101 protein-coding genes, 2 pseudogenes and 2 CRISPR repeat arrays (1 of these 105 only partly in view) are annotated in these 111,384 nt (G+C 64.3%); of the genes and pseudogenes, 41 read left to right on the forward strand and 62 right to left on the reverse strand.

Going from position 1 to position 111,384, the window contains the following annotated elements; all coding sequences use genetic code 11:
• A protein-coding gene (locus DXK50_RS04460) for a DUF1826 domain-containing protein (RefSeq protein WP_212629466.1) crosses the window boundary here: on the forward strand, positions 1-620 show its 3' portion. 25 nt of this gene lie to the left of the window's left edge; 620 of the gene's 645 nt are visible here — the last part of the coding sequence; the start codon falls outside the window, past its left edge; the stop codon is at positions 618-620.
• 407 nt (positions 621-1,027) lie between these two features.
• Here DXK50_RS04460 and DXK50_RS04465 read toward each other — a convergent pair whose 3' ends face one another.
• Positions 1,028-1,378, reverse strand: a complete 351-nt coding sequence (locus tag DXK50_RS04465; protein WP_161864337.1) for an NADH:ubiquinone oxidoreductase — start codon at positions 1,376-1,378, stop codon at positions 1,028-1,030.
• Positions 1,379-1,473: 95 nt separating this feature from the next.
• On the opposite strand from DXK50_RS04465, the gene DXK50_RS04470 reads away from it, so the two are divergent.
• Both DXK50_RS04470 and DXK50_RS04475 read left to right on the forward strand, forming a co-directional pair.
• The gene (locus DXK50_RS04470; RefSeq protein WP_212629467.1) at positions 1,474-2,451 is read left to right on the forward strand and encodes a CobW family GTP-binding protein; all 978 of its coding nucleotides are present in this window, start codon (positions 1,474-1,476) and stop codon (positions 2,449-2,451) included.
• A gap of 37 nt (positions 2,452-2,488) precedes the next feature.
• Positions 2,489-3,367 (forward strand): alpha/beta fold hydrolase, encoded by an 879-nt coding sequence (locus tag DXK50_RS04475; protein WP_212629468.1) that lies wholly within the window; start codon positions 2,489-2,491, stop codon positions 3,365-3,367.
• Between the two features lie 12 nt (positions 3,368-3,379).
• Here the strand turns inward: DXK50_RS04475 and DXK50_RS04480 are convergent, their stop codons facing one another.
• Positions 3,380-3,781, reverse strand: coding sequence for a DUF3301 domain-containing protein (locus tag DXK50_RS04480; RefSeq protein ID WP_161864340.1), 402 nt, complete (start codon positions 3,779-3,781; stop codon positions 3,380-3,382).
• Between the two features lie 124 nt (positions 3,782-3,905).
• Here DXK50_RS04480 and DXK50_RS04485 point away from each other — a divergent pair, with 124 nt between their 5' ends.
• Positions 3,906-4,439: a TFIIB-type zinc ribbon-containing protein gene (locus tag DXK50_RS04485; protein ID WP_212629469.1), complete on the forward strand. Its 534-nt coding sequence runs from the start codon at positions 3,906-3,908 to the stop codon at positions 4,437-4,439.
• Here DXK50_RS04485 and DXK50_RS04490 read toward each other — a convergent pair.
• A complete protein-coding gene (locus DXK50_RS04490; RefSeq protein ID WP_161864342.1) occupies positions 4,430-4,927 on the reverse strand; it encodes an acyl-CoA thioesterase in 498 nt (165 codons plus the stop codon). The genes DXK50_RS04485 and DXK50_RS04490 overlap by 10 nt on opposite strands.
• Positions 4,928-5,146: 219 nt before the next feature.
• Here DXK50_RS04490 and DXK50_RS04495 point away from each other — a divergent pair, with 219 nt between their 5' ends.
• Positions 5,147-5,869 (forward strand): tetratricopeptide repeat protein, encoded by a 723-nt coding sequence (locus tag DXK50_RS04495; protein WP_212629470.1) that lies wholly within the window; start codon positions 5,147-5,149, stop codon positions 5,867-5,869.
• Positions 5,866-7,131, forward strand: a complete 1,266-nt coding sequence (locus DXK50_RS04500) for a hypothetical protein (RefSeq protein ID WP_349292061.1) — start codon at positions 5,866-5,868, stop codon at positions 7,129-7,131. The genes DXK50_RS04495 and DXK50_RS04500 overlap by 4 nt, the downstream gene beginning before the upstream one ends.
• Positions 7,132-7,144: 13 nt before the next feature.
• On the opposite strand, the gene DXK50_RS04505 is transcribed toward DXK50_RS04500, so the two are convergent.
• Both DXK50_RS04505 and DXK50_RS04510 read right to left on the reverse strand, forming a co-directional pair.
• Complete coding sequence (locus tag DXK50_RS04505; protein ID WP_212629471.1) at positions 7,145-8,524, reverse strand: glutamine synthetase family protein; 1,380 nt, start codon at positions 8,522-8,524, stop codon at positions 7,145-7,147.
• Positions 8,525-8,615: 91 nt separating this feature from the next.
• Positions 8,616-10,007 (reverse strand): aspartate aminotransferase family protein, encoded by a 1,392-nt coding sequence (locus DXK50_RS04510; RefSeq protein ID WP_212629472.1) that lies wholly within the window; start codon positions 10,005-10,007, stop codon positions 8,616-8,618.
• Between the two features lie 232 nt (positions 10,008-10,239).
• Between DXK50_RS04510 and DXK50_RS04515 the strand changes: the two genes are divergently transcribed.
• Positions 10,240-10,893, forward strand: a complete 654-nt coding sequence (locus DXK50_RS04515) for a GntR family transcriptional regulator (protein WP_212629473.1) — start codon at positions 10,240-10,242, stop codon at positions 10,891-10,893.
• A gap of 166 nt (positions 10,894-11,059) precedes the next feature.
• Here the strand turns inward: DXK50_RS04515 and DXK50_RS04520 are convergent, their stop codons facing one another.
• Entirely contained in the window at positions 11,060-11,467 is a 408-nt protein-coding gene (locus DXK50_RS04520) for an SMI1/KNR4 family protein (protein WP_024310159.1), read from the reverse strand.
• Positions 11,468-11,641: 174 nt separating this feature from the next.
• Here DXK50_RS04520 and DXK50_RS04525 point away from each other — a divergent pair, with 174 nt between their 5' ends.
• From DXK50_RS04525 to DXK50_RS04540, 4 genes are read left to right on the forward strand one after another with little or no spacing between them, the layout of a single operon-like run.
• A complete protein-coding gene (locus tag DXK50_RS04525) occupies positions 11,642-13,312 on the forward strand; it encodes a hypothetical protein (RefSeq protein WP_212629474.1) in 1,671 nt (556 codons plus the stop codon).
• A gap of 1 nt (position 13,313) precedes the next feature.
• Positions 13,314-13,763, forward strand: coding sequence for a hypothetical protein (locus DXK50_RS04530; protein WP_212629475.1), 450 nt, complete (start codon positions 13,314-13,316; stop codon positions 13,761-13,763).
• Positions 13,757-15,085: a hypothetical protein gene (locus DXK50_RS04535; RefSeq protein ID WP_249186611.1), complete on the forward strand. Its 1,329-nt coding sequence runs from the start codon at positions 13,757-13,759 to the stop codon at positions 15,083-15,085. The genes DXK50_RS04530 and DXK50_RS04535 overlap by 7 nt, the downstream gene beginning before the upstream one ends.
• Positions 15,085-15,549, forward strand: a complete 465-nt coding sequence (locus tag DXK50_RS04540; RefSeq protein ID WP_249186612.1) for a GNAT family N-acetyltransferase — start codon at positions 15,085-15,087, stop codon at positions 15,547-15,549. The genes DXK50_RS04535 and DXK50_RS04540 overlap by 1 nt, the downstream gene beginning before the upstream one ends.
• Before the next feature lie 99 nt (positions 15,550-15,648).
• Here DXK50_RS04540 and DXK50_RS04545 read toward each other — a convergent pair whose 3' ends face one another.
• The 5 genes from DXK50_RS04545 to uvrD form a co-directional block, all read right to left on the reverse strand.
• Positions 15,649-16,503: a Tim44 domain-containing protein gene (locus DXK50_RS04545; RefSeq protein WP_212629477.1), complete on the reverse strand. Its 855-nt coding sequence runs from the start codon at positions 16,501-16,503 to the stop codon at positions 15,649-15,651.
• Positions 16,504-16,678: 175 nt separating this feature from the next.
• Positions 16,679-17,260: a TetR/AcrR family transcriptional regulator gene (locus DXK50_RS04550; protein WP_212629478.1), complete on the reverse strand. Its 582-nt coding sequence runs from the start codon at positions 17,258-17,260 to the stop codon at positions 16,679-16,681.
• A gap of 178 nt (positions 17,261-17,438) precedes the next feature.
• Positions 17,439-18,521, reverse strand: a complete 1,083-nt coding sequence (locus DXK50_RS04555) for a TRAP transporter substrate-binding protein (protein ID WP_212629479.1) — start codon at positions 18,519-18,521, stop codon at positions 17,439-17,441.
• 121 nt (positions 18,522-18,642) lie between these two features.
• Entirely contained in the window at positions 18,643-19,737 is a 1,095-nt protein-coding gene (locus DXK50_RS04560) for a TRAP transporter substrate-binding protein (protein ID WP_212629480.1), read from the reverse strand.
• Positions 19,738-19,760: 23 nt separating this feature from the next.
• Positions 19,761-21,944 (reverse strand): DNA helicase II, encoded by a 2,184-nt coding sequence (uvrD, locus tag DXK50_RS04565; protein WP_161864352.1) that lies wholly within the window; start codon positions 21,942-21,944, stop codon positions 19,761-19,763.
• Between the two features lie 291 nt (positions 21,945-22,235).
• Between uvrD and DXK50_RS04570 the strand changes: the two genes are divergently transcribed.
• The gene (locus DXK50_RS04570) at positions 22,236-25,118 is read left to right on the forward strand and encodes an EAL domain-containing protein (RefSeq protein ID WP_212629481.1); all 2,883 of its coding nucleotides are present in this window, start codon (positions 22,236-22,238) and stop codon (positions 25,116-25,118) included.
• A 24-nt stretch (positions 25,119-25,142) separates the two neighbouring features.
• Here DXK50_RS04570 and DXK50_RS04575 read toward each other — a convergent pair whose 3' ends face one another.
• From DXK50_RS04575 to zur, 8 genes are all read right to left on the reverse strand, one after another.
• Positions 25,143-25,568 (reverse strand): VOC family protein, encoded by a 426-nt coding sequence (locus tag DXK50_RS04575; protein ID WP_161864354.1) that lies wholly within the window; start codon positions 25,566-25,568, stop codon positions 25,143-25,145.
• A gap of 245 nt (positions 25,569-25,813) precedes the next feature.
• Positions 25,814-26,584 carry a MetQ/NlpA family ABC transporter substrate-binding protein gene (locus DXK50_RS04580; RefSeq protein WP_212629482.1) on the reverse strand — a complete coding sequence of 257 codons (771 nt, stop codon included), beginning with the start codon at positions 26,582-26,584 and terminating at the stop codon, positions 25,814-25,816.
• Positions 26,585-26,648: 64 nt separating this feature from the next.
• Positions 26,649-27,317, reverse strand: a complete 669-nt coding sequence (locus tag DXK50_RS04585; RefSeq protein WP_161864356.1) for a methionine ABC transporter permease — start codon at positions 27,315-27,317, stop codon at positions 26,649-26,651.
• Positions 27,317-28,324: a methionine ABC transporter ATP-binding protein gene (locus DXK50_RS04590; RefSeq protein ID WP_212629483.1), complete on the reverse strand. Its 1,008-nt coding sequence runs from the start codon at positions 28,322-28,324 to the stop codon at positions 27,317-27,319. The genes DXK50_RS04585 and DXK50_RS04590 overlap by 1 nt, the downstream gene beginning before the upstream one ends.
• 182 nt (positions 28,325-28,506) lie before the next feature.
• Positions 28,507-29,346 (reverse strand): PA5502 family lipoprotein, encoded by an 840-nt coding sequence (locus tag DXK50_RS04595; protein ID WP_212629484.1) that lies wholly within the window; start codon positions 29,344-29,346, stop codon positions 28,507-28,509.
• 113 nt (positions 29,347-29,459) lie between these two features.
• On the reverse strand, positions 29,460-30,248 hold the full coding sequence (znuB, locus tag DXK50_RS04600; protein WP_212629485.1) for a zinc ABC transporter permease subunit ZnuB: 789 nt from the start codon (positions 30,246-30,248) through the stop codon (positions 29,460-29,462).
• Positions 30,248-31,036, reverse strand: coding sequence for a zinc ABC transporter ATP-binding protein ZnuC (znuC, locus tag DXK50_RS04605; RefSeq protein WP_161864360.1), 789 nt, complete (start codon positions 31,034-31,036; stop codon positions 30,248-30,250). The genes znuB and znuC overlap by 1 nt, the downstream gene beginning before the upstream one ends.
• Positions 31,033-31,518: a zinc uptake transcriptional repressor Zur gene (gene zur, locus DXK50_RS04610; RefSeq protein ID WP_161864361.1), complete on the reverse strand. Its 486-nt coding sequence runs from the start codon at positions 31,516-31,518 to the stop codon at positions 31,033-31,035. The genes znuC and zur overlap by 4 nt, the downstream gene beginning before the upstream one ends.
• Before the next feature lie 66 nt (positions 31,519-31,584).
• Between zur and znuA the strand changes: the two genes are divergently transcribed.
• Together znuA and DXK50_RS04620 are read left to right on the forward strand one after the other, a co-directional pair.
• Complete coding sequence (znuA, locus tag DXK50_RS04615; protein ID WP_212629486.1) at positions 31,585-32,529, forward strand: zinc ABC transporter substrate-binding protein ZnuA; 945 nt, start codon at positions 31,585-31,587, stop codon at positions 32,527-32,529.
• 264 nt (positions 32,530-32,793) lie between these two features.
• On the forward strand, positions 32,794-34,035 hold the full coding sequence (locus tag DXK50_RS04620; protein WP_212629487.1) for an MFS transporter: 1,242 nt from the start codon (positions 32,794-32,796) through the stop codon (positions 34,033-34,035).
• A gap of 83 nt (positions 34,036-34,118) precedes the next feature.
• Here the strand turns inward: DXK50_RS04620 and zwf are convergent, their stop codons facing one another.
• Positions 34,119-35,540, reverse strand: coding sequence for a glucose-6-phosphate dehydrogenase (gene zwf, locus DXK50_RS04625; RefSeq protein ID WP_249186689.1), 1,422 nt, complete (start codon positions 35,538-35,540; stop codon positions 34,119-34,121).
• 290 nt (positions 35,541-35,830) lie between these two features.
• On the opposite strand from zwf, the gene hexR reads away from it, so the two are divergent.
• The 5 genes from hexR to DXK50_RS04650 all read left to right on the forward strand — a co-directional run bounded on the left by hexR (position 35,831) and on the right by DXK50_RS04650 (position 40,233).
• Positions 35,831-36,697: a transcriptional regulator HexR gene (hexR, locus tag DXK50_RS04630; RefSeq protein ID WP_161866758.1), complete on the forward strand. Its 867-nt coding sequence runs from the start codon at positions 35,831-35,833 to the stop codon at positions 36,695-36,697.
• Between the two features lie 52 nt (positions 36,698-36,749).
• Positions 36,750-37,025 (forward strand): YceK/YidQ family lipoprotein, encoded by a 276-nt coding sequence (locus tag DXK50_RS04635; protein WP_249186613.1) that lies wholly within the window; start codon positions 36,750-36,752, stop codon positions 37,023-37,025.
• A gap of 69 nt (positions 37,026-37,094) precedes the next feature.
• Positions 37,095-37,307 (forward strand): PA3496 family putative envelope integrity protein, encoded by a 213-nt coding sequence (locus tag DXK50_RS04640; RefSeq protein WP_024310139.1) that lies wholly within the window; start codon positions 37,095-37,097, stop codon positions 37,305-37,307.
• A gap of 215 nt (positions 37,308-37,522) precedes the next feature.
• On the forward strand, positions 37,523-37,981 hold the full coding sequence (locus DXK50_RS04645; RefSeq protein ID WP_161866756.1) for a (2Fe-2S)-binding protein: 459 nt from the start codon (positions 37,523-37,525) through the stop codon (positions 37,979-37,981).
• A gap of 14 nt (positions 37,982-37,995) precedes the next feature.
• Positions 37,996-40,233 (forward strand): xanthine dehydrogenase family protein molybdopterin-binding subunit, encoded by a 2,238-nt coding sequence (locus DXK50_RS04650; RefSeq protein ID WP_212629490.1) that lies wholly within the window; start codon positions 37,996-37,998, stop codon positions 40,231-40,233.
• A gap of 271 nt (positions 40,234-40,504) precedes the next feature.
• Here DXK50_RS04650 and DXK50_RS04655 read toward each other — a convergent pair whose 3' ends face one another.
• Both DXK50_RS04655 and DXK50_RS04660 read right to left on the reverse strand, forming a co-directional pair.
• Entirely contained in the window at positions 40,505-41,692 is a 1,188-nt protein-coding gene (locus DXK50_RS04655) for an XdhC family protein (RefSeq protein ID WP_212629491.1), read from the reverse strand.
• Positions 41,693-41,765: 73 nt separating this feature from the next.
• Positions 41,766-42,740: a LysR family transcriptional regulator gene (locus DXK50_RS04660; RefSeq protein ID WP_349292064.1), complete on the reverse strand. Its 975-nt coding sequence runs from the start codon at positions 42,738-42,740 to the stop codon at positions 41,766-41,768.
• Positions 42,741-42,895: 155 nt separating this feature from the next.
• Between DXK50_RS04660 and DXK50_RS04665 the strand changes: the two genes are divergently transcribed.
• The 4 genes from DXK50_RS04665 (at position 42,896) to DXK50_RS04680 (ending at position 47,718) form a co-directional block, all read left to right on the forward strand.
• A complete protein-coding gene (locus DXK50_RS04665; RefSeq protein ID WP_017363443.1) occupies positions 42,896-44,311 on the forward strand; it encodes an acetyl-CoA carboxylase biotin carboxylase subunit in 1,416 nt (471 codons plus the stop codon).
• Between the two features lie 8 nt (positions 44,312-44,319).
• Positions 44,320-46,131, forward strand: a complete 1,812-nt coding sequence (gene oadA / locus DXK50_RS04670; RefSeq protein WP_212629492.1) for a sodium-extruding oxaloacetate decarboxylase subunit alpha — start codon at positions 44,320-44,322, stop codon at positions 46,129-46,131.
• A 341-nt stretch (positions 46,132-46,472) separates the two neighbouring features.
• Positions 46,473-47,414 (forward strand): sodium-dependent bicarbonate transport family permease, encoded by a 942-nt coding sequence (locus tag DXK50_RS04675; RefSeq protein ID WP_161866751.1) that lies wholly within the window; start codon positions 46,473-46,475, stop codon positions 47,412-47,414.
• Position 47,415: 1 nt separating this feature from the next.
• Positions 47,416-47,718, forward strand: coding sequence for a P-II family nitrogen regulator (locus DXK50_RS04680; protein WP_161866750.1), 303 nt, complete (start codon positions 47,416-47,418; stop codon positions 47,716-47,718).
• Positions 47,719-47,825: 107 nt separating this feature from the next.
• Here DXK50_RS04680 and DXK50_RS04685 read toward each other — a convergent pair whose 3' ends face one another.
• The 8 genes from DXK50_RS04685 to DXK50_RS04720 form a co-directional block, all read right to left on the reverse strand.
• Entirely contained in the window at positions 47,826-48,554 is a 729-nt protein-coding gene (locus DXK50_RS04685) for a carbonic anhydrase (protein WP_161866749.1), read from the reverse strand.
• 180 nt (positions 48,555-48,734) lie between these two features.
• A complete protein-coding gene (locus DXK50_RS04690; RefSeq protein ID WP_212629493.1) occupies positions 48,735-49,688 on the reverse strand; it encodes a carbohydrate kinase family protein in 954 nt (317 codons plus the stop codon).
• Between the two features lie 187 nt (positions 49,689-49,875).
• Positions 49,876-51,375: a xylulokinase gene (gene xylB / locus DXK50_RS04695; protein WP_212629494.1), complete on the reverse strand. Its 1,500-nt coding sequence runs from the start codon at positions 51,373-51,375 to the stop codon at positions 49,876-49,878.
• 3 nt (positions 51,376-51,378) lie between these two features.
• Complete coding sequence (locus tag DXK50_RS04700) at positions 51,379-52,854, reverse strand: mannitol dehydrogenase family protein (protein WP_212629495.1); 1,476 nt, start codon at positions 52,852-52,854, stop codon at positions 51,379-51,381.
• A 26-nt stretch (positions 52,855-52,880) separates the two neighbouring features.
• Positions 52,881-53,984, reverse strand: coding sequence for an ABC transporter ATP-binding protein (locus DXK50_RS04705; protein ID WP_212629496.1), 1,104 nt, complete (start codon positions 53,982-53,984; stop codon positions 52,881-52,883).
• Between the two features lie 15 nt (positions 53,985-53,999).
• Positions 54,000-54,833, reverse strand: a complete 834-nt coding sequence (locus tag DXK50_RS04710; RefSeq protein ID WP_212629497.1) for a carbohydrate ABC transporter permease — start codon at positions 54,831-54,833, stop codon at positions 54,000-54,002.
• Between the two features lie 9 nt (positions 54,834-54,842).
• A complete protein-coding gene (locus tag DXK50_RS04715) occupies positions 54,843-55,775 on the reverse strand; it encodes a carbohydrate ABC transporter permease (protein ID WP_212629498.1) in 933 nt (310 codons plus the stop codon).
• A gap of 213 nt (positions 55,776-55,988) precedes the next feature.
• Positions 55,989-57,299 (reverse strand): ABC transporter substrate-binding protein, encoded by a 1,311-nt coding sequence (locus DXK50_RS04720; protein WP_212629499.1) that lies wholly within the window; start codon positions 57,297-57,299, stop codon positions 55,989-55,991.
• On the opposite strand from DXK50_RS04720, the gene DXK50_RS04725 reads away from it, so the two are divergent.
• Positions 57,298-57,513, forward strand: a complete 216-nt coding sequence (locus DXK50_RS04725) for a hypothetical protein (RefSeq protein ID WP_212629500.1) — start codon at positions 57,298-57,300, stop codon at positions 57,511-57,513. The genes DXK50_RS04720 and DXK50_RS04725 overlap by 2 nt on opposite strands.
• A gap of 12 nt (positions 57,514-57,525) precedes the next feature.
• Here DXK50_RS04725 and DXK50_RS04730 read toward each other — a convergent pair whose 3' ends face one another.
• The 3 genes from DXK50_RS04730 to DXK50_RS04740 form a co-directional block, all read right to left on the reverse strand.
• Positions 57,526-58,431 carry an AraC family transcriptional regulator gene (locus DXK50_RS04730; protein WP_161866741.1) on the reverse strand — a complete coding sequence of 302 codons (906 nt, stop codon included), beginning with the start codon at positions 58,429-58,431 and terminating at the stop codon, positions 57,526-57,528.
• A 59-nt stretch (positions 58,432-58,490) separates the two neighbouring features.
• Positions 58,491-59,552 (reverse strand): PA0069 family radical SAM protein, encoded by a 1,062-nt coding sequence (locus DXK50_RS04735; protein WP_212629501.1) that lies wholly within the window; start codon positions 59,550-59,552, stop codon positions 58,491-58,493.
• 76 nt (positions 59,553-59,628) lie between these two features.
• Positions 59,629-60,615, reverse strand: a complete 987-nt coding sequence (locus DXK50_RS04740; protein ID WP_161866739.1) for a bile acid:sodium symporter family protein — start codon at positions 60,613-60,615, stop codon at positions 59,629-59,631.
• Between the two features lie 81 nt (positions 60,616-60,696).
• On the opposite strand from DXK50_RS04740, the gene DXK50_RS04745 reads away from it, so the two are divergent.
• Positions 60,697-61,488: an AraC family transcriptional regulator gene (locus tag DXK50_RS04745; protein ID WP_212629502.1), complete on the forward strand. Its 792-nt coding sequence runs from the start codon at positions 60,697-60,699 to the stop codon at positions 61,486-61,488.
• 15 nt (positions 61,489-61,503) lie between these two features.
• On the opposite strand, the gene DXK50_RS04750 is transcribed toward DXK50_RS04745, so the two are convergent.
• The 3 genes from DXK50_RS04750 to prlC are packed head-to-tail and all read right to left on the reverse strand — an operon-like array spanning position 61,504 to position 64,950.
• Entirely contained in the window at positions 61,504-62,592 is a 1,089-nt protein-coding gene (locus tag DXK50_RS04750) for a DUF3298 domain-containing protein (protein ID WP_212629503.1), read from the reverse strand.
• 25 nt (positions 62,593-62,617) lie between these two features.
• Complete coding sequence (locus DXK50_RS04755) at positions 62,618-62,905, reverse strand: YheV family putative zinc ribbon protein (RefSeq protein WP_003241128.1); 288 nt, start codon at positions 62,903-62,905, stop codon at positions 62,618-62,620.
• Entirely contained in the window at positions 62,902-64,950 is a 2,049-nt protein-coding gene (prlC, locus tag DXK50_RS04760) for an oligopeptidase A (protein ID WP_212629504.1), read from the reverse strand. The genes DXK50_RS04755 and prlC overlap by 4 nt, the downstream gene beginning before the upstream one ends.
• Positions 64,951-65,071: 121 nt before the next feature.
• Between prlC and DXK50_RS04765 the strand changes: the two genes are divergently transcribed.
• Positions 65,072-65,614, forward strand: coding sequence for a gamma carbonic anhydrase family protein (locus tag DXK50_RS04765; protein ID WP_212629505.1), 543 nt, complete (start codon positions 65,072-65,074; stop codon positions 65,612-65,614).
• A complete protein-coding gene (locus DXK50_RS04770) occupies positions 65,611-66,111 on the forward strand; it encodes a GNAT family N-acetyltransferase (RefSeq protein WP_212629506.1) in 501 nt (166 codons plus the stop codon). Before DXK50_RS04765 ends, DXK50_RS04770 begins: the two co-directional genes overlap by 4 nt.
• A 60-nt stretch (positions 66,112-66,171) precedes the next feature.
• Positions 66,172-66,860: direct repeats of the CRISPR family, unit length 28 nt; unit sequence TTTCTGAGCTGCCTACACGGCAGTGAAG.
• A gap of 128 nt (positions 66,861-66,988) precedes the next feature.
• On the opposite strand, the pseudogene cas6f reads toward DXK50_RS04770, so the two are convergent.
• The 4 genes and pseudogenes from cas6f to csy1 all read right to left on the reverse strand — a co-directional run bounded on the left by cas6f (position 66,989) and on the right by csy1 (position 70,934).
• A pseudogene (gene cas6f, locus DXK50_RS04775) lies at positions 66,989-67,551 on the reverse strand (type I-F CRISPR-associated endoribonuclease Cas6/Csy4).
• A gap of 2 nt (positions 67,552-67,553) precedes the next feature.
• On the reverse strand, positions 67,554-68,573 hold the full coding sequence (gene csy3 / locus DXK50_RS04780) for a type I-F CRISPR-associated protein Csy3 (protein ID WP_212629507.1): 1,020 nt from the start codon (positions 68,571-68,573) through the stop codon (positions 67,554-67,556).
• Between the two features lie 5 nt (positions 68,574-68,578).
• Positions 68,579-69,580: a type I-F CRISPR-associated protein Csy2 gene (gene csy2 / locus DXK50_RS04785; RefSeq protein ID WP_212629508.1), complete on the reverse strand. Its 1,002-nt coding sequence runs from the start codon at positions 69,578-69,580 to the stop codon at positions 68,579-68,581.
• Entirely contained in the window at positions 69,573-70,934 is a 1,362-nt protein-coding gene (csy1, locus tag DXK50_RS04790) for a type I-F CRISPR-associated protein Csy1 (RefSeq protein WP_212629509.1), read from the reverse strand. The genes csy2 and csy1 overlap by 8 nt, the downstream gene beginning before the upstream one ends.
• Positions 70,935-71,210: 276 nt before the next feature.
• Here csy1 and DXK50_RS04795 point away from each other — a divergent pair, with 276 nt between their 5' ends.
• Both DXK50_RS04795 and DXK50_RS04800 read left to right on the forward strand, forming a co-directional pair.
• Entirely contained in the window at positions 71,211-71,552 is a 342-nt protein-coding gene (locus DXK50_RS04795; RefSeq protein ID WP_090435071.1) for a helix-turn-helix transcriptional regulator, read from the forward strand.
• Positions 71,552-72,817, forward strand: a complete 1,266-nt coding sequence (locus DXK50_RS04800) for a type II toxin-antitoxin system HipA family toxin (protein ID WP_212629510.1) — start codon at positions 71,552-71,554, stop codon at positions 72,815-72,817. Before DXK50_RS04795 ends, DXK50_RS04800 begins: the two co-directional genes overlap by 1 nt.
• 133 nt (positions 72,818-72,950) lie before the next feature.
• On the opposite strand, the gene cas3f is transcribed toward DXK50_RS04800, so the two are convergent.
• Positions 72,951-76,301, reverse strand: coding sequence for a type I-F CRISPR-associated helicase Cas3f (gene cas3f / locus DXK50_RS04805; RefSeq protein WP_212629511.1), 3,351 nt, complete (start codon positions 76,299-76,301; stop codon positions 72,951-72,953).
• Complete coding sequence (cas1f, locus tag DXK50_RS04810; protein ID WP_212629512.1) at positions 76,298-77,266, reverse strand: type I-F CRISPR-associated endonuclease Cas1f; 969 nt, start codon at positions 77,264-77,266, stop codon at positions 76,298-76,300. Before cas1f ends, cas3f begins: the two co-directional genes overlap by 4 nt.
• A 182-nt stretch (positions 77,267-77,448) precedes the next feature.
• Positions 77,449-78,436: direct repeats of the CRISPR family, unit length 28 nt; unit sequence CTTCACTGCCGAATAGGCAGCTCAGAAA.
• A 159-nt stretch (positions 78,437-78,595) separates the two neighbouring features.
• Here cas1f and DXK50_RS04815 point away from each other — a divergent pair.
• A complete protein-coding gene (locus DXK50_RS04815) occupies positions 78,596-79,243 on the forward strand; it encodes an HAD family hydrolase (protein ID WP_161897780.1) in 648 nt (215 codons plus the stop codon).
• Between the two features lie 78 nt (positions 79,244-79,321).
• Here the strand turns inward: DXK50_RS04815 and DXK50_RS04820 are convergent, their stop codons facing one another.
• Both DXK50_RS04820 and DXK50_RS04825 read right to left on the reverse strand, forming a co-directional pair.
• Positions 79,322-79,552: a DUF1161 domain-containing protein gene (locus tag DXK50_RS04820; RefSeq protein WP_161866733.1), complete on the reverse strand. Its 231-nt coding sequence runs from the start codon at positions 79,550-79,552 to the stop codon at positions 79,322-79,324.
• 63 nt (positions 79,553-79,615) lie between these two features.
• On the reverse strand, positions 79,616-80,674 hold the full coding sequence (locus tag DXK50_RS04825; RefSeq protein WP_212629513.1) for an aminopeptidase: 1,059 nt from the start codon (positions 80,672-80,674) through the stop codon (positions 79,616-79,618).
• A gap of 104 nt (positions 80,675-80,778) precedes the next feature.
• On the opposite strand from DXK50_RS04825, the gene DXK50_RS04830 reads away from it, so the two are divergent.
• Positions 80,779-81,201 (forward strand): PA0061/PA0062 family lipoprotein, encoded by a 423-nt coding sequence (locus DXK50_RS04830; RefSeq protein WP_212629514.1) that lies wholly within the window; start codon positions 80,779-80,781, stop codon positions 81,199-81,201.
• Positions 81,202-81,250: 49 nt separating this feature from the next.
• On the opposite strand, the gene DXK50_RS04835 is transcribed toward DXK50_RS04830, so the two are convergent.
• The 4 genes from DXK50_RS04835 to DXK50_RS04850 form a co-directional block, all read right to left on the reverse strand.
• Positions 81,251-81,676, reverse strand: a complete 426-nt coding sequence (locus DXK50_RS04835) for an OsmC family protein (protein ID WP_161866730.1) — start codon at positions 81,674-81,676, stop codon at positions 81,251-81,253.
• Positions 81,677-81,757: 81 nt separating this feature from the next.
• Complete coding sequence (locus tag DXK50_RS04840; RefSeq protein ID WP_212629515.1) at positions 81,758-82,759, reverse strand: LLM class flavin-dependent oxidoreductase; 1,002 nt, start codon at positions 82,757-82,759, stop codon at positions 81,758-81,760.
• A gap of 115 nt (positions 82,760-82,874) precedes the next feature.
• On the reverse strand, positions 82,875-85,115 hold the full coding sequence (locus tag DXK50_RS04845) for a putative bifunctional diguanylate cyclase/phosphodiesterase (RefSeq protein ID WP_212629516.1): 2,241 nt from the start codon (positions 85,113-85,115) through the stop codon (positions 82,875-82,877).
• A 146-nt stretch (positions 85,116-85,261) separates the two neighbouring features.
• A complete protein-coding gene (locus DXK50_RS04850; RefSeq protein WP_212629517.1) occupies positions 85,262-85,579 on the reverse strand; it encodes a hypothetical protein in 318 nt (105 codons plus the stop codon).
• 285 nt (positions 85,580-85,864) lie between these two features.
• Here DXK50_RS04850 and DXK50_RS04855 point away from each other — a divergent pair, with 285 nt between their 5' ends.
• On the forward strand, positions 85,865-86,836 hold the full coding sequence (locus DXK50_RS04855; protein ID WP_161866726.1) for a TAXI family TRAP transporter solute-binding subunit: 972 nt from the start codon (positions 85,865-85,867) through the stop codon (positions 86,834-86,836).
• 66 nt (positions 86,837-86,902) lie between these two features.
• Here the strand turns inward: DXK50_RS04855 and DXK50_RS04860 are convergent, their stop codons facing one another.
• Positions 86,903-87,808 carry a LysR family transcriptional regulator gene (locus DXK50_RS04860; protein ID WP_212629518.1) on the reverse strand — a complete coding sequence of 302 codons (906 nt, stop codon included), beginning with the start codon at positions 87,806-87,808 and terminating at the stop codon, positions 86,903-86,905.
• A gap of 126 nt (positions 87,809-87,934) precedes the next feature.
• On the opposite strand from DXK50_RS04860, the gene DXK50_RS04865 reads away from it, so the two are divergent.
• From DXK50_RS04865 to DXK50_RS04885, 5 genes are all read left to right on the forward strand, one after another.
• A complete protein-coding gene (locus DXK50_RS04865; RefSeq protein ID WP_212629519.1) occupies positions 87,935-89,176 on the forward strand; it encodes a D-amino acid dehydrogenase in 1,242 nt (413 codons plus the stop codon).
• A gap of 35 nt (positions 89,177-89,211) precedes the next feature.
• Positions 89,212-89,574, forward strand: a complete 363-nt coding sequence (locus DXK50_RS04870) for a RidA family protein (RefSeq protein WP_161866723.1) — start codon at positions 89,212-89,214, stop codon at positions 89,572-89,574.
• Between the two features lie 80 nt (positions 89,575-89,654).
• Positions 89,655-90,626, forward strand: coding sequence for a TAXI family TRAP transporter solute-binding subunit (locus tag DXK50_RS04875; RefSeq protein WP_212629520.1), 972 nt, complete (start codon positions 89,655-89,657; stop codon positions 90,624-90,626).
• Positions 90,627-90,798: 172 nt separating this feature from the next.
• Positions 90,799-93,357 (forward strand): TRAP transporter permease, encoded by a 2,559-nt coding sequence (locus DXK50_RS04880; RefSeq protein ID WP_212629521.1) that lies wholly within the window; start codon positions 90,799-90,801, stop codon positions 93,355-93,357.
• A 114-nt stretch (positions 93,358-93,471) separates the two neighbouring features.
• Complete coding sequence (locus tag DXK50_RS04885) at positions 93,472-94,980, forward strand: NCS2 family permease (RefSeq protein ID WP_212629522.1); 1,509 nt, start codon at positions 93,472-93,474, stop codon at positions 94,978-94,980.
• A gap of 1 nt (position 94,981) precedes the next feature.
• On the opposite strand, the gene DXK50_RS04890 is transcribed toward DXK50_RS04885, so the two are convergent.
• Positions 94,982-96,622 (reverse strand): Na/Pi cotransporter family protein, encoded by a 1,641-nt coding sequence (locus DXK50_RS04890; protein ID WP_161866719.1) that lies wholly within the window; start codon positions 96,620-96,622, stop codon positions 94,982-94,984.
• A gap of 87 nt (positions 96,623-96,709) precedes the next feature.
• Complete coding sequence (locus DXK50_RS04895) at positions 96,710-97,840, reverse strand: PilT/PilU family type 4a pilus ATPase (RefSeq protein ID WP_212629523.1); 1,131 nt, start codon at positions 97,838-97,840, stop codon at positions 96,710-96,712.
• A gap of 212 nt (positions 97,841-98,052) precedes the next feature.
• On the opposite strand from DXK50_RS04895, the gene DXK50_RS04900 reads away from it, so the two are divergent.
• Positions 98,053-98,766, forward strand: a complete 714-nt coding sequence (locus DXK50_RS04900; RefSeq protein ID WP_249186616.1) for a substrate-binding periplasmic protein — start codon at positions 98,053-98,055, stop codon at positions 98,764-98,766.
• A 15-nt stretch (positions 98,767-98,781) separates the two neighbouring features.
• Here DXK50_RS04900 and DXK50_RS04905 read toward each other — a convergent pair whose 3' ends face one another.
• A complete protein-coding gene (locus DXK50_RS04905; protein ID WP_249186696.1) occupies positions 98,782-99,648 on the reverse strand; it encodes an AEC family transporter in 867 nt (288 codons plus the stop codon).
• A gap of 107 nt (positions 99,649-99,755) precedes the next feature.
• Between DXK50_RS04905 and DXK50_RS04910 the strand changes: the two genes are divergently transcribed.
• Positions 99,756-100,160 carry a GFA family protein gene (locus tag DXK50_RS04910; protein WP_212629526.1) on the forward strand — a complete coding sequence of 135 codons (405 nt, stop codon included), beginning with the start codon at positions 99,756-99,758 and terminating at the stop codon, positions 100,158-100,160.
• 79 nt (positions 100,161-100,239) lie between these two features.
• On the opposite strand, the gene DXK50_RS04915 is transcribed toward DXK50_RS04910, so the two are convergent.
• The 9 genes from DXK50_RS04915 to DXK50_RS04955 form a co-directional block, all read right to left on the reverse strand.
• Entirely contained in the window at positions 100,240-102,195 is a 1,956-nt protein-coding gene (locus DXK50_RS04915) for a DUF7844 domain-containing protein (protein ID WP_212629527.1), read from the reverse strand.
• Positions 102,192-102,512 (reverse strand): DUF2388 domain-containing protein, encoded by a 321-nt coding sequence (locus tag DXK50_RS04920; protein WP_024310095.1) that lies wholly within the window; start codon positions 102,510-102,512, stop codon positions 102,192-102,194. The genes DXK50_RS04915 and DXK50_RS04920 overlap by 4 nt, the downstream gene beginning before the upstream one ends.
• A 145-nt stretch (positions 102,513-102,657) precedes the next feature.
• Entirely contained in the window at positions 102,658-102,981 is a 324-nt protein-coding gene (locus DXK50_RS04925; RefSeq protein ID WP_212629528.1) for a DUF2388 domain-containing protein, read from the reverse strand.
• Positions 102,982-103,063: 82 nt separating this feature from the next.
• A complete protein-coding gene (locus tag DXK50_RS04930) occupies positions 103,064-103,267 on the reverse strand; it encodes a DUF1127 domain-containing protein (RefSeq protein WP_212629529.1) in 204 nt (67 codons plus the stop codon).
• A 223-nt stretch (positions 103,268-103,490) separates the two neighbouring features.
• Complete coding sequence (locus tag DXK50_RS04935; protein WP_212629530.1) at positions 103,491-103,706, reverse strand: DUF1127 domain-containing protein; 216 nt, start codon at positions 103,704-103,706, stop codon at positions 103,491-103,493.
• Positions 103,707-104,062: 356 nt separating this feature from the next.
• The gene (locus tag DXK50_RS04940; protein ID WP_161866701.1) at positions 104,063-105,499 is read right to left on the reverse strand and encodes an NAD(P)(+) transhydrogenase (Re/Si-specific) subunit beta; all 1,437 of its coding nucleotides are present in this window, start codon (positions 105,497-105,499) and stop codon (positions 104,063-104,065) included.
• 2 nt (positions 105,500-105,501) lie between these two features.
• Positions 105,502-105,816: an NAD(P) transhydrogenase subunit alpha part 2 gene (locus DXK50_RS04945; RefSeq protein WP_212629531.1), complete on the reverse strand. Its 315-nt coding sequence runs from the start codon at positions 105,814-105,816 to the stop codon at positions 105,502-105,504.
• 11 nt (positions 105,817-105,827) lie between these two features.
• The gene (locus tag DXK50_RS04950) at positions 105,828-106,949 is read right to left on the reverse strand and encodes a Re/Si-specific NAD(P)(+) transhydrogenase subunit alpha (RefSeq protein WP_212629532.1); all 1,122 of its coding nucleotides are present in this window, start codon (positions 106,947-106,949) and stop codon (positions 105,828-105,830) included.
• A 470-nt stretch (positions 106,950-107,419) separates the two neighbouring features.
• Entirely contained in the window at positions 107,420-108,316 is an 897-nt protein-coding gene (locus tag DXK50_RS04955) for a LysR substrate-binding domain-containing protein (RefSeq protein ID WP_212629533.1), read from the reverse strand.
• Between the two features lie 178 nt (positions 108,317-108,494).
• Between DXK50_RS04955 and DXK50_RS04960 the strand changes: the two genes are divergently transcribed.
• Positions 108,495-109,673 carry an acyl-CoA dehydrogenase gene (locus tag DXK50_RS04960; protein ID WP_212629534.1) on the forward strand — a complete coding sequence of 393 codons (1,179 nt, stop codon included), beginning with the start codon at positions 108,495-108,497 and terminating at the stop codon, positions 109,671-109,673.
• Between the two features lie 57 nt (positions 109,674-109,730).
• Positions 109,731-110,954 (forward strand): CaiB/BaiF CoA transferase family protein, encoded by a 1,224-nt coding sequence (locus DXK50_RS04965; protein WP_212629535.1) that lies wholly within the window; start codon positions 109,731-109,733, stop codon positions 110,952-110,954.
• Between the two features lie 249 nt (positions 110,955-111,203).
• On the opposite strand, the pseudogene DXK50_RS04970 reads toward DXK50_RS04965, so the two are convergent.
• Positions 111,204-111,384 (reverse strand): annotated as a pseudogene (locus DXK50_RS04970) (hypothetical protein); the annotation flags it as partial.

The following is a 111,384-nucleotide window of genomic DNA, read 5'->3' on the forward strand; positions in this document are numbered from 1 at the left end:
TGTCCCGGCAGGTGCTGGGAGCGGATATTCAGGTGCTCGGCGAGGTGCTGCACGACGGCGTCAACCTGGCCGTCTGGCAGCGCCGCCTGCCGGCGCAGATCGCCGACTTCGCCGATGCGCTGCTGGCCCAGGGCGAGCCCCTGGCGCATTCCATGACCCTGGAACTGCCGCGTGCCGACAGCGAGCCGAAGCTGAGCGGCCTGGTCGCGCAGTATGCCGACCTGCCGGGCCAGGCCGCCTTCCTCGCCGACGTGGCCTGGCTGGTGCGCGCCTACGCCTGCCTGCTCGATGCCCAGCGCATAGGGCTGCGCCTGCGCGCGCTGGACAAGGCCATGTGCCCGCGCTTTCACGTCGACCATGTACCGCTGCGGCTGATCACCAGCTACGCCGGGGTCGGCAGCGAGTGGCTGGAAGAGGGCGCGATGTCGCGCAGCAGGCTCGGTCAGCCGGAGGCAGAACCTACGCAAGAGGCGTTGATCCAGCGTCTGGATAGCGGGCATGTGGCGCTGGCCAAGGGCGAGAAGTGGCAGGGCAACGAAGGCCGCGGGCTGATCCATCGATCACCGCAGCCGCCGGCCGGTCAGCGGCGCTTGTTGCTGACCCTGGACTGGCTGGCCTGACATCGCCACAAGCTGCGCGGCAAACATGTCATGGAAGCCGTACCTCGGGCGTAATGCTGTCCGCTTAAGGCGGTAGACGCTTGGCTCCCCTTTCCCATTTATGGGAGAGGGGCTGGGGGAGAGGGCTGAAACGCTGCAAAACTTCCGCTCTCCCCACCGGGGCGAGGGGACTGCTTGCGTTCGACTGTTGCTTGTGGGAACAGCTTCATGCCGCGAGGCGAGGCCTATGCTGCTGCCAGGCATGACGGAAAAAAATAGGCCGGAGCGACTGCCCCGGCCTTAAGCACCAAGAGATCATGTCGACGCGTGACTCGACATGAGGGTTACGTGAGGTACCCGCGGTCATTAGGCGCTTTCTGGATGACACTTTGATGTCAGTCCCCGCGTTTGTTCGTAAGCGGTTCAGGTCAGGGCTTGATCCACTTGCCCTGATACTGGCTGGTGCAGGCCGGCTCCAGATACAGCGCGTCGCTGGCCACGCCGTAGTAGTGGATGTCCTGCTGGTACAGGTCACTGCCGGCGCGCGCATTCTGGCAAATGCCATAGGCGCCCTGCGGACATTGCTCGACGAATTCCACCTCGACCGTCTGCCCCTGCAGTTGCGGCTGGCAGAAGCCATCGCGAAACAGCGTGGCGGGAATGTTGCGATTTTCCTGGCAGACCTTCACATCCAGACGCTCGGCCTGGCTATGCACCACGCAGGCTTCGGCCAGGACCAGGCCCGGTAGCAGAGAGAACAGCAACAGCCATGCACGCATCGTTTCGACTCCCGAAAAACTGCCAGCGAATCTAACATGCTGCTTCCTTGCAGTCTGTGCTGGCACTTGCCTGGCGAACCACCGACGATAGATTCATGCTCAGTCAAATTCCTACCCACCTTATCGCCGGCCCGCTGGGTGCCGGCAAAACCAGCCTGATCCGTCACCTGCTGGCGCAGAAACCTGCGGCTGAGCGCTGGGCGGCGCTGATCAACGAATTCGGCCAGATCGGTCTGGATGCCGCGCTGCTGGAGCAGGGCGACGACGGCATCGCCCTGGCCGAGGTGGCCGGTGGATGCCTGTGCTGCGTCAACGGTGCGCCCTTTCAGGTCGGCCTCGGCCGTCTGCTGCGCAAGGCCAAGCCTGATCGCCTGTTGATCGAACCATCCGGCCTGGGCCATCCAGTGCAGTTGCTGGCGCAATTGCGCCAGCCGCCCTGGTTCGGCGTGCTGGCCGTGCAGCCGGCGCTGCTGGTGCTGGATGCCGCCGCGCTGGCCGCCGGCCAGCCGCTGCCGGACGTGCAGCGTCAGGCGCTGGATGAGGCTGGTCTGCTGCTGTTGAACAAGAGCGAAGGCCTGGGTGCCCAGGCGCGAGCGCGGGTTGCTGCCGGTCTGCCTGCCGTGCCGCTGCACTGGACCGAACGGGGGCGGCTCGACCTGGCCTTGCTGCCCGGCCTGGCAGCACAGGCGTCGCCCATGCAGGTAGGTGGCGAGTTCCCTGCTGCCGCGCCGGGGTTGGCGCAGATCTGGCGCGATACCGCCGAGCCGATCTGCCAGGTGCAGGCTCAGGTCGAGGGCTGGAGCATCGGCTGGCGCTGGCATCCTCAGCAGATGTTCGACCTCGCGCAGGTCGCGGATTGGTTACGCAACCTCGGCTGGCGCCGAGCCAAGGCCGTGCTGCACGGTGCCGAGGGCTGGCGTTCGCTCAATGCCGTGCAAGGGCAAGCGCTGCAGGCTTGGGGCCCGAGCGAGTGGCGCAAGGACTCGCGGCTGGAACTGATCTTCGATCGGGCGCAGGACGTCGAAGCGCTCAGCGCCTCGTTCGCCACCTGCCGAATTCCTGCGACCGGCTGATACACTCGCCGCGCTTTCGTCGTTGTGGATAACTTTCATGCACCTGCTGCCCTGGTCTCATGACACCTCTGCCGGTTTTACCCTGCGCGGCTGGCATACGCCGCCATCGGGGAAACCGTTGCTGCATTTCCTGCACGGCAACGGTTATTGCGGGCGGGTCTATACGCCGATGCTGGCGCTGCTGGCGGAAGATTTCGACCTCTGGCTGTGTGACGTGCAGGGCCATGGCGACAGCGATCACGGTGGTCGTTTCCACGGCTGGAACCGCAGCGCCGAACTGGCGGTAGAGGCCTTCGAGGCCCTGCGCGGCCGCTTTGGTGAGGTGCCGCGCTTCGCCCTGGGCCACAGTTTTGGCGGCGTGCTCACCAGCCTGATCCTCGCGCGCCATCCCGAGTTGTTCCAGCGTGCGGTACTGCTCGATCCGGTGCTGTTCAGCCCGGCGATGATCGGCGTGATGGCGCTGTCAGACGTGGTCGGCCTGGCGCAGCGCAACGGTTTGGCGAAGAAGGCGAAGAAGCGTCGCCGGCAATGGCCGGATCGCGCCAGTGCGCATGCCGCTCTGCATGGCCGCGGCATGTTCCGCGGCTGGGACGAAGCGGCGTTCGACGCTTATATCGAGCATGCGCTGAAGGATGTTGAGGGTGGCGTCGAGCTCAAGTGTCGGCCCAGCCGCGAGGCCGATATCTTCGGTTCCTTCCCGCGGCGCCTGTGGCCATCGCTGGCCAGGGTGACGACGCCGACCGAGGTGATCCACGGCGCCAGCACCTACCCGTTCGTGGCCCGCTCCGTGGCGCGCTGGTGTGCGAGCAACGCCCATGTGCGCAGTCAGGTGGTGCCGGGCGGGCACTGCTTCATGCAGGAGCAGCCGGCCGATAGCGCCGAACGCGTGAGCGATTTCCTCCTGCGGCGTGGCTGAATCAGGCCAGCGCTACTGGGCCTTGCGCCGCCAGTCGTCGAGGCGGATGACGTTACCCGGATGGGAATGCTGCACCGCGACCGGCTCGGGTTGCGGCTCCAGTATCGGATGGGGTTCCAGTTCGATGCGCCCGAGATGCGGGCCGAACATGCTGATATGCCCGCGCAGGCGCTGCTCACCGGTGACGGTGAATTCGAAGTCATACAGCCGCGCCAGGCGCCGATGGCCCCTGCCATCGCGCTCGATGGCCAGGCGGCGCAGCGCCACGGCGCCGTCGAGCAGTTCCACGTCGAGCTTGGCGCAGTGCTGCTTGGCGTACGCCAGTGCCCGCTCACGAATGCCATGGCCGCGCCAAAGCCAGGCGCAGACGGCGGCGAACAGCATCAGCAAAAAGACATCGAACAGGTTGATCATGGCGACTCCGGCTCTGGGAGACAGAGCTTAGCCTATCTGCCACGCAGTTCTCAGCACATGAGCTTGTCCGTGTGTCGGCTGTGCACTAGCGTGTGCGCACTTCATTTGTGAAAAGGACGTCATCATGCATTGCCCCGCCTGCCGTACCAGCCGCCTGCAACCGGCAAAACTCGAAGATGGCCTGCTCGGCCATGGCTGCCCGCAATGCGCTGGCACGCTGGTCAGCCTGCTGCATTACCGCGACTGGGCCGAGCGCCAGCCGGCGCAGGAGACGCCAACAGCCCTGGCCGCCGAAGCCGAAGTGGGCGAAACCAGCCACGCGCTGAGCTGCCCCAAGTGCGCCAAGCTGATGAGCAAGTACCAGATCAGCGGCACCCGCGCCAATCGTCTGGACCTGTGCGGCACCTGCGACGAAGCCTGGCTGGACAGCGGCGAATGGCAACTGCTCAAGGCCCTGGAACTGAGCCAGCGCATGCCGGCGATCTTCACCGACGCCTGGCAGCGCCAGGTGCGGCAGGAGGCCAGCGAACAGGCGCGGCGTGAGCGCTTCAGCCGCATCGCCGGCGAGGAGGCCATTGCCCGCGCCGACGAGATCCGCGCCTGGCTCAAGGATCATCCGCAGCGGCGCGAACTGCTGTTCTACATCGGTCACGACTGAGGGGCGTTCTTTTCCTCACTCAAGGCCTGGTAACGCTGTTGCAGCTCCTCGCGGATCTGCCGGCGCTGCTTGGCCTGGCGCTGACGGCGCAGGCCGTCGGGGGTGTCCGGGTGCAGTTCGGGCACCACTGCCGGGCGGCCGTGCTCATCCATCGCGACCATGGTGAAGAAACAGCTGTTGGTGTGGCGCACCGAGCGTTCACGGATGTTTTCGGTGATCACCTTGATGCCTACCTCCATGGAGGTGCGCCCGCAGTAGTTGACCGAGGCGAGGAAGGTAACCATCTCACCGACATGCACCGGCTCGCGGAACATTACCTGGTCCACCGACAGGGTCACCACGTATCGCCCCGCGTAGCGGCTGGCGCAGGCATAAGCCACCTCGTCCATGTACTTGAGCAGCGTACCGCCGTGAACGTTGCCGGAGAAATTGGCCATGTCCGGGGTCATCAGTACGGTCATCGTCAGTTGTGCGGTTCCGGCTTCCATCGTTGCTCCGAGTACATGTGGACTGCTGAGAAAAAGGTCTGATGCAAGATTCAAACTAAACCTGTTTACGATCTGCTGCGCGTTGGCTGAACGGCCCCTCATGATGCTCTTTACAGCAGGCAAACTGCGCTTCTCCGGTTGATTTCGCCACCGTATATTCCAGTTCGCCATCGTGAACAGGCTCTAAACTCGCCCATTTCCATTGCAAGGATGCCATCCATGCTGACCCGCTCGAAATTTCTCTCTCTGCCGCTGCTGCTGGCGTTCACCAGCGCCGCGCAGGCAAGCGATGACTGCGCCACTGCAGCGCAATGCAACCAGTTGGGCAGTGCCGCCTATCAGGCCGGCCGTTATAGCGATGCCATCGAGGCATTCGAGCGTCAGCTACGCCGCGTCGAGCAGGGCGACGAGGCGCAGTTGGAGCTGGCCTTGAACAACCTGATTCTGGCCAATCTGCGCGCGGGCGATGCCGGCATGGCGCGGGCCTGGCTGGGGGTGGCGTTGGACAACCACCTCAGCGGTTCTTCGACCCGCCTGCACATGGGCAAGGTGGCCGAGGCGGTGGATTACCAGGCGCTGGCGGCCAGCCCGCAGGGCCGCTATCTGCGCTATGGCGGTCAGGCGGTATGGAGCGAATTGCAGATCAGCACTGACCCGGCGGGCGGTTACCGCGCCAGCTTCTCGCCGCTGCGCGCCGGGGCACGGGTGGAAGAATACGGCCCGGCAGCTATCGGTGATCTGGAGGGACGCCTGCAAGGCGAGGGCGCAGTGATGAAGCTGGAAGATGCGCAGCTCGGCACCGGCTGCGCCGTGCAATTGCTGCGCGAAGGCATTGCCCTGCGCGTGCTGGAAGTATTTGACGAGGGGTGCCAGGACTACGGCGGCATGGGTATCAGCGTGGCCGGGAGTTACATCAAGGTCGATGCCCAGGTGCGCCCGTGAACCTGCGCCGTGCCGCCCTGTTTGGCGGTTTGATCCTGGTCGTGACGCTTCTGGCCGTTGGCAGCGCCTGGCTGCGTGACGAGCCGCTGGATGCCGAGGTGCAGCACTGGCAGCGGCAGGTGCAGGCGGCGGCTGGCGAAAGTCGGGCGTACCTGTATCTGAGCGGCCTGGATGCGCCTGTCGATCAGCAGCCCGAGGCGCTGGGCACCGTGCGTCTGCAGCAGTACGAAAGTTGGTACGCCGGGCACGGCGTGACCGATGGCGCTTATGTGGCGCCGACCACTGCCACCCTGCCGGTTCCCCAGGGGCAACTGTTCTGCCAGATCGAGACGCCCGGCTGCTTCGACAGCCTGCTGGCGCAGGCCGACCAGTTGCCCGCGTTAAGCGTGGAGCAGAAGGTATTGCGCGAACGCTACAGACAATTTCTCGGCCTGGATGATTACCGCACGCTCACCTCGGTGAGCATCGCCGAACCGGTGCCGCAACTGACCTATGTGTACAAGGGCCAGCAGCTGTTCGATCTGTTCGTGCTGCAGATGGCCCTCGAGGGTCGCGGCGATGCGGCGCAGGCTGGGTTGCAGGAGGAACTGGGATTGCTGCGTCAGCAGCTGGTGCGCGCCGACAATCTGGTACTGAAGATGCTGTTGGGCGTGCTGGTCAGCCGCAACCTGGAGTGGCAGGTTCGCCTGTATCGCCACGGGCTGACGCCGCGGCCGGAGGTTCCGGCGCGGTTCGGCGAGGACGAGCGTTCGCTGCTGAGGCCGATGCAGCGAGAGTTCTTCGGCATCGCGCAGATGTATGCGCAACTGCCAGGCAACGCCACCGGCAGCGAATACCTCAGCCTGCTGCTGTTTTTCCGCGAGCAAATGACCATCAACGCCAGCCTGGCGCCTTATGCACGAGCCGCCGAATTGTCGCAGCTGCCGCCGGAGGCGTTCGCCGCGGCGCTGCAGGAGCCGGCTCCCGAGCCGCCTGCCGTTGGCGGCGTGCGCAACCGCGTCGGCAACATCCTGCTGGCTATCGCCGGCCCGGATATGCGCCTGTATGCCGGGCGCTTGCAGGACCTGGAGGCCAAGCGTCGTTTGCTGGCCGTGCTGGTGAGCCTGCCGCTCGGGAGGCTCGATGCCGAGCGACTGGCCAGCTTGCCGGACGCGCGCAATCCGTACTACCCGACACGTTTGGCCAGGTCTGATGGGCGCGGCCAGCTGTGCTTCGACGGCCCGCATGAGGCCGCCTTCAACGGCCGCTGCATGCCCTTGTAGGATGGCGTACGGATCAGGCGTGAGTCAGGTACCAGCGCCAGTCCTGCTCGCCCACCTCGCCCATGAACTGGCGGAACTCGGCCCACTTGATCGCCAGGAACACCTTGAGGAAATCCTCGCCCAGCGCTTCGCGTGCCCAGCTTGAACCTTCAAGGTTGCGCAGGGCGGTGAGCCAGTCGGTGGGCAGCGTTTCGCGGGCCTGCTCGTAGCCATTGCCGACGATGGCCTGGCCCGGGTCGATCCGTTCGCGGATGCCCTTGTGGATACCGGCGAGGATCGCAGCGGCGGCGAGATAAGGGTTGGCGTCGGCGCCGCAGATACGGTGTTCGACGTGACGGCTGTTGGCCGGCCCACCGGGAACGCGGAAGGACACGGTGCGGTTGTTCACCCCCCAGCTCTTGGCCAGCGGCGCGTAGCTGTTGGCCTGGAAGCGGCGGTAGGAGTTGGCGTTGGGGCAGAAGATCGCCAGGGCGTCGTCGAGCGTGGCCATCATGCCGCCGATGGCGTGCCTCAAGAGCGTGCCGTGCCTGCCTTCAAGGTCAGAAAGCTCGCTGGCCATCAGGTTGTTGCCCTCGGTGTCGGCCAGCGACACGTGCATGTGCATGCCGCTGCCGGCCAGGTCACCGAACGGCTTGGCCATGAAGCAGGCCTGCAGCCCGTGCTTGTTGGCCACACCCTTGACCAGACGCTTGTAGCGAACCCCTTCGTCCACCGCCTGCAGGGCGTCGAAACGGTGCTCCAGAGTCAGCTCCAGCTGGCCCGGAGCGTATTCGGAGATTGCCGTGCGCACCGGCAGGCCCTGGGCTTCGCAGGCGGCGTAGAGATCGTCGAGAAACGGCTGCACCTGCTCCAGCTCGTACACGCCGTAGACCTGCGGCGCCTGCGGGCGCACGCCGTTCATCTGCACGGCGGGCTGCGGGCGGCCATTGGCGTCGCGCTGCTTGTCCAGCAGGTAGAACTCCAGCTCCACCGCCATCACCGGGTGATAGCCGTCGGCCTTGAGCGCGTCGATGGTACGCGCCAGCACATGGCGCGGGTCGCCCGGCGTGGCCGGCATACCTTCAGTCGGGTGCATGCTCACCTGCACCTGGCCGGTGGGCACCGTGCGCCAGGGTTGCAGGGTGAGGCTGCCGGGCAATGGGTAGGTCCAGCAGTCGGCATCGGCCACTTCCCAGACCAGGCCGCTCTCCTCGACGTCTTCGCCCTGGATGGTCAGCGACAGGATCGAACTGGGCAGCGGCCGGCCGTTCTCGTACATGGCCAGCAGTTCGTCGCGGTGCAGCAGCTTGCCGCGCGGAATGCCATTGGCGTCGATCAGCATCAGTTCGATGCTGCGCACCTCGGGGTGTTGTTCGAGGAAGTCACGCGCTTCCTGGGGATGGGCGAATTGCATGGTGGTTCTCGCAAAAGGTCGTGGGGCGCCATTCAACCTGTGGGAGGGGCTTCAGCCGCGACTGTCGCCGCTGAAGTGTCTCCCACGGGTATTACTCACGGGCACCGGGAATGGCCAGCAGTTCGGTGAGGGCCGCATCGAGCATGGCGATCAGCCTGTCCACATCTTCGGCCGTGGTGCTCGGGCAGCACAGGGTCATGTTGTGGAACGGGGTGATCAGGATGCCGCGGTTGATCAGGTACAGGTGCAGGGCCATCTGCAGTTCGTCATGGAACGCCGCTTCGGCCTCGGCACCGGTGCGCGGCGGGGTGGCGCAGAACTGGAACTCGCAGCGTGCGCCCAGCTCGGTCACCGACCAGTTCAGGCCGTGCTTGTCGATCAGCTGGCGGAAACCTTCGGCCAGACGTGCGGCCAGCGGCAGCATGTGATCGTAGGCTGCCTGGGTCATCACCTGCTGCAGGTTGGCGCGCATGCAATGCATGGCCAGGGCGTTGGCCGACAGGGTGGTGCCCATGCCGCTGTGGCCGTGCCCCTGGCTTGCTTCACTGGCGCGCTGGCGGGCCTGGGTCATGGCTTCGGCCATCGCCGCGCTGCAACCGAAGATGCCGCAGGGCACGCCACCGGCGATGGGCTTGCCGACCACGAAGAAGTCCGGATCCAACCCCCACAGGCGCGTGCAACCGCCGATGTCGGTGGAGATGGTGTGGGTTTCGTCGATGATCAGCAGACTGCCGTACTTGCGCGTCAGCTCGCGGCATTTCTGCATGAAGCCCGGATCGGGCAGGACCATGCCGATATTGGTCATCGCCGGCTCGCAGAGCAGGGCGCAAACGTCGCCTTGAGCCAATGCGGCTTCCAGCGCCGCGACGTCGTTGAAGGGAATGGCGCGGCTGTGCTCGGTCAGGTCATAGGCCTGGCCGATCAGGCCGGAGCGGTGCACGGTCTGGCCATCGCGCTCGCGCACCATCACGTCGTCGACGGTGCCGTGGTAGCAGCCGTCGAATACCAGCAGAGTCTTGCGGCCGGTGATGGCCCGCGCCCAGCGCAGCACATAGCGATTCGAATCGGTTGCCGTGGCGGTCACCTGCCAGTAGGGCAGGCCGAAGCGCTCGGCGAGTAGCTCGCCGCAGACTACCGCGTCCTCGCCGGGCAACATGGTGGTCAGGCCGTTATTGGCCTGTTCGGCGAGGGCTCGGGCCACCGGCTCCGGCGAGTGGCCGAACATGGTGCCGGTGTCGCCCAGGCAGAAGTCGATGTACTCGTGACCGTCCACGTCGAAGAAGCGCGCGCCCTTGGCGCGTTCGACGAACAGCGGTACCGGCGTCGACCAGTCGGCCATCCAGTGCATCGGCACGCCGCCGTACAGCGAGTGACGGGCGCGCTCGGCCAGGGCCACCGACTTCGGGTTGCGTTCGAGGAAACGGGCGCGTTCACGGGCGGTGAAGGTTTTCACGGCGGATGGGGCGATACCACTGGCAGTCATGTTGAACGCCTCGTTCGGATTTCCGTTTATCATATTTTGTGATCACAAAAATCGCAATATGTCCCCATTTAACCAGTATGGGTTAATATTTTTCTCGTTATGTGATCACAAATGCGGGGTGGCCGGCATCGCTCATTTCTGTCACCCGGTCTTGGTTCAATGGAGAATTTCATGCGCGACTGTCTACTTACTCTGTCCCAGCTTCCTGCACCGCCAAAGGGATGTTGAAACCATGAGCGACAATCTGCAGGAACAGTTGTACCAACGTATTCGCGAAGGCCTGCTGGCGGGACGTTTCCAGCCTGGACAGGCGTTGAAGATCCGCGATCTGGCCGCACAGTGGGGCACCAGCCCGATGCCGGTGCGTGCCGCGTTGCAGCGCCTGGTGGCCGAGGGCGCGCTGGAAGGCGAGCAGCAGCGCTCGGTACGCGTGCCCTTGATGACCCGCGAACGTTACGAAAATATCTTCCAGGTACGCCTGGCGCTGGAAGGTCTCGCGGTGGAGCTGGCTACGCCGCGCCTGAGTCGCGACGACCTGGCCCGGCTGCGTGACTGCGTACAGCGCATGGATGCGGCCATCGAGCAGCGTCAGGTTCAGGACTACCTCAACGCCAATAGCCAGTTCCACCTGCAGCTGTATGGCGCCTGTGGCAACCCGGTGCTGGTGCGTTCGATCGAGTCGCTATGGCTGCAGATCGGCCCCTTCTTCAATCGCCTGTTCACCGGCGCCGATCTGTCGTTACGGCTCAACGACTTTCATGAAGACGCCTTCGCCGCCATCGAGGCCGGCGATGCCAAGGGCGCGCGCCAGGCCATGGAACAGGATCTGCTGTATTTCGCGCGGTTCCTGCTCAACCTGCTGGCGCTGGAGCAGGGCGAAGGGTGAGGGCCGTAGCTGGGTTCAAGCTGGCGCAGCAGGGCCGGTAGAGGGCGTCAGACACCCGTGGCGGGTGCGTGGCGCCCAGCTTCTGCGCAACGCCCCACAAGGTGCGCCGCGCATGCTGCCGGGTTGCACGAGGGCGGTGAGTACGGCCCACTATGGCCGAGGGCGATCAGCTCTCCAGCCAGACGTCGCGGCACCAGTGCCAGACCGAGTCCCAGCTTTCATCGGTGAGCTCGCCCTCGTCACCGTCCCACAGCCAGACCTGACCTTCGACGTCCACCGCGTAGTAGTCGCGGCCGTCCTGGCACAGCGGCACCAGGTCACGCGGCAGGCCGAGGTCCCAGGCTACCGAAGCGACTTCCGGCAGGTAGGTGTGCGAATGCGGGTCGCTGGCGGTCACCGGCTCCAGGCGTCCGTAGACCACGTCACTGACCTTGAGCAGAAATTCGCGCAGTTCGAAGGGCAGGTGGATGAGGATCTGTTCCTGAATTTCCACCAGGGTCTCTTCGTCCGGCAGCTCCAGCGGCACCGGAACCGGCTCATTGAGTTCGCGCAGCTGTTCGATGACTTCTTCCACGATTGGCTCTCCTGATGTGCGGGCAGCTTTATACCCTAGCAGCGGAATTTGGGGTATCGCTGAGGGGGCAGCGAAAAGCCGTTCCAGTTGGCAGCATGGACGATTGTCGCTTGAGCCGAGCGGTCTTTGTCGGCAACCTTGGCGCCCCGCGAGAAAGCCTGGAAGCGTCACTACATGCAGGATGCATCTTCAACCCCAACCGCGCAGCCTCGCGACGGCATCGTCGCGCGCCTGCAAAAGGAATTGCAGACCCGACGCTTCGTCGTAATCAGCCTGATCACCCTCGCCTGGCTGGTCGCGCTGCTGATCGTGGCGTCCCGTGAAGGCCACGGCCTGTTCGACAGCACCCATGTGGTCGTGTACGAGCCCTTCCAGTTGCCCGGCCGCGATGTGCGCGAGCCGCTACAGCCCGCTGCGCTGGCCGGCACGCTCAGACTTCATGCGGGCTTCGGTAGTGTCTTTAACAACCCCGCTCGACGCGACTGGTTCGAGCTGCTGCTGGCCGCGCGTGGCAGCAATGCACTGATGCCGGAAACCATTCTGGCTATCGACAACCTCCGTCTGTTCGCCGCGGATGGCACGCAGCTGTGTGCTCCGGAGCTGCGCCTGGATGCAGCGCAGCGCTCTGTATCGATAGGCCTCGATGCCGACCTGGCGCTATCGCAGGTGCTTGCCGAATACCCGACGCGCGCCATGCCGGCGCACCGCTTCGAACTGTTCTGGACGCCGGCATACAGCCTGGCCTGCGCGTATCAGGAACCGGCCTGGGTGCTGGCCGATGTGCTGCGCCAGGTCGCCGTCGCCGACCAGGCGCCGCTGTGGTTGACACTTTCCGGTGAGGAGAGCGTCATCCGTGTCGGCGACAGCCGCGTCACCGCCCGGCCCGGCGCCGTGCCGGGCGAGTGGTGGGTCGAGATCGTCAACCGGGGCGAGCAGACCTTGCATTTCATGCCGGATGACTACCCGGCGCATCAGGGCTGGCATCGCGTGCGTTACGCCCATTCGCCGTTCTATGACAGTGCCTGGGATCGCCTGCTGCGAAGCAGGGATTTTCTCGCTGCCGACATGTACCAGCTGCGCTTCGAGGGCACGCCGCCGGCGCGCCTGCCGATCAGGCTATGGAGTGGCAGGGAGGAGCGTCTCACGAATGTGCGCTTCTCCACGGACGACGAGCTGCGTAGCGATCCGTCCCTGCCTTCGGCCTGGCACCTGCCGCTGGCGCATACCGGCCTCGCCATGCCCACGCAAATGCCGCTGCAGGCGCAGGGTCAGGAGTATCACGAAGTGTTTCTGCCCATCTCCCTGAGCGCCGTCTGTCAGCTGCGTGTGGTCAGCTCCGAACAGCCGCTGTTGCGCTGGCGGGCCACACAGCGAATAGCGATGGACAACTACCGGCGCTATGCGGCGTTGCCAGCGGAGCAGCTCGATAAGGTGCGCTGGGAGCTGCAGAGCAGCGATGGTGAGCTGCGCTTCCTCCACGACGTTCAGGTCGAGAGCGAGCTGTCCTGCCCGGCCGGCGTGGCCTGGCAGGCATTGCCTCATCAGCCTGGCGAAACGCCCTGGCTGGTTGCGGCCGGCGCCTTGCCGAGCGCGGTGGTGCAGCCCGGGCAGCCGGCGCGCGAGTTGTTCGGCCGGCTGCGCTTTCTCGATGCCAATGGACAGGCGTTGATGCCGGTTGCCCGTTCTGCCGACCTTGAGGAGCCGACCGTCGATGACTTCCTGTTCCCCGGTGATGTGTTCAAGTTTCACGGCGAGGTCACGCGCATCGAGCAGTTGATCACCCTCGATGCCACGCCGCGCACGGTGCGCTGGACGTATCGCTTCATGCAGCTGGAGGGCGACTGATATGCGCGTGCTCACCCTGACCCTGATGCTGCTGGCTTCTTCCGCCGTCGCCTTCGAGCGGGTGCCCCATCGCCTGCTGAACGAGCTTGCGCCACCTGAGCTGGATGGCGACGGCTGTGTGCGCAGCACGGATGAGATTCACAAGGAAATCGTAGACGGCGAGGTCGTCGCTTGCGGTGCGCAAACCAACGGCCAGCGCAGCGGTTACTGGGTCGCGCAAACCAACGGCGGATTCATCGTGCATGGCTGGTATCGCGACGCTAAGAGTGTCGGAACCTGGCTGGCCCTGAGCGCTGCCGGCAATCTGGTCGGTGTCTGGCGATACGACGCTGCGGGCGCCGAGCATGGCGTTTCCTACGGGTTGGAAAAGGACGGCCGGCTGGCCTGGAAACAGATTCACGTACATGGCCGACGGGTATTCAACTGCGAGGGATGGGAGTGGCCATGCTAGAGATGATGGCGTCGCCCGATTGGGTCCGCTGGGTAAGCCTGGCACTGGTAGTGTCGAGCGCGGCGGTGCTGGTGCCGGGCATCATCCGAGGCTGGGCTGTGACTGCGCTGGCGTTCGGGCTGTTGTGTGCGGTCTTGGCGGTGCTCGCCAGCAGCCACTATCTGTTGTTCAACTGGGCGTCGCAATGGTCTCTGGGGCTGCCCGGGTTGCTGTTGGGCTTGCCGCTGATCTACCTGGGCAGCATCGGCCTGCTGGCTCGTCGGCAACCTCGACGGCCGCTGGGCGCCGCTCTGGTTCTGGCGGGCGGTGTGTTCCTGCTGTTTGCGAGCGACAGCCAGCAGCTTTGGCCGGCAACCTTCTACCGACTGCAGGGAGCGCTTCTGGACTATCCGGACCTGGTGCTGCATAGCGGAGAAGATCTTGCCGAGTACCTGCCGCCCGCGGGAACGCGGCTGATTTTCAAACCCGCGGACCAGACGCTCTCATGTGGGTTGTCGAGCGACCCTGAACCGTCATATGCCTCACTGTCCTATCGCCTTGATTGCCGGAACTACTACTGGGGACCGGCGATGATTGCACCTGAGCAAGCTGCCCTTGATGATCTGCCGGTGCTCCATGGCCTTGCGAACCTCTGGTCGGAGACAGGGCCGGGAAATTTCTTCACCCTCACGGGGGTTAAGCTGTTCCCGACGGCGATGGCCGAGTTCGAGCTGCTGTGCCCTGCCGATATGGATTGCCAGGCCGGAAAGCAGGCCATCATGCAGCTACTTGGCTATGAGCGCTGGGATGATTTCCGGGCCTTGCTCCAGTCTCGCCGTGAGCAACTGCTGAAGGCTTACGAGGCCTCTCCCGCAGGGGCACGAAACGAGGCGATCGCCGTGCTTGCCGAGGATGTGCGCGCCCAGCTGGAGAAGCGCGTGGCTGTCATCGTTGCGGTGTATGCCGAGGCACAGGCGCGCAGTCTTACCCTGAGCGATCTGGCGCCCAGCTATTCGAGGCCGGCGGCATTCTCTTCACCCCGCGAGAACAGCGCTGCAGCCTGGAACGGCCTTGTCCGCTCCCTGCGCCAGCTTCCTGTGTCGGTACCGGCAAACGGCACACTAAGCAGGTTGCAGAACGCCGTGCTGCTCGCTGCCGAGCGACAGGATGGTGGTGTGCGGCTGGTCTACCACACAGAGGTGGGGCGGCATGCCGCCAGTACCCTGGTGCTTTTTCTGGTGCCCCTGCTCTGGCTGGTGCTGGTATTCGCTGTGATGTTGTGGCGCTGTCTGCGGCCAGGCGGCCGGCGTTTGGTACCCTGGCGTTTTTGGAGAGTGTCGTGATGATCAGTTGGATCAGCAAGCACCACAGCGAACTCGATGTTCCTGAGCTGTATGCCATCCTTGCCCTGCGCACCCGGGTGTTCGTGGTCGAGCAGAACTGCCCCTACCTGGAAACCGATGGCCAGGATCTGGTCGGCGATACCTGTCACCTGATGGCGCGCGACGATAATTCGCTGCTGGGCTATCTGCGCCTGCTCGACCCGCAGCGCATGGGCGGCGAGGTAGTGATCGGAAGGGTGGTGATCGCCGAGGCGGCGCGTGGCACGGGCCTGGGCCACAGACTGATGGAGCAGGCGCTGGCCGAGTGCAGCCAGCGTTGGCCGGGCGTGCCGCTATACCTGTCGGCGCAGGCGCATCTGCAGGGTTACTACGGGCGTTATGGCTTCGAGCCGGTAACCGAGGTGTATCTGGAGGACGACATCCCGCATATCGGCATGCGCCGGGCCGTTAGCGAGCAGGCGTAATGCACGGATCGTCGGAATCGTAGGAGCGGCTTTAGCCGCGATGGCCGGTGAAACGAAAAACCCCGGGCAAGCCCGGGGTTTTTCATGCGTTGCCCAGAATCAGTTCTGGCGAATGCCGGCGATCAGCCAGGGCTGGTTGTCGCCTTGGGCGCGCTCCAGACGCCAGCTTTCGCTGAACGGTTCGCCCTGGTCGAAGCGCGAGGTCTTCGACACACCGCTGAAGGTCAGGGTGGCGATGGTCTTCTCGGCGTTGTCGTCGACACCATCGAGCTGGACCTGCAGGTCGTCGATGTAGGTGGACTGGAAGCCGTCACCCAGCTCGGCGCGCTCGCGCTTGAGGAAGTCCAGCAGTTGCGGGGTGACGAACTCGGCGATCTTGTCCATCTCGTTCGCGTCCCAGTGCTGCTGCAGGTTCATGAAATGCTCGCGGCCGGCGGCCAGGAAGCTTTGTTCATTGAACCAGGCCGGGGCATTGATCACCGGAGCAGCTGAGGCCAGGCGAGCGCCGAAAATATTGCTGCCGGCTGCCGGCGCGTTGGCGGCATTCGGCATTTCGCGCTGGTAGGGCGCACCGGCAGTTGCCATTTGCGGCTGTTGGCGAGCACGACGGGCGGCGAGGAAGCGGAAGATCAGGAAGGCGATCAGGCCGAAGATCAGAAAGTCCATGATCTGCAGGCCTTCGAAGCCGTCACCCATGAACATCGAGGCCAGCAGGCCACCGGCTGCCAGACCGGCTAGTGGGCCGAGCCAGCGCGAAGCGCCGCTGGCAGCGGCGGCAGGTTGCTGACGACCAGGGGCCGGGGCAGCCTGTTGAGCAGGCGGCGTGGCCTGGCGGGTCTGGTGGCTGGGGGCGGAGCCGAAGGATTTGCCACCGCCGAAACGTTTGGCGTGGGCTTCGAAGCTGAAGGTCAGCGCCAGGCACAGGACCATGGCGATACTGAGGAAACGCTGCATCACGGTTTTCTCTCTGGTGGAAAGCTGATCGGCATCTTGCCCGTCATGGGTTGGCATGACCAGTGACAGAATGTTTCCGGCTTTTGCCTGTAGGGCGAGCACCCTGCGATTTGACCGATTAGCCCGGAAGCAAGCCGGCGACGGCCCGCAACCATGGCCCCGGATTTCATCCGGGCTAGGTGCGTTGCAACAGCAGCGGCAGTGGTCCGGCGCGCAACTGGCCACGCAGGAAGGCGCGGAACGCTGCAGCGTCCTCCTCGGGATGGCGCAACCAGTGCACGAAGCTGCGCAGGTAGGCGTTGGTGAGCAGAGTCTCCTCGGCGATACGGCGCAGATGCAGGCTTTGCCGGCCGGCCGCTTCGCGCCACCACTGCACGGTGCGGCTGATGCGCATCAGGCCGAGCACCTGCAGATGAACGTGTCCGGGTTCGAGCTTGTACAGCAGCATCTGCCCGGTCACCGCGCGATGGGCGGCCAGGCTGTCGAGCCAGGCCAGCAGGCAAGCTTCCAGGCGCTGTTCGGCGTTCAGGCCGGCCAGGTCGGGATTGCGGGCGTAACCGAGCATGGCCTGGTCGGCGCGGTCGAACCAGGTTTCCACCAGATCATCCTTGTCGCGGTAATGGCGGGCGATATCGTCCAGGCCGATTTCCAGCGCGGCGGCCACCTCGAACAGATGCAGGCGCTCCCAGCCGCAGACGTCGGCCAGTCGCAGGGCGGTATCAAGGATGAGGGCAGGGTCGGTCGGCTTTTTCTTCATCCCTGAAGTATGGTCGCCAGCAGACGAGGTGGCGCCCGGAACGACAAACGGGGTCTGATAGGTGAGACCTGGTCGCGCCGAACGGCTAGGAGCGGCGCCCCGCCGCGAAGCTGGGGGTAACGAACGCTTCGCCCCGGGGCGGGGCTCCCACAAGGGTAACTGCTATACCCTGAGCGGCTCAGCGCCAGTCGTACAGCTCCTTTTCCGACAGCGCATGCATCGAGGTGGCCAGCGCCTGGAAGGCTTGCATCGAGGCCCAGATGCGACCGTTGAGTTCGCTCTGCGCAGCCAGATCGCCGAGCACCTGTTCGGTCTCGCGCTGCATGGCCTGCAGCACCTCGTCGGGGAAGCGCTTGAGCAGCGTGCCGCTCTTCTTCAGCTCGTCCAGCGCCAGGGCGTTGTGGTAGACGTAGTCGTCCATCATGTCCTGGGTCGAGGCGCGCGCCGCTTCGGTGACGATGGCCTGCAGGTCGGCCGGCAGCGCATCGAATGCCTTCTGGTTGATCAGCAGCTCGAGCACTGATTGCGGCTCCTGCCAGCCCGGGTAGTAGTAGTACTTGGCCGCCTTCTGCAGGCCGAAGGCGAGGTCGTTGTACGGGCTGACCCAGTCGGTGGCGTCGATGGCGCCGGTCTGCAGCGCGGTGAAGATCTCGCCGCCGGGCAGCACCACGGTGGTGGCTCCGAGGCGGCTCCAGACCTCGCCGCCGAGGCCCGGCATGCGGATCTTCAGGCCCTTGATGTCAGCCAGGCTGTTGATTTCCTTGTTGAACCAGCCGCCCATCTGCATGGTGCTGTTGCCTGCAGTCAGCGGCTTGAGGCCGAACGGCGCGTAGGCTTCGTCCCACAGCGCCTGGCCGCCGCCCTTGCTCAGCCAGGCGTTCATTTCCTGGGTGGACAGGCCGAAGGGCACCGCGCCGAAGAATTGCGCGGCCGGTACCTTGCCCTTCCAGTAGTAGGGCGTGCCGTGGCCGAGTTCGGCGGTGCCGCGCGACACCGCATCGAAGACTTCCAGCGCCGGCACCAGCTCGCCGGCAGCATAGACCTTGATGGTCAGGCGCCCGGCGCTCATGGCGTTGACGCGTTCGGCCAGGCGTTCGGCGGCAGTGCCGGTGCCTGGGGCGTTCTTCGGCCAGGTGGTGACCATCTTCCAGTGGAAGGTCTGGGCGGGCGCTGCGGCCTGGTCGGCCGGAGTGGAATCGTCCTTGCAGCCGATCAGGCCGAAAGCGAGCAGGGGCAGGAGAAGCAGGGTGGAAAAGCGCATGGGGTGGCTTCCAGATAATTTTGCAGGAGCGAATTTATTCGCGATCGCTGGTAAGGCGCCAACCCATCGCGAATGAATTCGCTCCCACAAGGGCGAAAAGCCTTGTGGGAGCGGAGGCGGCTCAACGCCAGTTGTACAGCTCTTTCTCGGTCAGCGTCTGCATGGCGCTGGCTTCTTCGAGGAAGGCCTTCTGCGAGGCCCAGATGCGGCCATTGAGATCGTTTTCGGCAGCCAGGGACTCGAGCACCACCTCGGATTGTTCGCGCATGGCTTGCAGCACTTCATCCGGCAGGCGCTTGAACTGCACGCCTTCGCTCTTGAGGCTTTGCAGCGCCTTGGCGTTGTTGAACACGTAGTCGTCCATCATGTCCAGGGTTGCAGCGCGCGCGGCTTCGACGACGATGGCCTGCAGGTCGGCCGGCAGCGCGTCGAAGGCTTTCTGGTTGACCATGGATTCGACCACGGCCTGCGGTTCCTGCCAGCCTGGGAAGTAGTAGTACTTGGTCGCCTTGTGCAGACCGAAGGCCAGATCGTTGTACGGGCCGACCCAGTCGGTGGCGTCGATGGCGCCGGTCTGCAGAGAGGTGAAAATCTCGCCACCGGGCAGGTTGACGGTGATCGCACCGAGCTTGCTCCAGACTTCGCCGCCGAGGCCCGGCATGCGGATCTTCAGGCCCTTGATGTCATCCAGGCTGTTGATTTCCTTGTTGAACCAGCCGCCCATCTGCATGGTGGTATTGCCCGCCGACAGCGGTTTCACGCCGTAGGGTGCATAGGTTTCGTCCCACAGCGCCTGACCGCCGCCCTTGCTCAGCCAGGCGTTCATTTCCAGGGTGGAGAGGCCGAACGGCACGCTGCTGAAGAACTGCGCAGCCGGCACCTTGCCCTTCCAGTAGTACGGGGTGCCGTGGCCCATCTCGGCCGTGCCGCGCGATACCGCGTCGAACACCTCCAGTGCAGGTACCAGCTCGCCGGCCGCATACACCTTGACGGTCAGGCGACCGGCGCTCATGGCGTTGATACGCTCGGCCAGACGCTCGGCAGCGGTGCCCAGGCCGGGGAAGTTCTTCGGCCAGGAAGTGACCATCTTCCAGTGGAAGGTTTCTGCCGGTTTGGCGGCGGCTTGCTCACTGGCAGCCTTTTCTTCTTTGCAGCCAACCAGGCCGACGGCGGCGATCAGCGCCAGAGCGGCGCCGAACAGATTGCGGCGATTCATCGATTCTCTCCAGATACGGTGTGCTAACAGGCTTCCAGCTTGGCATATGCCAGCATCAGCCACTTGCTGCCTTCGTTTTCAAAATTTACCTGCACCCGTGCCTGTGCGCCGGCACCCTCGAAGTTGAGGATGGTGCCCTCGCCGAACAGGCTGTGGCGTACGCGCTGGCCCAGGTTGAAGGGCGTCTGCGGCACGGCGCTGCCGGCGAACAGGCTGCCAGCGCTCATCGAGCTGGTGCTTACCGGGCGGCTGACGCTGTTGCTGAGGCGCACTTCCTGAATCAGCGGTGCGGGGATTTCGCGGACGAAGCGCGATACCTTGTTGTAGGTCTCGCTACCGTAGAGACGCCGGGTTTCGGCGTAGCTGATCACCAGCTTCTGCATGGCACGGGTAATGCCGACATAGGCCAGGCGGCGTTCTTCTTCCAGTCGGCCCGGTTCTTCCAGGCTCATCTTGTGCGGGAACAGACCCTCCTCCATGCCAACCAGGAATACCAGCGGGAATTCCAGGCCCTTGGCGCTGTGCAGGGTCATCAGTTGAATGCTGTCCTCGTTCTCGGCGGCCTGGGTGTCCCCGGCCTCCAGCGAAGCGTGGGTGAGGAAGGCCTGCAGCGGGGTCAGCTCGTCGTCTTCGTCATTCTCGAAGGCGCGCGCGGCGCTGACCAGCTCCTCCAGGTTCTCCACCCGGGCCTGGCCCTTCTCGCCCTTTTCCGCTTCATGGTAGGCGAGCAGGCCGCTCTGCTCGATGACCACCTGGGTCATCTGGTGCAGGGGCATTGCCATGACCTTCTCGGCGAGGCCTTCGATCAGCTCGATAAAGCCGCTCAGGGCGCTCGAAGCACGGCCCGGCAGTACCTTGTTGGCGAGCATCAGGCGGATCGCCTCCCACATGTGCACGTCATGTGCGCGGGCGTACTCGCGGATGCTCTCGATGCTCTTCTCGCCGATGCCACGCGCCGGCACGTTGATGATGCGCTCCAGCGCAGCATCGTTGCCGCGCCCGTCGAGCAGGCGCAGATAGGCCATGGCGTTCTTGATCTCGGCGCGCTCGAAGAAGCGCTGGCCGCCGTAGATGCGGTAGGGGATGCGCTCGCGCAGCAGCGCCTCTTCCAGTACCCGCGACTGGGCGTTGGAGCGATACAGAATGGCGATCTCGCTGCGCTTGAGGCCGTCCTTGCGCAGCGCGTCCTCGATGCTCTCGACCACGTAGCGCGCTTCGTCGTGCTCGTTGAAGGCGGCGTACAGGGCCAGCGGCTCGCCGTCGCCGCCATCGGTCCACAGCTCCTTGCCGAGGCGCCCGTTGTTGTTGGCGATCAGGGCGTTGGCCGCCTTGAGGATGCCGGCGGTGGAGCGGTAATTCTGCTCCAGGCGGATCAGCTGGGTGTCGGGGAAGTCGCTGGAGAACTGCTGGATGTTCTCGATCTTGGCGCCGCGCCAGCCGTAGATCGACTGGTCGTCGTCACCCACCACCATCAGGCTGTCGCCGCCCTTGGCAAGAAAACGCAGCCAGGCGTACTGCACGGCGTTGGTGTCCTGGAACTCGTCGACCAGGATATGGCGGAAGCGCCGCTGGTAGTGCTCGAGCAGGCCTGGTTTGTCGCGCCACAGGTCGAGGGCGCGCAGCAGCAGCTCGGCGAAATCGATCACCCCGGTGCGTGCGCAGGCCGCTTCGTAGGCCTCATAGATGCCACGCATGGTGGCCAGGAACAGGTCGCCGCCGGCCTGGATGTGCGCCGGGCGCAGGCCTTCGTCCTTTTGCCCGTTGATGAACCACTGCGCCTGCTTGGCCGGCCAGCGCTGTTCGTCCAGGCCCAGGTCACGGATCACTCGTTTGATCAGGCGTTGCTGATCGTCGGAGTCGAGAATCTGGAAGTTCTCGGCCAGGCCGGCTTCCTGCCAGTGCGCGCGCAGCAGGCGATGGGCCAGGCCGTGGAAGGTGCCGACCCACATGCCGGCCGGGTTGTGCCCGAGCATGTCCTCGATGCGGTGGCGCATCTCGGCGGCGGCCTTGTTGGTAAAGGTCACCGAAAGGATCGAATGAGGCGAAGCGCCCATTGCCTGAATCAGGAAGGCAATGCGGTGCACCAGCACGCGGGTCTTGCCCGAGCCGGCGCCGGCCAGCACCAGCTGGCGGCCGAGCGGAGCGGCCACGGCCTGGACCTGGGCGTCGTTGAGCGAAGCGAGGAGGAGTTCGGGGTCGTTTTGCATCGCGGCATTCTAGGGGGCGCGGCAGGGGAGGGCAAACCGTCGGCCAGGCGAAGCGAACCCGGGCTGATGCAACCGACGACCGGTAGGTCAGAGCGCAGATGTGTGTATGCAGGCGGCCAAGGGCCATCATGCCTGGGTGGCGCCCGCCAAAAGTTGGGCGTCAGACTGTGAAATTGCCCACATCTTTGTTGGGCACAGCGTCTGTCTCGGGTATTCTCCCGCGACGTCAGGGCTGAGGGTGCCGATACTGACCCCGCAGATCCTTAGGCAACCATTACAAGAACATCGCCTATGACCGCCACGACTTGCGCCGTAATTCAAGAGGTGACGCTGGACCCGCATCAGGCTGAACGTCAGTTCGCCACGGACATTGCCGTCGAGCGTACCCGTCTGTTGTTTCTGGGCTCGCGCCTGCCTACTTTGCTCATGCTGCTGGTCGGCCTGGCCTGCAGTCTGCTGCTCTGGGACCAGCAGAGCGCAGCGTTGCTCATGGCGTGGCTGGGTTGGGTGGTGCTGCTGGTGCTGCTGCGTCTGACCCAGGTCAATGCCTTCAACGAGGCCCTGCCCAGCCGCCAGGCCGAACCCTACTGGCGACGCATCTTCCTCGTCGGTGCCGCAGCTTCCGGCCTGACCCTCGCCTTCGCCGTGATCGAGCTGGTGCCGGCCGATGTGTTCTATCAGCAGGCGCTGGTCTATGGCCTGATCGCTGCGGCGATTCTCTCGGCCAGCGTTGCCTATGCCGTCAGCCTGTCGGCCTTTCTCAGTTTCGCCTTGCCCTGCCTGGTGCCTTCGGCGGCCTTCCTGCTGCTGGCCGACAACAGCCTGCAACGCGGCTGGGGGCTGCTCGGGGTGATTCTGTTTCTCGCCCTGCTGGTGGTGGCCTGGCAGGTCAATCGCCTGGTGCAGCGCAGCCTGCTGCAGCGTTTTCACAACCTGGCGCTGATCAGCAACCTGGAGCACGCCAAGCAGCGCGCCGAGGGGCTCAACGAAGAGCTGGCGCGCGAGGTGGAGCAGCGCCGCCGCGCCGAACGCGAGCTGCGCGGCGCCCACGGTGAACTGGAAATGCGCGTGGCCGAGCGCACCCTGGAGCTGGACGAGGCGACCCATGCCCTGGGCAAGAGTCAGGCGCGTCTGGCCCTGGCCCTGGAAGCCAGTGAGCTGGGGCTGTGGGACTGGGATCTGGAAAGCGATCAGGTGCACCACTCGCACCTGCGCGAACTGTTCGGCCTGGAGCCAGGTCAGGTGCAGGTGATGCTGCGTGATCTGACCCCGCGGTTGCATCCGGACGACCTGCCGCGGTTGCGCCGCGCGCTGGTCCAGCACCTCAAGGGACGCAGCGAGGACTATCAGATCGAATATCGCGTGCGTCATGAAGACGGCCACTGGGTCTGGGTCGAGGACCGTGGCCGCGCAGTCGAGCGCGATGCTGCCGGCCGTGTGCGGCGCATGCTCGGGACACGGCGCGACGTCAGTGCGCGGCGTGAGCAGGAGCAGCAGCAGCGCCTGGCCGCGACGGTGTTCGAGGCGGCCAGCGAAGGTATCTTCATTCTCGACCCGCACTACCGCGTGCTGGCGGTCAACCGCGCCTTCAGCTCGGTGACCGGCTACAGCAGCGAAGAAGTGGTCGGACGCACGGTGACCAGCCTGATCGGCAGCCGCGAGATGCGCAGGCAGTACCAGATGGTCCGCCAGGAGCTGGACAGCAGCGGCACCTGGCAGGGCGAGCTGATCGAGACGCGCAAGAGCGGCGAGCTCTACCCGCAGTGGCTGCAGCTCAATCTGGTGCGCGATACCAGCGGGCGGCCCAGCCATATCGTCGGCTTCTTCGCCGACCTGACCGCGCGGCGCGAGGCCGAGGAGCGTCTGCGCTACCTGTCGCACTACGACGGCCTCACCGGCCTGGCCAACCGCAGCCTGTTCAAGGAGCGCCTGCACGAGGCCAGCCAGCGTGCGCGGCAGAGCGGTCGCAGTATCGCCCTGGTGCATATCGACCTGGACCGCTTCAAGCTGCTCAACGACAGCCTCGGCCATGAGGTAGCGGACCAGCTGCTGCGCCAGATGAGCCGCCGCCTGACCCAGGCCGTGCCGGAAGCCGACTGCATCGCGCGGCTGTCGGGTGACGAATTCGCCGTCATTCTCGACGCCTACGGCAGCCTTTCCAGTCTGGCACGGGTAGCCAGTCGGCTGTTGGCCAAGCTGCGCGTGCCGATGGACGTCGGCGGCCACGAGCTGGTGGTCAGCGCCTCGCTGGGCATCAGCCTGCTGCCGGACTATGCGCGTGAGATCAGCGCGCTGATCAGCCAGGCCAATATGGCCGTACAACATGCCAAGCACCTGGGCGGCAACACCTTCCAGTTCTTCACCGACAACCTGCAGGCCTGCACCCTTGAGCGCCTGCAGCTGGAGAACCAGCTGCGCAAGGCCATCGACGAGGGCCAGTTGGAGGTGTTCTACCAGCCCAAGCTGAATCTCGCCGACGATCAGCTGAACGCTGCCGAAGCACTGGTGCGCTGGCGCCACCCGCAGCAGGGCATGGTGGCGCCGGGCGAGTTCATCGGCCTGGCCGAAGAGACCGGATTGATCGCGCCGATCGGCGAGTTCGTGCTGCGCCAGGCCTGTCTGCAGGCTCGCGAATGGCAGCGTCAGGGGCTGGCGCAGATACGCGTGTCGGTCAACCTGTCGGTGCATCAGCTGCGTCAGGGCAACCTCACCAGCCTGGTCCGCCTGGTGCTCGAGGAAACCGGCCTGGCGCCGCAGTACCTGGAACTGGAGCTGACCGAAAGCCAGCTGCTCGACAACGTCGAAAGCGTCATCGCCACCTTCCAGCAACTGCGCGCGCTGGGCGTGAAGCTGGCGATCGACGACTTCGGCACCGGCTACAGCTCGCTCAGCTACCTCAAGCGCTTCCCGGTGCACTACGTGAAGATCGACCAGACCTTCATCCGCGACCTGTCGCCAGGCGGCGAGGACGCGGCGATCACCCGCGCGATCATCGCCATGGCCCACAGCCTGGAGCTGAAAGTGGTTGCCGAGGGCGTGGAAACCCAGGCGCAGATGGACTTTCTCAAGAGCCAGAACTGCGACGAGATCCAGGGCTATCTGATCAGCCGCCCGGTGGAGGCCAGCGCCTTCGCCGATCTGCTGCGCGCGCAGCGTGACAGTCCGCTGGATTGAGCGGCGCTTGCTCTGTGCAGATACTCACTTGGCGAACAGCTGACCGATATCCTTGAACGCCTTGAACTCCAGGGCGTTGCCGCAGGGGTCGAGGAGGAACATGGTCGCCTGCTCGCCGACCTGGCCCTTGAAGCGTACGTAGGGTTCGATGACGAACTGCGTCTTGCGGCTGCGCAGGCGCTCGGCCAGCGCCTCCCAATCGTCCCAGTCGAGCACCACGCCGAAGTGCGGCACCGGCACGTCGTGGCCATCCACCGGATTGCTCACCGCCGCTTCCTGATAGGCCATCTTCGGCGCCTCGTGAATCACCAGCTGATGACCGAAGAAATCGAAGTCGACCCAGTGATCGCTGCTGCGCCCTTCAGCGCAACCGAACACTTCGCCATAGAAATGCCGCGCTGCGGCCAGATCAAAGACGGGGATTGCCAGGTGAAAGGGAGTAAGGGCCATCAGGCAGTACCTCTGGTTATTGTCTGTCGGGCTAGCCTAGCAACAGCAGAATCGATTGAAAGCGAATATCCCTGCTCGTCAGCTCAAAAAACTGAATAAATCGAGGCGCTCACGCTGCGAGCAGGCCTCCCGACGCCCGCCGGCGCTGGGTGCCGGGACTGATCAGCCTGTCGCGCTGCCATAAAAAATGCCGCGCGGCTTTGCAGCGGCGCGGCATCGGGTACAGCTCAGGGGGGCGGCGGCGATCAGAACGCCGGTACGACGGCGCCTTTGTATTTCTCTTCGATGAACTGCTTCACCTCGGCGCTGTGTAGGGCCTTGATCAGCTTCTGTACGGCTTCGCTGTCCTTGTTATCGGCGCGGGTCACCAGAATGTTCACGTACGGCGAGTCGCTGCCTTCGATGGCCAGGGCGTCCTGGGTCGGGTTCAGCTTGGCTTCCAGGGCATAGTTGGTGTTGATCAGGGCAACGTCGACCTGGCTCAGTACGCGCGGCAGGGTGGCCGCTTCCAGTTCACGCACCTTGATGGCCTTGGGGTTCTCGACGATGTCCTTCGGCGTGGCGAGGATGCCGGCTTCCGGCTTGAGCTTGATCACGCCGGCCTTCTGCAGCAGCAGCAGGGCGCGGCCGCCGTTGGTGGCGTCGTTGGGGATGGCCACGGTGGCGCCTTGCGCCAGCTCGTCGAGGCTCTTGATCTTGCTCGAGTAGGCGCCGAAGGGCTCGACGTGCACGCCGCCAACGCTGACCAGCTCGGTCTTGCGGCTGGCATTGAACTCGTCCAGGTACGGCTGGTGCTGGAAGAAGTTGGCGTCGAGGTTCTTCTGCTGTACCTGCAGGTTGGGCTGCACGTAGTCGGTGAACACGCGCACCTTCAGCTCCACCCCTTCTTTGGCCAGGGCCGGTTTGACGAACTCGAGGATCTCCGCGTGCGGCACCGGGGTGGCGGCGACGTTGAGGGTTTCGGCCTGGGCCGAGAAGGCCGCGAAGGCGGCGATTGCAGTCAGCAGCTTCTTCATTTCAAGGTTCCTTTTGGGAAGGTTGGCGCGGGTCTCGCGGGTGGCGAGTCGCCGCTTTTCATCATTACTTGCGAGAAAAATGTATGACCAATAGGTCCCCGACCATCTGCAGCACCTGCACCAGGACCAGCAGCAGGATCACGGTGACGGTCATCACGTCCGGTTGGTAGCGCTGGTAGCCGTAGCGCACCGCCAGGTCACCGAGGCCGCCGCCGCCGACCAGGCCGCTCATGGCGGTGTAGCCGACCAGTGTAATGGCTGTAACCGTGGTGGCCGCGAGCAGGCCGGGCAGTGCCTCGGGCAGCAGCGCGCGGGTGATGATCTGCCAGGTGGTGGCGCCCATCGCCTGGGTCGCCTCGATGATGCCGCGTTCCACTTCACGCAGCGCGGTCTCCACCAGGCGCGCGAAGAACGGTGTCGCGCCGACCACCAACGGCGGAATGGCCCCGGCCACTCCAAGCGAGGTGCCGACCACGATTTCGGTGAGCGGCAGCATCAGGATCAAGAGGATGACGAAGGGCACCGAGCGCAGAATATTCACCAACAGCGAGAGCTGGCCATAGAGCACCTTCTGCTCGAACATCTGGCGCGGGCCGGTGAGGAACAGCAGTACGCCGAGCGGCAGGCCGAGCAGCACGGTGAACAGCATCGAGCCGAGCAGCATGTACAGGGTGTCGAGGCTGGCCTGCCAGATTTCCGGCCAGAATACGTTGGGCAGCAGTTGTTCGAGCATCAGCGCAGTACCTCCAGATGCACCTCGGCGGCTTCGAAGCGCGCCAGCGCGGCGTCGATGTCGCCACCGGTCAGGGCCAGGGTCAGCTGGCCATAGGGGGCGTCCTTGATACGGTCGATGCGCCCGGCAAGGATGCTGTAGTCCACCCCGGTCTCGCGGGCCACGGTGCCCAGCAGCGGTGCATAGGTGGCTTCGCCCTGGAAGGTCAGACGCAGGATACGTCCCGAGACGTGGGCGAAGTCGTCGTGTTGCTCAGCCTCGTCGACATGTTCGGACTCCTGCACGAAGCGCCGCGTGGTCGGGTGCTGCGGGTGCAGGAACACCTCGGCCACCGGACCTTCCTCGACGATGACGCCGGCATCCATCACGGCCACGCGGTCGCAGACGCGACGGATCACATCCATCTCGTGGGTGATCAGCACGATGGTCAGGCCCAGTTCGCGATTGATCTCGGCCAGCAGCTGCAGCACCGCAGTGGTGGTCTGTGGATCGAGGGCGCTGGTGGCTTCGTCGCACAGCAGGATCTTCGGCCTTGTGCTCAGCGCACGGGCGATGCCGACACGCTGTTTCTGCCCGCCGGAGAGCTGCGCGGGGTATTTGTTGGCGTGATCCTGCAGGCCGACACGGGCCAGCAGCTCGGCGACGCGGGCGTCGATCTCGGCGCGGCCCAGCTCACCAGCCAGGCGCAGCGGCATGGCGATATTGTCGGCGACGGTCTTCGACGACAGCAGGTTGAAGTGCTGGAAGATCATCCCGACCTGTTGGCGGAAGCGGCGCAGGCCATTGGCATCGAGGGCGGTGACGTCGACGCCGTCGATCTCGATGCGGCCGCCGGAGGGTTCCTCCAGGCGGTTGATCAGGCGCAGCAGGGTACTCTTGCCGGCGCCGGAGTGGCCGATGATGCCGAACACCTGACCGCTGCCGATCTGCAGCGTGGTGGGCTGCAGTGCCGGAATCTCGCGGCCCGCGACGCGGTAGGCCTTGTGGACGGATTGAAACTGGATCACGCGAACGACCTTTTGGGTGTGTTCAAGGGCGGGCCCAAAGGTGAAAGGGGCCGGCCATCGGGCGCCGGGTGGGCGCAAAAGGGCGCTAGTCTACCCGGCGGTATTTAGGCCGAGAAAATCTTTCTTGACCTATGGTTATTACAAAACGGCATTACCGATCAGCGGCGGTGCCGGTGCCCGCTTCACTGGCGCTGCGGGTTCAACAGCAGGCGCGGTACCTGTTGCGGCACAATCTTCTGGCTCAAGTGCGGACGGAAGGTCGGGTCGAGCTTCTTGATGCGGGTCGTGAGCAGCGCCGCGACCCAGGGATAGTCCTTGGCCTCGCGCACTTCGATGTGCACGGCGCAGCGAAAGGTCACGACATCCGCTGCCACGTTGTCGAGCAGGCGGCGCAGTTCCTGATTGTCCTGGCTGTCCAGCATAGGCAGCGCCACCGAACTGGTGGCCGCGCTCGGGTCGATCAATCGGGCGCCGGGCTTGCTCTGGACCACCGGATCGGCCTGACCCGCCGGGATTGCAGAGGCCGCCGCCCTGGCCTGCCGCTCACCGGCCAGGCGCTGTTGGCGCAGCTGCTCCTGGCGCTCGGCGTCAAGCCGGGCAGCGGCCTCGCGCGCCTGTTGCTCGGCTGCCGCCTGGCGCGCGGCGCGGGCACTGTCGATGGCCTGGTTGAGGTCGTGACTCAAGGCGGGTGCCTGCGGCATCAGGCTACGGGCCTGGCCCAGCGCCTGGGCGGCACGGTCCAGATCGCCCTGCTGCAGCGCTTCCTGGCCTTGTTCCATATAGGCCTCGGCCAGCTGGCGCTGATATTGCTCCAGGCGTGTGTCGCGGCTGGCGCGTTGCTGCAGGACGCTGAGCTGGCCGCGCGCGTCGTCGAGACGCTCTTCGGCCAGACTCAGGTCGAGCTCGCGCAAAGCGATGACCAGATCATCGACCGGCGGGAGACTTTGCTGCTGGCTGCTCTGGCAGCCGACCAGCAACAGAACCAGAAAAAGCGGAAGACCACGAAAAGCGAACGACTTCATGACTACGCGTCTCGAATTGTGCAAAAAACGCGCAATCATACAGGTTTGCGGCTCCGATTTCATCTGGCCGCTCTGCCTAGCTCGAACGCCGCCGGGCTACGCAGGGCGCGCCATCAGAAACTGCGCTTGGGCAGGGTGAAGCTGGCCAGGAACAGGGCGGCGGCGCTGACCACGATGGATGGTCCGGCCGGCGTATCCTGATACCAGGACAGCGCCAGGCCGCAGCAAACGGCCAGCAGGCCGAGCAGGCTGGCGCCCACGGCCATCTGCTCCGGGGTGCGCGCGTGGCGCTGGGCAGCAGCGGCGGGGATGATCAGCAAGGAGGTGATCAGCAGCACGCCGACGATCTTCATCGCCACGGCGATCACCACGGCGATCAGCAGCATCAGCGCCAGGCGGATCGCCGCCACCGGCAGACCTTCGACCCGCGCCAGTTCCTCGTGCACGGTGATCGCCAGCAGCGGTCGCCACAGCCAGGCCAGCAGTGTCAGCACAAGCGCGCTGCCGCCGATGATCCAGGCCAGATCGGTGGGGCTGACGGCGAGCAGGTCGCCGAACAGATAGCTCATCAGGTCGATGCGCACGTCATGCATGAAGCTCAGCGCCACCAGGCCCAGCGACAGGGTGCTGTGGGCGAGGATGCCCAGCAGGGTGTCGGAGGCCAGCGGCTGGCGCTGTTGCAGGGTCACCAGCAGCACGGCGAGCAGCACGCAGCCGACGGTCACGGTGAGGGTCGGGCTGACATCGAGCAGCAGGCCCAGCGCCACGCCGAGCAGGGCAGCGTGGGACAGGGTGTCGCCGAAATAGGCCATGCGCCGCCATACCACGAAGGAGCCGAGCGGGCCGGCTACCAGAGCCAGCGCCAGGCCGGCGAGCAGGGCGTTGAGAAGAAAGTCGGGCATCAGTGCTTGCAACCTGGGCCATGAACGTGAGCCGGGCCGTGAATGGTCAGGCCGGGCTTGACCACGCCGCCATGCAGGTCATGAGCGTGATCGTGATGATGGTGATAGACGGCCAGGCTCTTGGCGTCCTGGCCGAACAGCTCGATGAAGGCTGGGTCGCCGCTGACCTGCTCGGGGTGCCCCGAACAGCAGACATGGCGGTTGAGGCAGACCACCTGATCGGTGGCGCTCATCACCAGGTGCAGGTCGTGCGAGACCATCAGCACGCCGCAGCCATGACGCTCGCGCAGCCGCGAGATCAGCCGGTACAGCTCGGCCTGACCCGCCACGTCGACGCCCTGCACCGGTTCGTCGAGTACCAGCAGTTGCGGCTCGCGCAGTAATGCCCGGGCCAGCAGCACACGCTGCATTTCGCCGCCGGAAATGCTCTGCAGCGGGCTGTCGATCACCTGCTCGGCGCCGACTTCGGCCAGCGCTGCCAGCGCGCGTTTGCGGTCCACGCCCGGTACCAGCCGCAAAAAGCGCAGCACCGACAGCGGCAGGGTCGCATCGACATGCAGTTTTTGCGGCATGTAGCCGATGCGCAGGCGTGGCGCGCGACGCACGCTGCCGCGCTCCGGTTGCAGCAGGCCGAGCACCACGCGCACCAGGGTGGTCTTGCCGGCGCCGTTGGGGCCGATCAGCGTGACGATCTCGCCGGGCTGCACGCTGAGCTGCACGTCGTCCAGCACTGCCTGGCCGTTGAAGCTCACAGCGACGCCGTCGAGACGGATCAGCGTCTCGCTCATGACTTGTCCTTGCAGCCCGCGCACAGGCCGACGACTTCCACGGTCTGGCTTTCCACGACGAAACCGACGCCGGCCGCACCATCGACGATGGCCTGGCTGATGGCGGGCTGCTCCAGTTCGGTCGCCGCGTGGCATGCGCGGCAGATCAGGAACTGGCCCTGATGCGCGTGTTCGGGATGGCTGCAGCCAACGAAGGCGTTGAGAGAGGCGATGCGGTGCACCAGGCCGTTCTCAAGCAGGAAATCCAGCGCGCGGTAGACGGTGGGCGGCGCGGCGCGGCGGCCGTCTTCATCACTCAGTACGCCGAGGATGTCATAGGCACCGAGCGGCTTGTGACTGGCCCAGACCAGCTCCAGTACGCGTTTGCGCAGGGTCGTCAGGCGCAAGCCCTGGCGCGCACAGATGGCTTCGGCTTCGGCCAGCGCATGGCTGACACAGCGGGAGTGATCGTGGGGGCGTGCAGACAGGGGCGTGTCGGTCATGGGCAAGGACGGCGCAGGTAAGAGACGTTATTATGTTACCTGTTCAATGTCGCTTGAGTATGCCCCGTGTTACGTGTTTTCTGTTTCATTGCCCTGTTTTTCGTCGCCAGCGCCCAGGCCGAGGTACGCGTCCTGACCAGTATCAAGCCGTTGCAACTGATCGCCGCTGCGGTTCAGGACGGTGTTGGCGAACCTGAAGTACTGCTGCCGCCGGGCGCCTCGCCGCACCACTATGCGCTGCGCCCGTCCGACGTACGGCGTGTACGCGAGGCCGACCTGCTGTACTGGATCGGCCCGGACATGGAGGCCTTCCTGCCCCGTGTGCTGAGCAGCCGCGACAAGCCGCAGGTGGCCGTGCAGGAGCTGCCCGGCATGACCCTGCGTCACTTCGGCGACAGTCATGATGAGCATGATCACCACGAGGAGGGTCATGATCACCAGCATGCACACGCCGCTGACGGCCTTGGCCACGATCACGACCATCGTCCGGGCAGTCTGGATGCCCATTTGTGGCTGGCTGCGGACAACGCCAAGGTGATAGCCGCGCGCATGGCGGCAGACCTGACCAAGTTGGACGCTGCCAACGCCGCGCGTTACGCCGCCAACCTGCAAGCCTTCGAGGCGCGCCTGGATGCGCTCGATGGCCGTATCCGTCCGCAACTGGCCGCCCTGCAAGGCAAGCCGTACTTCGTTTTCCACGAGGCCTTCGACTATTTCGAGGCCGCCTATGGCCTCAAGCACGCCGGCGTGTTCAGCGTGCTGACCGAAGTGCAGCCTGGTGCGCGCCATGTCGCTGCCATGCGTGAGCGTCTGCAGCAGACCGGTCCGAGCTGCGTCTTCAGCGAACCGCCGCTGCGCCCGCGCCTGGCCGAAACCCTGACCGCCGGCCTGCCGGTGCAACTGGCAGAGCTGGATGCGCTGGGCGGCACCCTGCCGGTCAATGCCAGCGGTTACGAGCAGCTGTTGGAAAACCTGGCCGCTGGCCTGAACGAGTGCCTCGGTAGCCTGTAGGGTGGAACACGCTTTATCGTTCCACCAGAGAAGCGCTGGCTGAGCCTTCATGGTGGATGAAAAAGCGCCATCCGCCCTATGCACTGGAAAATCTGCCGGATCTCGCGCGATGGACGCCCCGGATTGCATCCGGGCTACGGGGCGGCGAGGCTGTTGTGGAAGCGGCTTCAGCCGCGACCGCCGAGCTACGAACTGTAACCACCTCCACATTGCCGCTGGCCGGCGCAAACCACTAGGCTTGCGCTTTTGCCGCGAGCGCCTGCCATGTCGCCAACCGCACCTCGCCCGTCCAACGCCACGCTGGTGCTGCTGGCCTCCCTCTATTGCGCGCAGGGCCTGCCGTCCGGGCTGATCGCCCACTCGTTACCGGTGCTGCTGCGTCAGCATGGCGTCGACCTGGCATTGATCGGCCTGCTCAAGCTGCTGGCGCTGCCCTGGCTGCTCAAGGTGTTCTGGGCGCCGTGGATCGACCGCCTGGCCTCGTCCCGGCTGGGCCATCACCGTGGCTGGATTCTGCCGCTGCAGAGCGGAGTCATCGTCTGTGTCGCCGCACTGGCGCTGCTGGCCCCGCAGACCCTGTTCGGTTCGGGCCTGTGGCTGCTGCTTGGCCTGTTGTTGCTGATCAATCTGCTGGCGTCGACCCAGGACATTGCCACCGATGGCCTCACCGTGCGCCTGCTGCCCGAGCGCTGGCGCGGCCTCGGCAACAGCCTGCAGGTCGGCGGCTACAAGGTCGGCATGATCGTCAGTGGCAGCGGTCTGCTGCTGGTGATCGACCCGTTGGGCTGGAACCTGGCTGTGGGGCTGGTGGCCGGCCTGATCCTGTTGATGACTGTGCCGATCTGGTTGTTCCCCGAGCGTCGAACTCTACCCTTTCAGCCCGCTCTGGCGGAGCGCGCCCTTGGTCCGAGCCTTTTGCTCCATCACTACCGCGGCTTGTTGGCGCAGCCGGGCATGCTGCTGTGGCTGGCGGTGGTGCTGACCTTCAAGCTCGGTGACTCGCTCGGCTCGCCGATGATCAAGCCGATGCTGGTGGACCAGGGCTGGAGCATGGGTGCGCTTGGCCAGCTAACCCTGATCAGCAGCCTGGCCGGCATCGCTGGCGCGGTGCTTGGCGGCCTGCTCTACGCCCGTATCGGCGGGCTGCGTGCATTGATCCTGTTCGGCGCCCTGCAGGCCATCGGCATCGCCGCGCTGGCGCTGCTGGTGGGGCAGGGGGCCAATGTTGGCCTGGTCTACGCCGTGACTCTGTTCGAGCAGGTGGCCGATGGCATGTCCACCGTCGCCCTGTTCGCCACGATGATGCGCATGTGCCGCCCGGAACACGAAGGCGCTGACTTCACTCTGCAGGCCTCGGCGCAGTTGCTGCTGTCCGGCTTCGTCGGGGCCAGCAGCGGGGTGTTGGCCGAGGCGTTGGGCTACGAGGGGTTGTTCGTCGGGGCAGGGGTGTTGGGAATGCTGGTGTTGCTTGTGGTGCTCGCGCACGTGCGCCGATCAGCAGCCTGAGCGACGCCGGCGCGAGCCAGTAGCCCGGATGAAATCCGGGGCGGTGCTGAGAAAGCCCCCCGGATTGCATCCGGGCTACGCCTTTATGCCCAATGGCGCCCGTGGCGCTCCAGCAGGTGCTGCAGCTGCTCCGGGCCATCGCTGCCGGCCGGGTAGGGGCGCGGGCTCTGGTAGTGCTGGTGCCAGCCCTGGAGGATGGGGTCGACCCACTGCCAGGCAGCCTCCACCTCGTCGCGGCGCATGAACAGCGTCGAGTCGCCTTCGATCACATCCAGCAGCAGGCGTTCGTAGGCGTCCCAGCGGCGCTGCTGGTTGAAGGCGTTGGCCAGGTTGAGGTCCAGCTCGACAGGCTTCAGGCGCATGCCCTTGCCGGGATTCTTGGCCATCAGCTGCAGGCTGATGCGCTCTTCCGGTTGCAGGCGGATCAGCAGTTGATTGGCTTCGCCATCGTTGAACAGCCGATGCGGTACCGGCTTGAACTGGATGAGGATTTCCGAGGTTTTCTTCGCCAGGCGCTTGCCGGTGCGTAGATAGAACGGCACGCCGGCCCAGCGCCAGTTGTCGATCTCCACCTGCACCGCGACGAAGGTTTCGGTATCGCTGTCGTTGTCGACGTTCTTCTCGAAGTAGTAGGCCGGCACGTCGTGGCCGCCGATCTTGCCGGCGGTGTACTGGCCGCGCACGGTCTTGTCCTGTACGTCGAGGCCGCTGATGGGCTTGAGTGCTTCGAGAATCTTCACCTTCTCGTTGCGCACCGCTTCGGCGTCGAAGCGCACCGGCGCTTCCATGGCCACCAGGCATAGCAACTGCAGCAGGTGGTTCTGGATCATGTCGCGCATGGCGCCGGCCTTGTCGTAGTAGCCGCCGCGGTTTTCCACACCGAGGGTTTCGCACACGCTGATCTGCACGTGGTCGATGTGTCCGGCGCGCCATACCGGCTCGAACAGGGCGTTGGCGAAGCGCAGCGCCATGAGGTTCTGCACGGTTTCCTTGCCCAGGTAGTGGTCGATGCGAAACACCCGCGCCTCGTCGAACACGGCGCCGATCGCGGCATTGATCGCCCGCGCCGACTCCAGCGAATGGCCGATGGGCTTTTCCAGCACGATGCGCGCCGCCGGATCGGCCAGACCGGCATTGGCCAGGTGCGCGGCGATGTCTTCGAACAGGCTCGGCGCGGTTGCCAGGTAGTAGACCCGCACGCGCTGCTCATCACGCCCCAGGCGCTTGGCCAGGCGGCCGAAATCGGCGCTCTGCGCGGCGTCCATGGCGAAGTAGTCGAGGCGTGCGGCGAAGCTCGCCCAGGTGTCGTTGGCGAAGTCGGCGCGCGCAACCTGGGCGCGGCAGTGACGTTCGGCCAGGGCCTGATAGGACTCGCGGCTGTGGCTGCTGCGCGCCAGAGCGAGGATGCGCACATCGGTATGCAGGCGCCCTTCGCGATGCAGGTGGTAAAGCGCCGGCAGCAGCTTGTGCAGGGCCAGGTCGCCCGTGCCGCCGAAGACCAGCATGTCGCAGGGAATACTCAAGGGAAACACTCCGACTCGTGATGGCAGACCGTTGCAAACTACCTGCGATTGCAGGAAAGAGGCAGTGAAAGCTCTTCAAGAATGCCTGTTTTTTTCCAGCGCGCCCGCTGTTTGAAACATTCGTTCAGCTATTCGGCAGCCGCTTGGCTGTGCGCAGGCCCGAGCTATGTAGTATAACTACAAGGTCACTACAACCGCCGACCGCCGATCATAACCGAGCCATGACTCGCCAAGTGTCGCGGTAGACCTTTATCCGCATAGAGCCTACCTCCGTGAATCTGTTGCAACACATCGCCCAGTCGCGCCACCTGCTGCGCAAGTCCGAGCTCAAGGTGGCCGATCACGTCCTGCTCGATCCAGCATCGGTGATGCACAGCTCCATGGCCGAGCTGGCGCACAGCGTCGGCATCAGCGAGCCGACCATCGTGCGTTTCTGCCGTGCCATCGGTTGCAGCGGTTTCCAGGATCTCAAGCTCAAGCTGGCGCAGAGCCTGGCCGCCGGCGCCAGCTTCGGCCAGTTCGCGATTCACGAGGATGACTCGGTCGCCGACTTCAGCCTGAAGATCTTCGACACCACCCTGCATACGCTGATGGAAGTGCGCGAGAAGCTCGATCCCGAGGCGCTGCAGCGCGCCATCGCCGCCTGCTCCAAGGCCCAGCGCGTGGAGTTCTATGGCTTCGGTGCATCCGGTGCGGTTGCGGCTGATGCCCAGCACAAATTCTTCCGTCTGCTGCTCAACGCCGCGGCCTATTCCGACCCGCACATGCAGGCGATGAGTGCCGTGACGCTGCAGCCGGGCGATGTGGCGGTGTGCATCTCCCAGTCCGGGCGTTCCAAGGACCTGTTGATCACCGCCAACCTGGTGCGGGAGTCCGGCGCCAGCCTGATCACCCTGTGCCCGAGCCAGACACCACTGGCCGAGCTGTCGACGGTCAACCTGGCCATCGACGTGCAGGAAGACACCGAGATCTACACCCCGCTGACCTCGCGCATCGCCCACCTGGTGGTGATCGACGTGTTGGCCATGGGCGTGGCCATGGCGCGTGGGCCGAGCCTGGTCAACCACCTCAAGAGCGTCAAGCGCAGTCTGCGTAGTCTGCGCCTGTCACCGAAGTCGCTGCGTAGCAGCGAGGATTAACGCAGGATCTTCAGGGATGAAGTGTTCAGTGGGGCACGCCGGGCTGGCGGCATTGATCGTTCTGTTGGCGGGGTGCAGTACTTTTTTCTCCCGCATGGATGCCGACAAGCAGGTCAAACTGTATCCGGCGACCAAGTACGCAGTGGATGCTGCCGGCGATGGCTGGTGCTGGATGTTTCTGGCTTGTCCCGTGTTGATCGTTTCCCTGCCGGTTGACGCTGCGCTGGATACGCTGCTGTTGCCGGTCGATGCAGTTCGCGTGCACAGCCGTCGAAAGTCGAGGAAGATCGAGTCGGCTGAGCTGCGCAAAGTCACCGAGTCTTCATAGCCCTGCCGTCAAAGCGTCATCTCCCCGAGCGAAGCTGGGCGCTCCAGTCCTCGTTCCGGGAGAACCGAGATGCCTCGTATCTTCGATGACGCGCAACTGCACGACCAACCCGACGCCAAGACCCGGCGCAAACTGCAAGACCAGCGCCGCATGGCCTATCGTCGGGCCATCGAGCACTACGCCGAGCAGTGCCAGTTGCAGCGCGAGCTTGCCGATTTCCCCGAGCTGGTGCCCGCCGGCTACCTGCTCAATGCCGAGCGCACCTCGCGCCGCGCAGCCTGATTGCTTGTGCTGCCCTGCCCTGCCACGGGCAGGGCGGCGAGCTTGCCCGATTCTACGAACTTATTGCCCGGTTCTGCCTATCTCACCGGCAGGCGGCGACAGCCGCTTTTGCGCCCACTAAAGTGACCCTCCGGCCCCTTGCGTGCGGGCCTCACCGTGATCGCCAGCGCGGCCTGGCGAAATGACCTAGACACCATCAGAAAGGTGGGCAGACCATGATTACCCTGAATCTCAACGGCCAGGACCATGAACTGGACGTGGCGGGCGATATGCCGCTGCTCTGGGCCCTGCGTGACGTGGCCAATCTCACCGGCACCAAGTACGGCTGTGGCATGGCGCTGTGCGGCGCCTGCACGGTGAACGTCGATGGCCAGCCGACCCGTTCCTGCATCACGCCGGTATCGGCCGTGGCCGGCAAGCGCATCAGCACCATCGAGGCGGTTGGCGAGGACGCCGTGGGCAAGGTGGTCCAGGAGGCCTGGCGCCAGCTCGACGTGGTGCAGTGCGGCTACTGCCAATCCGGGCAGATCATGGCCGCCACGGCGCTGCTCAGCGGCAACAAGGCGCCGAGCGACGCCGATATCGACGCGGCCATGAGCGGCAACATCTGCCGCTGCGCCACCTATGTGCGGATTCGTGCCGCCATTCACGACGCTGCCGGCAAGCTGGCCTGAGGAGGCGCATGAACATGGGCAAGATCGAAACCCCCGACAGCGCCACTCGCGGCATTCTCAACGTCAGCCGTCGCAGCCTGCTCAAAGGCGCCGGCGGCCTGGCCCTGGGCATCTTCTTCGCGCCGCTGCTGCGCGGCATGGATGCACTGGCGGCAGGCGGCCCGCTGGAGCCGAACGCCTTCGTGCGTATCGACCTCGATGGCACGGTGACCGTGCTGGCCAAACATCTGGAGATGGGTCAGGGCAGCTACACCGGCCTGGCCACGCTGCTGGCCGAAGAGCTGGATGCCGACTGGGACCAGGTACGCGTCGAAGGCGCGCCGGCCGATGTGAAACGCTACAACAACCTCGCCTTCGGCCCGATGCAGGGCACCGGCGGCAGCACCGCCATGGCCAACTCCTGGGAGCAGATGCGCAACGCCGGCGCCACTGCCAAGGCCATGCTGGTGGCGGCTGCTGCGCAGCGCTGGGGTGTGCCGGTCAGCGAGATCAGCGTCAGTCAGGGCGTGGTCAGCCACGCCGGCTCAGGCCGCAGCGCCGGCTTCGGTGAGCTGGTCGAGGCCGCCGCGCAACTGCCGGTACCGGAGCAGGTACAGCTCAAGGATCCCAAGGACTTCAAGCTGATCGGCAAGCGCGATCTGCGGCGCAAGGACAGCCTGGACAAGACCAACGGCAGCGCCGTGTTCACCCAGGACTTCAAGCTGCCGGGCATGCTGGTAGCCATGGTCGCCTACCCGCCGCGTTTTGGCGGCGTGCCGCGCAAGGTGGACAGCAGCAAGGCCAAGGCGGTGCGCGACGTGGTCGAGGTGGTGGAGTTCCGCGACCTGCCCCACGGCCGAGCGGGCGTCGCCGTGCTGGCGAATAACACCTGGGCCGCGCGCCAGGGGCGCGATGCGCTGGTGATCGAGTGGGACGAGAGCCAGGCCTTCACCCTCGGCAGCGAGGAGATTTTTGCCCAGTACCGCGAGAGCGCGGGCCAGCCGGGCCTGCCCGCCGCGAGCAAGGGCGATGCCGATGCGGCGTTGGCCCAGGCGGCGAAAACCGTCGAGGCTGAGTACGAATTTCCCTACCTGGCCCATGCGGCGATGGAGCCGATGAACTGCCTGGTGAAACTCTCCAGCGAGCGCTGCGAGATCTGGAACGGCGAGCAGTTCCAGACCGTCGATCAGGCCATCATCAGCAGCTACCTGGGCCTCAAGCCCGAGCAGGTTTCGCTGACCCAGCTGTACGCCGGCGGCAGCTTCGGCCGTCGCGCCAGTTCGGTTTCCGACTACCTGCTGGAGGCGGTGGCCATCACCAAGGCCGCGCGCGACAAGGGCGTCGATGCGCCGGTGAAGATGGTCTGGACGCGCGAGGACGACACCCGCGGCGGCTTCTTCCGGCCGCTGTACCTGCACCGCGTGCGTATCGGCCTGGACCAGGCCGGCAAGCTGCAGGCCTGGCACAACCGCATCGTCGGGCAGTCGATCATGAGCGGCACTTCGATGGAGCCTTTCTTGATCAAGGACGGGGTCGACCATACCTCGGTGGAGGGCCTGTCCAACCTGTCCTACGCGGTGCCCAACCTGCGGGTGGAGCTGAGCACGCCGACCAATATCAGGGTGCCGGTGCTGTGGTGGCGCTCGGTGGGCCATACCCACACCGGCTTCGTGGCCGAAACCATGATCGATGAGGCGGCCGTGGCCGCGGGCCAGGACCCTTACGCCTTCCGTCATGCGCTGCTCGAAAGTCATCCGCGTCATCGTGGCGTGCTGGAGCTGGCGGCCAAACAGGCCGGCTGGGACAAGCCACTGGCCGCCGGTGCCGAGGGCGAGAAGCGCGGGCGGGGCGTTGCCGTGCACGAATCCTTCGGCTCCTTCGTGGCGCAGGTCGTCGAGGTCACGGTCAAGGCCGATGGCAGCTACCGTCTGGATCGCGTGGTCTGTGCGGTGGACTGCGGCATCGCCATCAATCCGGACGTGATCCGCGCGCAGATGGAAGGCGGTATTGGCTTCGGTCTGGCCGCCGCTCGGCACAGTGCGATCACCCTGAAGGAAGGGCGGGTCGAGCAATCGAACTTCCACGACTTCCAGGTGCTGCGCATGAACGAGATGCCCAAGGTGGAGGTGCATATCGTGCCGTCCGCGGCGAACCCCACCGGTGTCGGCGAGCCTGGCGTGCCTCCGCTGGCGCCGGCCCTGGCCAACGCCCTGTTCGCCGCCACCGGCGTGCGCCTGCGCAAGTTGCCGTTCCCGGCGCAGATCAAGGCCTGAAGCTGGCTGCAGCAAACAAGGCGCCCGGGCAATTGCCCGGGCGTTTTGGTTTGTGGGGCACTTTGGGAGGTGCTTTAGCGGCGAGATCGCTGCAAAGGTGTTCGCGGCTAAAGCCCCTCCCACAGGGGAAGATCAACCGTGCCTCGGGAGGTCGTTCTAGTGTAGGAGGCGCTTTAGCGGCGAGCTTTGGCCATTGATCGCGGCTGAAGCCGCTCCTACGGGATCGTGTCGGGCGTTCAGCATGTAGGGTGGCCTCGATGCAGTCCGGGGATCAGGACGCACTTAGTCTGGTCGCCGGCTCGATATCGCTGCAGTCCAATGGTGTTGGTGTATGGATCGACGCCCGGCGGTGCATGAGCATGCCGCCATCGCGCTGGTTCATCGCCGCGGTCATTTCCGCGAGGATCGCCGTGGCCACGCTTTCCGGCGTGTCGCCGCCGATATCCAGGCCGATGGGGTAGTGCAGGCGCTCCAGGGCCGGCAATTGCGGGCTGTGCTGGCGTATCTCGTCCAGCAGTCGTTCGGTGCGGTCGCGTGGCCCCAACTGGCCGATATAGGCGGGCGAGCCCTGCAGCACGCTGCCCAGCCAGTGGCGATCCTGGCTGTAGCTGTGAGTCATGATCGCCACCATGGCGCCGTCGGTGAGTGTGTGCAGGTCATAGGGTGGTCGCGCATCGACCTGCAGCACGGCGTCGGCGTCGGGAAAGCGTTCGGCGCGGGCGAAATGGGCGCGGCCGTCGACCACGGTGACGTGCCAGTCCAGCAGTTTGGCCATATGCGTCAGCGGCTGGGCGTCATGCCCGGCGCCGAAGATCACCAGGCGTCGCTGCGGTGCCAGGTATTCGCAGAACACCTCGATATCGCCGCGCTCAACACGGTAGCTGCGCAGGGAGGAGCGGCCATCGCTCAGGGTGCGCTGCAGATCGGCGCGCACCTCGGCGTCGAGTGCTGCATCCAGCAGGCGACCACTGTCACTGAGCGAGGGATGCAGGCAAAGACGATCACCCACGCGCACGCGGGCGTTGCGATAGCTGCCGATCACCGTGGCCACCGCGCCAGCCTGGCCGCTTTCGCGCACCCGGCGCAGCAACTCGAGTACCGCCAGCGGCTTTGCCGCGCTGTGGCGTTCGAGCAGCACGTGCACGGTGCCGTTGCAGCCGAGGCCAAAGGTCAGTGCGGCGTCCTGATCGTCATCGTCGTCCTGGGTAGCCGTGCTGTAGCGGCGGATCACGGCCTCGCCGCTATCGGTCAGCCACCAGGCCTTCTTCGCCACTTCGGATTCCAGGCAACCGCCACTGATGGTACCCACGGTACCGCCGTAGAGCGGAATCAGCATGCGCGCGCCGGGGCGGCGGTAGGCCGAGCCCTCCACCTTGACCACCGTGGCGAGCACGGCCTGGCCATTGTCGCGTTCCAGCCCGCGGATGGCGCCGAGCAGGGCGCTGATTCCCGACAACATTGCGTTCTCCCAGGCAGGTTTGGATGGTAGAGGGGCTCAGGCTGGCAATTTCGCGCAGATCGACCGGAAGAGGTTATGCCGATCCTGCGAGATTCTTGCCTGATCCTGCGTGGCCACCTTCGAAGCGCTCGGCCAGCTTGACGATCTGCGCGCGCTCGGTACGGATGAAGTCGACGAAGGCCTGCGCTACAGGTGACAACCTGCGACCGCGAATATTCACTACGCACCAACTGCGCTGTAAGGGCAGTTCACTCACCGGCAGCTCACGCAGCAGGCCATGCTGCAATTCCATGCGCACCGCATGACGCGGCAACAGGGCGATGCCAAGCCCGGCCAGTACCGCTTCGCGCTGCGATTCCAGCGAGCCGATCTCCAGCGTAAGCGGAAAGTGTGCGCGTTTCTGGTGGCAGTACTCCTCGCAGGCGCGGCGCGTGCCCGAGCCGCTTTCGCGAATCAGCAGCGGATAGGCGGTGAGATCCTGCAGCTGCAGGTTGTCGGCCTCGCACAAGGGGTGATCCGGCGCCGCCACGGCAATGATCGGGTTGTTGAGGAAGGGCATGAAGTCCAGTGCCATGTCCTGTGGCACCTGGCTCATGATCATCAGGTCGTCTCGGCTGAGGGTCAGGCGGCGCACCACCAGCGCATGATTGACCACCGTAAGGTTGAGGCTGACTTCCGGGTAATGGCGCCTAAAATCGGCGAAAAGGTGGGGAATGAAATACTTTGCGCTGGATTCCACGCACAAATTGAGCTGTCCCTGCAGCGAGCCCTGCAAGTCCGACAGCTGCATGTCCAGGCTTTCCAGGCGGCCGAAGATGTCGCTGCTGGCGCGCCTGAGCGCCTCGGCCGCTTCGGTGAGGTAGAGCTTCTTGCCGACGTACTCGAACAGCGGCTGGCCGACCAGCTCCTCCAGTTGGCGGATCTGCAGGCTGACCGCCGGCTGGGTCAGCGCCATTTCGTCGGCGGCACGGCTGTAGGAGCCGTGCTCGCATACGGCCCGGAACACCTGAAGTTGGCGCAGGGTCATGCGCAGCAGGGTTTTACGCACGTTTTCGTCCTCGTTCGGTCAGCGCATAAGTAATTACTTATGCACGATCAAATAATTATTCATTTTGGTTAATTCGTATAGCCGGATAGGGTTTCACCACGTTTTGCAACCAACTGTTGCAGCGTCCCTTGCAGCTCTGCGCTGAGGATTGGATCGTGATAAGAAAAATACTGATCGCCAACCGTGGTGAGATTGCCGTCCGCATCGTGCGGGCCTGCGCCGAAATGGGCATCCGCTCGGTGGCCATCTATTCCGAAGCCGACCGTCATGCGTTGCACGTCAAGCGTGCCGACGAGGCGCACAGCATTGGCGAAGACCCGCTGGCCGGCTATCTGAACCCGCGCAAGCTGGTCAATCTGGCGGTGGAAACCGGCTGCGATGCGCTGCACCCCGGCTACGGTTTTCTTTCCGAGAACGCCGAACTTGCAGAGATCTGCGCTGAACGCGGGATCAAATTCATAGGCCCGAGCGCGGAGGTCATCCGCCGCATGGGCGACAAGACCGAAGCGCGCCGCAGCATGATGGCCGCCGGTGTGCCCTGCACCCCTGGCACCGAAGGCAACGTCGCCGACCTGGCCGAAGCCCTGCGCGAAGGCGAGCGTATCGGGTACCCGGTGATGCTCAAGGCCACCTCCGGTGGTGGCGGTCGCGGCATTCGTCGCTGCAACAGCCGCGAGGAGCTGGAGCAGGCCTACCCGCGGGTAATCTCCGAGGCGACCAAGGCCTTCGGTAGCGCCGAAGTCTTCCTGGAAAAATGCATCGTCAACCCGAAGCACATCGAGGCGCAGATCCTCGCTGACAGCTTCGGCAACACCGTGCACCTGTACGAGCGCGATTGCTCGATCCAGCGCCGTAACCAGAAACTGATCGAAATCGCCCCCAGCCCGCAGCTCACCCCCGAGCAGCGCGCCTATATCGGTGACCTGGCCGTGCGTGCAGCGCAGGCCGTGGGCTACGAGAACGCCGGTACCGTGGAGTTCCTGCTCGCCGAAGGCGAGGTGTACTTCATGGAGATGAACACCCGGGTGCAGGTGGAGCACACCATCACCGAGGAAATCACCGGCATCGACATCGTTCGCGAGCAGATCCGCATCGCCAGCGGCTTGCCGCTGTCGGTCAAGCAGGAAGACATCATCCATCGCGGTTATGCCCTGCAGTTCCGCATCAACGCCGAGGACCCGAAGAACAACTTCCTGCCCTCGTTCGGCAAGATCACCCGTTACTACGCGCCGGGCGGCCCCGGTGTGCGTACCGACACGGCGATCTATACCGGCTACACCATTCCGCCCTATTACGACTCGATGTGCCTGAAGCTGATCGTCTGGGCGCTGACCTGGGAAGAGGCGATGGACCGCGGCCTGCGTGCGCTGGACGACATGCGCGTGCAGGGCGTGCGCACCACCGCGCCCTATTACCAGGAAATCCTGCGTAATCCGGAATTCCGTAGCGGCCAGTTCAATACCAGCTTCGTCGAAAGCCACCCGGAACTGACCCAGTACTCGATCAAGCGCAACCCGTCGCACCTGGCCATCGCCATCGCCACCGCCATCGCTGCCCACGCGGGCCTGTAGGGGACATCATGAGCAAGAAGATCACCGTTACCGATACCGTCCTGCGCGATGCCCACCAGTCGCTGCTGGCGACCCGCATGCGCACCGAGGACATGCTGCCGATCTGCGACAAGCTCGATCGCGTCGGCTACTGGTCGCTGGAAGTCTGGGGTGGGGCCACCTTCGATTCGTGCGTGCGCTTCCTCAAGGAAGACCCGTGGGAGCGCCTGCGCCAGCTCAAGGCCGCGCTGCCCAACACCCGCCTGCAGATGCTTCTGCGCGGGCAGAACCTGCTCGGCTACCGCCACTACAGCGATGACGTGGTGCGCGCCTTCGTGGCCAAGGCCGCGGTCAACGGCATCGACGTGTTCCGCATCTTCGATGCGATGAACGACGTGCGTAACCTGCGCGTGGCCATCGAGGCGGTCAAGGCTGCCGGCAAGCACGCCCAGGGCACCATCGCCTATACCACCAGCCCGGTGCACACCAACGAGGCCTTCGTCGCCCAGGCCAAGGCCATGCAGGCGATGGGCATCGACTCCATCGCCATCAAGGACATGGCCGGCCTGCTCACGCCCTACGCCACCTTCGAGCTGGTCAAGGCGCTGAAGGCCGAGATCGATTTGCCGGTATTTATCCACAGCCACGACACCGCCGGTCTCGGCGCCATGTGTCAGCTCAAGGCCATCGAAGCCGGTGCCGACCACATCGACACCGCCATCTCCAGCCTGGCCTGGGGCACCAGCCACCCGGGCACCGAGTCGATGGTCGCCGCGCTCAAGGGCAGCGAGTTCGACACCGGCCTGGATCTGGAACTGATTCAGGAAATCGGCATGTACTTCCATGCCGTGCGCAAGAAGTACCACCAGTTCGAGAGCGAGTTCACCGGCGTGGACACCCGAGTGCAGGTCAACCAGGTGCCGGGCGGAATGATTTCCAACCTGGCCAACCAGCTCAAGGAACAGGGCGCGCTGAATCGCATGAACGAGGTGCTGGAAGAGATTCCGCGTGTGCGTGCCGACCTCGGCTTCCCGCCGCTGGTGACTCCGACTTCGCAGATCGTCGGTACCCAGGCGTTCTTCAACGTGCTGGCCGGCGAGCGCTACAAGACCATCACCAACGAGGTGAAGCTGTACCTGCAGGGCCGCTACGGCAAGGCGCCGGGCAAGGTCGACGAGCAACTGCGCAAGCAGGCCATCGGCAGCGAGGAAGTGATCGACGTGCGCCCGGCCGACCTGCTCAAGCCCGAGCTGGCGCGCCTGCGTGAAGAGATCGGCAGCCTGGCCAAGTCCGAAGAGGACGTGCTGACTTTCGCCATGTTCCCCGACATCGGGCGCAAGTTCCTCGAAGAGCGCGCGGCCGGCACCCTCAAGCCGGAAGAGCTGCTGCCCATGCCGAATGGCCAGGGCAAGGCGGCGCCAGTCGGTGGTGAAGGCGTACCGACCGAGTTCGTGGTCGACGTGCATGGCGAAAGCTACCGCGTGGACATCACCGGCGTCGGCGTCAAGGGCGACGGCAAGCGCCACTTCTACCTGTCCATCGACGGCATGCCGGAAGAGGTGGTGTTCGAGCCGCTCAACGATTTCGTCGCAGGCAGCGGTGGCAAGCGCAAGCAGGCCGGTGCACCGGGCGACGTGTCCACCACCATGCCGGGCAACATCGTCGATGTGCTGGTCAAGGAGGGTGACAAGGTCAAGGCCGGTCAGGCCGTGCTGATCACCGAAGCGATGAAGATGGAAACCGAAGTGCAGGCGCCGATTGCCGGTACCGTCAAGGCCGTTCACGTGGCCAAGGGCGACCGCGTCAATCCGGGCGAAGTTCTGGTGGAAATCGAAGGTTAACCTCTATGGAGCCCGGCCTGTTGGATGGGCAAGTTTGACGGGGCGTATAACCCGGGCTCCTTTTTTATTCGTTGGCGTCCCTGACCGGACGCCCAGGGTTCGAGACCCGGGAGCCGCAAGGCTCCTTTTTTTGTCTTCGTGTGACTGGCGTCTTCCAGGTTTCCGGTCATGCCCCGGCACATCGCCACCGCGGCGAGGTAAAACAGAGCGATCAGCACCGCTCTGTGCCGGGGCTTGACCCTTTCCTTTGGCCACGCGGCTGGCGGATGATGCGAGCCTCGAAGCTGAACGGCGCCGCGCGCGCTTTGCACTCACTGAGGTAGAACGGGGAGGTTACCCAAGTGACTCTGGATCCGGTGGTGTTGTTCTTCGTTTTCGGCCTGGTCGCCGGCCTGCTCAAAAGCGAACTCAAGCTGCCGGCGGCGCTATACGAGACCCTGTCGATCATTCTACTGCTGGCCATTGGTTTGCACGGTGGTGTGGAGCTAGCCGAGCAGGCCAGCGCTCAATTGCTCGGTCAGGCGGGGTTGGTATTGGCGCTGGGCATCCTGCTGCCGATCCTGGCTTTTGTCCTGCTGCGGGGGCTGCGTTTCGATCGCATCAATGCGGCGGCAGTGGCGGCGCACTATGGCTCGGTCAGTGCGGGTACCTTTGCCGTGGTGGTGGCCTATCTGCTGGCCAAGGGCGTCGAGTTCGAGAGCTATATGCCGCTGTTCGTGGCGATTCTGGAAATTCCCGCAATCCTGGTCGGTATCGTTCTGGCCAAAGGCATTTCGCGTGATACTCATTGGGGGGCATTGGGCCGGGAGATCTTCCTTGGCAAGAGCATCATGCTGCTGCTCGGCGGTCTGGTGATCGGTGCCATTGCCGGCAAGGAGGCGATCAAGCCGCTGGAGCCGCTGTATACCAGCATGTTCAAGCCGGTGCTGGCGTTCTTCCTGCTGGAGATGGGGCTGATCGCGTCGGGCCAGCTCGGAGCGCTGAGGCAGTTCGGCCTGCGCCTGGCGGCCTTCGCTCTGCTGATGCCGCTGCTCGGTGCGCTGATCGGCGGCCTGCTGGCGCGCTTCATGGGCCTGAGTCTGGGCGGCACGGCGATGCTCGCCACGCTGTCCGCCTCGGCCTCCTACATCGCGGTGCCGGCGGCCATGCGCCTGGCCCTGCCCGAGGCCAACCCATCGCTGTCGCTCACGGCCTCGTTGGGGATAACCTTCCCCTTCAACATCCTGATCGGCATTCCGCTGTATCTGGCGCTGGCCGAACGACTGATTGCCTGGGGGTTCTGAGATGAATGCACACAACCGCTCCCTGCTCACCGTGATCTGCGAGGCGGCGCTGGAGAAGCGTCTGCTGGCCGATCTGGAAACGCTGGGCGCACCCGGCTGGACCATTTCCGATGCACGCGGCCGCGGGCATCGTGGCGTGCGTAGCGCCGGCTGGGACACCGAGGGCAACATCCGCCTGGAGATCATCTGCAACCGCGAGCTGGCCGAGCGCATCGCCGAGCATCTGCAGGTGCGTTACTACGACCACTTCGCCATGGTCTGCTACCTGGCGCAGGTGGAAGTACTGCGAGGGGAGAGGTTCTAGAGCGCGCCAGGGGCGGAGCCGCCTGGGCTGGAGGAGCATCGCGGCTAAAGCCCCTCCCACGTTCACGGTGCGTTTTGTGGGAGGGGCGTTAGCCGCGAGTCTTTGTATCAGTCCTGCGGATAGCGCGCGCGCGGGGTGGCCATCGGGACCTTGTCGCCATCGAGCGGCAGGAAGCTGCCCAGCTCGGCGTCATAGGCCTTGATCTGGCTGGTTTCGATGTCATAAACCCAGCCATGGATGAACAGCTGACCGCGTGCCAGTTTGGCCGCCACCGACGGGTGCGTGCACAGGTGGTTGAGCTGCGCCACCACGTTCTCTTCGGTGAGCACTTCCAGGGCTTCCTGGTTGTTGCTGCAGTTGCAGTTCTCGGCAACCACGCTGCGGGCGACCTCGGCGTGGCGCAGCCAGGCTTTGACCGTCGGCATGGATTCCAGCGATGCCGGGTTGAGCACCGCCTTCATCGCGCCGCAGTCGGAGTGACCGCAGACGATGATGTGCTGCACGCCCAGGGCCATCACCGCGTACTCGATAGCGGTGGACACACCGCCCATCATCTGCCCGTAGGCCGGCACCACGTTACCGACGTTGCGGTTGACGAACAGGTCGCCGGGCGAGCTCTGGGTGATCAGCTCCGGCACCACACGCGAGTCGGCGCAGGTGATGAACATGGCACGCGGGTTCTGGGCGGTGGCAAGCTTCTTGAACAGCTCTTCCTGCTGCGGAAACACCTCGTTGCGAAAGCGCTTGAAGCCACTCACGATGCTTTGCAGCGCCTGGTCGGCAGTTTCGCTGCCCTCGTGGACCTGAAGCGGAATCACCTGATGTTTGTAAGGCATGCCCTAACCTCTTTGTTATCTGAAAAATACGCTGCTAGAACGACAGTCGCTGCGCTGCTCGAGTCACACGCCAAGTGTCCCCTGTGCCAGGTGGTGCGACAACCGGCAGGGTCGTCAACCTGAGGCGGGTGTCGGCAATGGGTACGCAGCTGTTCGCATTCGTCAGTACACCGAGCCAGGCTAGCGCGCTGTCAGGTGATGGCGGTCCAGCTCATGCAGGTAGGGCAGGTCGGGGCCGACGCGCGAACAGGTCAGGGCGGCCGCCTCGATGGCCAGGTGCAACATGGCGTCGATCTGCTCGCGGCTCAGGGTCGCCAGCGCCTCGGGGTTGTCCAGCTGTTGCCGTGCCAGGTAACTGAGCAGCGCGGCCTGGAAGGTATCGCCAGCGCCGACGGTGTCGCGGGTGGCCACGGCCTGCGCCGGCGCCGACCAGTGACCGTGACGGCTGTGGACGCTGGCGCCTGCGCTGCCATGGGTGAGGAACACCAGCTGGCAGCGCTCGTTAAGCCAGCCCGCCGCGACCTGCTGCGGATCGTGCTCCGGATAGAGCAACTGCAGATCCTCTTCGCTGACCTTGATCAGATGAGCGTAGCCGGCGAAGGTCTCGACGCGCTCGCGCCAGCGGGCGATATCCGGCGCCGGGCCGAGACGCACGTTGGGATCAAGGCTGATCAGGCGCCGGTCATGCTCGCGCTGCACCAGCATCAGCAGCGTCTCGGCCACCGGCTCCACCACCAGAGAGAAGGAGCCGAGGTGCAGGCCGCGTACCCGCGCATCCAGGGTCGGCAGGTGCTCGGCAAGCAACTGGCGGTCGGCGCAGCCTTCGCCGCGGAAGCTGTAATGCGGCGAACCGGCGGCGTCCAGGCCGACCATTGCCAGGGTGGTCGGCGCATCGCTGGCGATCAGGTAGGCATCGCTTACGCCCTCATCACTCAGCACCTGGCGCAGGCGCTGGCCGAGGCTGTCCGAGGATATGCCGGTGAACAGCGCCGCGTCGGCGCCCATACGGCGCAGGCCCAGCGCCACGTTGAACGGCGAGCCGCCAGCGATGGCCCTGAAGGCCAGCTCGTTGCCACGCCCGCCGTCGCTCTGCATGAACACGTCGAACAGCGCTTCGCCACAGACCAGGTACATATTCATCTCCGTATCGATTCAAGAGCACATCTATAAACCACCTGCCTCATTCAAGCCCCGATGCACAGAAGGGTAGGAGCGGCGCCCCGCCGCGAACCTGGGCGACGCGCACTGAAAAAGCTTCGCCCCGGGCGGGGCTCCTACGAAAAGCCGTTTTGCAAAGCGGCTTTCATCGTCAGCGAGGCTCTCACTGCGGGTTGTCCTCTGCGAGCCTGTCGACCTGCTCGCGGTAGCGTTGATAGACCGCCTCGTACTGCGTGGTGCGCGCCGGGTTCGGCTGCGTCTGCGTGCAGGCATCGAGCTGCACGCAGCGCTCGCACAGCGCGGCCAGTTGCGCCCGGCGGTCGCCGCCAGGCGTCAGGCACCAGGCGGCCTGGATGGCGGCGCCCAGCGCGGCGGCTTCGGTGTGCTGCGGGCAGACCAGTGGCGTGCCCATGATATCGGCGATCACCTGGCGCCAGACCGGGCTTTTCGCTGCGCCGCCGATCAGGCGAATGGTTTCGCTCTGCAGGCCGCTGGCGCGCAGCAGGTCGAGGCCGTAGCGCAGGCCGAAGGCAGTGCCCTCGACCACCGCGCGGCACAGGTTGGCGCGGGTCAGGTTGTCGCTGTCCATGCCCAGCAGACTGGCGCGTGCGTGCGGCAGGGCCGGCACGCGCTCGCCGTTGAAGAACGGCAGCAACAGCAGGCCTTCGGCGCCGATGGGCGCCTGCTCGACCAGCTCACCGAAGCTGTGCATATCCAGCTCGAGCAACTGCTGGATCAGCCCGCTTGCACTGGTCAGGTTCATGGTGCAGATCAGTGGCAGCCAGCCGCCGGATGACGAGCAGAAGGTGGCTACCTGCGCGTGCGGGCTGATCATCGGCTGATCGCTGTAGGCGTAGAGCGTGCCGGAGGTGCCCAGGCTCATGGTGATCGCGCCGGGGCGGATATTGCCGGTGCCGATGGCGCCCATCATGTTGTCGCCACCGCCGCCGGCCACCACTGCATCCGGGTTCAGGCCCAGTTGCCGGGCGATCTGCGGGCGGATGCGACCTACCGGCTGATCCGCGTCTATCAGCTCCGGCAGCGCGCGCTGCAGGCGCCCGCTGGGGTCGATGAAGTTCAGCAGCTCGACATCCCAGCTGCGCGTGCGCACATCGAAATAGCCGGTGCCGGAAGCGTCACCGTACTCGCTGCAGGCGCGGCCGGTGAGCCAGTGGTTGAGGTAGTCGTGCGGCAGCAGGACATGCGCGATGCGGGCGAAGACATCGGGGTGCTGCTCCTTGGTCCAGAGCAGCTTGGATACCGTATAGCCCGGGGCGATGGCCACGCCCAGGCGCTGCAACGAGCCAGCTTCGCCGCCGAGATGAGCGAGCAGGCGCTGGTTTTCCGGAGTCGATTCGGTGTCGCACCAGAGCTTGGCCGGGCGCAGCACGAGGCCCTGCTCGTCGAGCAGCACCAGGCCATGCTGCTGGCCGGACACGCCGATGCCGAGAATCCGCTCGCCGCTGATACCCGCAGTCGCCAGCGCCTGTCGGGTCGCCTGCTCGAAAGCCTCCAGCCATTGCTGCGGCTGTTGCTCGCGGCGGCCATTGGCGCCGCTCTGCAGCGTGTGGCTGGCGCTGCCTGCACCGAGCACCTGGCCACTTTCTGCATCCAGCACCAGCGCTTTGGTGCCCTGGGTGCCGCAGTCGATACCGAGGTACATGGCTCAGTCGCCCAGCAGGGTCTGCAGGGTGCGGGTCACGCCGAGCTTGCGCAGGCTGTCGTAACACAGCTCGAAGGCCGCGACGAAGGCTGCCGACTGCGGAATCGCCGCACCGAAGATCGCCTCGACGCCGAGCACGCGCTCGCGCACCTGGCCTTCATCGGCTACCAGGGCCTGACAGAACTCGGCGCGTGGATCGGGGATGCGATAATGCGCGCCGGTCTCGTCGACACCCCTGAGGTACAACGCCCAGGCCGCGACCACCAGCGCCGCGCGCTCCAGCGGACGGCCATCCTCGATCAGGCGGTTGATTGTCGGCACGATGAACTTGGGAAACTTCGATGAACCATCGGAGCAGACCCGCTCCAGCTGATCGGCGATGGCCTGGTTGGAGAAGCGCTCGATCAGGGTGTCCTTGTAGTTGTCCAGGTCGATGCCCGGCACCGGTGCCAATTGCGGCGTCACGTCGAGGTCCATGAAGGTGCGCACGTAGCGGCGCAGCAGCGGGTCGTTCATGGTCTCGTGGACGAAACGATAGCCCTTGAGAAAACCCAGGTAGGTCAACGCCAGGTGGCTGCCGTTGAGCAGCTTGATCTTCATTTCCTCGTAGGGCGTGACGTCGTCGGTGAACTGCACGCCAACCTCTTCCCAGGCCGGACGGCCGCTGACGAACCTGTCCTCCAGCACCCACTGCACGAAGGGCTCGCAGACCACCGGCCAGGCGTCGTCAACGCCGTACTGTTCGGCCAGTTGCTGACGATGGGCGGCGCTGGTCATCGGCGTGATGCGGTCGACCATGGCATTGGGAAAGCTCACGTGGCCGTCGATCCACCTGGCCAGCTCAGGGTCTGCCAGGTGGGCGAAGGCCAGCAGCGCCTTGCGCGTGACGTCGCCGTTGTGCGGCAGGTTATCGCAGGACATCAGGGTGAAGGCCGGAATGCCGGCAGCGCGACGTTTGGCCAGGGCGGCGCAGAGAAAGCCGAAGACGCTCTGCGGCGATTCGGGGTGGCGCAGGTCGTGGGCGATGGCCGGCAGCTCGGCAAGAAATTCGCCAGTGCTGTCGTCGATGCAGTAACCGCCTTCGGTGATGGTCAGCGAGACGATACGAATGGCCGGGTCAGCCAGCTTGTCGATCAGCGCCTGTGGCGACTCCTCGGCCAGCAGCATGTCGCTGATCGCGCCGATCACCCGCACCGGCAGGTTCGGCTCGTCGCCCAGTTCGACCAGGGTGTAGAGGTAATCCTGGCCGGCCAGGGCATCACGCATGGCGCGGTCCTCACTGCGTACGCCGACGCCGCAGATGCCCCAGTCCAGCGCCAGGCCCTGGTTCATCAGGGCGTCGGTATAAACCGCCTGGTGGGCGCGGTGAAAACCGCCGACGCCGATGTGGGCGATGCCGGTGCGGATCATCTCTGCGGTGTAGCTGGGCAGCGCGACGGCGCCGCCGAGCCGGGAAAGCTGCTGGCGATTGAGTTTCATCTGGAACATCCCGTGATGGAGCGGCGTCAGGCGGCCTGCTGCAGTGGTTTGGCGACGGCCTGGCCATCGGCGTTGAAGAGGTGGCAGTGCGCCGTGTCGAAATCCAGCGTCAGGGCGTCGCCATAACGCGGCGCGAAGTCGCCGCGTACGCGCACCGTGAGCATCTCGCCCGAGGTGCAGCGCACATGGCAGAAGGTGTCGCTGCCCAGGCGCTCGCTGACGTCGGCGGTCACCTGCATGCGGCCCGCGCCGGTGCTGACCACGTTGAGGTGTTCCGGGCGTACGCCCAGGGTCACCGTGCTGCCGACGCTGAGACCGGCAGCGGACTGCGGCAGCGTCAGGTGCGTGCCGCATTCCAGCTGCACGTCGCAGCTGCCGGCCTCGACTCTGTTCAGGGTGCCGCGCAGAAAGCCCATCTTCGGCGTGCCGAGAAAGCCGGCGACGAACAGGTTGGCCGGGTGGTGATACAGCTCCAGCGGCGAGCCCACCTGTTCCACGCGGCCACCATTGAGCACCACCACCTTGTCGGCCAGCGTCATGGCTTCGACCTGATCATGGGTCACGTAGATCATGGTCGCCTGCAGCTCCTTGTGCAGCCGCGCCAGCTCCAGGCGCGTCTGCACGCGCAGGGCGGCGTCGAGATTGGACAGCGGCTCGTCGAACAGGAAGATCTTCGGATTGCGCACGATGGCGCGGCCGATGGCCACGCGCTGGCGCTGGCCTCCGGAGAGCTGCCTGGGCTTGCGTTCCAGCAGTGCTTCCAGCTGCAGGATGCGCGCCGCATTGGCGACCTTTTCCTCGATTTCCTGTTTGCCCACGCGGGCCAGGTCGAGGGCGAAGGAGAGGTTCTTGCGCACGGTCATGTGCGGGTACAGGGCGTAGGTCTGGAAGACCATGGCCAGATCGCGCCTGGCCGGGGCGACGTCGGTGATGTCCTTGCCGTCGAGTTCGATATGGCCGCTGCTGACCTCTTCGAGCCCGGCGATCAGCCGTAGCAGGGTGGATTTGCCGCAGCCCGACGGGCCGACGAAGACCACGAACTCGCGGTCGCGGATGTCCAGGTCGATACCCTTGATGATCGCCGTGCCGTCGAAGCCTTTTTTAAGGTTGCGGATCTTCAGATCAGCCATGTCGAAGTTCTCCCGTTATTTCACTGCGCCGAAGGACAGGCCGCGGACAAGTTGCTTCTGGCTGATCCAGCCGAAGATCAGGATGGGCGCGCAGGCCAGGGTCGAGACCGCCGAAAGCTTGGCCCAGAACAGCCCCTCGGGGCTGGAGTAGGAGGCCACCAGCGCGGTCAGCGGGGCGGCGGCGGAGCTGGTCAGGTTGAGCGACCAGAACGCCTCGTTCCAGCACAGGATCAGCGACAGCAGCATGGTCGAGGCCAGGCCGCCGCGGGCGATCGGCAGCAGCACGCGGACGATCTCCTGCCAGGTGGTGGCGCCATCGAGGCGCGCTGCTTCGAGGATGTCCACGGGGATGTCCTTGAAGTAGGTGTAAACCATCCATACCAGGATCGGCAGGTTGATCAGGGTGTAGATGATGATCAGCGCCAGTCGCGAATCGAGCAGGCCGAACTGCTTGGCCAGCAGGTAGATCGGCACCAGTACTCCCACTGGCGGCAGCATCTTGGTCGACAGCATCCACAGCAGCGTGCCCTTGGTGCGTTTGCTCTCGAAGAAGGCCATGGAATAGGCCGCCGGCACCGCCAGGAGCATGCCCAGCAGCGTCGCCGAGGCCGAGATCAGCACCGAGTTCCAGGCGAAGGCGAAGTAGTCGCTGCGCTCGTTGATGTGCAGGTAGTTCTCCAGCGTCGGCATGAAGATGAACTGCGGCGGCGTGGCGAAGGCGTCGATCTCGGTCTTCAGGCTGGTCAGTACCATCCAGAAAATCGGAAAGAAGATCACCGCGGCGATGGCCCAGGACAGCGTGCCGATGACCAGGCTGTGCAGGCGACGGGATTGTTTCAGCGTCAACATGATGCGCTCCTACTGCCGCTCGGTCAGGTTCCTGCCGATCATGCGGATCAGCACGATGGCGGCGATGTTGGCGATGACCACGGCGATCAGCCCGCCGGCCGAGGCCATGCCGACGTCGAACTGCAAGAGCGCCTGGGTGTAGATCAGGTAGGCCAGGTTGGTCGATTCGTAGCCCGGTCCGCCGCTGGTGGTGGTGTAGATCTCGGCGAATACCGAGAGCAGGAAGATGGTCTCGATCATCACCACCACCGCAATCGGCCGCGCCAGGTGCGGCAGGGTCAGGTGCCAGAAGATGGCGATGGGCCCGGCGCCGTCGAGGCGCGCGGCTTCCTTCTGCTCCTGATCCAACGACTGCATGGCGGTCATCAGGATCAGGATGGCGAACGGCAGCCACTGCCAGGACACGATCATGATGATCGACAACAGCGGGTGGTGCGCCAGCCAGTCCACCGGCTGGGCGCCGAAGAACTGCCAGATGGCGGCGAGAATGCCCGACACCGGATGGAAGATCAGGTTCTTCCACAAAAGCGCGCTGACCGTGGGCATGATGAAGAACGGCGAGATCAGCAGCACCCGCACGATGCCGCGGCCGAAGAACTCGCTGGCCTCCAACAGCGCGGAGATCAGCACGCCGAGCACCACGCTGATCAAGAGCACGCTGCCCACCAGCAGCACGGTATTGCCGGCGCCGGAGAGGAAGGCGGCATCGGTGACGAAGTATTCGAAGTTCTCCAGGCCGACGAAATCGTTCTCGCCCGGGTAGAGCAGGTTGTAGCGGATCAGCGAGAAATAAATGGTCATGCCCAGCGGCACGATCATCCAGATCAGCAGCAGAAGCACCGACGGGCTGACCAGAAACCAGCCCGGTGCCAGGCGCCGGGGGTTGCGCCCGCCAGGCGTGCTGACCTGTGCAGCAGGGGTGTCGATGGCCGAGGTGTTCATGGTGCCTCCGAAAGGCAGTGTCGTGGTGACAGACGCGGTTCGTAGTTAGGCCCCTAGCTGGGATACTCTGGCGCCTCTCGCTCAAGATGGCGCCGTAACCCACCATTGGTGCAACGCCGGCTATCGCCTGGTGGGTTACGCGCCGCGCTGTCATCGCGGCGTCTGGGCTGCCATTGGACGCGGCGCTAACCCACCTTACCGGCTACGGCTTCTCTACTTGGGATACCCGGCGCGCTTCATTTCCCGCTCGGTGCTCTGCTGCGCGGCTTGCAGTGCCTGATCTGGTTTCATCTGGCCGGTGAGCGCCGCAGCGAACAGCTTGCCGACGCTGGTGCCGATGGCCTGGAACTCGGGAATGGTCACCAGCTGGATGCCCACGTAGGGCACCGGCTTGGCGCTGGGGCTGGCCGGGTCGGCCTTCTGCAGCGAATCCAGGGTGACCTTGGCGAACGGCGCGGCCTGCATGTAGGCATCGCTGTAGGTCGAGGCGCGGGTGCCTGGCGGCACGTTGGCCACGCCATCACGCTCGGCCACGAGCTCGGCATAGGCCTTGGAGGTCGCCCAGGCGCTGAAGGTCTTGGCCGCTTCCTTGGATTTGGAACTGGTCGGAATCGCCAGCGCCCAGGAGTACAGCCACGACGCACCCTTGTCGGTAACCTGAGTCGGCGCGAAGGTGAAGCCGACCGAATCGGCGACCTTGCTCTGCGATTCATCGGTGACGAACGAGCCGGCCACGCTGGCATCGACCCACTGCGCGCACTTGCCGCTGTTGAACAGCGCCAGGTTCTCGTTGAAGCCATTGCTGGAGGCGCCGGGCGGGCCGTACTTCTTCATGTTGTCGACATAGAAGTTCAGCGCGTTCTGCCATTCGCTGCCGGTGAATTCCGGCTGCCATTGCTCGTTGAACCAGCGCGCGCCGTGCGCGTTGGCCAGGGTGGTGATCAGGGCCATGTTCTCGCCCCAGCCGGCTTTGCCACGCAGGCACAGGCCATAGACGCCCTTGTCCGGCTGGTGCAGCTTGCCGGCGAACTCGGCGAGCTGATCCCAGGTCGGCCGCTCGGGCATGCTCAGGCCGGCCTGCTCGAACAGGTCGGTGCGGTAGTAGGTGATCGAGGCTTCGGCGTAGAAGGGCAGCGCATACAGCGTGCCCTTGGCCGACAGCCCTTCGCGCACCGAGGGGAAAACGTCATCGAGATCATAGTCGGCCGGCAGGTCGGTCATCGGCTCCAGCCAGCCTTTCTCGCCCCACAGTGCCGCTTCGTACATGCCGATGGTGAGCACGTCGAACTGGCCGCCCTGAGTGGCGATGTCGGTGGTCAGGCGCTGGCGCAGCACGTTCTCCTCGAGCACCACCCACTTGAGCGTGATGTCCGGGTTCTGCTGTTCGAAGGTTTTCGCCAGACGCTGCATGCGAATCATGTCGCTGTTGTTGACCGTGGCGATGGTGACGGTCTCGGCGCTCTGGGCGACCGCGGTGAGAGACAGGCAGGAGGCTGCAACGAGGGCTTTGATCGAGTGGTTCATGCTTGTGAACTCCTCTCCCGCGCCGGTGCGGCTACGGAAGAACGTTATTGTTTTTGTTTCGCTCGGGCCGGATTACACCCCCGCAGACTCGCGCGAACAAATCCTTGAGCGCACAGCGATCGATACTTTTTTGCACTTCAATATCGGCTGGAAGACAGCACGAACGCAGATTAAACCGCTTGGCAGAGCGGTCGCTGCGATGCGTGGAGCGTAAGTCGCCGCCGATTCAGTACAGGTTTTGCTCAGTCAGGCGCTGTACTACCAGCTTGCGGTAACCCGTAGGCGTCATGCCCTTGAGCTGCTGGAAGCGGCGATTGAAGTTGGAAATGTTGCTGAAGCCGGATTCGAAGCACACTTCGGTTATCGGCTTGTCGCTTTTGCTTAGCAGTTCGCAGGACTTGCTCACGCGCAGGCGATTGACGAACTCGACGAAGCCGCGGCCGGTCGCCTGTTTGAAGAAGCGCGAGAAGTAGGTGGGCGTCATGCCCAGGTGCTCGGCGACTTCTTCCTGGCTGATGCCCTGGGCGTAGTGCTGAAAGATATAGTCCACCGCGCGGTTGATGCGCTCGACATGCTGTTCATCGCCGAACTCGGAGGAGGTCACGGTCGAGAGCAACTGGTAATCCTCACTACCGGCCAGCAGCTCCATGAGAATGAAGAAGTGGCCCAGGCGGCTGATGCCTCGGCTGTCTGCAATCTTGCCCAGCAACACGGCGGCCTGGCGAATCACCTGCGGATCGCGAAACTCGATGCCGAACTGCGCGCGGGCCAGCATTGGCTGCAGCCCCTTCAGTTCGGCGAATACTGCGGTGCCGCTTTCCAGCACTTCGTCGGTGAAGTTGACCAGCATGTCGCGGGTCTCGACCACTTCGCCGTCCTCGACCTGGCTGATCCAGTTATGCGGCAGGCCGGGGCCAGTGAGGAACAGGGTGTAGGGCGAGAAATTGCCAATGTAGTCGCCGATGAACACCTTGCCCGAGCTGGCGACGATCAGGTGCAGCTCGTATTCCTTGTGGAAGTGCCAGCGTACCAGCGGCGAGGGAAAGCCGTGCTGACGGTAGATCAGCGAATGGCCTTCGTGGTCGTCCATCAGTTCGTAGGACGGGTCGGCTACGCGAGATGTACGGGTCATGGGCTTGTTTGGCGAATGCGGGAGTCCCCTGTTTTAACATATCGAGCGGCGCGGCCAAGTCAGAGCAGGCTCAATTGCGCACCCGGGGGGCAGAACTGCGAACAGTCCAGCGTAAAACTGTCACGACGGTCCAGGCCAAGCTTGCGCCGCGCCAGGCGGAAACGCTGCTGCAGCAGATCGGCGAACTGGCCCTCGCCGCGCATGCGGCTACCGAAGCGGCTGTCGTAGTTCTTGCCGCCACGACTCTGACGAATCAGGCTCATCACGTGCTCGGCGCGCTCGGGAAAATGCACCCGCAGCCACTCTTCGAACAGATCGGCGATCTCCAGCGGTAAACGCAACAGCACGTAACCGGCCGAACGTGCGCCGGCATCGCGCGCGGCTTCGAGCAGTTGCTCGAGTTCCATGTCGTTGATCATCGGAATCATCGGCGCACACATCACGCTCACCGGCACGCCGGCCTCATGCAGCGTGCGCATGGCGCGCAGGCGGGCGGCCGGCGCCGCGGTTCGAGGCTCCATGATGCGTTTCAGCTCGTCGTCCAGGGTGGTCAGGCTGAAGGCCACGCTGACCAGGTTATGGCTGGCCAGTTCGCTGAGCAGGTCGAGGTCGCGCAGAATCAGCGAACCCTTGGTGATGATGTGCAGCGGGTGCCTGTAACGCAGCAGTATCTCCAGCGCCTGGCGCGTCAGGCGCTGTTCGCGTTCGATGGGCTGGTAGGCGTCGGTGTTAATGCCCAGGGCGATGGGCTGCGGTACGTAGCCGGGCTTCTGCAGTTGCTCTTCGAGGCGCTCGGCCAGGTTGGTCTTGGCGATCAGGCGTGTTTCAAAATCGATGCCCGGCGACAGGTCCCAGTAGGCGTGACTCGGTCTGGCGAAGCAGTAGATGCAACCGTGTTCGCAGCCGCGATAGGGGTTCACCGAACGGTCGAAGCCGACGTCCGGGGAGTTGTTGTGGGTTATCGCGGTCTTGGCCTTTTCCCTGCGCACTTCGGTGGCGCGGCTCAGGGGCGTCTCTTCCTGATACCAACCGTCGTCTTCATGCTCCGAGCGTGTCGGCGCGAAGCGGTTGTGCGGATTGCTGGCGGTGCCACGGCCTCGTGGCGGCAGGCTGGCGGACATGCTCGGACTCCATAAGAATACTGTATAAAAATACAGTTATCTGAAGTCCGAGCAAGTCCCTTCCGTCGCGTGAAGATCAAGCCGCCGCGGTCTGCGGTGCCTCCTCGCGCTTGGCGTAACGCTGCGCCAGCACCGCGCAGACCATCAGCTGGATCTGGTGGAACAGCATCAGCGGCAGAATCAGCACGCCGATGGCGCCGCCAGCGAATAGCACCTGCGCCATGGGCACCCCGGTGGCCAGGCTCTTTTTCGAACCGCAGAAAAGAATGGTGATGCGGTCCTCCAGGCTGAAGCCCAGCCATTTGCCCAGCAAATGAGTCAGCACCAGGGCCAGGGCCAGCAATACGCAGCAGGCGAAGGTCACGGCCAGCAGGGTGAGCAGCGGTACCTCCTGCCACAGGCCGCCGATCACCGCGGCGCTGAAGGCGGTGTAAACCACCAGCAGGATCGAGCTCTGGTCCACGTATTTCAGCCAGCTCTTGTTCTTCGTCACCCAGGCGCCGATCCAGCGCTGGGCGATCTGGCCGAGGACGAACGGCAGCAGCAGTTGCAGGCTGATCTTGCCGATGGCGTCGAGGGTCGAGCCGCTGTCGCCCTGCACGCCCATCAGCAGCGCCACCAACAACGGGGTGACGAAGATGCCGAGCAGGCTGGACGCCGCCGCGCTGCAGATGGCTGCCGGAATATTGCCGCGCGCCAGCGAGGTGAAGGCGATGGCCGACTGCACGGTGGCCGGCAGGGCACACAGGTAGAGCATGCCCAGATACAGCTCATTGCCCAGCAACGGCTCCAGCGCGGGCTTGAGCGCCAGGCCGAGCAGCGGGAAGAGTATGAAGGTGCAGGAGAACACCAGCAGGTGCAGGCGCCAGTGTCCGGCGCCGGCGACGATCGCCTGGCGCGACAGCTTGGCGCCATGCAGGAAGAACAGCAGAGCGATGGCCAGGTTGGTGATCCACTCGAAGATCGTTGCGATCTGGCCGCTGGCAGGCAGCAGCGTGGCGGCGAGCACCACGGCGAGCAGAGTCAGGGTGAAGGCATCGGGTAACAGGCGGCGCAGGAACATGGCGAATCTCGGGCTTGCGATACGGAAGGTCGCCACATTATCGTCATCGAGAATTTCCGACTAACGCCAAAGAGCCAGCAAGTGTCGCCAAACAGATATCCAGCAGCCTTCTATCGTAACCTCCCCGAGCTGCCGAGCCTGCCACGGCCGCTGTATGGCCGGGTCGAATCGCTGACCAATCGGGCGCTGACCTTTCGCCATACGCACCCCTGGGTACAGCTGTCCTATGCCATCGCCGGCGTGCTCGAGGTGCAGACCGCCGGCGCGCGCTTCGTCGCTCCACCGCAGCGCGCGGTGTGGGTGCCGGCCGGCGTCGAGCACCGCGTGTTCAGCTCGCCGCGCACCGAAATGCGTAGCCTGTACATCGATGGCGAAGCGGTACCCTGGGGGCCGGGCGCGTGTCGGGTGCTGGCGGTCAGCCCGCTGCTGCGCGAGCTGATCCGTCGCTTTAGCGCTCTGCCGGCCGAATACGACGAACAGGGCGCGCCGGGCCGGCTGGCCGCGGTGTTGCTGGATGAGCTGCAGGCCGCACCGGAAGTGGCGCTGATGTTGCCGCTGCCACAGGATACGCGGCTGCGCGAGGTGTGCCAGGGGCTGGAAGATGCCAACCTGCGTCAGCTTGGCCTGGGGGAATGGGCTGCGCGCCTGGGCGTATCGGAAAAGACCCTGAGCCGGCTGTTCCTGCGCGAAACCGGTCTGAGTTTCCGCGCCTGGCGCCAGCGTCAGCGCCTGCTCGATGCGCTGGCGCCGCTGGAGCAGGGCGAACGCGTCACCGACGTGGCGCTGGCCTGTGGTTACGACTCGCTGTCGGCCTTTATCGCTGCCTTTCGCCAGCAGTTCGGCGTAACCCCGGGGGAGTTCTTTCGCGAGTAGCTGTGCCTTGGCGCTTTACTGCAGCTCCACGGCGAGCGCCTTGCCACCGACCTGTTGCCAGGTGCCGCGCAACGTGCCGTCCGCTCGTAGCTGCAGATCGAAGCGGGCCGGCGTGTCGCCGCCTTCCTGCAGGCGCAGGCGGCCGTCGCGCAAATCTCGACCATCCAGCTCGATACGCGTGGCGTACTTGTCGTAGAAGTAGGCGCTGGACTGCGGGCGGCTGTTCTCGCTGGTGCCTACGATCAGGGTGATGGGGTAGCGACCGTCGATCTTGCCCCAGTACACGCCGCCAGCCTTCAGATCGCCTGGATGCTGGCAGTCACTGCGTCGCTCCAGCAGCAGGCAGCGCCCGTAGGTGCTGAGGTCAGCGTCAAGCTGGGCGTAGGGCACACTGTTGACGAAGTCGCCGAGGTCATCCAGAGCGCGAGCTGCGTGGGGAGCGCAACCGCCGGCGGTCAGCGTCAGTCGTTGTTTGCCGAGTTGCAGGCGGTCGTAGCGAAGGTCGGCAGCGCTGCGACTGGGCAGGCAATGTCGATACATGCCGCGCTGTTCGTCGCTGTATTCGTCGTGGTCGTCAGGGGAGAGCGATACCTGCTCGTCGCCATATCCGCTAGGGACGGGGATGCCGGCCAGATAGTCTTCGATGCGCTTGCTTCGTTCCCTGCCGATGCGTTCGCCCAGGCGCTGCAGACCGGCCGATGTGAAGAGCTGGCTCAGGCCTATGGGGTGGCCGCTGGCCAGATCGAACAGGTAAGTGACATGGCCCATGCTGGTATAGGCCCCGGTGTATTCGCCGCTGATGGTCAGGGACAGAAAACCTGGTTGTTCGGCATCGATCCGGTAATCCAGGCTGTTGGTGCCCCAGATTTCACCTTCCTTCGGCCAGATGCGCTCGAAAGGTGAACGCTCGAAGCGCCCAGGCCGCCCCTCCAGTTCCATGGCGTGCAGGAAAGTGTTGATGCGCCTCACCGCCAGGCTGTCGCCTTGCAGCACGGGGAAGCGATAGGTCGCCCAGTCGCTGCGCTTGGCTTCAAGGTCTTCGAAGCGCAGCTCGGCTGCCACCGGCAAGGCGGCGCTAAGCAGTAAAAGAGAAAGAAAACGCATAGGCCCTCCATGGCCAGAAGTCGAGTTACTCGCTGGGCTTTTTCAGCTTGGGATTGGGGAAGAACTGCACCGCCTGCACATTGGGATCGGCCGCCTTGGGCTTGAGGCCGCTGACGTTGACCCGGGTCGGCAGCTCCTTGGGTACCGAGTTGCCGCGCGCATCGAGGGTGTCGGCATAGCCGCACTTGACGCATTCGCGGTGCGGCACGCCGTCGACGTTCCACATCTTGATGCTGTCGGTTTCGCTACACGCCGGGCACACGGCACCGGCGATAAAGCGTTTCGGGGTGCTGTTCACAGGTGCATCGCTCATGCGGCCTCCTGGCTCAGGCCGAGGTGACGCAACAGGGCATCGATGCTCGGCTCGCGGCCGCGGAAGTCGACGAACAGCACCATCGGTTCCTGCGAGCCGCCACGGGCGAGGATCGCTTCGCGGAAGGCGCGGCCGGTGTCGGCGTTGAACACACCTTCTTCCTCGAACTTGGAGAAGGCATCGGCGCTGAGCACTTCGGCCCACTTGTAGCTGTAGTAACCGGCCGCATAGCCGCCGGCGAAGATGTGCGCAAAGCCGTTGGCGAAACGGTTGTAGGCCGGCGGGCGCAGTACCGAGACCTCATTGCGCACGCCTTCGAGCACGTCCAGCACGCTGCGGCCGTCGCCGTGGCTGGCGTGCAGCTCGAAGTCGAACAGGGAGAACTCCAGCTGACGCACCATCATCAGCCCGGACTGGAAGTTCTTCGCCGCCAGCATCTTGTCCAGCATGGCCTGCGGCAGCGCCTCGCCGGTTTCATAGTGGCCGGAGATCAGCGCCAGGCCTTCGGGCTCCCAGCACCAGTTCTCCATGAACTGGCTGGGCAGCTCGACTGCATCCCAGGCCACGCCGTTGATGCCCGAGGCGCCGGCGTGCTCGACGCGAGTCAGCAGGTGATGCAGGCCATGGCCGAACTCGTGGAACAGGGTGGTGACCTCGTCGTGGGTCAGCAGCGCCGGCTTGCCGCCGACCGGCGGGGTGAAGTTGCACACCAGGTTGGCCACCGGGGCGATCAGCCTGCCCTGGGCATCGCGGCGCTTGTCGCGGGCGCCGTCCATCCAGGCGCCGCCACGCTTGTTGGCGCGGGCGTAGAGGTCGAAGAAGAAGCGCCCGACGTGCTGGCCGTTCTCGCTGATCTCGAACAGGCGCACGTCCGGATGCCAGGTGTCGAAGTCTTTCAGCTCGCGAATCTCGATGCCGTAAAGCTTCTGCACGATGGCGAACAGGCCGCTGAGCACCTTGTCCACCGGGAACCAGGCGCGCACTTCTTCCTGGGAGATGCTGTAGCGCTGCTGGCGCAGCTTCTCGCTGTAGTAGCCGACGTCCCAGCTTTGCAGGTCATTCAGGACCTGTTCGGCGGCGAAGGCTTTCAGTTCGGCCAGGTCCTGCTCGGCGAAGTGCTTGCTGCGCACCGCCAGGTCGCGCAGGAAGCTCAGCACCTGGTCGGTGGATTCGGCCATCTTGCTGGCCAGGCTCAGCTCGCTGTAGTTGGCGAAGCCGAGCAGGCGCGCCAGCTCCTGGCGCAGGTCGAGAATCTCGGCCATCAGCGGGCCGTTGTCGTTCTGCCCGGCATTCGGCCCCTGGTCGGAGGCGCGGGTGCAGTAGGCGGCATACACCTCTTCGCGCAGGGCGCGGTCGTCGGCGTAGGTCATCACCGCGTAGTAGCTGGGGAACTCCAGGGTGATCAGCCAGCCGTCCAGGCCCTTGGCCTCGGCAGCCTGCTTCATCTGCGCCTTGGCCGAATCGGTCAGGCCGCCCAGGCGCGCTTCGTCGGTGACGTGCTTGGTCCAGGCCTGGGTGGCGTCGAGCAGCTGGTTGGAGAACTTGCTGGTCAGCTCGGACAGGCGCATCTGGATCTCGCCATAGCGCTTCTGCTGCTCGGCCGGCAGGTCGATACCGGAGAGGCGGAAATCGCGCAGGGCGTGTTCGAGGATGGTCTTCTGCGCCACGTCGAAATCGGCGGCAGCCGGGCTCTGCGCCAGCGCCTCGTAGGCCTGGAACAGCGGCTTGTTCTGGCCCATTTCGGTCCAGTACTCGGACAGCTTGGGCAGGCAGGCCTCGTAGGCGGCGCGCAGCTCGGGACTGTTGCACACCGAGTTGAGATGGCTCACCGGGCTCCAGGCGCGGCCCAGGCGTGCGCCCAGTTCGTCCAGTGCCAGCACCAGGCCCTCCCAGCTCGGATTGGTCTGCTGCTGTTCAAGCAGCTTGGCGATGGCCGCGCGGCTGTCGGCCAGGATCTGGTCGACGGCGGGCTCGACGTGCTCGGGTTTGATCTGCGAGTAGGGCGGCAGGTCGAAGTCTTGCAGCAGGGGATTGTTCGCGGTCACGACGAGGCACCTGTGGCGAAGGAAGAGAGGCTGCGCCGGGGAAAATCCCAGGGCGATTGCAGTCGATATGGGGGCCATCTTAATTACAATCAAGCTTTCCCGCAGCCCAGGAGCCTCTATCGTGGCGATTCGCAAATACCAGCAACACCTCCCGCAACTGGGCGCGCGCGTCTTCATCGACGCTTCTGCCGTGGTCATCGGCGACGTCGAGCTGGGCGAGGACAGCTCGGTGTGGCCGCTGACCGTGATCCGCGGCGATATGCACCGCATCCGCATCGGCGCGCGCACCAGCGTGCAGGACGGCAGCGTGCTGCACATTACCCACGCCGGCCCGTTCAACCCGGAGGGCTTCCCGCTGATCATCGGCGACGAAGTGACCGTCGGGCACAAGGTCACCCTGCACGGCTGCACCCTGGGCAACCGCATCCTGGTCGGCATGGGCAGCATCGTCATGGACGGCGCGGTGGTCGAGGACGAAGTGATCATCGGCGCGGGTTCTCTGGTGCCGCCGGGCAAGCGCCTGGAAAGCGGCTACCTGTACGTCGGCAGCCCGGTGAAACAGGCACGTGCGCTGACCGACAAGGAGCGCAACTTTTTCAGCTACACGGCCGGCAACTACGTGAAACTCAAGGACCAGCATCTGGCCGAGGGTTACGACCAGTGAGTGGCGAACTGATCATCCGCCCCATCGAGGCCGCCGATTTCGATCAGGTCTGGCCGATCATCCGTGACGTGGTGCAGGCGCAGGAAACCTACGCCTTCGATCCCGACATGGATCGCGACACGGCCTGGAAACTCTGGGTCGAACTGCCGCGCGCCACCTTCGTCGCGGAACAGGACGGGCAGATTCTCGGCACCTACTACATCAAGGCCAATGCCGCCGGCCCTGGCGATCACGTGTGCAACTGCGGCTATATGACCGCCCCGGCTGCACGCGGGCGTGGCGTCGCCGGCCGACTCTGCGCCCATTCGCTGAGCGTGGCGCGCGAGCTGGGTTTCAGCGCCATGCAGTTCAACAGCGTGGTGGCCACCAACACGGTGGCCGTGGCGCTATGGCAGAAGCACGGTTTCGAGATAGTCGGCACCTTGCCCAAGGCCTACCGTCACGCCAGGCATGGGTTGGTGGATTGCTATGTGATGTATCGCGCGCTGGGTGTGTGAGGCTCGGGCTGCCTGCACGGCAGTGAAGGACGCTCGCGCAGGTGGTCGGCGTCGATGTCGTTTCTGAGCTGCCTACACGGCAGTGAAGGGTATACCGGCGGCCAGCCTGATTCGGGGGCTTTTTCTGAGCTGCCTACACGGCAGTGAAGACCTCGTTCACGGCGGATCGTGAGCTGGGCACTTTCTGAGCTGCCTACACGGCAGTGAAGCCTTCGTGCTGTCCGGCTACAACGGCGGCAATTTTCTGAGCTGCCTACACGGCAGTGAAGGTGCGGGTAGACCGGCTGCCGGCCGTGCGCGATTTCTGAGCTGCCTACACGGCAGTGAAGTGCAGTTTCGCCTGCCGAGTGACTACCAGATTTTTCTGAGCTGCCTACACGGCAGTGAAGCACCATGGCGCAGGCCTTCGCTGTTTTGCCTGTTTCTGAGCTGCCTACACGGCAGTGAAGCAGGCGATCCGCTCAAAGCGCTGCATCATGCCTTTCTGAGCTGCCTACACGGCAGTGAAGCTTGGCCTTGCGCGCGGCGTCCACTTCTTCCTTTTCTGAGCTGCCTACACGGCAGTGAAGGAAAACATGCCGCTTTCCCAAGATGACCTGCATTTCTGAGCTGCCTACACGGCAGTGAAGCACGGAGCGCGCGAACAACTTTGCCGATGCAATTTCTGAGCTGCCTACACGGCAGTGAAGTCTATTGTCAACCTTTTTCGGTTGACAACAAATTTCTGAGCTGCCTACACGGCAGTGAAGTAGAGCCCCGGAACCCTAACGTATTGATTGTTAAAGAGCCTTTCTATTTTGTGGTTGAAAACCCTTTTTCGGAGCCGCTTGCAAGTGTTTGATTTTGCAAGGGCTCCGCTTGGGAGTGGGAAAAAGGGTCAGAACCAGGGGATGCTGGCCTGGGCGCTCAGGCCGTAGGCGCCGAAGGTGCCGGGGGTGGGATTGTCGAGCAGCGGACCGTGGCGGATAAACAGGCGGAAGCTGTGACCGCTGCCGTTGCTGCGCAAGGTGACATAGGGCAGGTTGCAGCTTTGCTGGCGCTGTCGGGGATGCGCTGGCGCGCCTCTTGCTCGCTGATGCCGTGACGCTTGATCAGGCGGCGGCGGGCGCGCTCCGGGTTGCTGTCCACCTGCACGCGGCTGACGCAGCTCCAGCGCACCTGCGCGGGAATCGGCGTCAGTTCGCCCAGATGCAGGTGGTCGCGCATGCCGCTCAGCCAGTTCAGCGCCAACAACCGGTCTAGTGCCTCGGCGCTGCCATGCAGGCGCAGGAGGCTGCCGAGGCCGTGGCTGGCGCGTTCCACATCCGGGAAGCTGATGCCCACATCGCCACGGCGCAGGTCATGCAGGCCGCGGTGCAGCTTGGCCAGCAGCGCGCTCATCAACTGCGTGGCCGGGAACTCCGGGTCGGGTAGCAGTTTGAGGTCGAGGTAGTGGTCCATGGTTAGCCCGCCTCACCGAAGACGCCACCGCGAATCAGGGTGGCCATGACGAAGTGCTGGTCACCGATGCTGGGCACTTTGTCCTTGAGCAGCCAGTTGTCCAGCAGGTTGTAGAAGTCCGCCTTGGCCTTGGGTTGACGATAGGCGCGGCCTTCGGTGGTTACAGAGCCGTAGGGTTCGACGGCGATGGGGCCGAGCTCGCCAGCGTCCGGATACCAGGTGTCAATGGTGCGCAGGGCATTGCCGAGCTTTTGCGAATGCATCCCGGCGATGCCGTCGACGCTGTACAGGGTCTTGCTCTTGTCGCCCTTGCCCCGGTCGAGGATCAGTTCCTGCGAAGGGAAGACTTCCTGGCCTGCCCCCATGCGTACATAGGCGGTAATGCCCAGCAGCAGGTGACGTTCGCCACTCAGGCCGGCCGCGATCAGGCTGGTCAGTTCGTCCAGCGACGCTGCCGCCGGGCCGCTGGCGTCGAAGTTGCGTAGGGACAGGCCCAGCGCATCGAAGCTCCACTGCTTGGCCGCTTTGCCATCGACCAAGTGGGCAATCTGTACCTCTACCTGTTCAGCACCGATACGGTTACGCCACAGGAAGCGACCATTGGCCAGGTTGTGTGCGTAGCGACGTGCCAGTTCAGCGAAGCTGTGGCTGGCGACATAACCCTGCACGGTGTCCAGCAATTTCTGTCGGTAATCGGCATCGTTGCAGGCCGAGGGGGTGCCGGCGCCGCCGAGCACACGCAGGGTGAAGCTGACGCGCAGCGTGTCGGCGTCATGCGGCAGGGCCGCGACGTCGACGGTCTGCAGGTTGGGGTTTTCGATGGCCGCGTCGAGCTTGGCCGGATCCTGATCCTTGGCCTTGAGGCGATTGGAGATGGTGCCGCGCACGGATTTTTCCCGCACGGCGAGCGGCTGCCAGTTGTCGCGCGTCTGCCAGTCACCGGCATGAAACAGCGCATCGGAAGGGTCGAGCTTGCGCTCGAAGGCCAGGACGGAAGCAGTTTTCAGAGGGGCGGTGGTCATGATGGTCACTCCATGTCATCAGTGCAGAGGTTTTGGCTGTAAAGGTTGTGGCAGCGGTACAGGCCGGCCTCGGGGTCGGCGCTGGCGTACCAGAGCAGGTCATCGACATCGCGCAGCCGGTGCGGGCTGAGCCATTGGCCGATGGAGTAGAGACTTTCAACGAAACGCAGCGGGGTTTGCCCGTCCCGCGCGTTGGCCACGCTGCCGGCGGCTTGCAGTGGGCCGAGGGCGCCGTAACCGACCGGGATCGGCACCAGCCAGCCATTGGGCACTACGCGCTGGGCGCGCCACTCGACTTTGGCAGGCTGGCTTTCGCTGGCCGGGCGGGCTTCCTGGGCGCGCAGGTTCAGGCGTGAAAGGTCGAGCCAGGCATCGAGCAGATCGGCGTTGGCGTTCTCGCCACGTAGTTGCTGCAGGTGGTTTTGCAGCAGGTCGTCGCGACTGACCAGGGCAAAGCCCGGTAGCCAGCGGCGGCGCAACCGACGGAACTGGGCACTGCGTTCCTCGCCCTGGGCCAGGGGCTGCAGCATCGGCTTGTGCTGCGGGTCGAGGAATACACTGCCCCCGGCGATACGCATGCCGCCCAGCAGGTCGGCGATGTCGCGGGCAATCTGCTGGCGCTGTTGCCAGTCGCCCTGTACCGGGTTGGGCTGGCCGTCTTCGCTATAGCCGCTGACGCCGAAGATCAGGGTGATATCCAGGTGGATGCGCCCCTCTTCGACAATGGCGGCGGTTTCACCGCGCTCGTTGACCGGGTTGCGGGTCAGGCGGAAGGCGCGTTGATAGCCCCCAGTGACCTGCGCCTCGTGGCTGTGGCAGACCACGCCGACGCTGTCGAACATCAGGGCGAAGCGGCCATCGAGCTTGCGTTCCAATGCTTGCATCAGGCCAATGAACGCGCTGATGGCGGGGAAGCCCCAGGTCAGCGGGCTGGAGATGGCGTTGGCGTTCTGCACCCGCAGATGGGGGACGATCAGCAGGCCGTTTGAGGAGGGAAGTTCACTCATGTTCGGCCTCCAGGTCGCGTTGCTCGCGCTCGAATTGTTCGACCCAGGCCCGGTTCAGCCAGTCGAGGTCGAGCCACAGGGCATTGCCGCCGGCCTTTTTGACCCAGTAGCTGTTCTCCACATCGCCGACCGATAGCTTGCTGACCAGCCGTGCATTGAGCCAGTTGGCGAAGCGTTCGCGAATTTCCGTGAGCCACTCCATGCGTCGCCATTCGCTGGCGAAGATGGCGTCGTGCTCGGCGCGGCGGAAATCCAGCCACAGCTGCTCGGCGCGGTTGAGGTTGCACTCGGGCTTGGCCGACCAGCCGGGCTCGAAGGCCCAGAGCTCGGCGGCGTACAGCAGCAATTCGTCGATCAGCTCGGTGAGCAGTTCATCGCGGCTGTTGCGGGTATGCACATTGGGTGGCGGGCCGCTGAGCAGGAAGTCGCGCAGGTTGCGCGCCAGCTCGGCCACCGCCGGGCGCTGGCCGAAAGCGGGGAAGATCGAACCGTCACGGGTGCGGATCGGCAGGCGTACGTCGCGCTGCTGCCAACTGGGCGGCAGGGAGGCGAGCAGGTAGTTGTCGCCACGGCGTTCGCTGTTGAGCTGGGAGATGTTCTGCGGTTTGGTGCCACCGAGCTTCTGCACGGCCAGGTCGGGGTATTCGTGGATCACGCCAGGGTGAAACTGCTTGTCGCGGCGTGCCTGGCGCGCTTCCTTGGCCGGCTCGCCGAAGCGGTCGGCCTGGATCTCCTGATACACCCGATGCGCCAGCGAGCTGGCATATAGCGGGGCGAGTAGATGGTATTGCTCATCGTCGCGCGGATCTTCGCCAACCAGCCAGTACAACTGCTTGCCGTGGGTGTGGGAGGCCAGGCCGTCGCGGGCGCGGGTGATGCCGGTAAAGGCGGTGGCCAGGATCTGCGCTTGCTCGCCATCCTCATGCAGCGCGGCGATGGCGTCGGCATCTTCTGCCAGCAGCAGGTCGAGCAGCGTCTGGCCGTCGTGCTGCAGCTTGAGCAGCTTGTAGACATCCAGCGCGGCGGCATTGCCCACCACATCGCCGGCAAAGTCGTCGCCCAGGCAATGGCTGCCGACCAGCGCATGCTGCGGCAAGCTGTTCGGCAGGCAGTAGAGGTTGGTGCCCTTGGCATCCGGATGAATGGCCTTGAGCGTATGGGTCACCGCCTGGATCTGCCCGGCGCGGCGGGCGGCATCTGCCAGCCAGGCTGCCGGCTGGTATTGCTCGAGCAGGGTGGTGCGCTTGGGGTCATCATTGGCCAGACCTTCGAGCTTGGTGGCCAGGCGTTCGGCGATAAAACCTTGGATGAGATTGCGGATTTTGCTTTGTCGGTGTGGGGACGGGTTGTGCATAGCAGCGTGTCCTTATGCTGGGAGGCAATACGAAACGTAGCATTGTTTTGCCAGTATTTTTGATTGCCCATCTGAATCAGAAGAATTGAGCCATTTATGCTGCATCCTCTTTGAAAAGAATCATATACACTGCAAATAAGTGCTTGTGAATCTTAAAAGCTTCATTTAATAATGAAGTAAATATGCTTCGATTGGATTTATTTGCAGCATAAAAAGCTCTCTCTATTCAATAGAGCCTTATGTGCTGCACTCTGGATAGAGCGAGTGAGGAGGCCCATGCGCAGCACAGTGCTGACCCAGATCAAACGCCGACGCCTGCAACTCGGCCTGAAAGGCACGGATATGCCGTTGCGGGTGGGGCTCAATCGCCAGCAGTACGGCAAGATCGAGAAAGACGGTAACCCCAGCCTGGCTACCCTGGACAAGATCGCCGAAGGCCTGGATGCCACTCTGATGCTGATCCCCAAGGAGCTGGCACGTCAGGTCGAGCAACTGCTGGAGGCCGGCCCCGCCAAGGCACAACAGAACTACGCCATGGACCGCTCGCCATCGTCTGCGCCTGGCGCGGGCGTCAAGGAAACCATCGAAGACCCCTGGCAAGAGCTGGGTGACGACTGATGGCCGGCGAGCAGGTTTCGGCACTCAGGCTGACGTTGCATGGGCAGTTGGTGGGTTACGTGGCCGGCTATGCACATAACCGCACGGTGTTGTCGCTGGCGCCGTCGTTTGTTGAGGATGCCAACCGTCCCGCGCTGACCCTGTCACTGGCCAACCCGGCCACCTTCGCGGCCCGTGCGGGCAAGAGTTTCCCGGTGGCGACCAATATGCAGTTGCACCCGCTGCTGAGCAACCTGCTGCCCGAAGGCGCGCTGCGCCAACTGCTGGCCCAGCGCTTGAAGGTCCACGAGCACAACGAGTTCCCGCTGTTGGTACACCTGGGCGGCGACCTGCCCGGTGCGCTAATCGCCGAGCCGGTTGCTGCCGAGGCTATCCCGGATGCGGCCTTCGGTGATCGTGGGCGGCTCGACCGAGTGGCGGTGGATACCGTGGACCGGGTGGCGCATTTTTCCCTGGCGGGGGTGCAGATGAAGTTTTCCATGCACCAGCGCGATGGCCGTTACCAATTGGGGGATGCGGCGGCGCCCGGTGACTGGATCATCAAGACGCCCTCCACGGTGCATGATCATGTACCGCTCAACGAATACACCTGCATGCACCTTGCGGCGCTGGCCGGCGTGGATATACCGGAAATCCGTCTGGTAGAACTCGACAAGCTCGAGCGTCTGCCGCAGATCAAGCTGCCGGATGAAGGTTATGCCTATGGCATCCGCCGTTTCGATCGGGCCGAGGGCAAGCGCGTGCATGCCGAGGACTTCGCCCAGGTGCTGTTCGCCTATGCGGCGGACAAGTACCAGAAGGCCAGTTACGAACAGATCGCCCGACTGATCTATCAGAATACCTACAGCGGACAGCGCGACGTGGTGCAGATGGCTGTGCGCTTGCTGGTCAACATCCTGCTGGGCAACGGCGACGCGCATCTGAAGAACTGGAGCGTTCTCTATCCCGATGGCGTGAACCCGGTGCTGTCGCCGGCCTACGACATCCTCTTCACCAAGGCCTATATCCCTGCCGAGCAGCACTACGCGCTGAACATGGCGCAGACCAAGCAGTGGTACGAGGTATCGCTCGAGCACTTCCGGCGCTGGGCCAAGCGCGCGGACCTGCCGGAGTCGCCGATTCTCTACAACCTCAAGGCGGCCCTCGATAAGGCTCGCGCGCTATGGCCGGCAGCCCTGCGCGACAGCCCTATGCACGAAGCGCACAAGGCTGTGCTGCGCGAGCACTGGCGGGCGCTGCATGGGGATTTTCGGATTGATAGTTAGCTACTGACATCACGGGTTCCTACCCAACGGAGTCGCGGCTAAAGCCCCTCCCACAGGTCTTCAAACGCCGTGGGAGGGGCTTTAGCCGCGATGCTCTAGCCCTGCTACACGCCGCGCAGGGTGTAGGGGAATCTCACCTGCGCTTGGCAAACCCCAGCACTGGGTGAAAGCGCCAGCCGCGCTCGCTCTCGGGCAGGCTGACGGTGCCGAAGCGCTGGGCACAGCCCTCCAGGCTCATGTCCAGCTCCTGCGCCAGTTCAGACAAGGCCAGGAGGTAGTCGGTAGTGCCCCAGGGGCTGATGCGCGGGCCGGCCAGTTCGTGGTCTGCGATGCGCTGGTGCAGGCTGTTTTCCACCGGCACGTAGATCAGCTCGTAGCGGCGCTGGCCGGGGTCGATGCGGTGCAACCGGTAATCCTCGCCGTCTTCATCCGGCAGCAAGATCAGCTGCACCCTTGGCTGGGTGTCGAGGCGGAATGGTTGCTGCTGCTGGGCCAGGGCCGTGAGGTGCAACAGCGGCTGGCTCCAGCCGTCATGGGCATTCATTTCTTGTGGCTGGCTGCTTTGCCGTCGCCGTTCGCGCTCTGACAGCATGGACGGATCTGGTGCGGCAGGTTGCAGCATCCAGCCTTGCAGGCGGGCGTGTTCCAGGTCGACCAGGTTGTTCTTGGCATCCAGTGGCGCGGGGCGCTCGAGGATGCGTGGGCGGGCATCGATCTGCTGGTACTGTTCTACCTCCAACAGCGCGTTCAGACGATGGTTGTTCAACCGCCAGGGGTGCTCCGTCTCGAAACCCGGTTTGCAGAAGGCTGGCTGGTCGCGCCGTTCGGCATGGCGCAGATTGCTGTCGAATATCTGCACATTGGTGGCGCTCCAGGGCTCGGGGCGATGGCGCCGCACGCGCCCGGCCAGCTGGATCAGCGAGCGCATGGACGAAGGTTCGACCAGTGCCCAGTCGTAATCATGGTCGCGGCCCACTTCGGTCACGGGCGAGCCCAGCACGATGAACAGTTGATCCGGCTCATCGTGGCGCTGCAGGCGCTGGCGGATTTCCGGCAGGGCGAATACCGCTTGCGGCTGTTCACGTTGCAGGAAGGTGTCCAGCCGGTTTTCGATGGCCGAGCGCAACAGCAGCGGGAACTGCGAGTGGTACACACAGAGGTGGATGCGAGTGCCTTCGGCGGCGCCCAGGCGAAACAGGGCTAGCGCCACATCGAACAGGGGGTCGATATTGGCCATGCGTACCAGGCCGAAGCTTACGCGCTTGCCGCTGTGCGGGTCGGTTGTGGCGTTGGTGTCGTGCAGGCTGCGGGCGGCGGTCAGTATCTGTTCGGCGAAGGCCGGGCGAATCTCATCCGGGCGTTGGCTGGCAAAGTGCAGGGGCAGCAGTTGCGCCTGGCGGCGCGCGGGCTGCGTCGCGAGCCAGGCGTGGCGGCGCTGGGCAAAGTCCAGGTGGGCGGCGCTGAAACTGGCGCTGTCGCTACAGTCCAGGCGGCTTTGCCGCTGTTCATCGACCCAGGCACAGGCGATGGACGGCAGCTCGCCAGGGCGTTCGCCACGGTGGCGCTGATACTCGACACGGCCGGCGTGATAGGCCTCGAACAAACCCTGGATCAGGGCGGGCGGCAGGGTGGCCGAAGACAGCAGCACGCGGCTGCCCAGCAGCCCGGCCCAATGCACCAGGCGCGCCAGGGCGGGTAGGTCGGCGATATCGAAATCGTCCGGCTCGTCGAGCACCAGGTCGCCGCTCATCAGGCGCAGCATCGGTGCGATCTGCCGTCCGCCGCGCTGGCTCTCGGTGGCAGGGGTCAGGTGGTCGATGGTGCAGACCAGTACCGGCGCGATCAGCAGGGCGCGCACCTGGGGTTCGTGGATCACCTTGTTGAGCAGCGGATGGGCGTTCACATTGCCGTCGAAGCGCACATGACCATCGTCTTCGAACAGTGCCTGGCTGGAAGCCGAGCCGCTGCTTTCGGCGAGCGCCTGCTGGCGCTCGAACAAGGTGCTGTTGGCCGCGCCACCGACGCGAATGGCCAGGTCGTCCTCGTCCAGTCGAAGGCGTTGGCGGAAGGCGCGCCCGGTTTGCAGGGTCAGGCTGCGCAGGCCAAGGGCGAAGGCACAGCGCATGCCGCGCTCGGGGTCGCTCAGGGCATACATGATGCGTGCATTGCCCAGGGTCTTGCCGCAACCGGTGGAGGCCATATTGACGATAAAGGCACCGTGCCGGGCAGCCTGTTCGCGCATGCCGGCGGCCAGATCGAAGGCCTTGTCCTGCCAACGGAAGCGTTCGGTGCCGCTGCGCTTCTTCAAGCCCTTGTGCCGGCTCAGGCGTGGCAGGCTGCGTTCGAAGTCGGCCAGGCGATGGCCGATCAGCCCGGCATTGGCCTCGACCCCCAGCAGATGCTCGTCGAGGCCCTGGTTGAACTTGCCGCTTTTGCGCTCGGTATTGGCCCACAGCGGATAGCCCGCCTCGCCCTGCACCCGGCCCGGGCCGGTGAGGCTGGAGTAGTGGTGATCGGCGAGCATCAGGTTCAGGCGTGCCAGGTGCATCAGGTAAGGGCTCTCCAGCCAGTCTCGCTGGGTGCGGCGTGGCAGCAGAGCTAGCAGGCGGTGGGCCTGCTTGCTGGCGCGTTCTCGCCAGCGTTTGGTGGTCACGGGCAGGCCGTGGGGGAAGTGCCAGTAAGCTTCGATCTGCGCCCTGTCCCGGGTAGCACAATGCTCGTTCCAGCTGGCGTCGATATCTCCCGGCAGGTTCTTCAACATGCCGAGCTGGAAGTGGCGGATCTTACTGCCCAGGCGCGCGTCCTCGCTGGGCATCAGGGGCAGGCGGTGATGGGTCAGCACCAGCCAGGCCAGGGCGGCGGCCAGAGGCGGCAAGTTACGAAAGGGCTTGTCGCAGTTGGGGTCGAGGCCATCGCGTTGCAGGCGGCTCAGCCAGGTGGCGTCATCCTGCTCGCTGGGGCTGGCCAGGCGCGCCAGCCAGGTCGGGTCGCCGTCGTTGCCGACGAAGGCCTGGAACAGACGCAGCGATGTCCATTCGTGGCGATACAGGTTGCGCTCCATGGGCGCGCCAGGTTTGAGGCGGTTCTGGAAGGCCAGGCTGGCTTTGCCCAGATCATGCAGCAGCGCGGCCAGGGCGCTGAGCAGACGAAGGTCCTCGGCGCTGTGCCAGTCGTTCTCGTCATCCTTGCGCAGCACATCGCGGCGGGTGCTGTCGGTGGGCACCGCGCCCTGCTCGTTGAAGCGGCTGGCGTCGCCGACTATCCACAGCAGCTCGCTGTGATCCTTGCCGCGTATCCAGTGACAGGCCACGGCGGTATTGCGCCTGGCACTCTTCTTCAGCAGCTTGCGCAGGGTATCCAGGCCGGCCTGGGTGATCGGCGTTTGCCAGGTGCGCTCGCCGCGGCGCTCGGCGAACTGGTCGAGGATGCGCCGGCTCTCCACCAGGGCGCGTTTGTCGCACTGACTGATCAGTAACACGTTCATGCGCCAACCTGCTCGGCCACTGCCTTGAGGGTGTCGATCATGAAGTCCAGCGATTCGCCACGCGTGAGGTTTTCGATGCAGGCCTGGCGAAACTCCTGTTCCTCGTCGCCACGCACTGCGCTGACGAAGGCCTGCGGCAGGATGCTGGCGTCTTTCACCAAATCGGCCACGTCGAACACCAGGCCGCCGCGGCGCGTTTTGCCGTGCAGCACGGCCAGGCCATGGGGGATGCCAAGCACCCAGGTAGCGCTGGCGGCCAGGCCGTAGGCCAGGTAGTTGCCGTGGTCGAGAAAGCGATTGGCGGGGTCACCGCCGGAGCCGTGCTTGGCGCGGGTGAAGTCGCCATAGCTGACGGCACGGGCGGCGAGGGCGAACAGTTGCTTGCTCAGGCGGGCTTCTTCGGTCAGCAGGAAGGTATTGTCCGGCGCTGCCCGGATAGCGCGCTGCGAGGTATCGAGGGCATGCTCCAGGCTGGCGGCATCGACCTGGAAGCCGGCATCCTTGAGTGATCGGCTATGCAGCCAGCCCTGGCGGATACGTTGCAGGCGCGCCAGTTGAAAAGCCTTGGCCGCCTCCAGGCGCTTGTCATCGTCGAACCAGAACTTCACCCACTTCTGCAGGTATTCGGTGGGGCGGTATTCGCTCTGCGGTGAGAACCAGGCGACTTCCACATCCATCTCATTGGCCGAGAACAGTGGCGTGCCGCCACCGCCACAGAAACCCACCAGCACGCCAGCCTTGGCCAGCTCACGCATCGCCGCCTGGGTGATCGAAGTGCCGGTGCCGAGCAGGATAGTGGTGGTGTTGGCGATGGGAATGTTCCAGTACAACGACTGCTTGCCGGCATCGGTGACGTACTCCACCCGCCCACCGTTGACCAGCACTCGGCAGTGCTGCAGGTAATAGAGGTTGGCGCGTTTGGAATGGAGGATGGTCTTTAGGTCGGAGGGGCTGATGTCGTCCATGATGACTCCCGTTGGCATCATGGCGGTTTACCATCTTTGCCCGAGCTTGCCGACCCTCTTTTTGCGGGCCATTCAGATGCCTTTATAAATCAAAGGGTTAGTAGAGCAGCGCAGAAAAGGGTATTTGCCGCGTTAGCGCCTGCAGGCCTGGCCAGGCAAGGGATTGGCGAGTAATGTCTCTACTTCACTGCCGAATAGGCAGCTCAGAAAAGGCTGTGCAACGCGCGATCGAGGGCGGTACGCTTCACTGCCGAATAGGCAGCTCAGAAAAACAGCGCATCGCGCCAGATGGGGCGAGGCGGCTTCACTGCCGAATAGGCAGCTCAGAAATTGGGCGTCGATGGCTGGCTCGGGTTATGTCTCTTCACTGCCGAATAGGCAGCTCAGAAATGGCGCCACATTGGTTTGCTTGTGGCCTCCTCCTTCACTGCCGAATAGGCAGCTCAGAAAAGGGAGAACAGCGAACGCCTCAGCCATAGTGTCTTCACTGCCGAATAGGCAGCTCAGAAAGGGCAGTATCGCTGCCGCGGTGTTGGCTCTTACTTCACTGCCGAATAGGCAGCTCAGAAAGTGGGGCAAGGCGCGGGTGCTCGATGGGCGACCTTCACTGCCGAATAGGCAGCTCAGAAATGACCTTGGGCGCCTTCTGCGCCGCTCCGGCCCTTCACTGCCGAATAGGCAGCTCAGAAAAAACGGAACGCGAAAACTCAGCGCATCGACTACTTCACTGCCGAATAGGCAGCTCAGAAAAGACTCTGAATATTCCTCACGGCCCTGGAGGTCTTCACTGCCGAATAGGCAGCTCAGAAACTCAGGGAATTTCCCTGGAGGATGCACAACAGCTTCACTGCCGAATAGGCAGCTCAGAAACGAATGTGCTCGCCTTCCTCGATATGCTGGCGCTTCACTGCCGAATAGGCAGCTCAGAAATCGCGCAGCTCGGCCACCGGCCGGCGCAGATCCTTCACTGCCGAATAGGCAGCTCAGAAAATCAACCGCGCGCTACGCAGCTACAAGCTGCACTTCACTGCCGAATAGGCAGCTCAGAAAACATCGTTTTCGACCCTGATACCGGACTGAAACTTCACTGCCGAATAGGCAGCTCAGAAAACGCGTGCACCCCAGTTCACTGAGAGTCTGCACTTCACTGCCGAATAGGCAGCTCAGCAATTTCGCCGCGGTGTTTTTGCCGGCGTGCCCGCTTGTGAATCGGGTGACAGCGACATGCCCGGCTTTGGCACGGTCCGCGCTCGGGATGGCGCGGCGTTGGGTGGCGCCGGCAATTGCCTTATGCTGTGTGCCCCCCGAACTGCCGAAGCCTGAAGCCTCATGCATCACTCCACCATCCTATTCGACCTCGACGGCACCCTCACCGACCCGCGTGAGGGCATCACCCGTTCGGTGCAGTACGCCCTGGCCAAGTTGGGGATCGATGAGCCGGATCTGACCGCGCTGGAGCACTTCATCGGCCCGCCCTTGCTGCAGTGCTTCATGGCGACCTATGCGCTGGACGAGGCCACCGGCTGGCAGGCGGTCAATCATTACCGCGAGCGCTTCCGGGTCACCGGCCTCTACGAGAATCGCGTGTTCGAGGGTGTCGAGGCGCTGCTCGAAGCATTGGTGGCGCAGGGGCGTACGCTGTATATCGCCACCAGCAAACCGACGGTATTCGCCGAGGAAATCGCCCGGCATTTCGGTTTCGATCGCTACTTCAAGCGCATCTATGGCAGTGAGCTGGATGGCACGCGCACCAACAAGGTGGAGCTGCTGGCTCATCTTCTGGAGTCGGAACAGGTGGCGCCTGACTCGGCGCTAATGATCGGTGATCGCAAGCACGACCTGATCGGCGCGCGCAGCAATGGTTTGCAGGCTGTGGCGGTGGGCTATGGCTTCGGCAGCCGTGAGGAGCTCGTCGGCGAGGCGCCGGCCTTTCATTTCGAGACGCTGGAAGAGATGCACCGGGCGTTCGGCTGCTGAGAACTGTAGGAGCGAGCTCTGCTCGCGAATGAATGAAAGCGAAAGCTTCGCGAGCAAGCTCGCTCCTACCGGGGTGTATCAGCCGTTACGCTGATAAATGATCTTCTTGGTGCCGCCGTCGCAGCTGCCGACGACCATGCTCTGATCCTGAACTTCGTCGTTGGGCACGATTTCCAGGGTGTAACTGGGCACATTGTTGGCCTGAATCTTCGTTTCGATTTCCTGCTTGAGTTCTTCGCAGGGCTTGGGCGCGGCCAGCGCGCCGCCAGCCAGAAGCATCAGGGCCAGGGCGGGAATCAGTCGTTGCATCGCTTGTACCTCCAGTGTTGGGCGAAACCTGAGTAGGTTGGACTGGCAATTTGCCCAGCAGTTCTAGTCGTTTTGCAGCAGGCTTGCCAACCTGGCCCGACGATCCGCTTCGGGCTGGCGACCGAGCGTAGCGACTGCTGCGTAGAACGCGCGCCAATCTCGTCCTTGCTCCTCGAACAGCGCAGCGAAAGCCGGCACCCACTGGTCATAGAGGCCGAAGGGCAGCAGCTTGGCGTTGTTCAGCGGGCCTTCGATCCAGGCGTCATAGCGGCCCTGACCTCCCCATTGTTGGCGCATGGCGCGGTAGTCGTGGCGCAGGCGCTCGAACTCGGCCTGCTTGGCGGCGCGCATGGCTTGCTCCGGCAGCTCGCTGGCATAGAGCTGCTTGAGGCGCTCGCGACTGGCCAGCACCAGTTCGATGAACTGCTGGCGCTGACGGTCATCGCTGGCTGGCGGCGTTTCACCACGGGCCGCGTGCCACTGGCGCAGCCCCTCGCGCTCGACGAAGGTGGCGAAGGACTCGTTGAAGGCGGTATCCCCCGGCAGGTAATACTGCTGGTGCGCCAGTTCGTGGAAGATCACCGCGATGAAGCGTTCGTCGCTCCAGCGCAGCATGGTGCTGAGCAGCGGATCGTCGAACCAGCCCAGGGTCGAGTAGGCCTCCACGCCACCGATGTAGGTATCCAGCCCCTGCTGGCGCAGCAGTGCAGCGGCGCCGCGTGCCCGGCCCTGCTGGTAGTAGCCGCGATAGGCGACGCAGCCGGCGATGGGAAAGCAGTGCAGCTCGGGCTCGAGGGAAAACTCCGGCGTGGCGAACACATTCCACACCACGAAGGGGCGCTCAAGGTCGGCGTATAGCCGATAACTACGGTTTTCAGGCAGCTGCAACTGCGTGCTGGCGAAGTCGCGTGCCTGCTGGCTCAGCGCCAGGCGCCTGGCCAGATCAGGATCGGTGGCAGGGTCTTGGAGCATGCGTTCGACGGGCTTGCGCGCCTGCAGCAGCTGCCATTGGCCCTGGCCGAGATGCGCGTAGTAATCGACGGTCGAACAGCCGCCCAGCAGCAGGGCGAGCAGGGGAACCGCGATGCGGCGTAGCAGGTCGATAGGGCAGGCGTTGGGCATGCCGTCACGCTAGCTGATCGCGTGGGTTGTCTCCAGCCCCTTTCGCCTCGGTTTTGCCGGCTTCCCGGTGTAGGCTGGTATCCGAACCCTTATCGGAGGTCGCCATGCGCGCCCTGCTTCTCGCTCCCGCCCTGATGCTGCTCGGGGCCTGCGCTTCACCCCTGCCCAAGCCCGATCCGCAGCAGGCCTGGGTCGAACTGTATTCCACTGCCGACACCCTGCTGATGGCTGATCGTCTGGACGACAAGCGCTGGCCGGATGGCCGTTACTTTCAGGTGACGCCGGGCCAGCATGAGCTGCAAACGCGCTTTCAGTTCGAGGTGCGCAGCGGGGCGACCCTGGGCATGCAGAGCGAACCGCTGCGCATGACCTGCGAGATTCGCCTGCGTTACGACGAATTCGCCGCGGGCCGACGTTATCGCCTCGAGGCGCGCCAGCAACTGATGAAGGCGCAGGCCTGGCTGTATGACGAGCAGCGAAACGTGCTGGCGCGTGGTGAGGTGCTGCGCTGCGGGACGGCGATCTGAGGCGGCACGGCGCACCCTACTGAGCGTCGGGTGCGTCGCCGGGGTTGGCTCAGGCTTCGAGTATGCCTTCCAGGGTGATGGTCGCCTTGAGCACCTTGGACACCGGGCAGCCGGTCTTGGCCGCTTCCACGGCTTTCTCGAAGGCAGAGCGCTCTGCGCCAGGAATCTTCGCGCGCAGAGTCAGGTGCACCGCGCTGATTTCGAAGCCGCCATCGACCTTGTCCAGGGTTACCTGCGCCGTGGTTTCGATGCTCTCGGCGGTCATGCCGGCTTCGCCCAGCTCTTTGGACAGGGCCATGGAAAAACAGCCGGCGTGGGCGGCACCGATCAGCTCTTCGGGGTTGGTGCCGGGCTTGTCCTCGAAACGGGTGTTGAAGCCGTAAGGGGAATCCTTGAGCGCGCCGCTCTGGGTGGAGATGGTGCCCTTGCCGTCCTTGATGCCGCCCTGCCAGTGGGCCGAAGCTGTCTTCTTCATATGCGTCTCCCAATGAGTGAACGAGGCCGCCGAACTGGCGGCCTGCTCTGTTTCAGAGGGTTGTCACGCTTACAAGTTCTGCTAGCCGCGTTGCAGCTCGGCCAGAATGTCGAAGGCGTGCAGGCGGTCGGCGAAGTCGTACATGTCGCAGGTGAAGATCAGTTCATCCGCCTCGGTTTGTTCGAGCAATTGTTCCAGGCGCTGGCGTACGGTCTGCGGCCCACCGATGGCGGCCAGGCCGAGAAACTCGCTGACGGCCTGGCACTCATGCGGCAGCCACAAGCCTTCCATGCTCGCCACTGGCGCGCGCTGCACCAGACTCTGGCCGCGGATCAACGCGAGGATGCGCTGGAACGCCGAGGTGGCCAGATGCTGCGCCTGCTCGTCGCTGTCGGCTGCCAGCAGCGGCACGCCGAGCATCACGTAGGGCTTGTCCAGCACGTCCGAGGGGCGGAAGTGGTTGCGGTAGATGCGGATCGCCTCATGCAGATAGCGCGGCGCGAAGTGCGAGGCGAAGGCGTAGGGCAGCCCTTTCATGCCGGCCAGCTGGGCGCTGAACAGGCTGGAGCCGAGCAGCCAGATCGGCACGTTGGTGCCGGTGCCGGGCATGGCGATCACTCGTTGCCCTTCCTGGCGCGGGCCGAGGTAGGTCTGCAGCTCCTCGACGTCGTTGGGGAAGTCGTCGGCGCTGCCATCGCGGCTGCGGCGCAGGGCATGGGCGGTGTACTGGTCGGCACCGGGCGCGCGGCCCAGACCCAGCTCGATCCGCCCGGGGTAGAGCGTGGCGAGCGTGCCGAACTGTTCGGCAATCACCAGTGGCGCATGGTTGGGCAGCATCACCCCGCCGGCGCCGAGGCGGATTCTCGAGGTGCCGGCAGCGAGATAGCCAAGCAGGACAGACGTGGCGGAGCTGGCGATGCCGTCCATGTTGTGGTGTTCGGCCACCCAGAAGCGCTCGAAGCCGAGGCTTTCGACGTGCCGGGCCAGCGCCAGTGAATTGTGCAGGGCCTGGGCGGCATCGCCGTCATCGCGGATAGGCGCCAGGTCGAGGGTGGAGAGCTTGATGGAGGCCAGTCGGCTCATGGGGAGTCTCCTCGTTGCATGGCCGGCTACTCTAACCCCTTGGCTCGCGGCCACGCACGTGGTGCGCAGGGATAGTCATCATCGACGCGGATAATGTGCCGGCGCGAGCGGCGCGTTATGCCTGTATTCCCTCTGCGCGCAGCGGACACCACAGGCCATCGAAGCAGTCCTCGCCGCTGAGCAGGCGCTGCAACTCATGCGGTGCACGCGGCCGGCCGAACCAGTAACCCTGCGCATAGTGGCAACCTTCGTTGCAGAGAAAATCGAGCTGCGCCTGCTTTTCCACGCCCTCGGCCACCACCGCCAGGCCCAGGCTGCGGCCGAGGCCGATGATCGCCCGGCTGATGGCCAGCGACTCGCTGTCCTGCGGCGCGCCGGCGATGAAGCTCTTGTCCACCTTGATGATGTGCAGCGGGAAGCGCTTGAGGTAGCCGAGCGAGGAGTAGCCGGTGCCGAAGTCGTCCAGCGCCAGTTGGATGCCGAGGCTGGCCAGCTCACGCAGGCAGGCCAGGTTCTGCGCGCTGTCTTCCATCAACTGGCTTTCGGTGATTTCCAGCACCAGGCTCGACGGCGGCAGCCCGCTGTGCCTGAGGATGTCGGCGACGCGCGCAGCGAAATCGCTCTGCTGCAACTGGCGGCTGGACAGGTTGACCGAGCAGCGCAAGTGCGGCTGTCCACTCAGCTGCCAGTTGCGCACCTGGCTGCACGCCTGCTGCAGCACCCAGTCGCCGACTGCAAGGATTTCGCCGGACTCTTCCAGGCAAGGGATGAACTCCAACGGTGAGATTTCACGGCCTTGATGCTGCCAGCGCAGCAGTGCCTCCACCCCGATCAGCCGCGGTTGGTTGCCGTCCAGCTGGCAGATCGGCTGGTACACCAGGCGCAGCTCGCCGCGCGTGCTGGCCTGAGCGAGGGCGCTTTGCAGTTCCAGCTGGCGTTGCGCCTGCTGCTGCAGCTCGCTGCTGTAGCGGGCAAATTGCGCCTTGCCCGCGCTCTTGGCGCGGTATAACGCCAGATCGGCGGCCTGCAGCGGGTCCAGTGGCTGACCGCATTCCTGCAGGCCGGCGATGCCGATGCTGGCACTGACCGACAAGGTCTGCTCCGGTAGCCGCAGCGGTGTGTGCAGACTGTCGAGCATGCGCTGGGCGACCCGTTCGGCGTCGCCCATGCAGGCCAGGTCGTCGAGCAGGGCGACGAACTCGTCACCGCCGAACCGCGCCAGATGATCGCCCGGGCGCAGGCAGTGGCTGAGGCGTTCGGCCACTTCCACCAGCACCCGGTCGCCGGCCTGGTGACCGAGGCTGTCGTTGATCAGCTTGAAGCGATCGAGGTCGATGAACAGCAGCGCAGCCTCGCGCGCACCCGGGCGCTGGCGGCGCTGCACCGCCTGTTGCAGCAGCTCGCTGAGGCGGGCGCGGTTGGCCAGGCCGGTGAGCGGATCGTGGCGCGCGGCATGGTGCAGTTGCTCCTCGGCGGCGCGGCGCTGGCTGATGTCGCTCTGCGAGCCGGCCATGCGGCGCAGGCCGCTGCTGCAGGTATCGGCGACGCCGCGCACCAGTACCCAGAGATAGCTGCCGTCGCGGCGGCGAATGCGGTACTCGTGGTGCAGGAAGGGCGACAGGCCGCGCAGGTGGTTGTCGATGGCCTGGCGCAGGCCGGGCAGATCATCACTGTGTACGCGGCTGAACCAGCTCTGGCTGGTGGGCGATAGGCTGTCTCGGTCAAGGTCGAGCATGCGAATCCAGCGCTCGGAGAGGTACAGCTGATCCTGCTCCAGCTGCCATTCCCACAGGCCGTCGTTGGCGCCACGCATGGCACGGGCATAGCGTGCCTCGCTGTCCTGCAGCGCCTTGCGCTGGGCGGCGCCGTAGCTGTCCAGAGCCAGGCCGACGTCGAAGAACACCTTCTTGATCAGGCTGGAGAAGCAGTCGCTGGCCACCGATGAGCCGAACAGTTCGCTGAGCAGACGATCCAGGTACAGGCGATAGGCGCCAAGGTACCACTTCAGATCGACCCCCACGCGCTGGTGGACCCAGCCGATGCGCAGCCGCTCCAGCACGTAGGCTTCATCCGGCGGGCTTTGCCAGAGGCCGCGGTAGTACTCGGCCTGACTTCGCTTGAGGCGTTCGATGACGGCCCTGTCGCCGAGAATGGCTGTTGGCGCCGGGTAGTCGGCCAGTTCCTGATAAAGGCTGTCGACGAAGTTCCGGTTGGCGCGTTCGACGCGCTGCGTATAACGCGCCAGACGCTCGTTGTCAGCCTGACGCCAGTCAAGAAAACGCAGGCGCTGCCGCAGCTCTTCCGGATCCGGGGCGATGTGTTGGAGCAGTTCCTGGAATTCTTGTTCGTTGCCCATCTCAGCCTCGTGCTTTTCCTTGGCGCAAAAAAAAAGCGCCGCCGGCCGCGCTTCCCGAAGGAAGGCGGCCAGCGGCGCTCTGTCTTGCAGGCCCTGTGTCCTGCCCGGCAAAGCCGGTCTCCGCGCGGGGGCGGAACCTAATAGGCTTAGCTTTTACCGCATTGCCCCAGCGTGGACAACTCTTCGCGCAGCTGGCTCAGGCGTTTGCGCAGCTCGGCCAGTTGGCCCGACTTGAAGGCGTGTCGGGTGCGTTCGAGAACCTCGATGGCCTCGTCGAGATTGCTCTGCACATCGCCCAGGCTGCCCACCGGCAAGCGTTGCAGCCAGCGGCACAGCGGCTGCTGCTGGCAACCGTCGAGGCTATCGATCACCTGACAGTGAGGTGCCTGATCGCGCAGCATATGGGTTATCTGCTGGCTGGAAACAGTGTCCGGCAGGCTAAGCAGCAGGTGGGTCCGAGACATGGATGATCGCGCTATATGGCAATTGGCTAGCAATACTAGGGTGCCGCTGCTGGCGCTTTATTGATCAGGATCAGTCCGGGCCGCGGTGAATCGACGCATGGCCCGCTCGCTCTGGACGCAATGGCAGGGATCGTGCGGGAAGCTTTCCGGGGAGCGCGTCTCACAAGCGGTTACGACCGATTGGCCAACAATGCGTGCATATTCGCCGTGAGCGGTTAGACTTCCCACCCGGACGTCGCTCACAAGGCGCGCTCGCTCAAAAACAACAGAAAAAGGAGATTTCCCATGAAAGGCAAATCCTTGGCATGGGTCCTGTCCGCCGCGCTCGCGGGCACTGCCCTGAGTGGCATGGCACAGGCCGAAGAGAAATTCGTCACCATCGGCACCGGCGGCCAGACAGGCGTCTACTACGTAGCCGGTCAGTCCATCTGCCGCTTCCTCAACCGTGGCTCGGCCGAGCACGGTATCAAGTGCAACGCCCCGGCCAGCGGTGGCGGCGTGGCCAACGTGAACGGCATTCGCAGCGGCGAATTCAACTTCGGCATCATGCAGTCCGACCATCAGTTCAAGGCCCTCAATGGCGCTGCGCCGTTCGAAGCCGAAGGCGCGATGAGCGATATCCGTGCGGTGTTCTCGCTGCAGAGCGAAGTGTTCACCATCCTCGCCCGCCGTGACGCCAACATCAAAAGCTTCGATGACCTCAAGGGCAAGCGTGTAAACGTCGGCAACCCGGGTTCCGGTCAGCGCGACACCCTGGAAGAGATCATGGCCGTCAAAGGCTGGGATCGTTCCGCCTTCGCCCTGGCTGCCGAGCTGAAGCCGGCCGAGCAGGCCAGCGCACTGGGCGACAACAACATCGACGCCATGACCTACTTCGTCGGTCATCCCAACGGCGCGATCCAGGAAGCCACCACCACCACCGACGCGGTGCTGGTTCCGGTAACCGGCGCCGAGATCGACAAGCTGCTGGGTGAGAAGACCTACTACACCAAGGCTGACATCCCAGGCGGTCTGTACAAGGGCAACGACCAGCCGACTCCGTCCATCGGCGGCAAGGCCGTGCTGTCCACCAGCGCCAAGGCCGATCCGGAAGTGGTCTACCAGCTGGTCAAGTCGGTGTTCGACAATATCGATCGCTTCAAGCGTCTGCACCCGGCCTTCGCTGACCTGAAGGAAGAGGACATGATCAAGGTCGGTCTGACTGCCCCGCTGCACGAAGGCGCCGAGCGTTACTACAAAGAGCGCGGCTGGCTGTAAGTCAGCACCCCGGCGCTAGACGAAACCGCGGCCCTGGCCGCGGTTTTCTTTTGTCCCGGATTTGCCTCAGTCCTGCTCATCGAGCAGGTCGATGGCCAGCCTCTGCAGACGTTTCAGCAGCGCCTGCTGAGCGGCCGAGGGGGTCTCGTCGAAGCGCCGCAACAGGTAAAGGGGCACGGGGATCACGGGTTCCAGCGGGCGGGCCTGAACCTCTCCGAGATTGCCTGACAGGGCCGTGAACGGGTCGACCAGCGCCAGCCCCTGCCCGGCGGCTACCAGCATGCGGGCCAGTTGGTAGGTCTGGACCGAAATGTCGATACGGGCAGGCGGGTCCAGCTCCTGGATGTGCCCGCGCAGCAGACCGCCCAATGCATCTCGTGTGTCCAGACCGATCAGGCTCAGCCCCGCCATGTTCTGCAGGCGCATGGGCGTCGCGCATTCCTGCTCACTCCACCAACCCGGTGGGGCGATGGCCATCATCCGCCCCTGAGTCAGCACTTCAGTGTGCAGGTCCGGATGCTCCACACGTTGCAGCGTCAGGCCCATATCGGCCTCGCGCAACAACAGTGCCTGGATGATTTCGTTGGTGTGCTGGGTCGCAAGGTCGCATCGGGTGTGCGGAAATTCGGCGCGCCAGTCGCATACCACGTCAGGCAGCAGGGTCTGCGCCAGGGTGGGTGTGCAGATCAGGCGCAGCGCCCGTTCCTCGCCGCGGCGCAGGCTATCGGACAGGCGCCGCAGATCCTGCAGCTCGGCAGCGAGGCGTTCGGTCTGTTGCTGCAGTATCCGCGCTTCTGCGGTGGGCAGCAGCTTGCCGCGTACACGGCTGAACAGGGCAAACCCCAGCTGCTGTTCGGCATGCTGCAGAATCTTGCTGGCAGCCGGCTGGGAGATGTGCAGCAGCTCTGCTGCAGCCGTGAGACTCCCGGTCTGCAGGACTGCCTGAAACAGTTCGACGTGGCGTAGGCGCATCAGCAATCAGAGCTCCCGCGTGGTCGAGGGAACATAACCTAGGGTTATGGGCTGCCGCCATCTTTTCATTGGCCGCCCGTTTCGCCCCTCCATACCCTGACTTCATTCAGATGCGGGGGATGGATCATGCGGGTCGCGATTATCGGTGGTGGGGTGATAGGGCTAAGCACGGCCTACGCGCTGCTGCGTCAAGGGTATCGGGTGGATCTGATCGAGCAGCGTGAGGAAGTGGCGCTGGAGACCAGCTTCGCCAACGGCGGTCAGCTCAGTTATCGCTATGTTTCACCCTTGGCCGATGCCGGCGTGCCGCTGCAGGCGCTGTCCTGGATGCTGCAGGGTAATGCCCCGCTGCGTTTTCGCCCCAGTCTGAGCCCGCATCAGTGGCAATGGTGCCTGCGCTTTCTGCTGGCTTGCCGTCGCTCGGTGAACCAGCGCAATGGCGCCCACCTGCTGCGCCTGGCCTTGTACAGCCAGTCGGTGTTGCAGGGCTGGCGTGAGCATGAGGCGCTGGATGATTTCTCCTGGCGTGCCAATGGCAAGCTGGTGATCTACCGCAACGCTGCGAGCTGGAACAAGGCGCGCAGCGCAGTCGGCGAATCGGCGCATCAACGCCTGCTCGATGCCGATCAATGCCTCGAGCTGGAGCCCGCCCTCGAGGGCGTGGCCGGACAATTTCAGGGGGGGGTCTTCGCGGCCGGCGACGAGGTCGGTGATTGTCATCAGTTCTGCCGGCAACTGCTGCGCAAGCTGTGCAGCGATCCTTCGTTCCGCCTGCATGCCGGGCAACGGGTCACTGCAATACCTCTGGAGCACGGCAGGGTGAGGGCCGTGGCGCTGCAAGGCGGGGAACTGGAGGTCGATCATGTGGTGGTCGCAGCCGGTATCGGCAGCGTGGCCTTGCTCCGCCCGCTGGGCTTGCGGCTGCCGATATACCCGCTCAAGGGCTACAGCCTCACCCTGCCGCTGGCCGACCGTGCAGCGGGCCCGGAGACCAACGTCACCGATTACGACCACAAGGTGGTCTACGCTCGCCTGGGCGAACGCTTGCGGGTTGCTGCAATGGTCGATATCGGCGGTTGGGATGCCACGCCAGACCCTGATCGGCTGGCCGAGTTGAGACAGCTTGCCCAGGCCAGCTTTCCCCGCGCGGGCGATTACGCGGCTGCCGAGCCCTGGGCGGGAATGCGCCCGGCGACGCCGGAGGGCACGCCGCTGTTGGGCGCCAGCGGTATCGGCAATCTCTGGCTGAACGTCGGCCATGGCAGCCTGGGCTTCACCCTGGCCTGCGGCAGCGCCGAGGTGCTGACGCAACTGATAGGCCGGCGGCAACCGGCGATCGCTCTCGATGGCTTGCAGTTGGCGTCCTGAGACCCCCCGAACACTCACAACAGCAGGAGTTTGCCATGTCCGTGCAACGTATGCAGACCAACGACCGCCTTTCTGGTGCGACGATCTTTTCCGATCTGGTTTTCCTCTCCGGCCAGGTGCCGGGCGACCGCAGCCAGGACGTAGCGGGCCAGACCGCCCAGGTTCTGGAAAAGATCGACACGCTGCTGGCCGAGGCGGGATCGGATCGGAGCCACATGCTCAGCGCGCAGATCTGGCTGAAAGACATCGAGAAGGATTTTGCCGCCATGAACACGGTCTGGAGTGATTGGCTGCCAGCGGGCTGCGCGCCTGCCCGGGCGACGGTCGAGGCACGTCTGGCTTCTGCCGATGTTCTGGTCGAGATCATGGTCATTGCAGTGCGTAAAACGGCGGCTTAGCGGCCGCATTTGTTCCACCGATGGCGCTGGCGAGACAGCCCATCGACCGTTCGAAACAACAACAACACGAGGACGTTGATATGCAGCAGCATCGAATCATGGGCTTTCTGGCCTGTGTCATGGGCAGCACCTTGCTGAGCAGCCCGCTGGTCGCTCAGGAACGCTACGTGACCATCGGCACCGGTGGACAGACGGGGGTTTATTACACAGCCGGACAGTCGATCTGTCGGTTCCTCAATCGCAGTGGCGCCGAGCACGGCATCAAGTGCAACGCGCCGTCTTCCGCGGGCAGCGTCAGCAACATTGCCTCGATCAAGAGCGGCGACTACGACTTCGGGTTCATCCAGTCCGATCACCAGAACAAGGCGCTCTCGGGCCAGGCGCCTTTCGACCAGGAGGGCGCTGTCGAAGATCTGCGCGTGGTCTTCTCCCTGCAGAGCGAGATCCTAACGGTAGTCGCCCGTGCAGACAGCGGTATCGAGACCTTCGCCGACCTCAAGGGCAAGCGCGTGAACATTGGCGTGCCGGGCTCTGGCAGTCGAGATACCTTCGATGAGGTGATCCAGGCCAGCGGCTGGAGCAAGTCCGACTTCGCCCTCGCCGCTGAACTCAAACCTGCGGAGATGGCGGCCGCGCTGGGGGACAACAATCTGGATGCCATCACCTATGTGGTCGGTCATCCGAGTGGTGCCATCCAGGAGGCCATGGCGACCGTGCAAACCCGCCTGATCCCGGTCAGCGGGCCTGATATCGACAAGCTTCTGGCGCAGGCCAGCTACTTCACCAGGGCGGATATCCCGGCGGGTGTCTATCCTGGCGTGGATCAGGCCGTTCCGTCCATCGGCGGTAAAGCGGTGCTGGCCACCTCGGCCAGGACCGATCCCGAGGTCGTCTACCAGTTGGTCAAGTCGGTGTTCGATAACCTGGAGCGCTTCAAGCGCCTGCACCCGGCCTTTGCCGATCTGCAGGCCGAGGACATGATAAAGGCGGGGCTGACGGCTCCCATGCATGACGGGGCAATACGTTTCTACAAGGAAAAAGGCTGGCTCTAGCCGGGGTGGAGAGTCTCCGGCTGGGCTCTAAACTCTTCGATAACGGGCGCAGTTGAGCTGGGATAGGTAAACTGCGCGCTCAGAGCCCCTGTTACAGGCTCAAAAACCGAGCCCCTCCGTCAGCGAGGGGCTCGCCGTTTTTATCCGAATGACAACGTAGGTGTACGACCCTATGGCCGAAAAACAATTATCAACCGAGGAACTGATCGCCCAGGATGTCGGCGCGCGTTCGCCCGCAGGCCTGATGGCGCGGGTGATCGCCGGCCTCGCCTTGCTCTGGTCACTGTTCCAGTTATGGATCGCTTCGCCGCTGCCGTTCATTTTCGGCTTCGGCGTGCTCAACGATACCCAGACCCGCGCCATTCACCTGGCTTTCGCCTTGTTGCTGGCCTTTCTCGCCTACCCGGCGTTCAAGAAGTCGCCGCGTGATCGCGTACCGCTGCTGGATATCGCCCTGGGCCTGGTCGCCGCAGCCAGTGCCGCCTACCTGTTCATCTTCTACCAGCAGTTGGCGATGCGCCCCGGCAGCCTGACCACGGCAGACCTGGTCACGGCCTGCATTGGCATACCCCTGCTGCTGGAAGCCACGCGCCGTGCGCTCGGCCCACCCCTGGCGATCATTGCGCTGGTGTTTCTCATCTACAGCGTGGCTGGCCCCTACATGCCCGGCCTGCTGGCGCACCGTGGGGTCAGCTTCAACGCGCTGGCCAACCACCAGTGGATCACCACTGAAGGCGTGTTCGGGATCGCCCTGGGCGTTTCCACCAGCTTCGTGTTCCTCTTCGTTTTGTTCGGCGCATTGCTCGAACGTGCCGGCGCCGGGCATTACTTCATCCAGCTGGCGTTCAGCCTGCTCGGTCACTTCCGTGGCGGCCCGGCCAAGGCGGCGGTGCTGGCCTCCGGCCTGACCGGGATGATTTCCGGCTCGTCGATCGCCAACGTGGTTACCACCGGTACCTTCACCATTCCGATGATGAAGCGCACCGGCTTCTCCTCGGAGAAGGCCGGCGCGGTCGAGGTGGCGTCTTCGGTCAACGGTCAGATCATGCCGCCGGTGATGGGCGCTGCGGCGTTCCTGATGGTCGAGTACATCGGCATGTCCTATGTCGAGATCATCAAGCATGCCTTCCTGCCGGCCGCGATTTCCTACATCGCGCTGCTCTACATCGTTCATCTGGAATCGCTCAAGCTCGGCCTGCAGCCCATCGGTGGTCATCAGCCCAAGCCCTGGCTGCGCCGTCTGACCGGCTTCGCCTTCGGCGCGGCGCTGATCAGCGGCCTGTCGCTGGCGGTCTACTATGGCCTCGGCTGGCTCAAGCCGGCGCTCGGCGAGTACGCCCTGCCGGTGATTGGCGTGCTGCTCGCGGTGGTGTACCTGGCGCTGCTGAAAGTCGCGGCCAGCGTACCGGTACTGCCGCCGGAAGACCCCAACGCGCCGCTGGAAGAACTGCCGCAGACCCGCGCGGTACTGCTCTCGGGCCTGCACTTCCTGCTGCCGGTGGTGGTACTGGTCTGGTGCCTGATGATCGAGCGTCTGTCCCCCGGCCTGTCGGCCTTCTGGGGCAGCGTGATGCTGATCATCATCCTGCTGACCCAGCGCCCGCTGCTGAGCTGGATGCGCCGTGATGGCAGCCATGAACATGGCACCTTCATCGATGGTGTGGTCGATCTGCGCGAAGGCCTGATCGCCGGTGCGCGCAACATGATCGGCATCGGCATCGCCACCGCGGCGGCGGGTGTGATCGTCGGCGCGGTTTCGCAGACTGGCGTGGGCCTGGTGCTGGCCGACCTGGTCGAGCTGCTGTCGATGGGCAACCTGCTGCTGATGTTGATGCTGGTGGCGGTGTTCAGTCTGATCCTCGGCATGGGCCTGCCGACCACCGCCAACTACATCGTGGTGTCCAGCCTGCTGGCGCCGGTGGTGGTGGCGCTGGGGCAGCAGAACGGCCTGATCGTGCCGCTGATCGCAGTGCACCTGTTCGTCTTCTACTTCGGCATCATGGCCGACGTGACGCCGCCGGTGGGCTTGGCCTCGTTCGCTGCCGCCGCGGTGTCCAAGGGCGACCCGATCAAGACCGGCCTGGTGGCGTTCTTCTACAGTCTGCGCACCGCCGCGTTGCCGTTCCTGTTCATCTTCAATACCGACCTGCTGCTGATCGACGTCGACTTCTGGCACGGTGTGCTGATCTTCATCGTGGCGACCATCGCCATGCTGATCTTCGCTGCCGGCACCCAGGGCTTCTTCCTGGTGCGCAGCCGTTGGTACGAAAGCGTGTTGTTGCTGCTGGTGGCCTTCACCCTGTTCCGCCCGGGCTTCTGGATGGACATGCTGCACGATCCCTATCAGGACATCCCGCCGGCGCAGCTGGCCCAGGCGCTCAATGGCGTTGAGGATGGGAGCTCGCTGCGTCTGCGTATTCGCGGCGAGGATGCCGTGGGTGATCCGCGCGAGTTCACCGTGCTGCTGCCGGTACCCGATGGTGCCTCGGGTCAGGAGCGTCTGGAGAAGCTCGGCCTGAACCTCTACGAAGAGGGCGACAAGGTGCTGGTGGACAGCGTCACCTTTGGCAGCATGGCTGCCGATGCCGGCCTGGAGTTCGACCAGCAGATCCTCAAGGTACGTGCGCCGACCGATCGCTGGGTCAAGGAATTGATGTGGATTCCAGCGTTCCTGGTGTTCGGTCTGGTCGTACTGCTGCAGCGCCGCCGCAAGTTGATCCAGACCGCTTAGCGGGCTGGGTAACAGACAACAAGGCAGCTTCGGCTGCCTTGTTCGTTTATGCCATGACCGCGGATTGCTAGACTCGCCGGCCTGACCATCCGGACAACAAGGACTCAGCCCGTCATGTCGACGCCGCGCGTGCATTATCCCTGGTACAAGAAGGAAGATACCGACGCCTTCTTCGCCCTGTTTCAGAACAACATCGCCAACTTCGTGATCATCGCCATCAGCATGCTGGGCATGGGCTTTCCTGCCGAGATCGTGTTCGGTCAGGTGTTGCCCGGGGCGGCGGTGGCGGTAATGGCCGGTAACTTCTACTACGCTTGGAGCGCCGCGCGCCTGGCTCGCCGCGAGAACCGCGCCGACGTCACCGCACTGTCCTACGGCATTAGCACGCCGGTGATGTTCGTCTTCCTGTTCGGTGTGCTGCTGCCGGCGAAGAACCTCACCGGCGACGCCGAGCTGGCCTGGAAGGTGGCGGTGGCTGCCTGTTTCATCAGCGGTCTGATCGAGGCGGCCATCAGCCTGATAGGCGGCTGGGTGCAGCGCCACCTGCCGCGTGCGGCGATGCTCGGCGCGGTGGCCGGCGTGGCGCTGACCTTCATCGCTGGCGAGATGCTGTTCAAGACCCTGGAGATTCCGGTGATCGGCCTGCTGGTGCTGGCCATCACCATCGTCGGTCTGGTGGCGCGGGTGAGCATGCCATTCCGCCTGCCTGCCTCGCTGTTCGCCATCGTCGTCGGGACGGCGCTGGCCTACCTGATCGGCGCGGCTGACGGCAGCAAGTTCAGCGATGCCTTCACCCACCTCGGTTTCTATCCGCTGTTGCCCAACCTGGCCTGGTACGAAGGCCTGGGCCTGCTGTTCACCACCATGCTGGCGCTGATGACGGTGATCCTGCCGATCACCCTCTACAACGCCATCGAGACCATGAACAACGTCGAAGCCATGAGCGCCGCCGGGGACAGCTACAGTGTGCGCGAGTGCCAGGCCGTGGATGGTCTCGGCACCTCGCTCGGTGCGCTGTTCGGCGGCGTGTTCCCGACCACCGTGTACATCGCCACCGTGGGTTCGAAGTGGATGGGCGCCGGGCGCGGTTACAGCCTGCTCAACGGCGCGGTGTACGGCCTGGCGACCATGTTCGGCCTGATCGCCTTCATCGCCGCGCTGATCCCGGTGGCGGTGGTGGCGCCCATTCTGGTGTTCGTCGGCATGTCGATGATCGCCACCGCCTTCAACAGCAACCATGCCCGTTACTACCCGGCCGTGGCGCTGGCGATGCTGCCGTATTTCGCCAACTACCTGGCGACTCGTTTCAACCGCGGCGCTCCTGAGGTGGTCGAGGGCATTTCCAGCGCCATCGGCGCGCTGGGGCAGGGCGCCATGTTCAGCGCCATCCTGCTCGGCGCCATGTGCGTGGCGGTGATCGATCGCCAGTTCCGCCAGGCCACCGTGTTCGCCCTGGTGGCGGCCGGCATGGCCTGCGTCGGCCTGATGCACGCACCTAAGCTGGCCTGGTACGCCGCGCCGGACTTCGTCCACGGCTATCTGCTGATGGCGCTGTTCTTCGCCTGGTACGCCTGGCGCGGGGTAGAGCCGAGCGCGCCGGAGCGAGCGGCCGGCGCCGACTGAGTCACTCGCCGCCCTCGAGCCTGAGGGCGCCGGTTTCGCCTCCTTCGAGCACTACGTAAGCGCTGGCGCAAAACAGCGAGTTGAGCCGCTTCATGTCGGCGATCAGTTCCAGATGCAGGGAGCTGGTCTCGATGCTCTGCACGACTTGACGCTGCAGGCGGCCGATATGCGCATGGGCCAGGCGCCGCTCCTGCGCGCGGAAGCGGCGCTTCTCGCGCAGCAGCTGGCTGGCGCTGGCCTGGTCGGCACTGAGGAACACGTTGAGCCCCAGGCGCAGGTTAGCCATCAGCTGCCCGTGCAGGCTGGCAAGTTCCTCCAGCCCTTTGTCGGAGAAGGCCCGACGCTGCGCGGTCTTCTCGCTCTGGATCTTGCCGAGCATGCGTTCGATCAGATCGCCGGCCTGCTCCAGGTTAACCGCCAGTTCCAGAATCTCCGCCCAGCGCCGGCTTTCATGCTCGCTCATGGCCTCGCGCGGAATCTGCGCAAGGTACAGCTTGACCGCCCGGCACAGGCTGGCGACATCGTCATTGAGGCTGCGCAGCTCCTTGGTCAGCGCCGGTTCGTTGTGTTCCAGCACAGGTGACAGATGACTGAGCATGCGCTCGACACGATCACCGGCACGCAGGGTTTCACGCACGGCGTTGGCCAGCGCCAGGCTTGGCGTGGCCAGCGCCGTTGGGTCCAGATGCCGCGGGCGAGCGATGCCGCTGTCGTCGGCGCGGTCCGGCAGCAGCCAGTTGCAGAAGCGCGCCATCAGGCCGACGCTGGGCAACATCAGCACCGCGCGCAGGCTGTTGTAGAGCAGGTGGAAGAAGATCACCAGTTCCGCCGCGCGCCAGTTCAGGCTGTCCAGCCATTCGGCCAACGGCTGCAGCACAGGGAGTACCAGCAACAGGCCGATCAGCTTGTAGATCAGGCTGCCCAGCGCCACGCGGCGCCCGGCGGGGTTCTGCAGGCTGCTGGTGAGAAAGGCCAGCAGGCCGCTGCCGATGTTGGCGCCGATCACCAGGCCGATGGCCACCGGCAGGCTGATCAGTCCGGCGCCGGCCAGGGTCGCGGTGAGCAGCACCGCCGCCAGGCTGGAGTAGGTGAGCAGGGCGAACAGCGCGCCGACCAGCGCGTCGAGCAGCAGGTCGCCGGTCAGCGAGGCGAACAGCACACGGATGCCGCGCGCTTCGGTGATCGGCGCGGCGGCGGCGACGATCAGCTCCAGCGCCAGCAGCATCAGTCCAAGGCCGATGGCGACGCGACCGAGCTGGCCGGCGCGGGTCTGCCGCCGCGAGAGAAAGAATATCACCCCGAGAAAGATCAGCAGCGGGCTCAACCAGCTCAGGTCGAGGGTCAGCACCCGGGCCATCAACGCGGTGCCGACATCGGCGCCGAGCATGATCGCCAGGCCCGGCGCCAGCGCCATCAAGCCCTGGGCGACGAAGGAGGTCACCAACAGGGCGGTGGCGTTGCTGCTCTGCACCAGCGCGGTGACGCCGATGCCGGCGACGAATGCCAGTGGCCGGTGGCTTATGTTGCGGCTGAGTACCTTGCGCAGTTGTGAACCGAACACGCGCAGAATGCCGGTACGTACGATGTGGGTGCCCCAAACCAACAGGGCAATGGCTGACAGCAAATGCAGCAGGGTCAGCATAAATCGGCCCCCTGAAAGACGGCCGATGAGGAATTATGGTTTCGGCCTGTATAGATGAGCATCGGCCGAAATCGCTGATAAAGCCAGTCAACCGTCGCGCAGCACCTTGAGTTCGGCGTCATCGGCGGAGAAACCGCGCTCGAGTTTGAACTTGAGGCTGAGGTCGGTCCGCGAGTCGGCGAACTTGAGCGCTTCGGCCAGGCTGATGCGGCCGGCTTCGAGCAGGGCGAACAGATGCTGATCGAAGGTCTGCAGGCCCTGCTCGGCGGCTCGTGCGATGGCCTCGCGCAGCTCGTCCAGTTCGTCGCGCTGGATCAGGTCGCGGATATAGGGCGTGCCCAGCATCAACTCCACCGCCACCACGCGCTTCTGCTCGATACCGGGCACGAGACGCTGGCCGATCACCGCGAGCAGATTGTGCGCGACATCGGCCAGCACCTGTTTGCGGGCGTCGTCGGGGAAGAAGCGGGCGATACGTTCGATGGCGTGGCTGCTGCTGGTGGCATGCAGGGTGGCGACGCACAGGTGGCCGGTTTCGGCGTAGTGCAGGGCGTGCTGCATGGTGGCAGCGTCGCGGATCTCGCCGAGCATGATCACGTCCGGCGCCTCGCGCAGCACGTTGCGCAGGGCGTCATCGAAGCTGTGGGTATCGAGGCCGACTTCACGCTGGTCGATGATCGAGCGCTGATGGCTGTGCAGGAATTCGATGGGGTCTTCGATACAGACGATATGCCCGCTCCTGTGGCGATTGCGGAAATCCAGCATCGCCGCCAGAGTTGTGGACTTGCCCGAGCCGGCCGCGCCGGTGACCAGGATCAGCCCACGGTCCTGCATGGCCAGCTTCTCCAGCAGCTTGGGCAGGCCGAGCGCTTCGAAGCCGGGAATCTGGCTCTTGATCAGGCGCACCACCATGGCCACTTCGCCGCGCTGGTAGTAGACATTGACCCGGTAACGTCCCGCGCCTTGCAGGCTGACGGCCAGGTTCATCTCCAGGTCGCGTTCGAACTCGGCGATCTGCTTTTGCGTCATCAACTGATAGGCCAGCTGCTGCACTTCGCCAGCCTTCATGATGCGCTGGCCCACCGGCTGGCTATGCCCTTCCACCTTCATGTGCGGCGGTGCGCCGACGCTGAAGAACAGATCCGAGCCGGCATGTTGGTGCATCAGCTGCAGGTAGGGGAAAACATCGGGCTGATCGTTGGGGCTGGTGTCGTTCATCGGCCTGTCGCCATTCGTACGTGGTGCAGCAAGGATAGCCGGCGTCCTGCCAATTCAGTTGTTGCGCATCAAGAGATCGGCGTGAATGGTCGCCCTATGGCTTTTTGCACTGGACAGCCTCGCTTGCGGGAGTGAGAGTCCGTGCTCAAGGCGCAAGGCGATCGCACGCCAATGACTGGAGATTGATGGTGGGATTAGGGCGGGCGGCTCTGTTGAGCCTGCTTTTATGCGCATCGGCGCGCGCCGAGGTGCTGCACTTGGCGACCGGCGATGACTATGCGCCGTTCACCGGCAAGGCACTGGCCGGTCAGGGCATGCTCACCCAGGTGGTGCGCGCGGCGCTGGCCGAGCAGGGCATGGCGATCACGCTCGACTGGCTGCCCTGGAACCGCGGCTACCTGAAGGCCAGGCGCGGCGAGTACGACGCCACCTTTCCCTACGTTCGTTCGGCCGAGCGCGAGGCGGAGTTTCTCTACTCGGCGCCGATTTACGTGACAGACCAGTTTGTCTTCAGTCGTGCAGGTGATCGCATTGAACTCGATGATCTGCCGGCCATGGCGGGGCGCCGGCTCTGTTATCCATTGGGCTGGCAACCTCCGGCGATGATCCAGCAACTGATCGAACAAGGCGTGCTGCACCGGCACTCACCGCTTGGGCTGCAGGAATGTGCGCGGCTGTTGTTGCTGCAACGTGACGACCTGTTTCTCGCCGATCAGCGCCTGGGCGAAAGCGCGTTGCGCGCCACTGGCGCCGAACAGAGCGCCTTCTACCGCTCGCAGGCGTCATTTGAACGCAACACGCTGCACTTCATCGTTTCACGTCAGCATCCGCGCGCGGCCGAGCTGATCGAGCGCTTCGACCGGGGGCTCGAGGTGCTCAAGACGAGCGGTGACTATCAGCGGCTGATCGAGCGCTACGCCGAGTAGCGCCTTACTGGCCCGTCAGGCCAGCAACATCATGATCGCCACCAGGCTGCCTGCGGCCAGCAGCGTCTGCAGGGTGATGATACCGGCCATCAACTGGCTGTCGCCGCCGAGCTGGCGGGTCAGCACGTAGGCGGTGGGCGCCGTGGGCAGGGCGAAGAACAGCACCAGCACCGTGCTTTCCATGGCGGGCAGCGCCAGCGCCCAGGCTACGCCCCAGGCCAGCAGCGGCATTGCCAGCAGGCGCAACAGGCTGTTCCAGGTCAGCGCCGGGATTTCTCCGCCCAGTTGCTCCGGTTTCAGCGCCGCGCCGACGCAGAGCAGGCCCAAAGGCAGGCTGGCCGCGGCGAGCAGGCTGAGCAGGCGGTCGGTGCCGCCCGGCAGGCCGATGCCCGTGAGGTTGAACAGTGCGCCGCCGAGGCAGGCGAGAATCAGCGGATTCTTGATGATCGGCAGCAGCAGACTGCGAACGCTGACACCGCGCTCGGCGGTCAGAGACCAGACCGACAGCACGTTCACCGTCGGCACCATCAGGGCCAGCATCAGGGCGGCGAGCGTCAGGCCTTCCTGGCCGAACAGGCTGCCAACCGCAGCCAGGCCCAGGTAGGTGTTGAAGCGCAGAATGCCTTGCGTGAAGGCGCCAAAACGCCCGGCCGGCCAGCCACGCAGGCGGCGTATCAGCAGCAGCGCCAGCCAGGCGATGCCCAGGCCGAGCAGCACAGCCAGCGCCAGGCGCGGCAGAGCCGGGTTGTTCAGCGGCGCACGGGCCAGGCTGGAGAACAGCAGCGCCGGGAACAGGATGAAGTAGTTGAGGCGCTCGGCGCCCGGCCAGAAGGCCTCGCTCGGGAACTCGCGCAGGCGCAGCCAGTAGCCGGCGACTATCATGGCGAACAGCGGCCACAAGGCCAGCAACAGGTCTATCACGGGAACCCCCGGTGGTGGTGAGCGCCTATCTTGGTCAGCGGCGCGGGGCAATGCAAGGCGGAGGCGGGATGAAGGTCGAACATCAGGGCGGCTGCCAGTGCGGCGCGCTGCGTTATCGGATCGACACGCCGCTGACGGATATCGCGCATTGCCACTGCTCGATCTGTCGGCGCAGCAGTGGCGGCATTCTCACCACCTGGGTCACGGTACCGCGCCGGGCGTTTCACTGGCTGCGCGGTACACCGAAGGCGTTCGCCTCATCGGCCAGCTGCACGCGCTATTTCTGCGCCGACTGCGGCGCGCATCTGGCGCTGTACACCTCGCTCAGCCCGGATACGCTGGACGTGACCGTGGCTACGCTGGACGCACCTGAGCAGGCACCGGCAGATCGGCATATCTGGGTGGGCAGCCGTCTGCCCTGGCTGACGGTCGACCCGCAATTGCCGGAAGAGGATCAAGAGTTGATTCCATAGGGTGTCGACCGTAGCCCGGATGCAATCCGGGGACTGGGCAGAATGATGTGCCGGATTTCATCCGGGGCTACTCAAGAGGCTAGGGCAGCTCCAGGCCGCCGCTGGCCTTGTGCAGGGCACGCAGGTGTTCGCCTAGCGCAACCAGGTTGGCCTCGTTGGCCTCCAGCTCAGCCAGACGCTCGGGCTGCAACAGGTTGCGCACCTCGTCGTCGAGTTCGTCGCTGAGTTGGCGCAGCTGCTGCTGGCGCTCACGGCTGCTGGCTTCGAGGCGCTCCCATTCCTGCTGCTGCGGCAAGCCGTAGCCGCCTTCGAGTAGCTCCGCCGGGCGGCTGAGGAAGCCGCTGCCCGCGAGAATCTTCTCCAAGGCGGCGCCGGCCTTGTTCAGGCTCGGGTCACCAGCAGCACGGCCGGTGAGGTAGCGGCGTTTGAGTTCGTCCTGGGCCAGCAGCAGTTGCCGGCGCAGCGCGGCCTGTTCCAGCAGCAAGAGGGCTGCGCTGGCGCGCAGATCGGCCTTGGCGAACCACTGGCTGCGATCCTGTGCTGGCTGCTCCAGCCAGGTCTCGACGCTGTCCTGAGTGATCGGCAGACGTTCGCGCAGAACGCCGAACATCGCCTGGTAGCGCTCGCGGAAGGAGTCGAAGCGATAGCCCAGGCGCAGTGCTTCACGTGGATCGTCGAGCACGCTGGTGTCGGCCAGGCCGCGAGCATCCATCAGCTCCAGCAGGCCGTTGGGCAGGATGCTGTCCAGCGCATGCAGGCGCGGATTGCCGGTGCCGCTGCGCAGCAACTTTAGGGTTTCCACTGCGCAGTTGTTGGAGACGAAGTAGTAGTCGCCGTCATAGCTCCAGTGCTGGTCGGCGGCGCGTACCACCAGTTGTTCAAGCTCATCGCGCGACAGGCGCAACGGCACTGAGGCCAGACTGCGCAGCTCCACCTTGGTGTATTCGTCGATCACCTGCTCCAGCGGCAGGACGAACAGGCGCGACGGATAGACTCCGGTCAGGCCATCCCAGCTCGACAACTGCACATCGCCGACGAAGGCGCGATAGGACAGCACCAGGTGATGGTCGAGATCCAGGCGACAGCCCGGGCCGCGCGGTCGTCCCGGCGCGCAGACCACCAGGCGCAGCATGCTGTGGCCCCAGCGGCTCATCCAGGCATCGTTGGCCTCGGCGAGCAGATAATCGACCTCATACACGCGCTCTGGGTCGAGTCGCCCCAGGGGCTGAACGGCGAAATCACGTCCGGCGTTGAGGTAGGGATAGTCGCTGGCACAGGGCTCGCCGGCCGGTGTCCAGTCGAAGTGCTCGCGGAAATAGCGCGCCAGCGAGGGGCGGCGGCAGGCATAGCTGGGGTCGAGCAGAAAGTATTCGAGGTTGACCGCGACGAACTCCAGCGCATTGGTCAACTCGTAGCTGTCCGGGCTGCGCGCGACCTGACCGTTGTCCAGGTCGCGCGCGCCACGCTGGCCGACTCGCTGCTGCCAGCCGGCCAGGTCGAGCAGACGAGGATCATCGCTGAGGGTGAAGCGCCGTTCGCTCTGGCCACGGCAATTCTCCGGCAATCCGACCAGGCCCATCGAACTGGCGTGTTGTCTGCACCTGTTGATGTGACGACGCTCGCCTGCAGACCAAAGGCGAGCACGGTCATAAAGGTGTGTCAGCTCATGAAGCAGGGTGGCCAGCAATTCCTGGCGCTGAGTGCCGTGAGGGCGGCCGGTCTGGTTGCGAGCCGCCGTGCCATCGACCAGCTTGGGCAGCAATTCGGCATTCAGTTCGATACCGCTGAAGCGTCCGACCTGGCCGTATACCTCCGCAGGCAGCCCGGTGCGCCAGCTGACCTTCACTTCGCGATCCAGGCGCTGGATGAAGCGCGGCGGCAATGCCGCCATCGCCTCGTTCAGCAGCGCCTGGCTCGCCTGTCGCTGCGCTGCGTCGAGGGTGCTGTCGTCCAGCGTCAGACGCAACTGCGCCTGGGCGACGCCTGCGGCCAATGCCAGCAGCGCGCCGCAGCACCAGGCGAGAAGGTGGGTCACAGAGCGAGAATGGCTTCGGCCAGTTGCAGGTCGCTGGCGGCCTGCGCTTCGGGTAGTTGCTGGCGAATGGTTTGCAGCGCGGCTTCCAGTTGCGCGCCGCGAATTTCACCGGCGCTGGCGACGAAGCTGGCGGCGTCGTCACGAGCCTGGACCACGGCTTTCATGTCGCGCAGCGAAGTGGTGGTATCGGATGTGAAATTGATGCTGCGATCCAGGGCGCGCACCACGATGTTGCTGGTGGCGACTACGGTTTGCGCCTGAGCGATACCGCTGAACAGGGCGCAGGCGGTGAAGGCGATGGCGAATGAACGACGCATGATGACTAGCTCCGAGAACGGCAGAACGGACGATTTGACGTAGGCAGGCCGGCGCGGTTCCCCGCGGCCGGGCAGGTGGGCGAAGTTTACGGGGCGCAGCGCCGGCGGTCAGCAGCGGGCCATTCGCCAGACGTGTGCAAAGTTTTCACAGGCTGAGAATGGCTTGGGCCAATGCAAGGTCATCGGCTTTGGCCAGCTGGGCGTCATGGCTGCGAATCAGTAGCAGCGCGGCTTCGAGACGGGCGCTGCGAATGGCGCCTTCGCTGGCGACGAAACTGGCGGCATCATCGCGGGCTGCCCGCAGCTGTTTCATGTCGCGCAACGAGCTGGTCGCGTCCGAGGTACCCTCGGCAGTGCCGGCCAAGGCTCCGCCCAGGGTATCGGTGGTCGCGACCAGGCTGCTGGCGTTGGCGGTGCCCGCCAGCCCGAGCGATAGCAGGGCTGCAATCAGGGATTTCTTAAGGTGCATATGGGACAACTCCGGTAGGACGGGGCGCTGTTCTGCCCCACCCGCAGCTTAGCCCAACATGCTATCCCGCTCCATTGCTGGCTCAGCGCCAGAATGGCTTGGCCAGTTCCTGCTCACGCTGCGCAGCACTGATGCCGGCGTCAGCCAGTTGCTGATCGTCGAGCAGCGCCAGCTGCCGACGGGTGCGTTGGTTGCGTTGCCACCGACGCAGAGCCGCATATAGACCCAGCCAGCTCGGAGCCTTGGCGCTTACAGGTGGTGAGAGGTGTTGGTGCGTGCGATCCATGGCGTGCTCCCGTCAACAGACAAGGGTGGCAGTACAGGGTCTCGCAAGTGCGCTCGGCTGAGCAGATACAAACGAAGAGAATTGTGCGGGGGCAGTGGTGGTTTTATGGCAACTGTACTACTCGCCTGGGCGACGACTGTTGCAGATAAAACGAAAGCCCCACCGCAGCAGAGACGGTGGAGCTCTCAGAAGATCCCAATTAGGGATGGAGCAAAGCGGGATATCAGCGCCAGAACGGCTTTTGCAGTTCGACGTAACGCTGATTTTCGGTGATGCCGGCGTCAGCCAGCAGGCGGGCATCCAGTCGAGCCAATTGACGACGGCTGACGATGCGGCGCTGCCACAGGCTTAGGGTGGCGATCACGCGGAGCGGCCAGGACGATTTATCACTGGCTGCGCTGTGAGTTTGAAGCAGGGCGGAACTGAGGGTACGTTCCATGGTGGTCATCCTTCCGCTTGTGGCGGGCTGGTGTTTGCTTTCGATGAGCAAATTATCCCGAGCGCAGGTCGGACTCAGTAGTCACAGTTAAATGAAATTGTTGTGCTATTAGATAGGTTGCTTTGTAACTGTTCGGTCAGGAATCGATAGAACTGTACTGGCCATAAGTGAAAAAACTGGGTGCAACCGATATACGCAAGATTTTTCACTAGGTGCAACCTGAAAGCGTCGGGTTTTATAGCGGTACAGTTTTAAATTGATCTGTTGCGGTGGTTTATCTGAAATCAATTTTTTCCGCGGGTGCTGAAAATGAGAAACCCGGCACATGGCCGGGTTTCCTGTCTGACTGATCAGCCTTATTCCACAGCCTTGACCATGTCCTCGATGACCTTCTTGGCGTCGCCGAAGACCATCATGGTCTTGTCCATGTAGAACAGTTCGTTGTCCAGGCCGGCGTAACCGGAAGCCATCGAGCGCTTGTTGACGATCACGGTCTTGGCCTTGTAGGCCTCGAGGATCGGCATGCCGGCAATCGGCGACTTCGGATCGTTCTTCGCCGCCGGGTTGACCACGTCGTTGGCGCCGAGCACCAGCACCACGTCGGTCTGGCCGAACTCGGAGTTGATGTCCTCCATCTCGAACACCTGCTCGTAGGGGACTTCGGCCTCGGCCAGCAGCACGTTCATATGGCCCGGCATACGGCCGGCTACCGGGTGGATCGCGTACTTCACGGTCACGCCGCGGTGGGTCAGCTTCTCTGCCAGCTCCATCAGTGCGTGCTGCGCGCGGGCCACCGCCAGGCCGTAACCAGGCACGATGACGACGGTGTCGGCGTTGGTCAGCAGGAAGGCGGCGTCATCGCTTGATCCCGACTTCACGCTGCGCTGCTCCTGGCTGCCGCCAGCGGCGCCGGCATCCGCGTCGGCGCCGAAACCACCGAGGATGACGTTGAAGAACGAGCGGTTCATCGCCTTGCACATGATGTACGACAGGATCGCGCCCGAAGAGCCCACCAGCGAGCCGGCGACGATCAGCATCGAGTTGTTCAGCGAGAAGCCGATACCGGCCGCGGCCCAACCCGAGTAGCTGTTGAGCATCGACACCACCACCGGCATGTCAGCGCCGCCGATCGGGATGATGATCAGCACGCCGATGACGAAGGCCAGTGCCACCAGGATGGCGAACGAGTTGATGTCGCCGGTGAAGGTGTACACCAGGCCCAGGCCGACAATCGCCAGGCCAACGGCCAGGTTGAGCAGGTGCTGGCCCTTGAACACCACCGGGGCGCCCTGGAACAGGCGGAACTTGTACTTGCCCGACAGCTTGCCGAAGGCGATCACCGAACCGGAGAAGGTGATGGCGCCGATGGCCGCGCCGAGGAACAGCTCCAGGCGGTTACCGGCCGGGATCGGGTCGGCCATGCTGGCGACGATGCCCAGCGACTGCGGCTCGACGACGGCGGCGATGGCGATGAACACGGCTGCCAGGCCGATCATGCTGTGCATGAAGGCGACCAGCTCCGGCATCTTGGTCATTTCCACGCGCTTGGCCATGATGGTGCCGATGCTGCCACCGACCAGCAGGCCGACGATGACGAAGCCCAGACCTTGTACGGCCAGCTCGCTGCCCAACTTGTGAATCAGGCCGATAGTGGTGAGCACGGCGATGGCCATACCGACCATGCCGAACAGGTTGCCGCGACGCGAGGTGGTCGGATGCGACAGGCCCTTGAGCGCCTGGATGAAGCACACCGAGGCGACGAGGTAGAGAACAGTGATCAGGTTCATGCTCATGGTCAGTGCTTCTCCGCCTGCGCTTTCGGCGCCTTCTTCTTGAACATTTCCAGCATGCGTCGGGTGACCAGGAAGCCACCGAACACGTTGACCGCGGCCAGGGCCACGGCCAGGGTGCCCATGGCCTTGCCCAGCGGGGTGACGGTGAGCGCGGCGGCCAGCATGGCGCCGACGATCACGATGGCGGAAATGGCGTTGGTTACGGCCATCAGCGGGGTGTGCAGGGCCGGGGTGACGTTCCAGACCACGTGGTGGCCGACATAGATGGCCAGCACGAAGATGATCAGGTTGTAGATACCGTCGGAAATAAGATCCATGTCTCTACTCCTTAGCCGTTCTTGCGCACGATTTCGCCGGCGTTGCACATCAGGCAGGCCGCGACGATGTCGTCTTCGAGGTTGAGCTGAAACTGGCCTTCCTTGTCGATCACGAGTTTGAGGAAGTCCAGCAGGTTGCGTGCATACAGCGCGGAGGCATCCGCCGGCACCAGCGCGGCCAGGTTGGTATGGCCGACGAGGGTTACGCCGTGCTTGACCACCACCTTGTCGGTTTCGGTCAGTGGGCAGTTGCCGCCTTGGGCTGCGGCCAGGTCGATGACCACCGAGCCCGGCTTCATTTCCTGCACGGTGGCTTCGTGCAGCAGCGTTGGCGCCTTGCGGCCCGGGATCAGCGCGGTGGTGATGACGATATCGGCCTGCTTGGCGCGCTCGTGCACGGCCTTGGCCTGGCGCTCCATCCAGGATTGCGGCATGGGACGGGCATAGCCGCCGACGCCTTGCGCGCACTCGCGCTCTTCATCGGTCTCGAACGGCACGTCGACGAACTTGGCCCCGAGCGATTCGATCTGCTCCTTGACTGCAGGACGCACATCGGAGGCTTCGATTACCGCACCCAGACGCTTGGCCGTGGCGATGGCCTGCAGACCGGCGACGCCAGCGCCGAGAATCAGCACGCGGGCGGCCTTAACGGTACCGGCAGCGGTCATCAGCATCGGCATGAAACGTGGGTAATGATTGGCTGCGAGCATCACCGCCTTGTAGCCGGCGATGTTCGCCTGCGAGCTCAGTACATCCAGGCTCTGCGCGCGGGAGGTACGCGGTGCGGCTTCCAGAGCGAAAGCGATGATGCCGCGGGCATTCATGCGCGCAATGGTGTCGTTGCAGAACGGGTTGAGCATGCCAACCAACACGGCCCCGGCTTTCATGTGAGCGAGCTCGGCTTCGGTTGGTGCGACCACCTTCAGCACGAGATCGGCACCGAAAGCGGTCGACTCGTTACCAATGGTCGCGCCGGCAGTCTCGTAAGCACTGTCCGGAATGCTGGCGCTGATGCCTGCACCTGCTTGCACGGTCACCTTATGACCTTGGCTGACCAGCTTCTTGATGGTCTCAGGGGTCGCGGCAACCCGCGTCTCCCCGGCATGGGTTTCGAGAGGAACACCGATGTGCACTTCTAATCTCCTGCGTGATCTTTTTTGTGAACCGGTGCACTGCGCTGGCGCGCCGGCGATGGGGATCAGCACAAAACCTGCCCGAACGTAGTGGGCGCCGCGATTGTGCAATCGAACGCGGACCCTTACAAGAAGTTATGGAGTAAAAAAAATGGATTACTACAAGTAATGGGTCTATGAGGGATTTTTATACTGCGCGCAGGCCGCGTCGTTTCTGAGGAAAGGCAGGGTTTATGAGACGTTCAGCGGCCTTTCATCATTCATTTAGCGAATGACCGCTGGTCGCATCGGCTATTGTGTGAAAAGTGGCGAACAGAAGCGTTCGAAATAGTGGAATAGCCCGAAAGTATTGGTCTTGACGCAGATAGACTGGAAGATGGCGTTGTAGTGTGACTGTTTTCGCGCTACCCGTATTGATTTTGGCTGAAGCTTGATAATCAAGTGCTCGGTCTCACGACATCGGGCTCGCTTCAATCCTGTCGATAGGCCGCAGCTTGCAGCAACAGCCAATCGCGAAAGGCCTTCAGCGCCGAGGATTCGGCTTTACGCTCCGGCACCATCAAATAGTAGGCGCGGTCGTTATTGGGAACGGCTCGATCGAGGGCGACCACCAGGCTGCCGTCTTTCAACTCTCGCTGAATCAGAAAGGGCGGGATCAGCGCGACGCCCATCTCCTGTTGCGCTGCCTGTGCCAGCATGGAGAACAGCTCCAGGCGTGGGCCGGCCATATCACGGGCGACGCTCAAGCCCTGAGCCGCGAACCATTGGCGCCAGGCGTAGGGGCGAGTGGTCTGCTGCAGTAAGGGGAGTGTCGCGATGCGTTCTGCATCGACCGCGGCGTCGCCTAGCAATGCCGGGCTGCAAACCGGCAGCAAGTGTTCATGCATGAGGAAGTGCGCTTCGGTGCCCGACCACTCGGCATCGCCGTAGTAGATGGCCGCATCGAAGTGGGTATCGGCGAACAGGAAGGGGCGTGTGCGGTTGGTCAGGTGCACTGTCACTTCAGGATATAGCTGCTGGAAGGTTCGCAAGCGCGGCAGCAGCCACTGCGTGCCGAAGGTGGGCACCACCGCCAGTTCGATACTGCTGGTGCCCTGATTGCCCATCAGCGCCAGGGTGTCACGCTCCACGGCATCGAGTTGCGCGGCCACCTTGCGGCTGTAGGCGACGCCGGCCTCTGTCAGCACAACACCGCGACGCGAACGGCGGAATAGCTCGACATTGAGAAAGCTCTCCAGCCCGCCGATCTGCCGGCAGATCGCGCTTTGCGTCAGGCTCAGTTCATCCGCTGCCTTGGTGAAGCTCTGGTGGCGAGCGGCCGACTCGAAGGCGACCAGGGCGGCAGTGCTGGGGATCTTGCGGCGCATTTATGCGTAAGCCTCACTCATATGCCATCTATAAACCCATTTAAGCTATCTCGAAGTGAGCTAAATGCACAGGTCTGTGCGAAATCTGCGTTTGTCCTGTGTGCAAAGCCGGCCTAGGATCGGTCCATTCAGGGTCGACAGTGTCGACCGTTCACTTCACCGCTTCGAGGTTTTCGCGATGGCCAAGGCAAGCTTCAACTGGATCGACCCGCTGCTGCTCGACCAGCAACTGACCGAAGAAGAGCGCATGGTGCGCGACAGCGCCCAGCAGTTCGCCGACGACAAGCTGGCGCCGCGCGTGCTGGAGGCCTTCCGTCACGAGCAGACCGATCCGAAGATCTTCCGCGAGATGGGCGAAACCGGCCTGCTGGGGGCAACCATCCCCGAAGCCTACGGTGGCAGTGGCCTAAACTATGTGTGCTACGGCCTGATCGCCCGTGAGGTGGAGCGTATCGATTCCGGTTACCGCTCGATGATGAGCGTGCAGTCCTCGCTGGTGATGGTACCGATCAACGAGTTCGGCAATGAAGCGACCAAGCAGAAGTATCTGCCCAAGCTGGCCAGCGGCGAATATATAGGCTGCTTCGGCCTGACCGAGCCGAATCATGGTTCCGATCCGGGTTCCATGGTCACCCGCGCCAAGAAGGTCGAAGGCGGCTACCGCCTGACTGGCAGCAAGATGTGGATCACCAACAGCCCGATTGCGGATGTCTTCGTGGTCTGGGCCAAGGACGATGCCGGCGAGATTCGCGGCTTCGTTCTGGAGAAGGGCTGGCAAGGTCTTTCCGCTCCGGCGATTCACGGCAAGGTCGGTCTGCGCGCCTCGATCACCGGCGAGATCGTCATGGACAACGTGTTCTGCCCCGAAGAGAACGCATTCCCGGACGTACGAGGCCTGCGCGGCCCGTTCACCTGCCTGAACTCGGCTCGTTACGGCATCAGCTGGGGCGCGCTGGGCGCCGCCGAGTTCTGCTGGCATACCGCGCGCCAGTATGTGCTCGATCGTCAACAGTTCGGCCGGCCGCTGGCGGCCAATCAATTGATCCAGAAGAAACTCGCGGACATGCAGACCGAGATCACTCTGGCCCTGCAAGGCTGCCTGCGTCTCGGCCGCATGAAGGACGAAGGCACCGCCGCGGTGGAAATCACCTCGATCATGAAGCGCAACAGTTGCGGCAAGGCGCTGGACATCGCGCGTATGGCGCGCGACATGCTCGGGGGTAACGGCATCAGTGACGAGTTCGGTATCGCCCGGCACCTGGTCAATCTCGAGGTGGTCAATACCTACGAGGGTACGCACGACGTGCATGCGCTGATTCTCGGGCGTGCGCAGACCGGCATTCAGGCGTTCTTTTAAGCAGTTACCTATCTCAATGATCCAGGGTGTGCCTGACGCACCCTGCGGAGAATCTCCATGTCTGGCGCCCTTTCCCATATCCGTGTGCTCGATCTATCCCGCGTACTCGCCGGTCCCTGGTGTGGCCAGATCCTCGGTGATCTCGGAGCCGAGGTGATCAAGGTAGAGCGACCGGGAACCGGAGATGACACCCGGCATTGGGGGCCGCCCTATATAAAGGACGCCGAAGGAAATGATTCGCGTGAGGCGGCTTACTTCCAGAGTGCCAATCGCAACAAGCAATCCCTGACCCTGGACTTCACCCAGCCCGAAGGGCAGCGCCTGGTTCGCGAGCTGGTCACACAATGCGATGTACTGCTGGAGAACTTCAAGGTCGGCGGCCTGGCGGCCTATGGCCTGGATTATGAATCGCTGAAAGCGATCAACCCACGGCTGGTCTACTGCTCCATCACCGGATTCGGCCAGACCGGCCCCTATGCCAAGCGCGCCGGCTACGATTTCATGATCCAGGGACTGGGTGGCCTGATGAGCCTGACCGGGCGTCCGGAAGGCGAAGAGGGGGCGGGGCCGATGAAGGTCGGCGTGGCGCTCACCGATATCCTTACCGGGCTCTATGCCACCGTGGGCGTGCTGGCCGCGCTGAATCAGCGTGAGCAGTCCTGTATCGGCCAACACATAGATGTAGCATTGCTCGACGTACAGGTGGCCTGCCTGGCCAATCAGGCCATGAACTACCTGGCAACGGGTGTATCGCCCCGGCGTCTGGGTAACGCTCATCCCAATATCGTTCCTTATCAGGACTTCCCCAGTGCCGATGGCAACTTCATCCTGGCTGTGGGTAACGATGGGCAGTTCCGCAAATTCTGTGAGGTCGCGGGCATCGCGCAGCTTGCCGACGATCCCCGCTTCGCCAGCAACAAGGCGCGGGTGGCGCATCGTGCCGAGCTGATTCCACTGCTGCGCCAGGCCACTGTCTTCAAGACTACGGCGCAATGGATCGAATTGCTGGAAAAGGCTGGTGTGCCGTGCGGGCCTATCAATGACCTGCAGCAGGTGTTCGCCGATCCGCAGGTGCAGGCGCGTGGTCTGCGTCTCGACCTGCCCAATGCATTGGGTAGCAGTACACCGCAGGTTGCCAGTCCGCTACGGCTATCTGAAACGCCGGTGGCTTATCGTTCTGCGCCGCCGTTGCTTGGGCAGCATACTGATGCCTTGCTGCGTAACTTGCTGGGTATGAGCGAAGCACAGGTAGCCCAATTGCGTGAGACGGGCGTGATCTGAGCCTTTCGGTTTGCTCTGTATATAGAGGGCGAAAGTCTTCGATCCTTTTTCTGCAATTATTTCCATGTCAGGGGTTTACAGCTCGCTGTGCTCATGTAGAATGCGCGCCTCGCTGAGACGAACCAGGTTCGACGAAGCGCTAAGTTGTTGAGATAGAAAGAAAATTTCTTCAAAAACAACTTGACGGAGTAACGAGGTGCTGTAGAATGCGCGCCTCACCGAAGCGGAAGAAATGAAGCTGAGGTTGCTCTAAGCGGTTGAGTAGAAAAGAGTTTCTTCGGAAATAAATTCGAAAAACAGCTTGACAGAAAGAAAGGCTGCTGTAGAATGCGCGGCCTCGGTTGAGGCGAAAAGCTTAACCAACTGTTCTTTAACAACTGAATCAAGCAATTCGTGTGGGTGCTTGTGAGGTAAGACTGATAGTCGACAG

The organism is Pseudomonas sp. KB-10, assembly GCF_018221585.1.
GTDB lineage: Bacteria > Pseudomonadota > Gammaproteobacteria > Pseudomonadales > Pseudomonadaceae > Aquipseudomonas > Aquipseudomonas yangonensis.

Bases quoted from the DNA above. Each gene is read 5' to 3' on its own strand.
- DXK50_RS04465 (WP_161864337.1), bottom strand. From the start codon at position 1,378: ATGCGTGCATGGCTGTTGCTGTTCTCTCTGCTACCGGGCCTGGTCCTG.
- DXK50_RS04470 (WP_212629467.1), top strand. From the start codon at position 1,474: ATGCTCAGTCAAATTCCTACCCACCTTATCGCCGGCCCGCTGGGTGCC.
- DXK50_RS04475 (WP_212629468.1), top strand. From the start codon at position 2,489: ATGCACCTGCTGCCCTGGTCTCATGACACCTCTGCCGGTTTTACCCTG.
- DXK50_RS04480 (WP_161864340.1), bottom strand. From the start codon at position 3,781: ATGATCAACCTGTTCGATGTCTTTTTGCTGATGCTGTTCGCCGCCGTC.
- DXK50_RS04485 (WP_212629469.1), top strand. From the start codon at position 3,906: ATGCATTGCCCCGCCTGCCGTACCAGCCGCCTGCAACCGGCAAAACTC.
- DXK50_RS04490 (WP_161864342.1), bottom strand. From the start codon at position 4,927: ATGGAAGCCGGAACCGCACAACTGACGATGACCGTACTGATGACCCCG.
- DXK50_RS04495 (WP_212629470.1), top strand. From the start codon at position 5,147: ATGCTGACCCGCTCGAAATTTCTCTCTCTGCCGCTGCTGCTGGCGTTC.
- DXK50_RS04505 (WP_212629471.1), bottom strand. From the start codon at position 8,524: ATGCAATTCGCCCATCCCCAGGAAGCGCGTGACTTCCTCGAACAACAC.
- DXK50_RS04510 (WP_212629472.1), bottom strand. From the start codon at position 10,007: ATGACTGCCAGTGGTATCGCCCCATCCGCCGTGAAAACCTTCACCGCC.
- DXK50_RS04515 (WP_212629473.1), top strand. From the start codon at position 10,240: ATGAGCGACAATCTGCAGGAACAGTTGTACCAACGTATTCGCGAAGGC.
- DXK50_RS04525 (WP_212629474.1), top strand. From the start codon at position 11,642: ATGCAGGATGCATCTTCAACCCCAACCGCGCAGCCTCGCGACGGCATC.
- DXK50_RS04530 (WP_212629475.1), top strand. From the start codon at position 13,314: ATGCGCGTGCTCACCCTGACCCTGATGCTGCTGGCTTCTTCCGCCGTC.
- DXK50_RS04535 (WP_249186611.1), top strand. From the start codon at position 13,757: ATGCTAGAGATGATGGCGTCGCCCGATTGGGTCCGCTGGGTAAGCCTG.
- DXK50_RS04540 (WP_249186612.1), top strand. From the start codon at position 15,085: ATGATCAGTTGGATCAGCAAGCACCACAGCGAACTCGATGTTCCTGAG.
- DXK50_RS04545 (WP_212629477.1), bottom strand. From the start codon at position 16,503: ATGCAGCGTTTCCTCAGTATCGCCATGGTCCTGTGCCTGGCGCTGACC.
- DXK50_RS04550 (WP_212629478.1), bottom strand. From the start codon at position 17,260: ATGAAGAAAAAGCCGACCGACCCTGCCCTCATCCTTGATACCGCCCTG.
- DXK50_RS04555 (WP_212629479.1), bottom strand. From the start codon at position 18,521: ATGCGCTTTTCCACCCTGCTTCTCCTGCCCCTGCTCGCTTTCGGCCTG.
- DXK50_RS04560 (WP_212629480.1), bottom strand. From the start codon at position 19,737: ATGAATCGCCGCAATCTGTTCGGCGCCGCTCTGGCGCTGATCGCCGCC.
- uvrD (WP_161864352.1), bottom strand. From the start codon at position 21,944: ATGCAAAACGACCCCGAACTCCTCCTCGCTTCGCTCAACGACGCCCAG.
- DXK50_RS04570 (WP_212629481.1), top strand. From the start codon at position 22,236: ATGACCGCCACGACTTGCGCCGTAATTCAAGAGGTGACGCTGGACCCG.
- DXK50_RS04575 (WP_161864354.1), bottom strand. From the start codon at position 25,568: ATGGCCCTTACTCCCTTTCACCTGGCAATCCCCGTCTTTGATCTGGCC.
- DXK50_RS04580 (WP_212629482.1), bottom strand. From the start codon at position 26,584: ATGAAGAAGCTGCTGACTGCAATCGCCGCCTTCGCGGCCTTCTCGGCC.
- DXK50_RS04585 (WP_161864356.1), bottom strand. From the start codon at position 27,317: ATGCTCGAACAACTGCTGCCCAACGTATTCTGGCCGGAAATCTGGCAG.
- DXK50_RS04595 (WP_212629484.1), bottom strand. From the start codon at position 29,346: ATGAAGTCGTTCGCTTTTCGTGGTCTTCCGCTTTTTCTGGTTCTGTTG.
- znuB (WP_212629485.1), bottom strand. From the start codon at position 30,248: ATGCCCGACTTTCTTCTCAACGCCCTGCTCGCCGGCCTGGCGCTGGCT.
- znuC (WP_161864360.1), bottom strand. From the start codon at position 31,036: ATGAGCGAGACGCTGATCCGTCTCGACGGCGTCGCTGTGAGCTTCAAC.
- zur (WP_161864361.1), bottom strand. From the start codon at position 31,518: ATGACCGACACGCCCCTGTCTGCACGCCCCCACGATCACTCCCGCTGT.
- DXK50_RS04620 (WP_212629487.1), top strand. From the start codon at position 32,794: ATGTCGCCAACCGCACCTCGCCCGTCCAACGCCACGCTGGTGCTGCTG.
- zwf (WP_249186689.1), bottom strand. From the start codon at position 35,540: ATGCTGGTCTTCGGCGGCACGGGCGACCTGGCCCTGCACAAGCTGCTG.
- DXK50_RS04640 (WP_024310139.1), top strand. From the start codon at position 37,095: ATGCCTCGTATCTTCGATGACGCGCAACTGCACGACCAACCCGACGCC.
- DXK50_RS04645 (WP_161866756.1), top strand. From the start codon at position 37,523: ATGATTACCCTGAATCTCAACGGCCAGGACCATGAACTGGACGTGGCG.
- DXK50_RS04650 (WP_212629490.1), top strand. From the start codon at position 37,996: ATGGGCAAGATCGAAACCCCCGACAGCGCCACTCGCGGCATTCTCAAC.
- DXK50_RS04655 (WP_212629491.1), bottom strand. From the start codon at position 41,692: ATGTTGTCGGGAATCAGCGCCCTGCTCGGCGCCATCCGCGGGCTGGAA.
- oadA (WP_212629492.1), top strand. From the start codon at position 44,320: ATGAGCAAGAAGATCACCGTTACCGATACCGTCCTGCGCGATGCCCAC.
- DXK50_RS04680 (WP_161866750.1), top strand. From the start codon at position 47,416: ATGAATGCACACAACCGCTCCCTGCTCACCGTGATCTGCGAGGCGGCG.
- DXK50_RS04685 (WP_161866749.1), bottom strand. From the start codon at position 48,554: ATGCCTTACAAACATCAGGTGATTCCGCTTCAGGTCCACGAGGGCAGC.
- DXK50_RS04690 (WP_212629493.1), bottom strand. From the start codon at position 49,688: ATGTACCTGGTCTGTGGCGAAGCGCTGTTCGACGTGTTCATGCAGAGC.
- xylB (WP_212629494.1), bottom strand. From the start codon at position 51,375: ATGTACCTCGGTATCGACTGCGGCACCCAGGGCACCAAAGCGCTGGTG.
- DXK50_RS04700 (WP_212629495.1), bottom strand. From the start codon at position 52,854: ATGAAACTCAATCGCCAGCAGCTTTCCCGGCTCGGCGGCGCCGTCGCG.
- DXK50_RS04705 (WP_212629496.1), bottom strand. From the start codon at position 53,984: ATGGCTGATCTGAAGATCCGCAACCTTAAAAAAGGCTTCGACGGCACG.
- DXK50_RS04710 (WP_212629497.1), bottom strand. From the start codon at position 54,833: ATGTTGACGCTGAAACAATCCCGTCGCCTGCACAGCCTGGTCATCGGC.
- DXK50_RS04715 (WP_212629498.1), bottom strand. From the start codon at position 55,775: ATGAACACCTCGGCCATCGACACCCCTGCTGCACAGGTCAGCACGCCT.
- DXK50_RS04725 (WP_212629500.1), top strand. From the start codon at position 57,298: ATGCTTGTGAACTCCTCTCCCGCGCCGGTGCGGCTACGGAAGAACGTT.
- DXK50_RS04720 (WP_212629499.1), bottom strand. From the start codon at position 57,299: ATGAACCACTCGATCAAAGCCCTCGTTGCAGCCTCCTGCCTGTCTCTC.
- DXK50_RS04730 (WP_161866741.1), bottom strand. From the start codon at position 58,431: ATGACCCGTACATCTCGCGTAGCCGACCCGTCCTACGAACTGATGGAC.
- DXK50_RS04735 (WP_212629501.1), bottom strand. From the start codon at position 59,552: ATGTCCGCCAGCCTGCCGCCACGAGGCCGTGGCACCGCCAGCAATCCG.
- DXK50_RS04740 (WP_161866739.1), bottom strand. From the start codon at position 60,615: ATGTTCCTGCGCCGCCTGTTACCCGATGCCTTCACCCTGACTCTGCTC.
- DXK50_RS04750 (WP_212629503.1), bottom strand. From the start codon at position 62,592: ATGCGTTTTCTTTCTCTTTTACTGCTTAGCGCCGCCTTGCCGGTGGCA.
- DXK50_RS04755 (WP_003241128.1), bottom strand. From the start codon at position 62,905: ATGAGCGATGCACCTGTGAACAGCACCCCGAAACGCTTTATCGCCGGT.
- csy3 (WP_212629507.1), bottom strand. From the start codon at position 68,573: ATGACCACCGCCCCTCTGAAAACTGCTTCCGTCCTGGCCTTCGAGCGC.
- csy2 (WP_212629508.1), bottom strand. From the start codon at position 69,580: ATGAGTGAACTTCCCTCCTCAAACGGCCTGCTGATCGTCCCCCATCTG.
- csy1 (WP_212629509.1), bottom strand. From the start codon at position 70,934: ATGCACAACCCGTCCCCACACCGACAAAGCAAAATCCGCAATCTCATC.
- DXK50_RS04795 (WP_090435071.1), top strand. From the start codon at position 71,211: ATGCGCAGCACAGTGCTGACCCAGATCAAACGCCGACGCCTGCAACTC.
- DXK50_RS04800 (WP_212629510.1), top strand. From the start codon at position 71,552: ATGGCCGGCGAGCAGGTTTCGGCACTCAGGCTGACGTTGCATGGGCAG.
- cas3f (WP_212629511.1), bottom strand. From the start codon at position 76,301: ATGAACGTGTTACTGATCAGTCAGTGCGACAAACGCGCCCTGGTGGAG.
- cas1f (WP_212629512.1), bottom strand. From the start codon at position 77,266: ATGGACGACATCAGCCCCTCCGACCTAAAGACCATCCTCCATTCCAAA.
- DXK50_RS04815 (WP_161897780.1), top strand. From the start codon at position 78,596: ATGCATCACTCCACCATCCTATTCGACCTCGACGGCACCCTCACCGAC.
- DXK50_RS04820 (WP_161866733.1), bottom strand. From the start codon at position 79,552: ATGCAACGACTGATTCCCGCCCTGGCCCTGATGCTTCTGGCTGGCGGC.
- DXK50_RS04825 (WP_212629513.1), bottom strand. From the start codon at position 80,674: ATGCCCAACGCCTGCCCTATCGACCTGCTACGCCGCATCGCGGTTCCC.
- DXK50_RS04830 (WP_212629514.1), top strand. From the start codon at position 80,779: ATGCGCGCCCTGCTTCTCGCTCCCGCCCTGATGCTGCTCGGGGCCTGC.
- DXK50_RS04835 (WP_161866730.1), bottom strand. From the start codon at position 81,676: ATGAAGAAGACAGCTTCGGCCCACTGGCAGGGCGGCATCAAGGACGGC.
- DXK50_RS04840 (WP_212629515.1), bottom strand. From the start codon at position 82,759: ATGAGCCGACTGGCCTCCATCAAGCTCTCCACCCTCGACCTGGCGCCT.
- DXK50_RS04845 (WP_212629516.1), bottom strand. From the start codon at position 85,115: ATGGGCAACGAACAAGAATTCCAGGAACTGCTCCAACACATCGCCCCG.
- DXK50_RS04850 (WP_212629517.1), bottom strand. From the start codon at position 85,579: ATGTCTCGGACCCACCTGCTGCTTAGCCTGCCGGACACTGTTTCCAGC.
- DXK50_RS04855 (WP_161866726.1), top strand. From the start codon at position 85,865: ATGAAAGGCAAATCCTTGGCATGGGTCCTGTCCGCCGCGCTCGCGGGC.
- DXK50_RS04860 (WP_212629518.1), bottom strand. From the start codon at position 87,808: ATGCGCCTACGCCACGTCGAACTGTTTCAGGCAGTCCTGCAGACCGGG.
- DXK50_RS04865 (WP_212629519.1), top strand. From the start codon at position 87,935: ATGCGGGTCGCGATTATCGGTGGTGGGGTGATAGGGCTAAGCACGGCC.
- DXK50_RS04870 (WP_161866723.1), top strand. From the start codon at position 89,212: ATGTCCGTGCAACGTATGCAGACCAACGACCGCCTTTCTGGTGCGACG.
- DXK50_RS04875 (WP_212629520.1), top strand. From the start codon at position 89,655: ATGCAGCAGCATCGAATCATGGGCTTTCTGGCCTGTGTCATGGGCAGC.
- DXK50_RS04880 (WP_212629521.1), top strand. From the start codon at position 90,799: ATGGCCGAAAAACAATTATCAACCGAGGAACTGATCGCCCAGGATGTC.
- DXK50_RS04885 (WP_212629522.1), top strand. From the start codon at position 93,472: ATGTCGACGCCGCGCGTGCATTATCCCTGGTACAAGAAGGAAGATACC.
- DXK50_RS04890 (WP_161866719.1), bottom strand. From the start codon at position 96,622: ATGCTGACCCTGCTGCATTTGCTGTCAGCCATTGCCCTGTTGGTTTGG.
- DXK50_RS04895 (WP_212629523.1), bottom strand. From the start codon at position 97,840: ATGAACGACACCAGCCCCAACGATCAGCCCGATGTTTTCCCCTACCTG.
- DXK50_RS04905 (WP_249186696.1), bottom strand. From the start codon at position 99,648: ATGATAGTCGCCGGCTACTGGCTGCGCCTGCGCGAGTTCCCGAGCGAG.
- DXK50_RS04910 (WP_212629526.1), top strand. From the start codon at position 99,756: ATGAAGGTCGAACATCAGGGCGGCTGCCAGTGCGGCGCGCTGCGTTAT.
- DXK50_RS04920 (WP_024310095.1), bottom strand. From the start codon at position 102,512: ATGCGTCGTTCATTCGCCATCGCCTTCACCGCCTGCGCCCTGTTCAGC.
- DXK50_RS04925 (WP_212629528.1), bottom strand. From the start codon at position 102,981: ATGCACCTTAAGAAATCCCTGATTGCAGCCCTGCTATCGCTCGGGCTG.
- DXK50_RS04930 (WP_212629529.1), bottom strand. From the start codon at position 103,267: ATGGATCGCACGCACCAACACCTCTCACCACCTGTAAGCGCCAAGGCT.
- DXK50_RS04935 (WP_212629530.1), bottom strand. From the start codon at position 103,706: ATGGAACGTACCCTCAGTTCCGCCCTGCTTCAAACTCACAGCGCAGCC.
- DXK50_RS04940 (WP_161866701.1), bottom strand. From the start codon at position 105,499: ATGAGCATGAACCTGATCACTGTTCTCTACCTCGTCGCCTCGGTGTGC.
- DXK50_RS04945 (WP_212629531.1), bottom strand. From the start codon at position 105,816: ATGGATCTTATTTCCGACGGTATCTACAACCTGATCATCTTCGTGCTG.
- DXK50_RS04955 (WP_212629533.1), bottom strand. From the start codon at position 108,316: ATGCGCCGCAAGATCCCCAGCACTGCCGCCCTGGTCGCCTTCGAGTCG.
- DXK50_RS04960 (WP_212629534.1), top strand. From the start codon at position 108,495: ATGGCCAAGGCAAGCTTCAACTGGATCGACCCGCTGCTGCTCGACCAG.
- DXK50_RS04965 (WP_212629535.1), top strand. From the start codon at position 109,731: ATGTCTGGCGCCCTTTCCCATATCCGTGTGCTCGATCTATCCCGCGTA.